Below are 112,505 nucleotides of genomic sequence, written 5' to 3'. Positions count from 1 at the left end.
TCGGTCATGAATTGGAAGCACCGCTAGGAGGTACGGAAGGCGCGGGGTCGACGGCTTTGGTGGTGCTCATCAGCCACAGCGCACGAATGGACAGCCAGATCATGGTCAGCACCGCAATCACGGCGATCAGCATGAATACATCGTTATAGGCCAGCACGTTGGCTTCGCGAGTGGCCGCGTTGGACAGGCTGCGAATCCCGGCCAGATTGCGCAGGCTCGGGTCGGCCAGCAAGGAACCGTAAGCCGACCCGCCGCTCTGCACACGGGCAGCCACCAACGGATCGGACAACGTCAGATGCTCGACCAGGTGACTGGAATGGAATTTCTCGCGCACGATCTGGAACGTGCCCAACAACGCCGCGCCGAGCAGGCCGCCGAGGTTGTTGCAGATCCCGAACAACACCGAAAAACTCACCAGATTGCGCGGATTGGTCAGCACGTTGCGGGTGCCGAACACCATGGTCGGTCCCAGAAAAAACGTGCTGCCGAAGGCCAGCAGGAACTGGCTGAAATACAGGTTTTGCGGGCGGGTCAGGTTGTTGGAAAAACTGTCCATCACCGAACCGGTGGCCATCAGCGCCAGCGAGATGATCAGCGGCATCAGCAGGTGCTTGGGGTCGATGGTCAGGGCGCTGGTCGCCAGCCCCGCGACGCTGCCGATCAGCATCACCACATACAGGCTGTGCAACTGCTCATAACCCATGTTGAGGTTCTGCATGAAACCGACGGCGCCGGTGGATTGCTCCGAAGTGACCATGCGAATCAGGGTCACCGCCAGCGCCAGGCGGATCATCGTGCCGCTGCCGAGCCAGCGGGTCATCAGCATCGGGTTGCTGCGATTGTGCTCGATCGCCAAGCCCGCGAGGATCAGGGCAATCGAGGCCGCCAGCGCATAGCCGATCCAGTTGGCCTCCAGCCACCAGTCGATCCGCCCCAGCGAGAGCACCGCGCAAAGCAGTGCCACGCCGCTGGCGAGAATAGCGAAGGTCAGAAAGTCCAGCGGCTCGAAGGTTTTGAAGCGGTCACCGGGCGGCAACTTGAGCAGCAGCACGCAGCCCAGCGACAGCAAGGCCATGCCCAATTCGAACAGGTACAGGCCGCGCCATTCGGCAATCTGCAGCAAGTCTTCGGAGAACAGGCGCGCCAGCGGCAGCGCCAGTTGCGAGGCACCGAGACCCAGCACCAGCGCTTTCAACCGCCATTTGGCCGGAAACGCCTGAACCATGTAATACAGACCCAGCGAACTCAGCGCCGCACCGACCATGCCGTGCGCCGCCCGCACCGCGATGGCCGAGCTCAAGTCGTTGACGAACAGATGACCGAACGTCACTAGCGCATACAGCACCAGAAACACTTCGGTGAATGCACGCAGGCCAAACTGCTGGCGAAACTTCACCAGCAGCAGGTTCATCGACACGTTGGTCATCACGTAAGCAGCTGGCAGCCAGGCCATCTCCGCCGTGGTCGCGCCCAGCGCGCCTTGCAGGTAAGGCAGGTTGGCGACCACCAGCGAGTTACCCAAACCACCGGTCACCGCCACCAGCAGCCCGACCAGCGCATAGGCCAGGCGCTTGGGGTTGGAGTGCAGCGGCGTCGAGGGGGAACCGGGCAGACTGGGCTTCTCGTGAGGCTGCCAGTCGCGCGGGGCATATCGATCCATTGAAAGGCCTTGTGCTTGTGTTGCCGGGAGTTTGCCGCAAATCCTGCGGCAAACCCACAATCCTGTGGGAGCTGGCTTGCCGGCGATGACGGCAGTCGGCTCGGCAACAGGCTGACTGGCAGACCGTTATCGCGGGCACGCCCGCCCCCACAGGGTTCGTGGTGGATTGGTAAATTCTGTTTAAAGGTCCTCTCGCCCGCAACGGATTTTTCCCGCGCCGGGCAACTGCCACCCTTGCAGCCCTTCTCAACCTGCAAGGTGCCCGTTATGACCACGCCCCACTGGCAACGCTCCCCACGCCTGCTGAAAAACCTTTTGGCCGCCGCCCTGTTGCTGCCCGCCCTCGCCTTCGCCCAGGAACGCCCGTGGCCGGACGGTTCGCAACTGGTGATTTCAGTGTCGATGCAGTTCGAAACCGGCGGCCAGCCCGAGGGTGCGGAAAGTCCGTTCTCCGGCAGTCCATTGCCCAAGGGTTACCCTGATCTGCCGGCGCAGACCTGGTTTGATTATGGCTACAAGGAAGGCTTGTGGCGGATGCTCGACCTGTGGGATCGCACCGGGATCAAGGTCACCTCGCATGTGGTCGGCGATGCGGCACTCAAGCACCCGGAACTGGCGAAAGCGATTGCCGAGCGCGGCCACGAACTGGCAGCCCACGGCATGCGCTGGGCCGATTCCTACAACATGAGTTACGACCAGGAAAAACAGTTCATCGGCGACGGTGTCAACGCGGTCGAGAGACTTACCGGCCAGCGCTCGGTGGGCTACAACGCCAACTGGCTGCGGCGCAGCCCCAACACGCTGAAGGTTCTGCAAGACCTCAACTTCAGCTACCACATCGATGACGTCAGCCGCGACGAACCGTTCGTGACCATGGTTCGGGGACGCAAATTCGCCGTGGTGCCGTATACCTTGCGCAACAACGACATCGTGTTGATCGAGGGTCGGCACTTTTCCGCCGAGCAGTTCTATCAGCAACTGGTTCTGGAATTTGATCGGCTGTACTCCGAAGGCGCTGGCAAGCGGCGGATGATGTCGGTGAGCCTGCACGACCGCATCGGCGGCACTCCGGCGATGGTCGAGGCGATGGAGCGGTTCATTCGTTATGCGCAGGCGCATCCGAAGGTGAGTTTCATGCGCAAGGACCAGATCGCCCGGATCGTCCTGACCGAGAAAAACCCGCTGATCGACAACACAGAGGCGCTCTATAACCGGTAAACCCGCCGAAAACAGCCCTCTTCGCAGCATTTGGAGGGCTGCCACCTCGCGCAAAATAATCGTAAAAAGCCCTGTTGACTTTTGCGAAAAACCTCGCAACTATCCGCAACCATGTTGTACGACGACGTATGACAAATAATAAAAACAACAACAGGGAGCGTCACAGTGAGCACACTCGTCTGCAATTCCGTTCGCACGTCCCGTATTTCCTTCCCCCGCCCGTGTTCCACCCTGAGTTTGATCGGCTGCAGCAGCCTCGCCCTGGTTTTGCCGATGAGCGCCGACGCCGAAGGCTTCCTCGAAGACAGCAAAGCCACGCTGAACCTGCGCAACGCCTACTTCAATCGCAACTTCGTCAACCCGAACTACCCGCAGGGCAAGGCTGAAGAGTGGACGCAAAACTTCATCCTTGATGCCAAATCCGGCTTCACCCAAGGCACCGTCGGCTTCGGTCTCGATGTGCTGGGGATGTATTCGCAAAAACTCGATGGTGGCAAGGGCACCGGCGGTACGCAACTGTTGCCGATTCACGATGACGGGCGTCCGGCGGACAACTTCGGTCGCCTCGGCGTGGCGCTGAAGGCCAAGGTGTCGAAGACCGAATTGAAGGTTGGCGAATGGATGCCGGTGCTGCCGATCCTGCGCTCGGACGATGGCCGCTCGTTGCCGCAGACCTTTCGCGGTGGCCAGATCACCTCCACCGAAATCAACGGCCTGACCCTCTACGGTGGGCAGTTCCGTGGCAACAGCCCGCGTAACGATGCGAGCATGGAAGACATGTCGATGAACGGCCGCGGCGCCTTCACCTCCGACCGTTTCAACTTCGGCGGTGGCGAGTACACCTTCAACGACAAGCGCACCCTGGTCGGCGTGTGGTACGCCGAACTCAGCGACATCTACCAGCAGCAGTATTTCAACCTCAGCCACAGCCAGCCGCTGGGCGACTGGACGCTGGGCGCCAACCTCGGTTTCTTCACCGGCAAGGAAGACGGCAGCGCCCAGGCCGGCGACCTCGATAACAAGACTGCATTTGCCATGCTGTCGGCCCGCTATGGCGGTAACACCTTCTATGTCGGCCTGCAAAAACTCAGCGGCGATGACGCGTGGATGCGGGTCAACGGCACCAGCGGCGGCACCCTGGCCAACGACAGCTACAACGCCAGTTATGACAACGCCAAAGAGCGCTCCTGGCAGTTGCGGCATGACTACAACTTCGTCGCCCTCGGCATTCCCGGCCTGACCCTGATGAACCGTTACATCAGCGGCGAAAACGTGCACACCGGGACGATCACCGACGGCAAGGAATGGGGTCGCGAGTCGGAACTGGGATACACCGTGCAGAGCGGGCCGCTGAAAAACCTCAACGTGAGATGGCGCAACGCGACGATACGCCGGGACTTCAGCACCAATGAGTTCGATGAGAACCGGATCTTTGTCAGCTATCCGATTTCGTTGTTGTAAAGCCAGTCCTCACACCGGGTTTCCCTGTGGGAGCGGGCTTGCTCGCGAATGCGTCGGGTCAGTCAATTCATCTTTCAATGACACACCGCTTTCGCGAGCAAGCCCGCTTCCACAAGGGGATTGCATTGCAACGAAGGCGTCGCGGTGATTGAAAAGTGAATGAGCCCCTTCCGTCATTTACCCCAAAAGTCGCGTTGACAAGTTCCGGAAAGCCTACCGATACTTCAGTGCAGTCATACGACAACCTACAACAAACCTAATAACAACGTGTAAGGGATTGCCATGACGTCTACCTCTACTCCCCGCGCCCCGTTCAACCGTCTGCTGCTGACCGGCGCTGCCGGTGGCCTGGGCAAAGTCCTGCGCGAACGTATGCGCCCTTATGCCCATGTCCTGCGCCTGTCGGACATCGCCGCCCTCGCCCCAGCCATTGATGATCGCGAAGAAATCGTCCCCTGCGACCTTGCCGACAAACACGCCGTGCACCAACTGGTCGAAGGCGTCGATGCGATCCTGCATTTCGGCGGTGTCTCCGTGGAGCGGCCCTTCGAAGAGATCCTCGGCGCCAACATCTGCGGCGTATTTCACATCTACGAAGCTGCACGCCGCCATGGTGTGAAGCGAGTGATCTTCGCCAGTTCCAACCACGTCATCGGCTTCTACAAACAGGACGAGCCGCTCGATGCCAGCTGCGCCCGCCGCCCCGACGGCTACTACGGATTGTCCAAGTCCTACGGCGAAGACATGGCCAGTTTCTACTTCGATCGCTACGGCATCGAGACGGTCAGCATCCGCATCGGCTCCTCATTTCCCGAGCCGCAGAACCGCCGAATGATGCACACCTGGCTGAGTTTCGACGACCTCACGCAATTGCTCGAGCGCGCGCTGTACACGCCAAACGTGGGCCATACCGTGGTCTACGGCATGTCCGCCAACAAGGACGTCTGGTGGGACAACCGCTTCGCCAGTCACCTCGGTTTTGAAGCCAGAGACAGCTCCGAAGTGTTCCGCGAAAAAGTCGAAGCGCAGCCTATGCCCGCCGCCGATGACCCGGCGCGGGTCTATCAGGGCGGCGCATTCGTCGCGGCCGGCCCCTTCGGCGACTGAACACTCTGCCAACGACGCAAAGGAATGAGTATGCAAGCCGAATTGATCGTCGATGCTCGCAACGCCGTGGGCGAAAGCCCGGTCTGGGTGCCGCAGGAAAACGCGCTGTATTGGGTCGATATTGCCAACGGCGGGCTGCAACGCTGGAGCGCTGACACCGGCCATGTGCAGGCCTGGAAAACCCCACAGATGCTCGCCTGCATCGCCCGTCGCAGCGGTGGCGGCTGGGTTGCCGGCATGGAGAGCGGCTTTTTTCATCTGCACCCGCACAGCGATGGCAGCCTCGACAGCGAATGGCTCGCCACCGTCGAGCACAGCCGAGCAGACATGCGCCTCAACGATGGTCGCTGCGACCGCCAGGGCCGTTTCTGGGCTGGCAGCATGGTGCTGAACATGGGCCTGAACGCATCCGAAGGCCGGCTCTACCGCTACGGCGCCGGGCAGTCTGGTGTGATCGAAGCGCGACTCGACGGCTTCATCGTGCCCAACGGCCTCGGCTTCAGCCCTGACGGCAAGACGATGTACCTGTCCGATTCACATCCGCACGTGCAATTGATCTGGGCCTTCGATTACGACACCGAGACCGGCACACCATCGAATCGGCGGATCTTCGTTGACATGAACCACTTCCCCGGCCGGCCGGATGGCGCTGCCGTGGATGCCGAAGGCTGCTACTGGATCTGCGCCAACGACGCCGGACTGATTCACCGTTTTGCCCCGGACGGCCGCCTCGATTTCTCGCTGGAAGTGCCGGTGAAGAAACCGACGATGTGTGCCTTCGGCGGCAGCCGCCTAGACACCCTCTTCGTGACCTCGATTCGCCCCGGCGACGACCGCGATCCGCAATCTCTGGCCGGCGGCGTGTTCGCCCTCAACCCCGGGGTCAAAGGCCTGGAAGAACCGCTGTTCGACGATTCCCTGTAACACCCTCCTCTGCTGCACCGCTGCGCCTTGAACACAACAATAACAAGACTGGAGACTCACCCCCATGAACTTCAAACGCACCTTGCTGGCCGCTGCACTCCCGCTGATGTTCACCTTCACTGGCGCCGCCCAGGCCCTGCAACTCAAATTCGCTGACATCCATCCCGCCGGTTATCCCACCGTGGTGGCCGAAGAAAACATGGGCAAGACCCTGACCAAGGAGACCAACGGCGAGCTGACCTTCCAATACTTTCCCGGCGGCGTGCTGGGCTCAGAAAAGGAAGTCATCGAGCAGATGCAAGTCGGCGCGGTACAGCTGTCTCGCGTCAGCCTGGGTATCGTCGGCCCGGTAGTGCCGGACGTGAACGTGTTCAACATGCCGTTCATCTTCCGCGACCATCAACACATGCGTAACGTCATCGATGGCCCGGTAGGCGACGAGATCCTCGACAAAATCACCAACTCCGAATTCGGCCTCGTGGCTCTGGCCTGGATGGACGGCGGCACGCGCAACGTCTACACCAAGAAACCGGTACGCAAGCTCGAAGATCTCAAGGGCATGAAGATTCGTGTCCAGGGCAACCCGATGTTCATCGACATGATGAACGCCATGGGCGGAAACGGTATCGCCATGGACACCGGGGAAATCTTCAGCGCCTTGCAGACCGGCGTGATCGACGGCGCGGAAAACAACCCGCCGACCCTGCTCGAACACAACCACTTCCAGAACGCCAAGTTCTACAGCCTGACCGGTCACCTGATCCTGCCAGAGCCGATTGTGATGTCGAAAATCACCTGGGAAAAACTCACCCCGGATCAACAGGCGCTGGTCAAGACCGCCGCCAAGGCTGCCCAGGCTGAAGAGCGCGTGCTGTGGGACAAGAAGTCCGCTGCCAGCGAAGAAAAACTCAAGGCCGCTGGCGTCGAGTTCATCGAGGTCGACAAGAAACCCTTCTACGACGCCACCGCACCGGTGCGGGAAAAGTACGGTGCGAAGTACGCCGACCTGATCAAGAAAATCGAAGCCGTGCAGTAACGCCTCCCGCTCCGTCCTCATTAACCAGGCCCAGCGCACCTGATCACTCAGGCGCGCCCGGTTACGGTGGAACCCGATGAAGAATCTACTGCTGCGTATCAACGACAAGATCTACATGACGTGCATTTGGGTCGCCGGCCTTTCCGTTCTGGCGATTTCCCTGATGATTCCCTGGGGCGTGTTCGCCCGCTACGTGCTGGGCACCGGTTCGAGCTGGCCAGAGCCTACGGCGATCCTGCTGATGATGGTGTTCACCTTCATCGGTGCCGCCGCCAGTTACCGCGCCGGTGCGCACATGGCTGTGGCCATGCTCACCGACCGCATGCCACCGCACGTGAGATCCGCGGCGGCGATATTCTCGCAACTGCTCATGGCGTCAATCTGCATTTTCATGACCATCTGGGGCGCCAAGTTGTGCATGTCCACCTGGAATCAGTTCATGGCGGCCCTGCCCGATCTGCGGGTTGGCGTGACCTATCTGCCGATTCCCGTGGGCGGCTTGCTGACACTGGTTTTCGTCCTGGAAAAACTCTTGCTCGGTGACCAGAGCAAACGGCGGGTCGTGCAGTTCGATCTGGTTGAAGAAAGTGAAGGTGGCGCTTAATGGACGCTCTGATTCTGCTGGGCAGTTTTATCCTGTTGATCCTGATCGGCATGCCGGTCGCCTATGCGCTGGGCGCCGCCGCGCTGATCGGGGCATGGTGGATCGACATCCCGTTCCAGGCGGTGATGATCCAGGTCGCGTCGGGGGTGAACAAGTTCTCGCTGCTGGCCATTCCGTTCTTCGTCCTGGCCGGCGCGATCATGGCCGAGGGCGGCATGTCGCGGCGTTTGGTGGCGTGTGCCGGGGTGCTGGTGGGTTTCGTGCGCGGTGGCCTGTCGCTGGTCAACATTGTCGCCTCGACCTTCTTCGGCGCGATCTCCGGTTCCTCGGTGGCCGACACCGCGTCGGTGGGTTCGGTGCTGATTCCGGAAATGGAACGCAAGGGCTATCCACGGGATTTCTCCACCGCGGTGACCGTCAGCGGCTCGGTGCAAGCCCTGCTCACGCCGCCAAGCCATAACTCGGTGCTCTACTCCCTGGCCGCCGGTGGTACGGTTTCGATTGCCTCGCTGTTCATGGCGGGCATCGTGCCGGGGTTGCTGATGAGCGCCTGCCTGATGGTGCTGTGCCTGATCTTCGCGAAAAAACGCGACTACCCCAAGGGTGAAGTCATCCCGATGCGCCAGGCGTTGAAAATCGTCGGCGAAGCCCTCTGGGGCCTGATGGCGATGGTGATCATCCTCGGCGGCATCCTCTCGGGGATTTTCACCGCCACGGAATCGGCGGCCATCGCCGTGTTGTGGTCGTTCTTCGTGACCATGTTCATCTACCGTGACTACAAGTGGCGTGAACTGCCGAAGCTGATGCACCGCACGGTACGCACCATTTCCATCGTGATGATTCTGATCGGTTTCGCCGCGAGCTTCGGCTACATCATGACCCTGATGCAGATTCCGGCGAAAATCACCACGCTGTTCCTGACCTTGTCGGACAACCGCTACGTGATCCTGATGTGCATCAACGTCATGCTGCTGTTGCTCGGCACGGTGATGGACATGGCGCCGCTGATCCTGATCCTGACGCCGATCCTGATGCCGGTAATTCTCGGCATCGGTGTCGATCCAGTGCAGTTCGGCATGATCATGCTGGTCAACCTCGGGATCGGGCTGATAACACCGCCGGTGGGTGCGGTGCTGTTTGTCGGTTCGGCGGTGGGCAAGGTCAGTATCGAGAGCACCGTGAAGGCGCTGCTGCCGTTTTATGCGGTGCTGTTTCTGGTGTTGATGCTGGTCACTTACATCCCCGCCATTTCCCTGTGGCTACCGCATCTGGTGTTGTAACAGCCTGAAAGATCGCAGCCTCGTTTCACTCAACAGCTCCTGCATGGGAATGCGATTCCTGTAGGAGCTGCCGAAGGCTGCGATCTTTTGATCTGCCAACATTCAGGCACGCAACAACATATACCCCGCCACCAGCAGACACACGCTGGCAAACCCTACCTGCAACGTCCGCGCTGGCACCCGCGCACAAAGCTTGCGCCCGATGATCATGCCGACGATGCTGGCCACGATAAACGCCGCGCCCTGAGCATCAATCCGCACACCCGCGTGAAACGAGCCGATCACACCAATCGCCGAAATCAGGCTGATCACCATCAGCGACGTGGCGACAATCCCGCGCATTTGCACATCGGTCAGTTGCTTGAACGCCGGCACGATCAGGAAACCACCGCCAACGCCGAGCAAGCCCGAAACCACACCGGTCACAGCACCCAAAGCAGCGAGGGTCGCGGTGCATTTGGCGGTCCAGTCGAAACGCCCGGTCTGCTCATTGAGCATGCAGTTTTTCTGCCCCCAGCTCGCGTGGCCGTGGTCGCTCGGCCCCTCTTGCGCACGCTCGCGGCGCAGCATGCGCCAGGCCACCATGACCATCAGCAGACTGAAGAGGATCATCAGGATCTTCTCCGGCAACTGGTGCGCGAAATAAATGCCCAGCGGCGAAAACAGCGCACCGAGCGCGGCAATCAGCAACGCCGCGCGATAGCGCACCAGGCCATGACGCAAACCGTCGATCGCCCCGACTGCCGCCGCACTACCGACGGCGAACAACGCCACGGGCGCGGCCTGGGTCATGCTCCAACCCAAACCAAGCACCAGCGCCGGCACCGCGAGAATCCCGCCGCCCGCCCCGGTCAGCCCGAGAATCAGCCCCATCAACACGCCAAACAGACTTGCCAGCAACATAGGGAGTTCTCAGTCGACTTTGGACAAACCGGTCAGCCACTCGCGGCCCTTGAGCATGCCGTTCCAGTAGAACCACGGCAGCAGCGTCGCCTTGAGAAACCAGGCCGAGCGGCGCGGCACGGTCGCGTGAAGGGCGAAGGTCGGCAGCAACTTCCCGCCGTAACCGAACTCGGCGAGGATCACCTTGCCCCTCTCCACTGTCAGCGGGCACGAACCGTAACCGTCGTACTTCAGTGGCAGCGGTTGTTGTTTGCGCAGGGCCAGCAGGTTTTCCGCGACCACCACGACCTGCTTGCGCACCGCCGCAGCGGTTTTCGCATTGCTGGTGCCGCAGATATCACCGAGGCCGAACACCTCGGGGTAACGCGGATGTTGCAGGCTATGCGGATTGACTTCGCACCAGCCGGCAGCGTCGGCCAGCGCACTTTGCGCAATGAAATCCGGCGAGACTTGCGGCGGGACTACGTGCAGCAGATCGAAGGTTTTCGCCTGTGTGGTGAGGTTGCCGTCGGCGTCCTTGATCTCGAACCACGCGGTTTTCGCCGGGCCGTCGACCTTGACCAGGTTGGAGTTGAAGGCCAGTTGCGCGTTGTACTTTTCGATGTACTTCATCAGTGGCGGGACGAAGGTCGCGACACCGAACAACGCGGCGCCGGCCAGGTTGAATTCGACATTGATGTTGTTCAGCACAGCGGTTTTGCGCCAGTGATCGCACGACAGGTACAACGCCTTCTGCGGCGCGCCGGCGCATTTGATCGGCATCGCCGGCTGGGTGAACAACGCCTTGCCGCCGCGCAGTTTCTGCACCTGATCCCAGGTGTACTGCGAGTGCTGATAGCTGTAGTTGGAGGTTACGCCGTGCTGACCGAGGCTTTTCTGCAGGCCTTCGATCTTCTCCCAGGCCAGACGTAGGCCGGGGCAGACGATCAGGTTCTGGTAAGTGACGGTGCGCTGATCGTTGAGGGTCAACTGGCGCAGATCGGGATCGATACCGGTCACCGCCGCCTGAATCCAGGTGGCCTGACGCGGCATCACTTTGCTCATCGGCCGCACGGTGTCCTTGACGTCGTAGGCGCCACCGCCGACCAGCGTCCACGCCGGTTGGTAGTAATGCTGGGCGCTTGGCTCGATCACGGTGATGTTCAGAGTGGGATCACGCTTGAGCAGACTGGCGGCGAAGCCGATGCCGGCGGTGCCGCCGCCGATGACCACGATATCGGCACTGATGGATGGGCCCCAGTGTTGATCGTTCATTGCTTGTTCCTTATTGCTGCATGCAAGGATTTCCGGCCATCGCACAAATCCATTGTAGGAGTGAGCCTGCTCGCGATAGCGGTATGTCAGTCTATGAAGATGTTGGCTGATACACCGCTATCGCGAGCAGGCTCACTCCTACAGAGATTGTGTGGTGGCTGACATTTATTGATGGCCCAGGCTTTTCAGCACCGCTCCGCAATACAACCCGGACAGGGTCTTCATCACCTGAATCACTTCAGGACTGGCCAGACCGTAAAAGATGTATTTGCCTTCACGACGAGTCGCCACCAGGCCTTCATCGCGCAGGATGCCCAGCTGCTGGGACAGGGTCGGCTGGCGCACGCCGGTCATTTTTTCCAGTTCGCCGACATTGCGCTCGCCCTGGGTCAGCTGGCACAGGATCAACAGGCGATCCTCATTGGCCAGCGCCTTGAGCAGCGCGCAGGCCTTGGAGGCGGACGCCCGCAACTGGGCGACTTCACATTCGGTCAGACTGGATTGCATTTGCACGATGCCTTCAACGTCACTTAAGCTGCGAACATTATGTTTTTAGATAAAGTGTTGCAACCCATTTCCCTGGTTCAGGTTGGTGACCATGCCCGCGCAGATTGAAGCTTTCCTCGACCCCGCCTCCTCGACCTACAGCTACGTGGTCTATGAAGCCGATGGCGGGCAGTGTGCAATCGTCGATCCGGTACTCGATTACGACGGCGCTGCCGGTCGCACCTGCACCGCGCAGGCCGACAAAATCATCGCCTTCGTCCGAGAACACCACTTGCAGGTGCAATGGCTGCTGGAAACCCACGCCCACGCCGACCACCTGTCCGCCGCGCCGTACCTGCGCCGCGAGCTGGGCGGCAAAATTGCGATCGGCCAGTCCATCAGCAAGGTGCAGAACGTGTTCAAGGCGCTTTTCAACCTGGAACCGGAATTCTGCGTTGACGGCTCGCAGTTCGATCACCTGTTCGCGCCGAACGAATCGTTCAAGATCGGTAACCTCAAGGCCACCGCCCTGCACGTCCCCGGCCACACTCCGGCAGACATGGCTTACCTGATCGACGGCGAACAGATCCTGGTCGGCGACACGCTGTTCATGCCCGATGTCGGCACCGCCCGCTGCGACTTCCCCGGCGGCAACGCCCATCAACTGTTCAACTCGATCCACAAACTGCTGGCCTTCCCGGCCAGCGTCAAACTCTACGTCTGCCACGACTACCCGCCCGAAGGCCGCGCGGCGCAATGCCAGACCACCGTCGGTGAGCAGCGTCTGAGCAATATTCATGTGCATGACGGGATCGATGAGGCGACGTTTGTCGAGATGCGCACCAAACGTGACGCCGGGTTGGGCATGCCAACGCTGTTGCTGCCGGCGATTCAGGTGAATGTGCGGGCGGGGAACATGCCGCCGGCCGAGGACAATGGTGTGGTTTATTTGAAAGTGCCGATCAACAAGCTCTAAAAGCAAAAGATCGCAGCCTTCGGCAGCTCCTACAGAAACACGGTTAATGCGTGCTCTGTGTAGGAGCTGCCGAAGGCTGCGATCTTTTGATCTTCAGGACCCGAGGGTCAACCCATTCGCCGGCAACGGCAACGCCGTCTTGTAGCGCACCTGCTTCAAGGCAAAACTCGAGCGGATATTCGCCACCCCCGGCACCTTGGTCAGAAAGTCCATCATGAACCGCTCCAGCGCCTGAATCGTCGGCACCAGCACCCGGATCAGATAGTCCGGGTCGCCGGCCATCAGGTAGCACTCCATCACCTCGGGGCGGTCGGAGATCGCCTCTTCGAAATGCTGCAACGCCTCCTCGACCTGCTTCTCCAGGCTGACATGAATGAACACATTCACATGCAGGCCCAGCAGATCGGCATCCAGCAGCGTCACCTGCTCGCGAATCAGCCCTAGTTCTTCCATCGCCTTGACCCGGTTGAAACACGGCGTCGGCGACAGATTCACCGAGCGCGCGAGGTCGGCGTTGGTGATGCGCGCGTTCTCCTGAAGGCTGTTGAGAATGCCGATGTCGGTACGGTCCAGTTTGCGCATGAGACAAAACCACCTGTTTTTTATGTTTATGCAGAATTTCTATCTGCAAATCGTCTCCAGCGCAACGAAACAGAGAGAAATATTCTTCTTGGCCGGGCCTATGATTGTTGTAGGACAAGATTTCTTTCACCCAAGAATGATTGCCAGCTCACTACAAGAAATTCACAAGATCGAGCGTAGAAGCCATGACCCAAGCGTATGAACCGCTGCGTCTGCACGTCCCTGAACCCTCGGGCCGCCCAGGCTGCAAAACCGACTTCTCCTATTTGCATCTGACCGATGCCGGCACGGTGCGTAAACCTTCCATTGACGTCGAGCCCGCCGACACCGCCGACCTGGCGCGTGGGCTGATTCGGGTGCTCGATGATCAGGGCAACGCCCTCGGCCCCTGGGCCGAAAACGTGCCGGTCGAGATCCTGCGCAAGGGCATGCGCGCCATGCTCAAGACGCGGATCTACGACAACCGCATGGTGGTCGCCCAGCGCCAGAAAAAAATGTCGTTCTACATGCAGAGCCTTGGCGAAGAAGCCATCGGCAGCGCCCAAGCCCTGGCCTTGAACATCGACGACATGTGCTTTCCGACCTACCGCCAGCAAAGCATCCTGATGGCCCGCGAAGTGCCGCTGGTCGACCTGATCTGCCAACTGCTGTCCAACGAGCGCGATCCACTCAAGGGCCGGCAGTTGCCGATCATGTACTCGGTCAAGGACGCCGGTTTCTTCACCATCTCCGGCAACCTCGCCACCCAGTTCATTCAAGCCGTCGGCTGGGGCATGGCCTCGGCGATCAAGGGCGACACGAAAATCGCCTCGGCGTGGATCGGTGACGGCGCCACCGCCGAATCGGACTTCCACACCGCCCTCACCTTCGCTCACGTTTACCGCGCGCCGGTGATCCTCAACGTGGTCAACAACCAGTGGGCGATCTCGACCTTCCAGGCCATCGCCGGCGGTGAAGCCACCACTTTCGCCGGACGCGGCGTCGGTTGCGGTATCGCCTCGCTGCGGGTCGATGGCAACGATTTCTACGCGGTCTACGCCGCTTCCGCCTGGGCTGCCGAACGCGCCCGGCGCAACCTCGGCCCGACCATGATCGAATGGGTCACCTACCGCGCCGGCCCGCACTCGACCTCCGACGATCCGTCGAAATACCGTCCTGCCGATGACTGGAGCCACTTCCCGCTGGGCGACCCGATTGCCCGCCTGAAGCAGCACCTGATCAAGGTCGGCCACTGGTCGGAAGAAGAGCACGCCGCCGTCAGCGCTGAGCTCGAAGCCGAAGTGATTACCGCGCAGAAACAGGCCGAACAGTACGGCACCCTCGCCGGCGGGCAGATTCCAAGCGCCGCAACCATGTTCGAAGACGTCTACAAAGAGATGCCGGAGCACTTGAAGCGCCAGCGTCAGCAGTTGGGGATCTGACATGAACGATCACAACAACAATATTCAGTTGGAAACCGCCATGACCACGACCACCATGACCATGATCCAGGCCCTGCGCTCGGCCATGGATGTGATGCTTGAGCGTGACGACAATGTGGTGGTGTTCGGTCAGGACGTCGGCTACTTCGGCGGCGTGTTCCGTTGCACCGAAGGCCTGCAGACCAAGTACGGCACCTCGCGCGTATTCGACGCACCAATCTCCGAAAGCGGCATCGTCGGCGTAGCTGTGGGCATGGGCGCCTACGGTTTGCGTCCGGTGGCCGAGATTCAGTTCGCCGACTACGTCTACCCGGCTTCCGACCAGATCATTTCCGAAGCGGCGCGCCTGCGTTATCGCTCGGCCGGCGAGTTCACCGCGCCGATGACCCTGCGCATGCCATGCGGCGGCGGCATCTACGGCGGTCAGACCCACAGCCAGAGCATCGAGGCGATGTTCACCCAGGTGTGCGGCTTGCGCACGGTCATGCCGTCCAACCCGTACGATGCCAAAGGCCTGCTGATCGCCTCCATCGAAAACGATGACCCGGTGATCTTCCTTGAGCCGAAACGCCTGTACAACGGCCCGTTCGACGGCCACCACGACCGTCCGGTAACCCCGTGGTCGAAACACCCGCAAGCCCAGGTGCCGGACGGTTACTACACCGTGCCGCTGGATGTCGCCGCGATCACTCGTCCGGGCAAGGACGTGACCGTATTGACCTACGGCACCACCGTGTACGTGTCGCAAGTTGCCGCTGAAGAAAGTGGCGTTGACGCCGAAGTCATCGACCTGCGTAGCCTGTGGCCGCTGGATCTGGAGACCATCGTCAAGTCGGTGAAGAAAACCGGCCGCTGCGTGGTGGTGCACGAAGCCACCCGTACCTGCGGTTTCGGCGCCGAGCTGGTGTCGCTGGTGCAAGAGCACTGCTTCCATCACCTGGAAGCGCCGATCGAACGCGTTACCGGTTGGGACACCCCCTACCCGCACGCGCAAGAGTGGGCGTATTTCCCAGGGCCGTCCCGAGTGGGCGCGGCGTTGAAACGGGTCATGGAGGTCTGAATGGGCACGCACGTTATCAAGATGCCGGACATCGGCGAAGGCATCGCAGAAGTCGAACTGTCGCAGTGGCACGTCAAGGTCGGCGACCTGGTGGTTGAAGACCAGGTGCTGGCGGACGTGATGACCGACAAGGCAATGGTCGATATTCCATCGCCGGTCCACGGCAAGGTGATTGCGCTCGGCGGTCAGCCGGGTGAAGTGATGGCGGTCGGCAGTGTGCTGATCAGCATTGAAGTTGAAGGCGCCGGGAATCTGAAAGAGTCCGCCGCGCCAGCACCGGTTGCTGCGCAAGAGCCGCCTGCTGCTCCGAAAGTTGAAACAGTTGCCGAGAGCAAACCTGCCGCTGCTGCTGGGCCGCGCCCGGCACCGGTTTGCCAGGGCCCGATGGTTGCCCGCGAGGCCGATGAACGTCCGCTGGCCTCGCCGGCCGTGCGCAAACATGCGCTGGATCTGGGCATTCAATTGCGTCTGGTGCGCGGTTCCGGCCCGGCCGGTCGTGTGCTGCACGAAGACCTCGAAGCCTATCTGGCGCAAGGTCAGTCGAACGCTTCGGCGCCGGCAGCTGCCGCGTACGCCCAGCGTCACGATGAAGAACATATTCAGGTTATCGGCATGCGCCGCAAGATTGCCCAGCGCATGCAGGACGCCACCCAGCGTGCCGCACACTTCAGCTACGTCGAGGAAATCGACGTTACCGCGATTGAAGAACTGCGCGCGCATCTGAATGAAAAACACGGCGCCAGCCGTGGCAAGTTGACCTTGCTGCCGTTCCTCGTCCGCGCACTGGTCGTCGCCCTGCGTGACTTCCCGCAGATGAACGCCCGTTACGACGACGAAGCCCAGGTCATCACCCGCCTCGGCGCAGTGCATGTCGGTGTCGCCACGCAAAGCGATGTCGGCCTGATGGTGCCGGTGGTGCGTCACGCCGAAGCGCGCAGCCTGTGGGACAGCGCCGCCGAGATCTCGCGTCTGGCCAACGCCGCGCGCAATGGCAAGGCCAGCCGCGATGAATTGTCCGGCTCGACCATCACCCTGACCAGCCTCGGTGCGCTGGGCGGCATCGTCAGCACCCCGGTGCTGAACCTGCCGGAAGTGGCTATCGTCGGCGTGAACAAAATCGTCGAACGGCCGATGGTCATCAAGGGCCAGGTGGTGATCCGCAAGATGATGAACCTCTCCAGCTCCTTCGATCACCGCGTGGTCGACGGCATGGACGCGGCGCTCTTCATCCAGGCCATTCGTGGCTTGATCGAACAACCCGCAACCCTGTTTGTGGAGTGACGCCATGCAAACCTTGAACACCACGCTGCTGATCATCGGCGGCGGCCCCGGCGGTTACGTCACGGCGATTCGCGCCGGACAACTGGGCATTTCGACGATTCTGGTCGAAGGCCAATCGCTGGGTGGCACTTGCCTGAACATCGGCTGCATTCCGTCCAAAGCGTTGATTCACGTGGCCGAGCAGTTTCACCAGACACAACATCACAGTCAGCATTCTGCGCTGGGTATCAGCGTTTCGGCGCCGAGTCTCGACATCGGCAAAAGCGTCGAGTGGAAGGACGGCATCGTCGATCGCCTGACCACCGGCGTCGCCGCACTGCTGAAAAAGAACAAGGTCCAGGTCATCAATGGCTGGGCCAAAGTCATCGACGGCAAAACCGTGGAAGTCGGCGATACGCGGATTCAGTGCGAGCATCTGGTGCTGGCCACCGGTTCGACCAGCGTCAACCTGCCGATCCTGCCAATCGGCGGGCCGATCATCTCCTCCACCGAAGCGCTGTCGCCGAAGTCCGTGCCCAAACGTCTGGTGGTGGTGGGCGGCGGTTACATCGGTCTGGAGCTGGGCATTGCTTACCGCAAGCTCGGCGCCGAGGTCAGCGTGGTCGAGGCGCAGGATCGTATCCTGCCGGCCTACGATGCCGAGCTGACCCAACCGGTCCACGAAGCACTGAAGCAACTGGGCGTGAAGCTCTATCTCAAGCACAGCGTGCTGGGTTTCGACGGCACCTTGCAGGTGCGTGAGCCGAACGGCGACACCCTCAATCTGGAAACCGATCAGGTGCTGGTGGCAGTCGGGCGCAAGCCGAATACGCAGGGCTGGAACCTTGAAGCGCTGAACCTGGACATGAACGGCTCGGCGATCAAGATCGACAGCCGCTGCCAGACCAGCATGCGCAACGTCTACGCCATCGGCGACCTCAGCGGCGAGCCGATGCTCGCCCATCGCGCCATGGCTCAGGGCGAAATGGTTGCCGAGCTGATCAGCGGCAAATCCCGCGAATTCAACCCGACCGCCATCGCCGCCGTGTGCTTTACCGACCCGGAACTGGTGGTGGTCGGCCAGACCCCGGACGAAGCCAAGGCTGCCGGGCTGGACTGCATCGTTTCCAGCTTCCCGTTCGCTGCCAATGGCCGGGCGATGACCCTGGAATCAAAAAGCGGCTTCGTGCGGGTGGTCGCGCGGCGCGACAATCATGTGATTGTCGGCTGGCAGGCGGTCGGGGTTGGCGTGTCGGAGTTGTCGACCGCGTTCGCGCAAAGCCTGGAAATGGGTGCGCGCCTCGAAGACATCGGCGGCACCATTCATGCGCATCCGACCCTGGGTGAAGCGGTGCAGGAAGCGGCGTTGCGTGCTTTGGGGCATGCGTTGCACCTGTGATGGTGGGTGGCTGTAATGGCCCCTTCGCGAGCAGGCTCGCTCCCACAATGGGAATGCATTTCAAATGTGGGAGCGAGCCTGCTCGCGAATTCTCAGGCGCAACCGGAATTATCTGTCTGTCATCCGATAGTCCGGGCTGCGAAACCGCTCAAGAATGAAGTATTGTTGTGCCCATCCAAAAAAACGTCAGAAGCCTTGAACCGTTTCGACGGTTGTTCAGTGATAGAGGGTGTCATGGGTAACGAGAGCATCAATTGGGACAAGCTGGGTTTTGACTACATCAAGACCGACAAACGCTATCTGTCGTACTTTCGCAATGGCGAGTGGGACAAAGGCACCCTGACCGAAGACAACGTGCTGCACATCAGCGAAGGCTCGACTGCCCTTCACTATGGCCAGCAGTGCTTCGAAGGCCTGAAGGCTTATCGTTGCAAGGACGGCTCGATCAACCTGTTCCGTCCTGACCAGAACGCCGCGCGCATGCAACGCAGCTGCGCTCGCCTGCTGATGCCGCACGTGTCGACCGAGCAGTTCATCGAAGCGTGCAAGGAAGTGGTTCGCGCCAACGAGCGCTTCATCCCGCCATACGGCACCGGCGGCGCGCTGTACCTGCGTCCGTTCGTGATCGGCGTGGGTGACAACATCGGCGTGCGTACCGCGCCGGAGTTCATCTTCTCGGTATTCGCGATCCCGGTCGGCGCCTACTTCAAGGGCGGCCTGACTCCGCACAACTTCCAGATCTCCAGCTTCGACCGCGCCGCCCCACAAGGCACTGGTGCGGCCAAGGTCGGTGGCAACTATGCCGCCAGCCTGATGCCGGGCTCCCAGGCCAAGAAAGCGCACTTCGCTGACGCCATCTACCTGGATCCGCTGACTCACAAGAAGATCGAGGAAGTCGGTTCGGCCAACTTCTTCGGTATCACCCACGACAACAAGTTCATCACCCCGAACTCGCCGTCCGTGCTGCCAGGCATCACCCGTCTGTCGCTGATCGAACTGGCGAAAACCCGTCTGGGTCTGGAAGTGATTGAAGGCGACGTGCTGATCGACAAACTGTCGGACTTCAAGGAAGCCGGCGCCTGCGGTACCGCGGCGGTGATCACCCCGATCGGCGGGATCAGTTACAACGACCACCTGCACGTGTTCCACAGCGAAACCGAAGTCGGCCCGGTCACCCAGAAGCTCTACAAAGAGCTGACTGGCGTACAGACCGGCGACATCGAAGCGCCAGCGGGCTGGATCGTCAAGGTTTGATCCTCTCGCGTTAATCGCTAGAAATGTGTGCCCCCTAAAGGGCACACATTTCTTCTGCACCCGTTTTACTCGCGATCAAGTAATGACTCGTGAAGTCCTCTTGCACGGAAGCCCCATCATGGAACGATACATCTTACCGAGTGTTGTAAATCGCGGCCTTCATCGTCTAGTTACGGGTTCATTGGGCTTTGGAAATCTTCTGCCACCTCAAGCAATTTGTTTGGGAACAGTACCTCAGAGCGAACAGATTCGTGAAGTTGCGGAGCTGCTCAGCCATGAACTAAAAATCCCACTCTCAGATGGCTTATTGAAAAAAATAGCGGGAATCCCGCCCTGCGCCTGCTACTTGCTGGGCGAATCCAGAGAGGCAAGCGAAGATTATTTATGGGGCCACAAAGCAACTAATAATGTTTTTATCAGAGGAATATTCTCTGCATTGGCATTTGCCGAGCTGGAATTTTGTGAGCGTGACTTACCTCAAAACTCACACGAGGAAAGGTTAACAGGGCATTTACTAAGCAAAATGTACTCCAGCGTACTTTTTTGCTCTGACTCGCTGACTTCATTTTCAAAAGAACTTTATGGCGAGGAGGTGCCCGTAAACGTCGCCTATCACGACCTTTCGGCAAACAATAGAGAAAAGGTAACAGGCAGTGACTTTGGCATCATTGTTCATACCAACCTACCTGGAGAGAGGGAGCGCGTACAGGCTGTGGCTTTTCAAGCAAAAAAACTTTATGACAAAAAGGCGTACTTGCCTATTGCACAAGCCTCCGCGCAGACCAACTACTTTGCCGACGGCGCTTATACCTGCCTGTATGATGTAAGTCAAAAAAAAGATCTTCTCAAACTCCCTCCTGCAATTCTCCAAACGAAACACGCTAGCCGAGCGCCTAAAACTCAACATAACTACGCGATAAATCGCAAAGACCTTCCGCCAGCGACAACCGCACTGTCGTTATTTTTGATAAAAATAATTCAAAACGAAAACATGAACATTGGGGCGAAAACCTTCAATTCTCTAGCGCAAGCAGCGGCATTTATGAGAGGAACGCCAGCCAGCAGAGAAACAAACGATATATCAAGAGTTCTTACCATCTCAATTGGACGGATGACAAACCAACAAGAGTTGAATAGCCTGACTGATCTTTTCCCGCCTACCCCTTCAGAAGAGCCACGCTTGAATGATCTCTGATCCTGACAGTTTTTTCAGGCTCTTAGTTTGTTCATGCTAATCGTGAGATTGACTGAGGCTAAACACTCATCCGGGACCTCGCTCCTCTAGCGACGAGCGAGTTTCAATGCTCTTTAGTACAACCCGCTTGCCTCCTCGCCCCGCAATACCGCTCGCCTGTCCGTTCTGCTGCTTGCCCGTGCGCGCCTGGGTAATCAGCCCGGGAATCAACTCCCCTTCCGGCAGATTCTTCCAGAACCGCACCGGCAAATGCCCTTGCATGACCTTCTCGTTCAACCGCGCCGGATTGAAGATGTGGCTGTAATAGGTCAGCCATAGCTCGCCATGCGGGTCATCGACGTTCTGCGCCAGTTGCTGCCATTCCACCGGGCACTGGCGCTGATGAATCAACTGTTCGCCATCGTAATAAACCCCGTCACGCGGCGTGGCGATCAACCAGCGATGCCGGCCCATGCGTCCGATGAAATGTTCGCTGGCACTGTGCAGGATGTCGTGGGCAGGTTCGTGCCACGCGACGTATTGCGGGCCTGGCTGATCCTGCGGGCGTTCGATGAAACGCACGAACGCATGCAAATGGTGGGCTTCGCGCTGCACCTGCTTGATCCGCCGCTGCAACTCGCTGCCAAGCTTGTCGCCGGCCATCATCGCCGTGCGGTCGCCATGGCTGACTCGCCACAGCACTTCATACAACAGACTCCAGCGCTGGTCGCCCCGGTAGCGCGCGGCTTGCTCCAGGGTATCGAGCAGTGCACGGGGGATACGTGCCTGAAACGGCCCCTGCCCCTCCGGTACCGAGACGTCACTGGCAAACAGATCGCTCACCCCTTCCGACGCCCAGCTCACCAGACTCGGGTCGACTTCATGGCTGAGCAGCCAGCGTGCCTGCTGGCGCCAGGTGTCGAACAGGTCGTCGCAATCGAGATTGATCATCCCCACAACCCCATCTGCTGCGGCTGCGGCCGGTCGCGCAGTTGCTGATAGAGCATGTGGCTGGTGACTTCGGCCTGTTGCGGGTGGTAGTCGCTGGTGATGATGAACGGCTTGGCCTTGGCCAGCACACAACGCATGCGCGCCACATCTTCGTAGCGGATGCGCCGTTGCTGGCGCAATTGCACCAGACGTTCGGTGGTACGCAGACCGATGCCGGGGATTCGTGCGATCAGCGACGGCTCGGCGCGATTCAGGTCCAGCGGAAACACCTCGCGATTCTGCAGCGCCCAAGCCAGTTTCGGGTCGATGTCCAGCGCTAGATTACCCGGGCCCTTGAGCAGCTCATCGGCGCTGTAGCCGTAACTGCGCAAGAGGAAATCGGCCTGATACAACCGGTGTTCGCGCATCAGCGGTGGCGCGGCCAGTGGCACGCTTTTCGGGCTGTCGGGAATCGGGCTGAAGGCCGAATAGTAGACGCGCCGCAAGCGGTAGTTGCCATACAGCGACTGAGCGCTGTGCAAAATCGTGCTGTCGTCGGTGTCATCCGCGCCGACGATCATTTGCGTACTTTGCCCGGCCGGGGCGAACTTCGCCGAACGCGGTTCGTTGAGCACCGTTTGTACGCCGGTGTAAATGGTGTTCATTGCCTGCTTGATCGAACCAATCTGCTTCTCCGGCGCCAGGGTTTGCAGACTGGCGTCGGTGGGCAGTTCGATATTGACGCTGAGGCGATCGGCGTAGCGCCCGGCCTCCTCGATCAATGCCGGATCGGCCTCGGGAATGGTCTTGAGGTGAATGTAGCCGCGAAACTCATGCTCTTCGCGTAACAGCTTCGCCACGCGCACCAGTTGTTCCATGGTGTAGTCCGCCGAGCGGATGATCCCCGAGCTGAGAAACAGCCCGCTGACGCAGTTGCGCCGGTAGAAATCCAGGGTCAGCGTCACCACTTCCTCGGGGGTGAAGCGTGCACGCGGCACATCGCTGGAGCGGCGGTTGACGCAATACTGGCAGTCGTAGAGACAGAAGTTGGTCAGGAGGATTTTCAGCAGCGACACGCAACGACCGTCCGGCGTGTAGCTGTGGCAGATGCCCATGCCATCGGTCGAGCCCAACCCACTCTTGCCTTCGGAGCTGCGCTTGGGCGCACCGCTGCTGGCGCAGGAGGCGTCGTACTTGGCGGCGTCGGCGAGAATGCTGAGCTTGTCGATGATTTGCATGGCGCGGGCTCTTTACTGTGTGGATATACAGTATAGGTCCGAGCACGGGGTTACAAGGTGCCAGAAGCGCACCTCGTCGGGCAGAAGCTCAAGATCAAAGGATCGCAGCCTTCGGCAGCTCCTACATTAATTCGCAACAGTCGACATTTTTCAAATGTGCACACTTCCTGTAGGAGCTGCCGCAGGCTGCGATCTTTTGATCTTCGCGTCTAAAGGCAACTCAAGACCAAACCGCATACCCATTTCCTTTCGCCCCGCCACGGTGAGCGCCAACGCCCGACTATCAAGATCCTGCGTCACCCACTTGCGTTTCAATGCCATCTGCAACAACGCCGCGCCCAACGAACCGCCCAGATGCGGCCGGCGCATGCTCCAGTCCAGGCACGGGCAAGCAAACTTGCGGCGCAAGGTACTCAAGTCCTGCACCTCAATTCCCAAGCTCGCAAACAACGCGTCGCCGGTGCCGCTCAAGCGATAAACCCGCTCGTCGGTTTCCACCAGCCACCCCGCCTCGAGCAAACGGTCGTGGAGCAACACCGCCAGCGTGCCGGCCATGTGGTCGTAGCAGGTGCGGGCGAATTGCAGGCGATCCGGGGTGTGCGGCTTGAAGCTAGGTGCGGCGTTCTGTCCGATCACCATCAACGCTTCCAGCGCCTGAGCCACGCGCTGATCGGCGAGGCTGTAATAACGATGGCGGCCCTGCACGTGCAGGCGCACCAGTGCCAGATCCTTGAGCTTGGCCAGATGTGCACTGGCGGTGGAGGCGCTGACTTCCGCCACGGCCGCTAATTCAGTGCTGGTGCGGGCGTGGCCGTCCATCAGCGAGCAGAGAATTTTCGTGCGTGCCGGTTCGGCGATGGCGGCCGCCACCTGCGAAACGCCGATGTCTTGATGTTCTGCGTGCATATTTCGCTCCCCGACGAATCGTCGTCGCTGCGGACTGAAGATACTCGCATCACTTTCCCGACGACAAGGCTGTGAACCATGGACCCGATCATCGCTGCGACGCATGCCGATCCCTACCCCTACTACGCCAAACTGCGCGCCGAGGGCGGACTGACCTTTGATCATGGATTGAAGCTGTGGGTCGCCAGCAGCGCCCGAGCGGTGCGTGCGGTGCTGACGCATGCCGATTGTCGGGTGCGACCGTTGCAGGAACCGGTGCCCAAGGCGATTGCCTCGGGGCTGGCCGGCAAGGTGTTCGGGCAGTTGATGCGGATGAACGATGGCGAACGTCAGCGCTGTCCGCGTGCGGCAATCGAGCCGTCACTGCAGTTGATAGATGAGGAGCAAGTACGCGCACTGGTGGCCGCGCGTTTGATTACAGCGGACGCCGACGGCTTATATAAGGCGATGTTTCGCGGCCCGGTGTGCGTGGTCGCGGCGCTGCTCGGCTTCTCCCCGGCGCAAGGCCGGGCAATCAGTGAGCTGACCGCGGATTTCGTCGCCTGCCTGTCGCCGCTGAGCAATGACCTGCAACTGGCGGCGGCGCATGCGGCGGCGGAGCAATTGCACGGCTATTTCATCGAGTTGCTGGCCGAAGCCGATAGCGAGTTGCTCAAGGCGATCGAGCAGCGATTTACAGGAGACGAAGAAACCCTGATCGCCAACCTGATCGGTCTCTGTTCGCAGACGTTCGAGGCCAGTGCGGGACTGATCGGCAATGCACTGATTGCGCTGCGACGTCAGCCCGAATTGCGCCATGCCTCAGTGGACGCACTGTTGGCCGAGGTTCAGCGCTTTGATCCGCCAGTGCAGAACACTCGGCGCTTTGTCGCGCAGACTTGCGAGATCGATGGCGTGCGGCTCGAGGCCGGAGAGGTGATTCTGGTACTGCTGGCCTCGGCCAACCGCGATCCATTGTTGAATGCAGAGCCCGAGCGGTTTCTGCTGGATCGTCCTGACCGGGGCAGTTTCAGCTTTGGCAGCGGCCGGCATCAGTGTCCGGGGCAGACGCTGGCGCTGAGCATTGCCGCTGCGACTGTCAGAGAAATCCTTGATCAGGGTGTGAATCTGCAACAACTGACGTGGCATTACCGCCCATCGCTCAATGGGCGGATTCCACTGTTCAGCGCGGCACAGCCTTAGGCACTGTGGCTCAGCGCTTGGGGTTGAGGCTCATGATACGCGTGCCCTGCTCTAATCCCCTGTAGAAGCAAACTGGCGATGTCGATACCGAATATCAGATAAAGAAAATCAAGCTTGATTTATATCGGTTTCGATATAGCCTGCTGATAGGTGACCTCTGCCACTCTTTGCAACACACCGCCGCAACGCATTTTCGTCGGAGCCATTACGCTTATCCTTTCAACAAAGGAGAAGTCGATGCCAAGACACAAGGATGTGGTGTTTGTCGCAAGTGCACTCAAGGATCTGAGAGCTTTTCCTTTGGATGCTCGCAGAGCTGCGGGATTTCAATTGGATCTGTTGCAACAGGGCGACGAGCCTTTTGATTGGCGCCCCATGAAAACCGTAGGACGGGGTGTCAATGAAATCAGAATCACCGAAGACTCAGGAGCGTTTCGAGTGTTTTATGTGGTCAATCGGCCTGACGCGATTTATGTGCTGCACGCCATGCAAAAGACCACTCGCAAAACTGAAACGCGAGATATAGAACTGGCACGCGCCAGATACCAGGAAATAGGTTAAGCCATGAAGGATCATCAACACCCTTCCCAGCATTTCTCAAGCATCTGGGACGCGCTGGAAGACACGCCGCAGGACGCGGCCAACATGCGCCTGCGGGCCAAACTCATGCGCACGCTTTGCGAGACGGTTCGTGCCTGGGAGCTTCCTCAGAAGGAAGCCGCCAAGCGCTTGGGGATTACTCAGCCACGCCTCAATGACGTACTCAACGGTAAAATCGACAAATTTTCTCTGGATGCGCTGGTCAATCTGTCGGCCGCAGCGAAACTGGAAGTAGACATCTGTTTCCCCCAGGCCGCACCGCTGCACTGGGCTTGAAGGCAGCTCGGATTCTTAGGCCAAGAGGCGATGTCGTTACTGCATCCGCCTCAATCCTCCCGCGTCAAAACCTCCAACAATTCAATCTCAAACACCAGATTCGAATTCGGCGGAATCTTGCCCATCGTCCGCTCGCCGTACCCCAAATGCGCCGGCACCAGCAGTCTGCGCTTGCCGCCCACTTGCATGCCCATCAGCCCCTGATCCCAACCCTTGATCACCCGGCCCGTGCCAATCACGCACTGGAAAGGTTTGCCACGGCTGTGAGAAGAATCGAACTCGCTGCCGTCTTCCAGCCAGCCGGTGTAATGGGTGGTAATCAGCGCGCCTTTGACGGCAACCTTGCCCTCGCCCACCTGAAGATCGATTACCTGCAATTCATCATTCATGACATTCACTCAATTGCTTAACTGGCGGGCGTTTTCCCAGAAATGGCAGCTGTTCGCAACTCATTAACCAATGATTGGCGGTTTATCGAGTGGAAACACTCAATCAGGAGGCAAGCCAAACACAACGCCATTGAAAGTATGGGTGCAACACTGGCAATGGGGTTTCATCTCCTCGGCCTTCAAGTCCGGGTTGACGATTTGCAGACGCTTTTGCTCATCGACGTACAGGCCATTGAAGTAGCTCGACTCACCCAGTCGCACAATGTCCTCGCGATCATCTTCATGGATGGACACCATCCAGAACACTGGCTCCGGACGATCAAGGCGCGCCAGCGCCTCACTGTAAATCTCATCCCAGTTACCTCCGACGCGAGATAACAGAAAGCGAAATAATGGCGTGTAATCGTAGCCGTGATGCTTGATTCCATGCATCGAACCCCGCGTCGCCTCGCTACGCCTCTCGGCTTTGGTATTACGCTCATACCGATAGTGACTGCCCTGATTGCTGCGCCAGACGTTGTGAGCAGTGGTATTTACTTTGCGATAAAGCGGTTTCTTTTCCAACGATTGCTCCTGACATCCAGTCACTCGAAACGCCCGTCGCGTTTTACCCGAATGGCGCCCGAATGCAATCGACCGTCCATGGCCAATTGTTACCGAAGTGCTTAACGCTCGACAGGTTGCATCTCGACAATGGTGCCATTGGTGATCATGACCATCACGTACTTGTCATTGATCTGCACCCACTGCGCCTGATCGACCGGTGCTTTCAAGCCTTTCTGTTTCCAGTTTTTCAACGCTTTGTCGCTGCGCTGATAAATGTCTGGAGCCCGGTCGTTGACCTTCAATTCGCGGTCGCTGGTCGGCGACTGGACCGTGGGTTCGCTTGAGGTTTGCGCCGCTTGAACAAGTGGGCTGATCCCGGCAATGCCGGCGACCAGGGCCAGGCTGGCGATTAGGGTTTTGCTGTTCATCGGTGAACCTCCTTCAGATGTGTGATACCTGAACTCCGACTGCGGAGGACTGGAATCATTCCTTGTTTTTGCGTGGACTGGCCAGGGATTGTAGTTGCCTGTGAGGCCGCTATCGCTGGCAAGTCAGCTCCCACAGGTTTGCTTGGTGTTGCAGGGACAGCGGGTACACCGCAAAAACTGTGGGAGCTGGCTTGCCAGCGATGACATCGGTACATGCAGCATCTTCATTACCTGAACCACCGCTTTCGCGAGCAGGCTCGCTCCCACAGGAAGTGGTGTTTCAGGGAATTGATCCGTTTTGCACATCAATCCATGCCAACAATGCAATTAACATCCTGTTACAGCTGCGCGACCATCCGCCGCAATAACAACCGTGCGCCGCTTCCACGTCGCGCACGTCATAAAAGCGGTGGAGATTTTTCTATGACAGCCTCAATCCCACACGGCGGCTCGCGGGCCGGCGCCATTTTCCGGGTCACCTCGGGCAACTTCCTCGAACAGTTCGACTTCTTTCTGTTCGGCTTCTACGCCACGCAGATTGCGGCGGTGTTCTTCCCGGCGAGCAGTGAGTTCGCTTCCCTGATGATGACCTTTGCCGTATTCGGCGCAGGCTTTCTGATGCGTCCACTGGGCGCCATCGTGCTGGGTGCGTACATCGATGACGTCGGTCGGCGCAAAGGGTTGATCGTCACCCTGTCGATCATGGCCAGCGGCACGATCCTGATTGTGCTGGTGCCCGGATACGAGACCATCGGTCTGTTTGCGCCAGCGCTGGTGTTGATCGGACGGCTGTTGCAGGGCTTCTCCGCCGGTGCGGAACTGGGCGGTGTTTCGGTGTACTTGTCGGAAATCGCCCCCCCTGGCCGCAAGGGCTTTTTCACCGCTTGGCAGTCCGCCAGTCAGCAAGTGGCGATCATCGTCGCGGCAGCCTTGGGCTATGCGCTGAACGCGTGGATGGCGCCGGATGTGGTTGCCGATTGGGGCTGGCGCATTCCGTTTTTCGTCGGTTGCATGATCGTGCCCTTCATCTTTTTCCTGCGGCGTAACCTGGCGGAAACTGAAGAGTTCGCCGCACGCAAACACCGCCCGAGCATGAAGGAAGTGTTCCGCACGCTTGGCCAGAACTGGGGCGTGGTGCTCGGTGGCATGTTGATGGTCGCGCTGACCACCACCGCGTTCTACCTGATCACCGTGTACGCGCCGACCTTCGGCAAGACCGTGCTGCACCTGAGCACTTCCGATGCGTTGCTGGTGACCTTGCTGGTTGGCGTGTCGAACTTCTTCTGGCTGCCGATTGGCGGCATGTTGTCCGACCGTGTCGGCCGGCGCCCGGTGCTGATCGCCATGGCGCTGCTGGCACTGGCCACCACCTATCCGGCCCTGTCGTACCTGGTGCAGGCGCCGAGCTTCAGTCACATGTTGCTGTCGCTGCTGTGGCTGTCGTTCATCTACGGCATGTACAACGGCGCGATGATTCCGGCGCTGACCGAGATCATGCCGGTGGAAGTGCGAGTAGCCGGTTTCTCCCTCGCCTACAGCCTGGCGACCGCGATTTTTGGCGGTTTCACCCCGGCGATGTCGACCTTCCTGATCCAGTACACCGGCGACAAAGCGGCGCCGGGTTACTGGATGAGCGTCGGCGCACTGTGCGCGTTGTGCGCCACGTTGTACCTCTATCGCCGCGCAGGCGGCCGTTTGCAACCGGTTGCCGCATAAGGAGCAATCACCTTGAAAAAACTGATCAATCTCAGCGCCATCGCCCTCTTCGCTTTCAGCGCCCTGGCCCATGCTGAACAGCTGAACGTGATGACGTCGGGCGGCTTCACCGCCGCCTACAAAATCCTCGGCCCGAAATTCGCGGCCGCCACCGGCAACACCCTCGATACCCAGCTCGGTCCGTCGATGGGCAAAGCCCCGGAAGCAATCCCCAACCGCCTCGCTCGCGGTGAGCACGCCGACGTGGTGATCATGGTCGGCTACGCCCTCGATGACCTGATCAAACAGGGCAAGGTCGATCCGGTCTCGCGGGTCGAACTGGCGGATTCGCGGATCGGTCTGGTGGTACGTGAAGGCGCGCCGAAGCCGGACATCAGCAGCGTCGAAAGCCTGAAGAAAACCCTGCTCGACGCAAAATCGGTGGCCTACTCCGACAGCGCCAGCGGCGTGTACATCGAGAAGGAGTTGTTCAACAAACTCGGCGTTGAAGATCAACTGAAACCGAAAGCGAAAATGGTCCCAAAAGTCCCGGTCGGCTCGGTGGTTGCCACCGGCGATTATCAACTGGGCTTCCAGCAGGTCAGCGAATTGCTGCCGGTGCCGGGGGTGACGTTTGTCGGGAAGATTCCGGAGTCGGTGCAGTCGGTGACGCGCTTCGCCGCCGGCATCCCGGTCGGCGCGCAGCATCCAAAAGAGGCCAAGGCCCTGCTCGACTATCTTGCCGCGCCTGCCGCCCAGGCTGACGTGCAAGCCACCGGGCTGGATTCGGTCAAGCGCTAAGCGTTGGTGGCTGGACTTTCATTTCCACTACCAGCCGCTCCAGTTCCAATGCCGCCGGGGTCAACGTGCGACCCCGGCGCTTGAGGATGCCGACACTGCGCATCACTTGCGGATCTGTCAGCGGCACCCGCGTCAGGATCGGATGATCCGGCCCGGGCATCGCCATCAGCGGCACCGCCGCCACCCCCAGCCCCGCCTCCACCAGACCAATCATGGTCGTCACATGCCGCGTCTCGCAGATGCTCGGGCGCTGCGGCACCACGCTGCTCAAGGCCTGATCGAGCAGAAAACGGTTGCCCGACGTCTTGTCCAGCGAGATGTAATCCTGCTGATAGAACTCGTCCCAGGTCACGCTGCTGCGTCCGGCCAACGGGTGATCGCGCCGGCAAGCGACGACATAGCACTCCTGCACAAGCGGTTCGAAATCGACCTTGGCATCCTGCGTGCCCAGAAAACTCAACCCGAAATCCGCCTCGCCGTTGACCACTGCGCTCAACACGTCGTGGGCGCTGGAGTCGAGGACTTTGACCTTGATTCGCGGAAACTGCTGGTGATAGCGAGCGACCACCCGCGGCATGAAGTAGTACGCCGCCGAGGGTACGCAAGCCACGGTGACATGACCGAGTCGGGTCGATGCGACTTCACTGATGCCCAGCAGCGCCACGTCCAGATCATCCAGCAAACGCTCGACGCTGGGCATGAAGCCACGCCCGGCCTGGGTCAGGCTGACTTTGCGCGTGGTGCGCTCGAACAGCTTTACGCCGAGGGCGTCTTCAAGCTTCTCGATGCGTCGGCTCAGGGCCGGTTGTGACAGGCGCACGGTGTCGGCGGCCTTGCGAAAACTGCCCTGCTCGACCACGGCGCGAAAGGCTTGCAGGTCGTTGAGGTCGAAGTTGATGGCCATGGCGGACTCGAAAAGATTGATTCGTGAAGGCTATCAATGTAACCAAATGATGCAATTTATTACAGATTTGATGATATCGCCCATGTGGGAGCGGGTGTGCTCGCGAATGCGGTGTCACAGTCGCCATCAACATCGACTGAACCAGCGCTTTCGCGAGCAAGCCCGCTCCCACAGGGTTTTGTGGTGGATTGACGAGCGGCGCAGCCCTTATCCTTGTCACCCCCCGCCGTACCGCTGTCAGGAGTCAACCCATGCCCCATGAAGGCAACCTGTTACAAGCCGCTGTCGTGTTTCTCTTCGCAGCCGTGCTCACCGTGCCACTGGCCAAGCGTCTGCAACTGGGCGCGGTGCTCGGTTATCTGTTGGCGGGGGTGATCATCGGCCCGTCGGTGCTCGGCCTGATTGGCAATCCGCAGAGCGTTGCGCATATCTCGGAACTGGGCGTGGTGTTGCTGTTGTTCATCATCGGCCTTGAGCTGTCACCCCGTCGCTTGTGGGTGATGCGCAAGTCGGTGTTCGGCGTAGGTCTGGCGCAGGTGCTGCTGACGGCGGCAGTGATCGGCGTGCTGGCGTTGTACGTGTTCGGTCAGCCGCTGAACAGTGCGATTGTGCTCGGCCTTGGTCTGGCGCTGTCGTCCACCGCATTCGGCCTGCAAAGCCTGGCCGAGCGCAAGGAGCTGACCAGCCCCCACGGGCGACTGGCGTTTGCGATTCTGCTGTTTCAGGACATCGCCGCGATCCCGTTGATCGCGCTGGTGCCGATGCTCGCCGGCAGCGCCCACGCCAGCAGCAACGCGGAAAGCCTGAACCACGGTTTGCAAGTGCTCGGCGGGATCGCCGTGGTGGTAGTCGGTGGACGTTATCTGCTACGCCCGGTATTTCGCGTAGTGGCGAAAACCGGTCTGCCGGAGGTCTCTACCGCCACCGCATTGTTGGTGGTGATCGGTACGGCGTGGCTGATGGATCTGGTCGGCGTGTCGATGGCGCTCGGGGCTTTCCTCGCCGGCCTGCTGCTGGCGGACTCGGAGTATCGCCATGAACTGGAAGCGCAGATCGAGCCGTTCAAAGGCCTGCTGCTCGGGCTGTTTTTCATAAGCGTCGGCATGGGCGCCAACCTGAGTCTGCTGCTGAGTGCGCCGATCACCGTGCTGGGCCTGACGCTGCTGCTGATCGGCTTGAAGTTGCCGCTGCTGTTTGTGGTCGGGCGTCTGGCCGGTGGGCTGACCAAAGTCAGTGCGATTCGCTTGGGTATCGTGCTCGCCGCCGGCGGTGAATTTGCCTTTGTGGTGTTCAAGATCGGGCGCGATCAGGGTCTGTTCGAACCGCGCCTGTATGACTTGCTGGTACTGACCATCACTCTGTCGATGGCCTTGACGCCGTTGCTGCTGTTGATCTGTGCACGATTGGTCAGCCCGAAAGTGCAGCCAGTGGAGGTGCCGGAGAAATTCCGCGAAATCGACACCGAGGCACCGCGCGTGGTGATTGCCGGCATGGGCCGGATGGGCCAGATCGTGGCGCGGATTCTGCGGGCGCAGAACATCAAGTTCGTGGCGTTGGACACCTCGGTGGAAACCATCGAACTGTCGCGCAGTTTTGGCGGTGTGCCGGTGTTCTACGGCGACCCGATGCGCCCAGAAATCCTTAACGCGGCGAAAGTCGGTGAGGCGGAGTATTTCGTGATTGCCACGGACGATCCGGAGACCAACATCAAGACCGCCGAGATCGTGCGCAAGCTGTATCCGCACATGAAGATCATCGCTCGCGCACGTAACCGTCAGCACGTGCACCGCCTGGTCGATGTCGGCGCCGAAGCGATTCGCGAGACCTATTACTCCAGTCTGGAAATGAGCCGCCGCACCCTGGTCGGCCTCGGTCTGACCCAGGCCCAGGCCGATGCGCGGATCAAGCGTTTCAAACACCATGACGAACAGGTGCTGGAAGCCCAGCACGCGGTCTACGACGACGCGGCCAAAGTCCTGCAAACCGCCCAGGAAGCCCGAGCGGAACTGGCGCGGTTGTTCGAGTCGGATCAACTGGAAGAGGAAGCGCGCAAGGTCTGATCTCCTTGCACAGATCCACGCTTCAGGCCTACAGCACTGACGCCTTCGCGGGCAAGCCCGCTCCCACAGGTTTTGTGAACGACCGAAAACCCTGTAGGAGCTGCCGCAGGCTGCGATCTTTTGATCTTGATCTTAAAAAAACAAAATCAAAAGATCGCAGCCTGCGGCAGCTCCTACAGGGGATTGGATCAGGCCAGCTCTAATTCACGTTCTTGCTTGACCGGCGCCACCTCAAACCGATCCGCGAGGAACGGTGTGATATCCAGCGGCAGCGCTTCCTGATTGACCAGTTTGTCCAGCAGCACGCCGGTGATCGCTGAGGTCAGAATACCGGTGCGGAAGTGTCCGCAGGCATTCAGGTAACCCTCCACCCCACGCATCGGCCCGAGGATCGGCAGCTCATCCGGCGAGCCCGGACGCAAACCGGCCCAGGTGCGTTTGAGGTTGACGTCCTTGAGTTCCGGCAGGCAGCGCACCGCGCCCTGCACCAGTCCGGCGATTTCCGGGTAGGTGGTGGTGACGTCGAAGCCTTTGTCTTCGGTGGTGCTGCCGATCAGGATCTCGCCGTTGTCCTTCTGTGCCACATAGCAGTCGCTGGTGGTCAGGCAACCGTTGAGGATTTTCGGCATGCGCTCGGTCAGCAGGATCTGGCCTTTCACCGGTTTCACCGGAATCCGCACACCGGTGGCCCACTCGCTCAAGTCCGCCGCCCAGGCACCAGCGGCGTTGATCAGGGTCTTGCAGTGGAACACGCCCTCCTCGGCCGTCTGCACGCCAGTCACGCGGCTGCCGTGGTGCAACACACCGATGACGTTGGTGTTGACGAAGATGTCGACGCCATTCTGCCGCGCGCCTTCCATGTAGGCATCGGCGAGACGGAACGGGCTGACCTGGTGATCGCAGAGAAACTCCAGCGCGCCGCGCGCCTCGTGGCTGACGCTCGGCTCAGCCTCGCGCAGCGCGGCCTGATCGAGCCAGCGTACCTGATCGGCCAGATGCGGAATGCAACTGACGATGTGCTCGGCGTAGAGGCGGTCTTCGTCGTCATAGATGACGAACTTCAGCCCGGTCTTTTCGAACTTGAAATCCATCCCGTGCCTGTCCTTCAGCTCGCGATGCAGCGCCGGGTACAGCGCATTGGACTGCAAGGCGAAATCGAAGAAGGACTCCGGCAGGATGTGCGGCGTGCTGGCGTCCACCGCGACCGCCGCGCCCTGGGTTTCGCGCTTGCGGTTGGCCGACATCATGCGGAAGAAAATCACCCCGCAGCCCAGCCCCACCGACTCACCGATGGCCCACAAGCCTCCGGCCGAAGCGCGGGTCGCGTTGCCCGGGCGCTTGGCGTCGATCACCGCCACCTTGAGGCCCTGGCGCTTGGACAATTGATAGGCGCAGGACGCCCCGATCACGCCGCCACCGGCAATGATCACGTCATAGAACTTACTCATGGGATGCGGCCTCCGTGCCGACGGACTGGAACGCGGAAAAAGGGATCGGATCAATCGGGAAGCGCGGACGCAGCCAGCCGACGTCCTTGCGCCCGGTGGCCTGACGCAAGCGGTCGCTGCAGTAGCCGACACACATCCGCCCCTGACAATCGCCCATGCTGACGCGGGTGCGCATTTTCAGGCTGGCGATGTCCTGCACGCCCTGCTCCAGTGCCAGATCAATGTCCGCGCGGGTTGCATGTTCGCAGCGACAGATCACTGTGTCGGCGGCCGGCAAAGCGGTCTGGCCGACACCGCGTTCGGTGTAACGGTCGACGGCCGCACGGAAGCGCACGATGGATTTGAGTTTGCCCAGATAACGATCGCGGCGTACCTGTGCCAGTTCTTCTTCGATCACCCCGCGTTGCAGCAGGATCGAGGTGGCGGCGATCTTGCCGGCGAGCATCGCCGCTTCACCACCGCGAATCCCGCCCATGTCACCGGCCAGATGCACGTGCGGCTCGTTGCTTTGCTGCCAGTTGTTCGAATTGGCGCGCAGGTAACCGTCGTCGCTGAAACCGTGATCGAGGCCCATCTGCTGACTGAGCTGGGTGCGCGGAATGAAGCCGTAACCGACCGCCAGGGTCTGCGCTTCGAAGCGCTCGATGCGCGTCAGATCCGGCTCCCAGGTGGCCGAGTAAGGTGCCACGGTGACGCTTTTCAGCTCGCCGTCGCCGTGGGCTTCGACCACGCCCCAGCCGTAGTTCATCGGGATGCCGTGCAGTTTCAGGTAAGCGAGCATGCTCAAACCGTCGAGGAACAGCTGCGGCTTGTTCAGCAACGCCAGGCTTTCGCGGGCGATCTTGCCGAAGGCGCAGGCTTCGTACACGCCCGCGACCTTGACGCCGGACGCGTGCAGCTGCGTTGCCACCAGTGGCAGCAACGGCCCGGTACCGGCGATGACCACCGGCCCCTGCGGCTTGACCACGCCACTTTTGATTTGCAGTTGCAGGCCGCCGAGCATGATCACCCCCGGCAGGGTCCAGCCGGGAAACGGCACGCTGCGTTCGTGGCAGCCGGCGGCCAGCAGCAATTGCGGATATTCGATCTCGTGCAGCTGCTCGTCGCCGTCGAGCACCACCAGCGCGCGGGTGCCTTCGGCGCCGACCACGCGATGATTGAGGCGCACGTCGATCAACCCGGACTGTTCCTGGAAATCACCGTGCAGTTTGCTCAGGGCTTCGGAATAGCGCGGCCCCAGATAATCCAGTTGCACGCCGTCGCGCAGCGGCCCGCGATAGACCACGCCACCAAGACGCGAGGCCTCTTCGAGCAAGGTGCAGCGCACCCCATGACGCGCCAGCTCGATGGCCGCCGCCATTCCCGCCGGACCACCGCCGACGATCACCGGTTGCAGGCTCATACGACCTCCTGCTCGTTGATGCGGTTGACCTGGGTTTCGATCTGCATGCCGTCGCGCACCACGGTCTGGCAGGCACGGCGCTTGTGGCGGCCGTTGATCTTCACCAGGCAGCACTGGCACACACCCATGCCGCAGTAGGCGCCGCTGATCTGGCCGTGGTCGTTGCGTGCGACCTGGCGCACGCCAAGGGACTGGATAACGCTCAGGACGGTTTCGCCAATGGCCGCCGTCACCGGTTGACCATTGATGTGGACGGTCATATCCGCCTGGGTCAGGGGCTGGATATCGAAAGTGCGTTCTAGGCAGTGCATTACGAAGTTCATCCGTGAAAAGGTTCAGGGGGAAGGTATTGCGTCAGCTCCTTGCTGCTCTACACCGTGCGGCCCGTTTAATTGTTCGATTACAGGCGGGCTCGCGGGTACTTCGTCAGCGCAGCAAAGTGCGCGTGAAGCACTGTAGTTCAAACCTCAGCGAAGGCCTGGAACATTTACGTTAGGGGAAGTTACAAACGCGAATATTGATCCAGGCCAGTGAAAGCGGTCGGATTGTTCAACGATTCGGTTGAAGAAGACGAATGGTGCACGCCAGAAAGCAAAAAGCCGCTTTCACCGTGAAGTGAAAGCGGCCGAGGCATGGGCCTCAATGGAGCATTGGAATCAGTGTACGAACAGGGCGATCAGGATGATGATCGGGATTGGCACACCGAGGAAAAACAGTAATAGAGAGCGCATGGTGATTCTCCTTGTTAACGGACTGGAGGCAGAGTGGTCGTGGTGGCGTAGGTCTCGACTTCAACGTACTCGACCGCATCCCGGCGACGACCGCCGAAGGTGGCTGCGAGACTGGCGAAGAACGCACCGGCCAGCAACGCGATGAACATCCACAGCGAGGTCCAGGCAGCAACTTTCGCAGCGGTGTCGGCAGCCTGTTGGGCTTTGACTTTGGCGTCGGCGATGGCCTTCTGAGTGCGGGCATACACTTCATCGACACGCTTCTCGGCGTCGGCCTGACTCAGATTGGTTCGTTGTGCGACCAGTTGCGCGAGGTAGGTACGGTCTTCCGGACTGAGTTGGCCGTTGGCCAGGCTCTGGGCGAAGATCCGCGCTACGGCGCCATGGGCGGCATCATCACTGACCGACGCTGGACGGTCATCGCGGAACAGATTGTCGATGTAGTAACCGTACTGATTGCTGTCAGTGTTGGCCGCTGCGCTACCGGCAGCCTGAGTCGCGGCAGCCGCTGCGCCACCGGCGACACTGGCACCGGCCTGCACACCGCCACTGATCACACTGCTGACCGAGCCGACTACCAATACTGCGGTGACCAGCGTGGCCACACACCAGGCGAGGAAGCCATGGGCAGTATCACGAAAATACACTTCATCCCCGTGCATGTTGGCCCACTTCACCCGCAGGCGACCGGCGATGTAGCCACCCAGACCGGAGGCGATGATTTGCGTCGCCGCCAGCCAGACAATCGTCGAAATCCCCAGACCCTTGGCGCTGATGCCCTCCCCGGCCCAAGGTGAAACGGCAGAGAATCCCAAACCGAAGCCAAGCAGCACTAAAATCATCGACAGTGCTGCGGCCGCCGCTGCGCCCGCAAAAATCGCGCCCCAGGACACGCCTGACACGTTGCTCGACTCTCCTTCGAAGGCAGGATAAAACCCATCAGAGGATCTATTCATTGTTGTAGTGCTCCAGGCATGAAAAATGGTGTTACAACTCGTCACGAGATGAATTGCAGCGACCGTGCCAGTCGAGAGCCCGAAATAAATCCTTCAATTTCAATGACTTAAAAAGACTGAACTTCTACATTCATTGCAATTTGCAACAATGGACGGAAAGCAGCGGGTTTTATGCATTGACGCCAACGCCGCGAAGCGCCCCGGATTGACGTTTGTGACAGGCTATACATGAAAGTTAATTTAAAGCGCGACGCAAAATACTTGGCAAAATGCAGCCATTCCGTTTGAACCGATCAAGGCCTGCCCTATGACGCGTATTTTGACCATCGAAGACGACGCCGTGACTGCTCGTGAAATCGTCGCCGAACTCAGCAGCCACGGCCTGCAAGTGGATTGGGTCGACAATGGCCGCGAGGGCCTCGACCGCGCCGTCAGCGGCAACTACGACCTGATCACCCTCGACCGCATGCTGCCGGAACTCGATGGCCTGGCGATCGTCACCACCCTGCGCACCATGGGCGTGGCTACGCCGATTCTGATGATCAGCGCCCTCTCCGATGTCGATGAGCGCGTGCGCGGCTTGCGCGCCGGCGGCGATGATTACCTGACCAAACCGTTCGCCACCGACGAGATGGCCGCACGCGTGGAAGTGCTGCTGCGCCGGCAGAACAGCGTTGCCACCCAGGCCACCACGTTGCAGGTCGCCGACCTCGAACTGGATTTGATCAGCCACGAAGCACGCCGCGCCGGGCAGGTGCTGACGCTGCTGCCCACCGAATACAAGCTGCTGGAATTTCTCATGCGCAACAGCGGGCAGATCCTGTCGCGGATGATGATTTTCGAAGAAGTCTGGGGCTATCACTTCGACCCGGGCACCAACCTGATCGACGTACACATCGGTCGTCTGCGCAAGAAGATCGACGCGGCGGGCAATGTTCCGCTGATTCGCACGGTACGGGGCTCGGGTTATGTCATTGCCGAACCCGTCTGACGGCTGGCGCTCCTCCAGCAGTCGACTGCTGGCGCTGTACAGTTCACTGTTCGTGGCCTGGAGCGCGATCCTCATGGGGGTCATGTATTTCGAGGTCTCCAGCTATCTCGATAACCTCGCCAAGCATTCGCTGATGCAACGTCAGCATCTGTTTTCGCACTTTCGCGGTGAACAACTGGAAGAAGCGCTCGCCGCCAGCATGACCTTCGACATCCGCGGCATCGACGCCTATGGCCTGTTCGACGCCCAGGGTGTTTACCTCGGCGGTGCCTTGCAGCAACTGCCCGAAGGCCTGCCGCTGGATGGCAAGATCCACACCCTGGATGACTGCGCCGATTCCGATGACCCGACCCTGCCCGCCGACAGCTGCGACGCGGTGGCAACCCAGACCCGCGACGGTCGCTGGCTGGTGTTGTTGCGCGATAACGGTTCGTTGTTCGCGGTCACGCGGATCATTCTGCACGCGTTGTTCTGGGGGGTATCACTGACGATTCTGCCGGGGATTGCCGGTTGGCATTTGCTGCGCCGCCGACCAATGCGCCGCATCCGCGCGATTCAAGACAGCGCCCAGGCGATTGTCGCCGGCGACCTGACCCACCGTTTGCCGCTGTCCAACCGCCGCGACGAACTGGACATGCTCGCCGCCATCGTCAACGCCATGCTCGATCGCATCGAACGGCTGATGCATGAAGTCAAAGGTGTGTGCGACAACATCGCCCACGATTTGCGCACGCCGCTGACGCGTTTGCGCGCGCAGTTGTATCGCATGCAACAGCAGGCTGGTGAGGGTTCGCAGGAAGCGGCGCAACTGGATCTGGTGCTGGCCGAGGCCGATACGCTGATGGCGCGGTTCCGTGGGTTGCTGCGGATTTCCGAGCTGGAAGACCGTCAGCGGCGCTCAGGTTTTGTCGAGCTCGATCCGGTGCAATTGCTCGAAGAACTGCATGAGTTTTACCTGCCGCTGGCCGAGGAAGGCGAGCTGCTGTTCGTGCTGAACATGCCGGAAACCCTGCCGCCGCTCAATGGCGACCGAGCGTTGCTGTTCGAGGCGCTGGCGAATCTGTTGAGCAACTCGATCAAGTTCACCCCGGCAGGCGGTACGGTGATTTTGCGCGGAGTGAATGACGGTGGGCATACGCGGATCGAAGTCCACGACTCCGGCCCCGGGATTCCCGAAGCCGAGCGTGAGGCGGTGTTCCAGCGTTTCTATCGTGCCGAGGGCGGGCAACCGCAGAGCGGCTTTGGCCTGGGCTTGTCGATTGTCGCGGCGATTGTCAGCCTGCATGGCTTCAATCTTGAGGTGGGCAGCAGTGAGCTGGGCGGTGCAAAACTGGTGCTGGATTGTCGGCAGAGTTTGATCGCCAACTCCTGATCCCCTGTGGGAGCGAGCCTGCTCGCGAATGCGGTGTGACAGTCAATGCAGATGTTGACCGATCCGACGCCTTCGCGAGCAGGCTCGCTCCCACAGTTTTTGCGTTTTGCCTGTCAGGTCGGGTAATTGGCCCGCAGCGCCTCAAGGCCACCCTGATAGATGCCATTGAACAGCGCGACCACTTCCTCTTCGCTCACGCCCTTGGCGTTGAAGCGTCCCGACCACGTCACTCGAGCGCCCTGCCCCTGAGCTTCAACCTTGATCGTCGCCAGATAGTCAGTCGCCGGGAACGGTGCCTGTTCGATCGAGTAGCTGTAGGTCCTGGCAGCGTTGTCGAACGCTTGCAGACGCTCGATCACCACCGCGCCGTCGGCGGTTTGCAGGGTGCGCACGCGTCCGCCTTCGCTCAGTTCACTCTTGGGAATCAACGGCAGCCAGTCCGGCAGCGTGTTGAAGCCGCCGATCAATTGCCAGACCTGATCGGCCGAAGCCGGGATGTCGATGGTTGCTGATGCAGTTGCCATAAATAAACGTTTCTCCAGAGTCTTCGCGGTTCAGATCGCCATACTGTCGACTACACCGCCATCCACGCGCAAGGCCGCGCCAGTGGTGGCGGAGGAAAACGGCGAAGCGATGTACGTAACCAGATGCGCCACCTCGGCAACATCGGCCACCCGCTGGATGATCGACGTCGGCCGCGCTCTGCGCACAAACGCATCAGCCTCTTCACGCAGATTACGGCCGGACTCGGCCGCAGCATCCTTGAGCATGTGTTCCACGCCACCGGTAAACGTCGGCCCCGGCAGGATCGCATTGACCGTCACACCGGTGCCCGCCAGACGCTTGGCCAAGCCATGGGACACCGCCAGGTTGGCGCTTTTGGTCACGCCGTAATTAAGCATGTCGGCCGGGGTCGCCACACCGGATTCCGAGGACAGGAAAATCACCCGTCCCCAGCCCTGCTCGACCATCGCCGGCACGTAATGCCGCGACAGGCGCACGCCGGAAATCACGTTGACCTCGTAGAAACGCGTCCACTCGCTGTCCGGGGTGTCGAAGAAATCCACGGCGTCGAAAATGCCGAGGTTGTTCACCAGAATGTCTGCGCGCGGTTCAGCGGCGAACAGTTTTTCCGCACCTTCGGCAGTGCCCAGGTCGGCCGTCAGTCCGCGCAGTTGCGCACCCGGCACCTGCTGGCGAATGCTCGCCAGCGCTTGCTCGACCTTGGCCGTTTCACGCCCGATCACCACAACCGTGGCTCCGGCCTCGGCCAGTGACTGACTGATGCCCAGACCAATGCCACCCGTGCTGCCGCTGACGATGGCCAGTTTTCCACTCAAGTCGATTTTCATGGGTTCACCTCTTTGATGGGCAATACACGGACAAATAGAAGGAATGGATCAGCGTAGACGCGATGTTGGCCGGATGAAGGCGTTGCCGACCAAAGACTGGTCACGACCGATCCGACGCCTACGCGAGCAAGCCCGCTCCCACTTGGGATTGTCGGTGGATGGAGGCTCTCGGGCTGGCCCGGATCAAGGATGGGAGTGGGCTTGCTCACGACGGGGCCGGGACATCCGGCTTCAAGGTGACTGATCCGGTACCTACGCGGGTTCAGCGGCGTCCTACACTGAAAGGATCAGCCGCTTTTCAAGAGATGATCATGAAAATGTCTGCGCAAATGACCGTGGTTGCGGTGCTCGCCACCCTCGCCTACCTGGGCCTGGCGGTGTGGGGCATTGGTGGGCCGGCGGTGTTCTTTTCGCATGGGGCGCTGGTGCTGGTGGCGCTGGCCACGGTGCTGATGGTGGTGGCGTCGCTGTTCACCGACGTGAACATGAGTTCGGGCGAGCGCGAGGACCGCGCCAATCGCTGGGTGATTCCGGCGTTCGGCGTGATCGGTCTGGTCAGCGGTTTTCTCCCGGCGTACTGCGATCGCATCGACTTCTGGACCTTCGGCGCTGAAGGCGTGCGCTGGCTCGGCGCCTTGCTGTTTATCGTCGGTGGCACGCTGCGGCTGTGGCCGGTGTTTGTGCTGGGCTGGCGGTTCAGCGGTTTGGTGGCGATTCAGCCGGGGCATCGGCTGGTCACCGACGGCATTTACACACGCCTGCGCAATCCGAGCTATCTGGGGCTGGTGGTCAACGCCGTGGGCTGGGCGCTGGCGTTTCGTTCCAGTGTCGGGTTGATTCTGGCGGCGCTGACGCTGATTCCACTGATCGCACGTATTCACTCGGAAGAGGCGCTGCTGCGCGGGCAGTTTGGTGCAGAGTACGAGGCTTATTGCGCGCGTAGCTGGCGATTGTTGCCGGGGGTTTACTGACGCCATCGCCAGCAGACTGAACTGGCTCCTGCAGTGTTGGATAGCGGGCAACATTTACGGCCCGACATTGATCGAATGTGGGAGCGGGCTTGCTCGCGAATGCGCTGAATCAGTCGACATCGCATGCAACTGAAAGACCGCATTCGCGAGCAAGCCCGCTCCCACAGGGGACTTTGTAGTGTCAGGCCTTTTGCAGGTGCAGTTGACCTTGGCTATCGACGACAACGCTCAGCGGCTCATAACTGTCGATAGTCGCGTGGCGGGTTTCGATGGGATGCTGGTGCGTCGTGGTGATGATCATCAGCGCTGCACCTGCCGCTTCAGCGGCCTGAATACCGACAGTGGCATCTTCGAAAATCAGGCAATCAGCGGGATCAAGCCCCAGACGTTGCGCGGCCAGAAGATAACCCGCCGGATCAGGCTTGCCAGCCGTCACATCCTCCGCCGTGATCATTACTGCAGGCTCGCAAATCCCCGCCGCAGCCATCCGCCGCAACGCCAGAGCCCGTGGCGCCGAGGTCACCATGGCCCAGCGTTCGACAGGCAGGCTGGCGAGAAACGCCGCGGCCCCAGGTATCTGCACAATCCCTTCGACATCATCGATTTCCGCCTGCGCGATAAACGCCGCTTGCGCCTCGGCGTCCACTCCCGGCAGGTTCAGCCGGCGGATGGTGTCGATGGCGCGAGCACCGTGTATGGTCGGCAGGAAACTCTCGACATCAACCCCGTGACGCTCGGCCCACGCTGCCCAGACTCGCTCGGCAGCAGCGATGGAATTGAGGACGGTGCCGTCCATGTCGAACAGGAACGCGCCGAACGCGCGATCAAAGACGTTATCGTGAGCAGACAAAAGGTCGCATCCTTTGACAGAACTGGGCGGATTGGCCGGGCAATGTAGCATTTTTACCCGGCAGTTCGACCCGCCACCTCAGTGCAGACGTGGCGCCTTGGACTTGAAAGCGCTGTCGACACAGTCAAGCAACTGGCCGATCGCCCAGGGCTTTTTGATGAACGCCACCGGATGCTTGACCCCGGAAGTTTCCGGGGTTTCATAACCGGACATGACCATCACCGGCTTTTCCGGCCAGCGGTCGCCAACCAGATTGGCCAGCCCGGCGCCGTTGATTTCACCGGGCATGGTGATGTCGGTCAGCAGCAACGCGACATCCGACGCGTGCTTTTCCAGATACAGCTTGGCGGCATCCGCGCTGGTTTGCGGCTCGACCTTAAAACCTTCCTCCTGAAGAATTTCGCAGAGAAACTCCAGAATCAACGGGTCGTCCTCAACCACCAGAATCAACCCGCCAGGAAGGAGCGCGCTCGGTGTCGGTGTTGGACTCATGAACTGGCACTCCCTGAATTGCATTAACGACTTAGCGGCTCAAATCCGCTGCTTATCTGGTATGAGCAGCGCGCCCTGCATAAATTCATTTTTGATACAGGTCTTTTCTTAACAGTCGACAGTGGCCTTGGCTGACCGGCGTTCGTCAGGCGGTTTTTGTGGTTAAAATGCCGGCCCTTTTGCTTGCCGACCGTGACTGATGAACCCTGAAGCCCTCGCCACCCTCCGCGCCCATCTGCTGTCTGCAATCGCTGCGGCACCGAGCGAAACCCGCCGCCTGTTCCATGGGCGCGGGCGTTGCTGGCCGGGGCTGGAACAGTTGACGGTGGACTGGCTGCAAGGCGTGGTGCTGGTGTCGCTGTTCAAGGAGCCGCAGCCCGAACAGCTCGAAGCGCTCAAGCAATCGCTGCTCGACCTCAGCACCTCGGCGGAATGGCAAGAGTCCGGTGCCCACACCTTGCTGGTGCAACATCGTTACCTGCCGCAGAGCACCGCCGAATGGCTGCTGGGCAATGAAATCGACGAGATGAGCATCGTCGAGGGCGGCTTGCAGTACCGCGTCGACCTGGGCCGCAAGCAAAACGCCGGGCTGTTTCTCGACATGCGCTACGGGCGCAACTGGGTGCGTGAGCAGGCCGCAGGCAAACGCGTGCTGAACCTGTTCGCCTACACCTGCGGGTTTTCCGTGGCAGCAATCGAAGGCGGCGCCAGCCATGTGGTCAACCTCGACATGTCCCGCGCCGCACTGAGCCGCGGTCGTGACAATCACCGGCTGAACGGGCATGACCTGAGCAAGGTGAGTTTCCTCGGCCACGACCTGTTCAAGTCGTGGGGCAAGGTGATCAACAGCGGCCCGTACGACTTGGTGATCATCGACCCGCCATCGTTCCAGAAAGGCAGTTTTCTGCTGACCAAGGATTACCAGCGCGTATTGCGTCGTTTACCGGAATTGCTCACGGCTGACGGCACGGTGCTGGCGTGCATGAATGATCCGTCGTTCGGTTCGGATTTTTTGATCGATGGCGTGACGCAAGAGGCGCCAAGCTTGCGCTTTGAGCAGCGGCTGGAGAATCCGCCGGAGTTTCCGGATATTGATCCTGAGAGCGGTCTGAAGGCGCTCGTCTTCAAACGCCTCGGACTGACCCGACATCCCGCGAACCCCGCTCATCCCTGTAGGAGTGAGCCTGCTCGCGAAGACTGACTCACCGGCAACCCATTTCTTCAGAAGGACAAAACCCGCCGCCCCGATCAACCGGGGCGGCGGGTTTTGTCGTTCAGGCCGAGATCAACCGTCCCCACCTACAATGCGTGCTCACTGAGCATGCCGCTGACGACTTTCGCCCTGTCCTGCCCGCGAACAATCACCCCGGCGCCTCGCGACCGTTCATCGCAAATACCTCCTCACCTGTAATTTCTGACAGTAGCCAACCCTCAGTCACCCGCCTTAAATGACTCCGTCACTCAAACTCGTGCCGGAGTACCTGCCATGCTGACCCACCCCGTTAACGGCATTGCCCCACAGGCCTTGCGAGCTCCGGACATCCCCGGACGTACCGAGCCGCCATTGCCATCCGGTGAATGGGGCATCAATCGTGCAGCCGCACTGGACAACTTCCCGCTCAAGGGCCTGAAAGTTTTCATCCTGCCATGGGCCGACATGAGGAAGAGCGACTGGGTCGAGTTGTACTACGATGGCGCCAGCGTCGATCAGCACACGATCACCGAGGACATCGAGATCGACGAGCGCGTGACCTTGTGGGTGCAACCGGGTCGCATCAACAGCGGCCCTCATACACTGGGCTATACCGTGCATCGCGCCAACCAGGTCGCTGAACCTTACGAGCCGCCAGTCAGGATCTATATCAAGCTCGAACTGCCCGGTGGCCAGGATGTGAACCCCAGGCCCGGTGAGCATTCGGAGCTGTACCAATACATCGATCCGCAAATCGTCGCCGACGGCGTGGACAGTGACAGCGCCAAAAATGGCGTGCAGGTCATCATCCAGGCCAAACCCGGCAGCCCTTCGAAACTGCCTTATCCGAACTGCGCAGCCGGTGATGTGATCACGCTCAGTTGGGGCGGCGTGCGGGTTTACTCCATACCGGTCACGCAGCCCCAGGTCGACGACCCGGACGCCCATCCCATCGTTGTCCTGGTCACTGAAGCGGACATTCTCGAGGCTGGGGACTCAGGTCCCGACGGACTGGCCGTGACCTTCACCGTCCACGACCTTGTAAACAACGCGGCCGAAGACTGGTGCACGGAAACCCGCATCGTCGTCGACACCGGCAACTCGCGACTGGATGCACCGATCCTTGATCAGGCCAACGGTCACGTCCTGGACCTCGATTTGCTCAATGACGAGGAACTGCTGCTGAAGGTCTGGGCTGACCCAGAGGGGGTGTACCAGGAAAACGATGTGATCATCATGTACATCAAGGGCACTTCCGAAAGCGGCGAGCCAGTGAAGCGCCAGTCTCGTCAAACCATCAGCAAACGACCGCCGGTAGTGGTCGAAATCCTTTTGCCCAACAGCGCCGCTCGGGCACTGGCCAACACCCAGGCGCTGTTCTTCTACGAGCTGGAACGGGGCGGCGCGGTCATTCAGCACTCCAGAGGTCGCTTCATCAGCATCATCGGTGAACCTTATCGTCTCGCAGCGCCGATCGCCGTGGATGCCGTCGGTGGTGCGCTCCACCCAGACCTGGCGCCGATTCGCGTCCGTATCCCTAACGACGAGCGTATCGAAGAAGGCATGGCCATTGAACTCAAATGGCTGGGCACCCGGGCCGACCTGAGCACCTATGAGCCGGAGCTGCCGTGGCATTTCCCCGACGCGGACGAGGCCACACATCCGGCAGGGTTCATCGTCAGCGTAGATGATAACCGGCACCTCAAGACCCTCGAGGGCGGTACTCTGGATCTGTCCTACAACGTGCTCAGCGACGAGGACGATGAGATCGTCATTCGGGCATCCTTGCATGCGCCACTGCTGACGGTGGGCGAAGCAAAACCGGAACTGGTGCCACCGATCGTCCTTGGTGAACAGGACGGCGCACTGGAACCCAAGGACCTGCCCAACGGCACAAGCAAAATCACCTGTCCGAACCCGATCGCCAACCCGACCAAAGCCAAAGATGTGGTCATCTGGCAATTGCGTGATGCCTATAACGTGCTGCTTGACGAAGGCAGCAAAATCCTCAACACCCTCAATGCCGGCAAACCTGTGGATTTCACCCTTGATGCGGCATTTGTCCAGCAGTATTTCGAAGCCCGACGAGGGGAAACACTCAGTGTCAGCTACAGCATTCTGCGGTTCGAAACAGGCAATACCAGTCATTCGAACCCGTTGGTTTTTGTGGTGGGTAATTCACACTCCGGAAAGCTCACTGTTGTAGGCAACCGGTCACAGACCTCCCCACGCTACCATTCGAACTTGAGCCGTCTGACCGCCTCTTTTCTAATAAATGGAAGAATCAATACCCCAACTGAAGCTGTATGGATGTACGCGGGCGATACCGAAGGTGCCCTAGCCCAGTCGTTTCTTGATACCGAACCAGAGAAACCCTTGATCGTTTCCCTGCTGGACGGTGAGAACATCATTGCTCGCACAGTGCTGCGTCCCGGCAACGTCAGCGGGATATTCAATCTCGCAAACCGTCACAGCGGCTGCATTATCAAAGACGACGGAAATGTTTTTGGATGGAGTGATAACACTGAAATGTTGCCGCCATCCGAGTTGAAAGATGTGCGTTATGTGGCAGCTGGCGGCCACGCATTTGCTGCACTGAAAAAAGACGACACCGTCGTTGCCTGGGGAGCTACTTCTCTTGGAGGCTACATTGCGCCAGAAATCGAGAAAGAACTTACGAATGTAGGAAAACTGGCAGCGACCGATGGCGCTTTCGTCGCCCTCCGTAAAGACGGCCAACTTGTCGCATGGGGCAATCCTGAATATGGAGGCTCGATCCCTGTATCTGCTATCTCTGAGCTCGGTCCTGCCAAAAAAGTCATCGGCAACACCGCAGACTTCACAGTGCTATTAATTGACGGTCGCGTATTCAGTTGGGGAGCCAGTTGGCCTGAGGGATTTTGGGTATCCGGTGCGCGCGGAGCTACCCAACTGTCTGCAAGTGACCGCGCCTTTTGTGCGCTGAACGCTGATCGCAGTGTCGTCGCATGGGGATCGCCCGAGCACGGGGGCGTGATGCCTGGCAGAACACATAATTGTGCAGAAGAAGTCGTTCTTGTCACCTCCACCAGTGCCGCATTCGCCGCCCTGAGATCTGACGGGACGGTCATCGCGTGGGGAAACCAACGGTTTGGTGGCGAGACGCCCAGCGGTCTTCAAAGCGTGTCACATCTATCGGGGTCGACGACGGCTTTTTGTGCGCTCAAAACCGACGGTTCATTATTCGCATGGGGGGTGTCCGAGGAGGGTGGACAGATTCCCGAAGGACTTGCCCCTGCCCTTTCAATCGCCAGTTCCTATGGCTCATTCAGTGCAGTGCTCACCACACATCGCGCCGTTTCCTGGGGCGTAAACACCTCATCTACGCAACTTCAATCCGTTGCTTGTGCCTACGCAGCCGGCCCGCATCTGGTGCTACTGAGCGCGGACAGGCTACTGCAGTCGGCAGGCCCGAACGCGCCTGATCTGAAGGCATTGTCAGGGCTGGTTTCTTACACCGAGTGAGTTCATCTCGCTCACATTGCCTGCCCGCGAACAGGGCACTCGTCGAATGGAGTTACAGGTATGAACACCAACACCAAAGCAATTCCGATCGTCAAACAAGTAGCAATCATGGGGGAACCTGAAATAGGTGGAACCCTGACTGGCAGCTACATATATGAAAACCCAGATGAAAATCCCGAAGGGAAATCCACCTTTTGCTGGTATGACGAGGCAAGCGGCGGAACCGTTATCGCGACCTCAATCGACCTGACCTTGGTCACTGCGCATGCAGGGATGAAACTTACGTTTTCGGTGACTCCCGTTGCGGCATCGGGAGAAACAGGCATCGAATCATTTTCCAGTCCCGTTCAAGTAGTCCAGGATGGTTTTCAAAACATTTCAGATGAAGAAAGTGAAAACAGTTTTTTGAAACAGAGAGGCCAGTTCGCTTTTCATGCGAACGGACCAAAGGACGGAGTATTCACCTCCACCGCAGGAGCATTTGCCCTGAAGAGCAGAGTCACACAAAACGTCACTGTTGTAGGCACGCAGAGCTTTGGTGGCGTAGTCCCTCCAGAGATTGCGACATACCTGAGAAACAACCCTGCTATCAGAATGTTCACCACCACAACGAATTTTGGTGCCCTGGTGCCCATAGGTGAACACAATCAGTTGCTCGTCTGGGGGCCTGGAATACCGGCGACGTTACCTAACCTTCAAGACATCAAGTCGGTCTACAGCAACGGCTCCTCGCTAGCGTTCATATATGAAAATCCGCCCTCCGGGGAAAACACCATCGGCGCTGTCGGTACGGCAGCAACGGGCGGTGTGGTGCCGGTCGAAGTACAAAACAAACTGATGTTTGATCGCCCGAAAGCCATCTACGCCACTCTCGATGCTTTCACCGTGCTCACAAACAGTGGACGCGTATATGCCTGGGGTAACGCAGCGAATGGCGGGAAAATTCCGACCGATGTACAGACTCAATTGAATTCCATGACAGTCGATCGCATTGTTGCTTCCCGAACAGCATTTTGTGCCCTGACGGCATCCGGAGAAATCATTGCCTGGGGCGCTAACGGCGCTATTCCCGCAGCAACTCTTGAGAAAATTTATGACGATGGCGGAGCGCTGAATGTCATTGCCAATGACAGCGCATTCATCGCTATAACCAGAGGCCGCAGAAAAGCCGCTACATGGGGATTGGCTGCATACGGCGGAACCATGTCAGAGGCCGCCGCCAGCCTTGCAGCCAGAGGAAATCTCGCGCTTTGCGCAGCTGCGCCTTGGGCCATGTGCTTCATCAACGAAAGCGGACAAGCGGCTGCATGGGGATCGGCAGGCCACGGTGGTGGAGCCATTCCGGCCCAAGGCGCCGGGGAAGAAACCTCGACTTTGCCCTTGAATGCACAGCCGTTATTGGAGCAAGGCGAAACCCAGGCGCAGATCGAGAGCATGTTCAGCAATGCCAGATTCTCAAAAAGCCTAAATAGCCGCGTGTCTGCCAGTGTCACCCTGACCAACGGTGAGGCGATCGAACTGACGCGCAACGATGGCAGCTTTGTCTTGCTCAACCGGCATCCCGACGGACGCACAAAGAATCTGGTCTCTTGGGGTTTGGCTGCGACGGGAGGCACGATACCCAGCGATATCAAGCAAACACTGATGGCCAGTCGCATTAGAAAAATCTACTGCAGCAATGGTGCTTACGCAGCTCTGGTTGACCAAGGCACAACCGAAGGTGTGGTCGTCACCTGGGGACGTGCCTCACAGGATGGCGGGACAATTCCGGCCGCTCTTCGAGACGCATTGAGTAGCGGTGTTGTCGAAATTTATACCATCCAGGGCGCTCCAGCACCTTCGACCGCGACGGTTCCAGCCGCCTTCGCGGCACGCAAATCTAACAACAATTATGTGACGTGGGGTGCCCACGTCAAACAAGAAGAATTCGAACCAGGGCGCAACTGAGTTAGCGACTACAGCAGTTCACCTGAACGCAAAGGAGCATCGCAATGAGTACGATAGCCGAACCGATTGCGCGGGACGTGATCATCATCGGGGAACCAGTCATTGGTGGTTTTGTACGCGGCAGTTATCGCTATGACAATGCTGATGAAAATCCTGAAGGAGTTTCCCGCTATCAGTGGTATCTCGATAACGTAAAAATCGAAGCGCCGGAAGGTGTAGCCATCGATTTGCGGATAAAGTCTGAGTACAGCGGACGAGCAATCATATTCGCTGTCATTCCGGTGGCCGCTAATGGTGAGACCGGTAAGGAAACCCGCTCTGTCGCCAAAACTGTGGACCCTGATTTTCAAGGCATCACCCGGGAGGAAAATGAGAACAGTTTTTTAAAGCAATGGGGAAATTTCTCCGCCCATGTTCCTGAGCCGCCTGATCGAGTATTTGTCTCGACGGGAGGCGCTTTTGGCCTGATTGATCCAGATACGCAGGATATTTACTTCGAGGGGCAGACGGGTTGGGGATTGCCGGTTCCACCCGACATCATCAATTTTCTGAAAAACAATCCGGCTACTCGATTGTTTTCAACTGAAAAGGATTTTGCCGCACTGGTAACCAACGGTTCGAGCAATCAGCTACTGGTCTGGGGAGCCAATATTCCGGCCGGCCACTCCGTGAAGCTGACTGATATCGAGTCGGTTTACAGCAACCGAGTGTGTTTCGCTTTCATCTATAAAGATCCGACAGGTGATCAAAACAGAATAGGCGCTATTGGTTTGAAAGGCTCCGGCGATACCATTCCGGAACTGATCCAGCGAGCCCTCTGGTTTGATGCACCGGTCGCCATCCACGCGACGGAAAACGCGTTCGCCGTTCGTACGCAAAAAGGCAAAGTCTATGCGTGGGGCAATACTAATAATGGCGGAGCAATTAACGCCGATGCACAAGTGCAACTCGACAATATATTCGTCGAACGAATTATTGCAGCGGCGGCGGCGTTTTGTGCAATTGGGCGTAATGGCGAAATCGTGACGTGGGGAAAGGCAGCCGATGGCGGTGCAATTCCGTCTGGCAAGCTGGAGACGATCATCAATGACGGTGGCGTTAATTCAGTCACGGCATCTACCACAGCATTTTGCGCAATCACCCGTGACAGACGTAAGGCTGTCAGTTGGGGGCTCAATGGTGAGGGCGGATTGATGTCTGAATCGGCTTCCCTGATCGCAGCGCGTGGCGGTGTACTGTTATGCAAGGCAACTCGTTGGGCGTTTTGCATTATCACCGAACGCGGAGAGGCAGAAGCTTGGGGAGCGCAGCGTTATGGAGGAGCCTCCATCACTGCAGCCACTCGTAACGAGATTGAAGCAGCCATCAAGGATATGCAGCCAAAGCCCGAAGATGCTCACGGTCATGTTGGTAGTCGAGCCATTACAGTTCCAGGAATACTCAGCCTTTATTCCAATGATTTGAGCTTCTTTCTTTTGAGTCAGCACGACGACGGTAGGACCCGAGCCGTGGTGGTCTGGGGAATGAATACTCACGGGGGAGCAATCTCGCTAGGCGTTCGCCAGGCACTGATGGCCAGCAGGATTACTGGCGTTTACTGTACAAATGGCGCGTATGGCGTTGTGGCGACTCAAGGGAGTGTGTACGGCGCGGTCATCGTCTGGGGAGCAACTTTGGCGATGGAAGATGCTGGGGAAATTCCACCAGAATTGGCCCAGTACCTCAGCGATGAGGTCGTGGAGCTCTACTCAATCAAACGTTATCCGTTTTACCAGGCACCGCCTCCCAATCCACCGCCTATTGATCCATCTTTCGCGGCAAGACGTCGAGACGGGAGTTACGTGCTTTGGGGTGGGAATGTTAAGAATCAGTACTATAAGCCGCAACCTGGGCTGAGAAATGGGACGCTGAAGTAGATATACCGTAATGAAAGAAACTTCCCGACATCGTGCCTGTTCAATCACTGATCCGGCACGATGTAGCTCATGGATGTTTAAGCGATCTCTAAACAAACAAGAACACTTGCGTCATTGCCTTCAGACACCAAAAGTCGCTGACTTTCGTGCCTCGAAGGCGGGATCTATTGTGGGGCTGTCGCTATCAGTGATCGGGATAAGGGTCGGTTATTTATTTGATGGCAATTGCGAGCAGGCTCACGCCTACAAGGCATCTTTGCCGGGCACTTAACCAGTGATCAACGCAGATCCACTGTAGGAGCGAGCCTGCTCGCGATGAGGCCGTTACTGCTGTCGACTATTCCTATGGCACCACATTATCCAGCGCCTGACTCACCGCCAACTCCCCCAGCATCACCACCTGCGCAATGCCCAACACCGTATTACGACTCGGCCCCTCCAGCGTGCCGGCGAAATCGCCGAGCATGACCGTGGCTGAGGCCAGGGATTCGCGGGCTTCGACGAGCAAGGTTTCTTCGTCCACGGTGGGGTCGATGAGGAAGATTCTGTTCGCCCTGCATGACGAGGTTGAAGGGATCGAGATCTTCAGGGCGCCGGGGTTGAGGTAGAAGTTGATGGCGCGGTCGGTCGCCGCTTTTATCTTCTGCGGGTCGAGGGCTGGGTCGTACGGGATCGAAGTGTCCGGGGGATTGGGTGTGGCTTTGAACATCGATGTACTCCTATTGCAGTTATTCAGGAGCCATCACTCTCGCTACCAAACGAGGGGTGGTGGCCATACGCGGGTTGGTAGACCGGCTGCAATAGGAACCCGGCGCTCACGAGTGAGCCCCACGCATGACCACCATAAAAACGAGCCCCACAAAGGGACTGCAAAGGTGTTGCCATACAGCTATTACAGACGGGCTACCAAACCCGATCACTGATTTTCAGTGACAGGGAAACGATAAGCCCGTCGCACAGCCGTGTAAGCCCGCGGATTCTGGCGTACGCGTCGGTAACGGCGCAAGGCGTTGTAGCCGGTATGGCGTAACGGTTCGTGTACTTTAAACGTGGTTGCGGGGTTATGTTTATGTGCGGCGTTTGCTCTGTTGTTTTGATTTTGTCTGGCAGGCCGCTTTCGCGAGCAAGCCCGCTCCCACAGTTGGAATGAGTGCATTCAGGTGGGAGGTTGGTCGGTTGGCAGGCCGCCATCGCTGGCAAGCCAGCTCCCACAATTTGACTGAGTGCATTCAGTTTGGGATTGGTTGGCTGGTGAGCCGCCTTCGCCAGCAGGCTGGCCCTTACAGTTGTATTGGGTGTATTCATTTGGGGATTGGTTGGCTGTAAGGGCGTCATTGCTGACAAGCCAGTTCCCACAGGTTCAGGCAGTGGGTGGGCGCAACACCAGCGCAAACAGTTCGCCATGCCCGGTCACATTGAGCTTGTGATAGAGATTGCGCCGATGCACCTTCACCGTCTCCGGCGAGATGCCCATCTGCTGGGCGATGGCCTTGCTGGAAAAGCCCTGCAGAATCAGCCGCGCGGTGTCGACTTCGCGGGTGGTCAGGCGCGCATCGAAGCGATCGAGCAGCGTTGCCAAATCCCCCGCCACCGGCTCGGTGCCGGTCCCTTGTGGCGGCAACAGCTGCACGTGTCGGCGCATCGCCGCCAACACCCAGTCGCGCACACACAGCAGACGGCCCTGCTCGGCCAGGTCGAAAGCCGTCGAGCGCCCCAGTGACAGGCCAAGCACGCCGCCCTCGATGTTGATCATGAACTGCAACTCGTCCTCACCGACCACCGAGCGAAAGTAGCTCTGGTAATACTCGCTGTGCAGAAACTGGTCCGGCGCCACCGAAGCCAGGCTGTGCAGGCCGTCGGCGATGCCGGTCGAGGCGGTTTGGTAGAACGGATCGAGCAGGTACATGCCAGCGGTGTAGCTGGCCAGTTCTTCCTGCTCGTCGGCGCGGCCCTTGCTGTCGAAGTCGATCAGCAATTGCGGTGCCTGCCCCGCTTTCATCAGTGCCACCAGCGCGTTGTCCAGCGGCACCAGCAGGCGCAGCGTGTCGACCAGCGCGCGCCAGAAAGCGTCCTGGCCGACGGCGGCAAACACCCGCGCCAGACTTTGATGCACCGGCAACTCCTGCAACAACGCGTCCACGCTCTACCCCTTTTGAGTAACCCATGATGGGAATGGGTCAGGCGTGCCCGCCCCGATAGGCTGAGCACTCCTGTCAATCACCGGCCTGCCGCAGGCCAGGAGTGCCGCATCATGCGTTGTCGTCGTGGCTATATCAACCGGGGCATCAACCTTGGCCTGCTCGCCTGTTTTGGCGTCGCATCCGTCGCCAGTGCCGCCGACGTACCGAGCGTGCACGTCTACAACTGGTACGACTACATCGGCCCCACGACCCTGGCTGACTTCAAGCGCGACAGCGGCATTCAGCCGGTTTACGACACCTTCGACAGCGCCGAAGTGCTCGAAGGCAAACTGCTGACCAGCCGCAGCGGTTACGACGTGGTGGTGGCGAGCAACTTCAGCCTGCCGACGCTGATCAAGGCCGGCGCCCTCGCCCAGCTGCCTCGCGATCAACTGCCGGGCTGGAACAATCTGGACAGCGATCTGCTGAGCAAACTGGCCAACAACGATCCCGGCAATCAATACGCCGTGCCTTATCTGTGGGGCACCAACGGCATCGGCTACAACGTCGACAAAGTGCGCGCCGCGCTCGGCGACAACGCGCCGCTGGATTCGTGGGATCTGGTGTTCAAGGAAGAGAACCTCGCCAAGCTCGGCCAGTGCGGGGTGGCGATGCTCGACTCGCCGTCGGAGATGCTCCCGGTGGCCCTGCACTACCTGGGATTGCCGCCCAACAGCACCAACCCCGAGGACTATCAGAAAGCCGAAGCGCTGCTGCTCAAATTGCGCCCGCACATTGCGTACTTCAACTCGTCGAAATTCATCAGTGACCTGTCCAACGGCAACATTTGTGTGGCGGTGGGCTGGTCCGGGGCGATGCTCGAAGCCAAGACCAACGCCGAGCAGGCGCACAACGGCGTGAAGATCGCCTACAGCCTGCCCAAGGAAGGCGCGCCGGTGTGGTTCGACACGCTGGTGCTGCTCAAGGACGCGCCGAACCGCGCTCAGGGTCTGGCGTTCATCGACTACCTGCTGCGCCCGGAAGTGATAGCGCCGGTCAGTGATCACCTGTCGTACCCCAACGGCAACCGCGCCGCGACGCCACTGGTGGCTGCGGCCACGCGGGATAACCCGGCGGTGTATCCGTCGGCCGCGGCGATGGCCACCTTGTACACCCTGGAACCGCTGCCCAAAGCCACCGAACGCGTGCGCACGCGGGTGTGGAGCAAGGTCAAGAACGGCCAGTAACCCCAACACATTTCCCTGTGGGAGCGAGCTTGCTCGCGAATGCGTCGGGTCAGTCAACATCTCCTTTGAATGACACACCGCCTTCGCGGGCAAGCCGCGCTCCCACAGGGTTTCGTGTTCAGCCCCGCTCATTCATTTCTGCCTTTTTAAAGAGAGACATCCCATGAAACCTCGTGCCCGTGACCTCAACATCCGCATCGGCCAGTTGCAACCCGGCCCGCTCAACGCCATCACCGACGTCCCCGGCGTGCGCGTCGGCCACAGTAACGTGCGTGGCCGCAGCGACAGCGGACGTGACATCTGCACCGGCGTCACAGTGATCGAACCGCGCCGCGGCTCGACCAACCAGCAACCGTGTTTCGCCGGGGTGCATGTGCTCAATGGCAATGGCGATGCCACCGGCCTTGAGTGGATTCGCGAGGCCGGGCTGCTGACCAGTCCCATCGCCTTCACCAACACCCACAGCCTCGGCGTCGTGCGCGATGCGTTGATTGCGCTGGATCGCCAACAGCAACCGGACGACGGGCGCCTCTACTGGAACATGCCGGTGGTGCTGGAAACCTTCGATGGCTTGCTCAACGACATCAATGGTTTTCACGTCAAACCCGAGCATGTCGCCGAGGCACTGAATTCTGCGCATGACGGTGCCGTTGAAGAAGGCGCCGTCGGCGGCGGCAGCGGCATGATCTGCCATGAATTCAAGGGCGGCATCGGCAGCGCGTCACGCCGTTTGAGCAGCGCTCAGGGCGGCTGGACGGTGGGCGCGATCGTCCAGGCCAACCACGGCATTCGCAGCGAGTTGCGGGTCGACGGTTATCCGGTGGGTCGCTACATGGAGCAGGTGGATTCGCCGTTCCTGCGGGCTTCGCTGCCGCATCCTGGCATGGGTTCGATCGTGGTCTGCCTGGCCACCGACGCACCGCTGCTGCCGCATCAATGCACGCGTCTCGCGCAACGCGCCAGCCTCGGTCTGGCGCGCAGCGGCGGCGGTAACGAAGACCACAGCGGCGACATTTTCATTGCCTTTGCCACCGGCAACGAGCAGGTGCCATCCGCCGCTTACGAGGGTAAAGGCGCGCCAACCTGCGACGGTTTGCGCATGGTCAACAATGACCACATCAGCGAGCTGTTCCTGGCCGCCACCGAAGCAGTCGAAGAAGCGATCATCAACGCCCTGCTCGCCAGCGAGAGCACCGCGGGCAACGGGCATGCGGTGCAAGGGCTGGATTCAGAAACGCTGCTCGCCGCCCTCGCTAAGGCTGGCTGGCCCGGCGCCCGCTGACCTGTAGGAGCTGCGGCACGCTGCGATCTTTTGATCTTGCTTTAAAAAAATCAAAAGATCGCAGCCTTCGGCAGCTCCTGCAGGAGGTGCGACTCAGGTGAACATCTGGGCGCCGAGGTGCCGTGCCGTCTGCAGATGCTCCTGCGGATCACGCACCTCCGATTCCACCATCAGCGTCGAGCTGACCACCGTCGCCCCGCTGTAATCGAAAATCCCGTGTTCGATCTGCGCCTTCATCGCCGGGCCATAACCGTGACGTTCGTAGGCGCGTTCATCGGCCCCCGCAAGCCCGACCAGATGCACGCGCAGGCGCTGCAGCTTCTTCACATGCTTGAGGTCGCCAGCGAAATCAAACGCCCAGCCATTGCTGAACACCCGATCAATCCAACCCTTGAGCAACGCCGGCATCGACCACCAGTACACCGGGAATACCAGCACCAGAGCGTCGGCCCGATCAATCCGTGCCTGTTCCGCCAATACGTCGGCTGGCGGCCGCGCCTCACGGTGATGCACGGCGAAATCCGCTGCGCTGAACACCGGCTGAAATCCCTCGGCGTAAAGATCGGCGATTTCCCGGGTATTGGCGGGGTTGGCGCGGGTCAAGCCCTCGGCAATCTGCGTTGCCACGCTGTGGGTCAGCGAACGCGGTTCGTGATGCGCCACAACAATCAATGCGTGCATGGTCATTCTCCTGTAAGTTTGCGCTGACCAAGGGCTATGTACTCTTGGTAAGTTACGAACAGTAAGTTACGTTTGGTATATAACCGATGTCAACCACAGAAATGACCGAAGCCGATTCCCCTGCCCAACCGCGACGTCGCTTGTCGCGCGAAGATCGCAACCGCCAGTTGCTCGACGTCGCCTGGCAGATCATTCGGGCCGAGGGCACCGATGCCCTGACCCTGGGTTATCTGGCGGACAAGGCCGGGGTGACCAAACCGGTGGTCTACGACCACTTCACCACTCGCTCGGGCTTGCTCGCGGCGCTGTATCGCGACTTCGATACTCGCCAGACTGCGGTGATGGATGCAGCGATCGACCAGTGTCCGCCAACGCTCATCGACACCGCGACGGTGATCGCCACGGCGTACGTCGATTGCGTGTTATTGCAGGGCAATGAGATTCCTGGAGTGATTGCCGCGCTGGGCAGCACGCCGGAGCTGGAAAAGATCAAGCGCGACTACGAGGCAATCTTCCTCGAAAAGTGCCGCAGTGTGCTGCAACCGCTGGCTGCTGGCGGGGAAATCACCCAGGCCGGTTTGCGCGCGATGCTCGGTGCCGCCGAGGCGTTGTCGAATGCTGCCGCCAGTGCTGAAATCAGTGCCGGGCAAGCGAAGGACGAGTTGTTCGCGACCATCATCGCGATGGTGGAACGGGCCGCCGCCCGTGCGACTAGCGGTACTTGAGTCGGCCCCCGCGCGTTCCCATGATGAAGGTACGCAGGCGCTTCACTCCTGAGCGGCGGCGTAGGGAACGGGTGTTCTGAACCCCAAATCAAGCCTGTTCCCTGTTTCATGCGCAGCTTGAGCCTCATGGGCTCTACTTCTCCCCATCAAAGAGCCTTGAGGCTCTTTTTTTGTCCGTTTTTTGCGCCGGACTCAGGACTCAGTGCAGCGTCAGGCGCTGACGGACAAATTCTTCGACGTGACGGGTAGTTTGATCCAGATGCCGGTCGCGCTGTTTTTCGGCATCGAGCATCGCGCGCTTGCCGTTTTTCTGCAGCAGGTAGGTGTGGATCTGCTGCACTTCCAGCGAGCGATAGATCGGTGTGGTGTCGATGAAACCGCGCAGGCCATTGCTGCGGTAATGCCGGGTGCTCATCAACACCTGGGTTTCGCGCGCGCCGATCACCTCGAAACCCAGCGCCTCGAAGTACGGCACTTTGCCGACACTGCAGGTCAGCTCGGCGTGCGGATAACGGCCGATCATCTCGCCGATCATTGCCCGCGCCACGCCCTGGCGCCGATAACCTTCGCGCACGGCCATGTAGGCGACGCTGCACGCTTCCCAATCGCCTTGCACCGGCAGGTACAAGAGGAAACCTATGACCCGCTCCGGGTCGTCCTCGGCCGTCGCCACCAGCAATTCCACCTCGGTGCCCTTCTCGCCATTCAGCGCTTCCAGATACAGATGCACCTCATAGCCGACCGCGTACTGATAGACGTTGTACAGCAGATTGCTCGGGCCAAGACCGACCGCGCTGATGTCGGTCAGGTAATCGACCACCAGTTGCAGAATCTGGCTGTTGACGCTTTCGGGGCATGGGGACTTGTAGTGGGTGATGCGTGACATGACAGCTGAACTCCGGCGGAAAACCGCGACATCATACCGTGTCCCGACGCCTGCCACCGTCGCAGGAAATACCGAAGCAAGCTGACGGTTGACCTGAAGAAAATTTCATCTGCCAAGGCTCGGATCTTTCGCCGATTTAGCGTCCAATTCTTCAGCTGCGTTCACTTTTTTAACGCAGGCCTTGAGGAGTTCACATGAACGTTTTGCGTTCTCTGTTCAAATGGCGGCAAGCCTTGTTGCTGGTGCCGCTGACCCTGGCAGCGCTGGCCAGCACCCCGGTGTTTGCACAACCCCCGGTTTACATTCAGCAGGCACCGCCGCCGATGCGCATGGAAGTGATGCCCGGCCCGCGCCCCGGTTATGTCTGGGATCAGGGCCATTGGCGCTGGGAAGGACGCGGCTACGTGTGGATGCCCGGTCATTGGCAACCGGTGAGGTACGGCGCGCACTGGCGACCAGGCCACTGGCAGGCGCGCGGTCCTAACTGGTACTGGGTCGAAGGCCACTGGGCCCGTTGAGCCCGCTCGGCAACAACAACTTATCTACCGGGAAGACCACCATGTCGCGAAACCTGAAAACCCTGCTCGCCGCCTCACTGGTCGCGATCACCCTGTCGGGCTGCATTGTCGAACCGGTACGGCCGCATCGGCCACCGCCGCCGGTGGAAGTCGTGCCGGTCATGCCAGCGCCCGGTTATCACTGGGTCGCCGGTCACTATCGTTGGGATGGACGTGAGTGGCGCTGGGCACCGGGACACTGGCGCGCCTATTGACCTGAGCGGCTGGCGTCACTGCTGTGGCGCCACCACCTTGAACTTGATCGCGATGTCGTTGGACACCACAGTGTCCGCCCACTCCCCCGCCCCGAGTCCGAACTGGTCACGCTTGAGCACCAGTTCACCGTCGAAAATGCCGATCGAACTGTCCGGTTTCAGCTCGACCGGCACCTGCACCTCGCGAGTGATGCCCTTGAGGGTGAGCTGGCCGGCGATCAGATAATGATTGCCCGTGACCCGGGTAAAACGGCTGGACTCGAACACCGCCACGGGAAAGCGCTGCGTATCGAACCACGCCGGTTTCACCAGTTCGGTGTTGGCGTCGGTGCTGCCGGCGTCGATGCTGTTGAGGTCGATGTGCAATGTGGTGTGGGCGCCGGCGAGGTTGTCGCTGTCGAACTGCAGTGTCGCGTCGAACTTGCCGAAGGTGCCGTACATCAGCGAGCCCATCTGGTTGTAGGTAAAGCTGATCTGGCTGGCGGTGGTGTTGACGCGGTTGTATTCAGCGGCCTGCGCCGCGCTCGTGACGCACAGGCAGGCAAACAGGGCCACAGCGGTGAATCGGGCACGCATGGGATTCTCCGGACAGGGCAAACCTTCGAGGCCTCGACTGACTTAAGCAAACAACCGGCGAATGCGCCATGTCATTTGTCTGCAGATGTGGCTCGGGCTCAGACCAGCCGCTCGATCTTCTGATGCTGCCAGACCAGTTTGTAATACAGCGTCTGCAACACCAGCATGCCCAGATACGCCACCGGGAACGCCATCCAAACGCCCTGCAAACCGTACTGACCGTCCAGCCAGTAAGCTGCCGGCAACTGCACGCCGACCACGCAGACAATCGCAATAATCACCGGCACCAGCACCGTTCCGCTGGCGCGCATGATGCCGCCGATGATCGCCTGGAAGCCGAACACCAACAGGCTCCACAACATGATGTGCAGCAAGTGCTCAGCCATCGCCCGGGTCGAATCTTCGGTCAGGAACAGTCCCAGCAACCAGTGCGACAACAGGTAACCGAGCACAATCAAACCGCCGGTCAGGCACACGTTGATCAACAGCCCGGTGCGCAGGATCGCTGCCAGGCGTTGCAGTTGCCCGGCACCAATGGCCTGGGCGCCAAGGATCGAGGCGGTGATGGCAATCGACAGCGCCGGAAACTGCACGTAGTTGACGATCTGCGTCACCGCGCCATAGGCCGCTGTCGCCTGCGAGCCGTGCTGGTTGACCAGCGCCAGAATCACCAGCTCCGACAGCGACAACACGATCATCTGCACCCCGGTCGGCAGGCCGATGCGCAGCACCTTGCCGAGAATCGCCGCGTCCAGGCGCAGTGCCGCGAAGAACTCGCGGTTCGGCGCCAGCGGATGGTCCTTGCGAATCAGCCGCCACGCCAGCCACGTCATGGCCGACAGGTTACCGGCCAGTCCGGCGAAGGCGGCACTCTGAATGCCCAACTGTGGCAGACCGAACCAGCCGCGAATCAACGCCGGGGTCAGCGCCAGCCCGACCGAGGTCGACACGATCAGCGCCAACAGTGGCGACACGGTGTCGCTGACTCCGCGCAGCAATTGCGTGAACAGCACAAACACCAGCATCGACGGCAGAATCCACATCATCACATGCGCATACGCCACTGCGTCGTCCAGTACATCCGCCGGCGTTCCTAACCCTTGCAATGCCTGACGCGCAAACACGCTGCCGAGTACCGCCGCCAGCAAACCGATCAACACCCCCAGCAACAGCGTTGCCCCGGCGATCGCCTTGACCATGTGTGCCTCGCGCGCGCCCCACGCCTGGCCGATCAACACCCCGGCGCCCGCGCCCAGGCCGATCACCAGCGCGATAAAGAAAAAGATCACCGGAAACATCCCCGACACCGCCGCCAGCGCTTGCGTACCGAGCATCTGCCCAATGTAAATGCTGTTGACCGTGCCCGACATCGATTGCAGGAAGTTGGACAACACCATCGGCGCAAGGAACAGCAGGTAGGTTTGCCAGAGCGGTTTGATGGTGCTGGGGGTTTGCATTGAGGATCGTTCTCGGGGTGGGAGATGCGAGGGATATTACGCTAGATGGGCGGGATAAAGTCGGGTCGACATCGCCTCTGCTCAAGGCTTAAATGTCGGCACTATTTTTTGTGGAACGCGCCTGCCCATGACTCCGTTGCGAAATGCTCTGACCTGTTCCCTGCTGGTTCTGTTCAGCCACGCTGCCGGCGCCGCCGAGCCCCCTGTTTCCTCCGAATCGTTGCGTCCGTTGCTGACAACCTTGAACGAACGCCTGAACATCGGCGACCTCGTCGCCCTGACCAAATGGGACAGCGGCAAGCCGATTCAGGACAGCCCGCGCGAAGCCCAGGTCATCGCCAATGCCCGCACCCTGGCGACCGAACACCAGCTCGACCCCGAAGACGTCGCCCAGTTGATCGCCGCGCAAATGGAGGCGAACAAACTGGTGCAGTACGGATTGCTCGCGCAATGGCAGGCGGCTGGTGCGGCGCCGGACACCCCGCGACCGGATCTGGCGAAGCAGATTCGTCCGCGCCTGGACGAGTTGCAAACCCGCCTGCTGCGCCAGTACGCCGATTTCGCGCCGCATCGCCACGACCCGAATTGCCCGGTCTGGCTGGCCAAGGCCCGGCAGGGTCTGACCCACGATGCACTGCATGATCTGGCTCTGATCCGCGCCACCGGAGAGCTGTGCATTCGGGCACAGAAGCTCTAGATCAGCAGTTGCGGCACACATCGCTGGCGTCGATAGTCACCATCACGTCAATGAAGTTCTCATAAAAAATCCGCGGCGTAACATCAGCTCCATACCAACCCAATACACCCCGGAGCACACGATCATGAAACGCCAAACCATCCTCGGCATCGCTTTCTCGGTTCTTGCAGTCAACGCTTTTGCAGCAACACCCGTTCACACCTTGGTCGCTGAAGGCGGCTCGGACAAGTTGATTGAAAGCCGTCTGGCTGAAGGTGGTTCTGATCGTTTGCTGGAACGCCGTGTTGCCGAAGGTGGCTCGGATCGTCTGCTGGAGCGCCGTGTCGCTGAAGGTGGCTCGGATCGTCTGCTGGAGCGCCGCGTCGCTGAAGGTGGTTCGGATCGTCTGCAAGAACGCCGCGTCGCTGAAGGTGGCTCGGATCGTCTGCAAGAACGCCGTGTCGCTGAAGGTGGTTCGGATCGTCTGCAGGAACGCCGTGTCGCTGAAGGTGGCTCGGATCGTCTGCAGGAACGCCGCGTCGCTGAAGGTGGTTCGGATCGTCTGATCGAAAGCCGCAATGCATAAAACAACGGCTCTAAAGCAGTCAAAGAAGCCCGGCCTGATCAGCCGGGCTTTTGCATTTCGTCGTTTGCCGGAGTGGTTCTTTTCAACAACCCGCGTCAGAAAGGATCTTGCCTTGTAGGGCATTGGCGAAACTTCCGACGGTGCTTATCCGAAGCGACCGACTGGCAGCCCGACGCTTAATGCGCATACCATGCGGCCACAACGTCCAAACAGAATTTGCCTGCCCATGCTCAAAGCCAGTCTGCGAAGTCACCTGACCCTCTGGTTCGCCGGTTTGTCCCTGCTGACCCTGGCAAGCGTCGGCTTCTATGTCGGGCATATCGCCACCGAACAGATGAAACAGGTCAGCGGCAATTCACTGCTCAATACCGCGCGTTCTGCGGCAACGTTGCTCGGTGACCAATTACGCGAGCGCCAGCTGGAGGTCTACCTGCTCAGCCGTGCGCCGCATCTGGAACGCGGCGACCTCGACAACCCGGCGATTCTCAAATCGATGCAACTGCGCACCCAGGCCCGGGCCGAGTATGCGTGGATGGGCGTGACCGATGCCGAGGGCCATGTGCATCAAGCGGTGAATAATTTGCTGGTCGGGCAATCGGTACAGCAGCGGCCATGGTTCCAGGCAGGCCTGCGCGGTGAGTACACCGGTGATCCGCACGAAGCGGTGTTGCTGGCCAAACTGCTACCGGGAACGCCCAACGGCGAACCGCTGCGTTTCATCGACTTCGCCGCCCCGATCCGCAACGCCGACGGCCAGGTGATTGGCGTGCTGGGCGCGCACGCGCACTGGAGCTGGGTGACGCGTATCGTCGAATCGGCAGCGTTCTCGCATAAAAATGCGTCGCCGGATATCGAAGCGCTGATCATCGATCACGACGGCAAGGTGCTGTACCCGGAAGCCCTGATGGGCCAGCAACTGGCGGTGAATGATTCGAAGTCGCCGGGCTGGTCGGTCGGCAACGGTTACCTGACCAGCATGGTCACCGTACCGACGCCTTCGAGTACGGCGTTGTCCTGGTCGATTGCCGTGCGCCAGCCACTGGACACCGCTCTGGAGCCGGCGCGCCTGCTGCTCTATAAATTGTTGCTGCTGGGTGTGGCCGCCGCCGTGGCATTCGGGCTGGTGGCGTACTATCTGGCGCAGTATCTGAGCCGGCCGATCGAGCAACTCGCGCACTCGGCCAAACAGGTGCAGAACCAGCAGCCCGGCGCACACTTCCCGCTGCAGCACCCGGTGCGGGAAATCGCCCAGCTTGGGCAGTCGATCGACGCCATGACCCGGTCGCTGCTGGCCAAGGAGCGCGAACTGCAGGAAGCCAACGCCTCGCTGGAAGCCACCGTCGCCCAGCGCACCGCGGCACTGATGCAGGCCAATGCCGACCTGTTGAACCTGGCGACCCACGACGCCCTGACCGGCGTCTACAACCGTCGCCGCTTCGATGAAAAACTCAGCGAATACAGTCTGCTGTTCCGCCGCACCGGGCGACCGTTTGCCCTGCTGCTGATCGACGCCGATCACTTCAAGCGTATCAACGACACCTACGGCCACGCGATTGGCGACGACGTGTTGCAGCAATTGGCGCAGCTCATTCAGGTCAGCGTGCGCGCCACCGATTTCGTCGCCCGTTACGGCGGCGAGGAATTCGCCGTACTGCTGCCGGAAGTCGCCCAGCCTGATACTCCAGAGGTGGTCGCCGAAAAGATCCGTGTCGCCGTGGCCCAGGCGCACTTTCCCGAGATCGGACAGGTCACGGTGAGCATTGGCGTCGCGCTGGCCGACCCGGCGGACAACAGCCACACGATGCTGATCAAACGTGCCGACCAGCAGCTGTATCAGGCGAAAGCGGCGGGCCGTAATCAGGTGGCTTGATCAGCCCTCTTTGACTTCGCAAATGCCGTTGGCCTGGTTTGCCGGGCCGGCCGAGCAAAATCTTTAATTGGAGAACTGCTGCAGATACGCCAGCAAATTATCGATCTTCTCCTCGTCACTCAGCCCCCAGAAAATCATTCGTGTGCCCGGCACCACGCCCTTTGGATCTTTCAGATACGCCGTCAGCGTTTCGCGGTCCCAGGTCTTACCCGAGTTTTTCATCGCCTCGGAATACACGTAATTGGCCGAGGTGCCGGCCGCTCGACCGATGATGCCGTTGAGTTGCGGGCCGAACCCCGGGCGCGCATCCGGGCCAACCTGGTGGCAGCCGCCGCACAGGCGCGGGAAGATCTTTTCGCCGGCTTGCGGATCGCCTGCGGCGCGGGTGGTCGAGCTGAACAGTACGGCGGTGGCGGTCAAGGCAAGCAAGAGTGCAACGGTGTTTTTCATCGAAGGTTCCGGAACGGCTTGAATCTGGCTGCGCAAGGGTAACATCTGTCCCCCGGGCCTCGTTTTACAGGTAAGCGGCAATGACCTTCCTGACGGTGGTCAAGGCCTGCCGCAACACATCCATTTCCACCGAACCCAGGGCCAGTCGAATCGCATGCGGCACATGCGCCGATACGGCGAACGGCTCGGCGGTGGTGACCGAAATCTGCTTCTGCATCAGCTCCACCACAATCTGATCGGCACGCACGTCTTCCGGCAAGGGCAGCCACAGGAAATACGAGTTTGGATGGGCGACGCACGGCAACCCTTTGAGCAACTCGGCAGCTAGCGCCTGGCGCGCCTGAGCATCGTGGCGTTTTTGCGCTTCCAGCTCGATCACGGTGCCGTCGTCGAGCCAGCCACAGACAATCGCGGTCATCAGTCCCGGGGTGTTCCAGGTGGTTGCGCGGATCACCCGCTCCAACGCAGGAACATGGGCCGCAGGCGCAGCAATGAAACCGACGCGCAGGCCGGTGGCGATGTTCTTCGAAAGGCCCGAGACGTACACCGTGCGCTCAGGCGCCAGGTCGATCAGAGGTCGCGGCGGGTCTTCCACCAGAAAAGCGTAGGCCGCGTCTTCGATAAGGGTCAGATCATGCCGCCGCGCGATGGCAGCCAACTCTTCGCGCTGCTCGATAGACATCACCCAACCGAGCGGGTTGTGCAGGGTCGGCATGCTGTACACCGCGCGTACCGAGCGACTGCGGCAGAGTTTTTCCAGCGCGGCCAGATCCGGCCCCTGCTCGTTGACCGGGATCGCCACCACTTCCAGATGCAACGCCTCGGCCAGCACTTTGAACCCGGAATAGGTCAGCGCATCGGCGGCGATCACATCGCCGGGCTTGAGCAACGCCATCAGCGTCACCGCCAGCCCCTGCTGGGCGCCGTTGACCAGCAGCACTTGCTCGGCGTCGACGCTGACACCGCGACTGAGCAAATGGCGCGCGACCGAAGCCCGTTCGTGGGCCCGGCCGGCATGGGGCTGATAGCGCAACAACGCTTCCAGATCTCCCGACAACGCCAACTGGCGCAGTGCGGTGCGCAACAGTTGCGTCTGACCGGGCAAGGACGGGTAGTTGAAATTGAGGTCGATCATGCCGACGGCCACGTCTTTCTGGTCGATGCCCTGCCCCGGCGACAACGAGGTTTCGCGCACGAAGGTGCCGCGCCCGGTTTCGCCGCTGACCAGCCCCATGGCTTCGAGTTCGGCGTACACCCGCGAGGCCGTGACCAGTGCCAGCCCTTCCTGCGTGGCCAGTTGCCGGTGCGTCGGCAGGCGGGTGCCGGGCGCCAGACGTCCGGTGCGAATGTCGGCGGCGTAAGTGTCGACGAGGGTCTTGTAACGAGAGCGGGACATGTCGGGATGTATCCATGACAATTTTTTGATTGTCCTGATTCTCGATCATAGGATTCTCTCAAAGCAACCCACAATGAGTGTGAATCGTATGGAAAGGACTTCAAACGTGAGCAACCCGGCACTGGAAAAAACCAGCGGCTGGATCAATGGCTTTATTGGCGTGGTGTGCTTCAGCGGCTCGCTGCCGGCTACGCGTCTGGCAGTGCTGGAGTTTGACCCGGTGTTTCTCACCGTCGCGCGCGCCGCCATTGCCGGCGTGCTGGCCGTTGCCCTGTTGTGGTTGTTCCGTGAGCGGCGACCGTCCAGGGATCAGTGGTTTTCGTTGTTGATCGTGGCATTGGGCGTCGTGCTCGGCTTCCCGCTGCTGACGGCGTTAGCATTGCAGCACGTGACATCGGCGCATTCGATCGTCTTTGTCGGCTTGCTGCCATTGGCCACTGCGCTGTTTGGCGTCTTGCGCGGTGGCGAGCGCCCGCGCCCGGTATTCTGGTTCTTCTCGATCCTCGGCAGTGCTCTGGTGGTGGGGTTCGCCTTGTCACAGGGATTGTCCGCCTCGCCCACCGGTGACCTGCTGATGCTCGCCTCGATTCTGGTCTGTGGTCTGGGTTATGCCGAAGGCGCAAAACTGTCGCGCACCCTGGGTGGCTGGCAGGTGATCTGTTGGGCGCTGGTCTTGTCGCTGCCCCCGATGGCAATTGCGAGCCTGTGGCTGGCCCCACCATCCTTCAGCGGCATCAGCGTGTCGGCATGGGTCTGTCTGGGCTACGTTTCGCTGTTCAGCATGCTGATCGCGTTCGTGTTCTGGTATCGCGGTCTGGCCCAAGGCGGGATTGCCGCGGTTGGTCAACTGCAGTTGCTGCAACCGTTTTTCGGCCTGGCGCTGGCAGCGACGGTGCTGCATGAGCAAGTCAGCATCGGCATGCTGGTGGTGACGGTGGGCGTGATTCTTTGTGTGGCCGGGGCGAAGAAGTTCTCCCGATAGTGATCTTTGGCATCGCCTCTGTGGGAGCGGGCTTGCTCGAAGGCGTAGTGGCAGTCGATACCGTTTCACCGACATACCGCCTTCGCGAGCAAGCCCGCTCCCACAACTGCAATCAGTGGTGTTCGACGCCGGCGCGTTTCAACAGCTTCTTGCAGCGCTCGGAGAGATGAAACACCTGCAGCTCCTTGCCCGCCTTTTCGTAACGCTCGCGCAGGGTCTTCAACGCGGCAATCGCCGAGTAATCGACGAAGCTCAAATGCCGGCAATCGAGAGTCACACGGGCCGGGTCATTGGCCGGGTCGAACTGGTTGAGGAACGGCGTGGTCGAGGCGAAAAACAGCGTGCCGTGCAGGCGGTAGAGTTTGCTGCCGTCGGCTTCCAGATGCTCATCGGCGTACAACTCGCGGGCCTGCTGCCAGGCAAAGTTCAGCGCGGCAATGATAATCCCGCAGAGCACGGCCGTGGCCAGGTCGGTGAACACGGTGATAGTGGTCACGGCGATGATCACCAGTACATCGTTGAGCGGCACTTTGTTCAACACCCGCAACGAGGCCCAGGCGAAGGTCTGCTGCGAGACCACGAACATCACGCCCACCAATGCCGCCAGCGGAATACGCTCAATCAGCGGCGACAGAAACAGGATGAACAGCAGAATCAGCACCCCCGCCACCACCCCGGACAAACGCCCGCGGCCGCCGGAGCTGAGGTTGATCACGGTCTGGCCGATCATCGCGCAACCGCCCATGCCACCGAATGCGCCGGAGACCACGTTCGCCGCGCCCAGCGCCACGCACTCGCGATCCGGGTAGCCGCGGGTTTCGGTGATTTCGTCGGTGAGGTTCAGGGTCAGCAGGGTTTCCAGCAGACCGACCAGCGCCATCAGAATCGCGTACGGGGCGATGATGCGCAGGGTTTCCAGCGTCCACGGGATGTCCGGCAGCGCGAAGCTCGGCAGACCGCCGGCGATGTGCGCCATGTCGCCAAGGGTGCGCGTCGGCAGACCGAACAGGTAGACCAACAGGCCCACGCCGAGGATCGCCACCAATGCTGGCGGCACCGCGCGGGTCAGGCGCGGCAGGATGTAGACGATGGCCATGGTCAGCAGCACCAGCCCGGTCATCAGGTACAGTGGCGTGCCGCTGAGCCAATGATCACCGCTCTTGAAATGCTCCAGTTGCGCCAGTGCAATGATGATCGCCAGGCCGTTGACGAAACCGAGCATCACCGGATGAGGCACCATGCGCACCAGTTTGCCCAGGCGCAACAAGCCGAACGCCATCATGATCAAACCGCCGAGCAACACCGTCGCCAGCAAGTACTGCACGCCGTGCTGCACCACCAGCGCGACGATCACCACCGCCATCGAACCCGCCGCCCCGGAGACCATTCCCGGCCGGCCGCCGAACAACGCGGTCAGCGTACAAATGATGAAGGCGCCGTACAGGCCCATCAGCGGATTGAGATGCGCCACCAGCGCGAACGCAATGCATTCGGGCAACAGGGCAAATGAGGTGGTGAGTCCGGCCAGGACATCGGCGCGCAGACGTTTCGGTTTCATGGCTTACCTGACTGAGCGGCCAACGAGGGTGGCCGCGGATGTTCGTAAAAAAGCGGGGAGCGGATGTTACGGAATAGTTCGGAATCGGGCCAGTGATCGCTGACACCCGTCGACGCGCGATTTATCCTGACGCGCTTCTGCCCCCCATCGAGTACGACCATGACTGCATTGCTGACCGCCCGCGACGTTTGCCAGCGCTTGCGCGAGGCTGCGCTGGGCGTGCTGATGTTCAACAGATCCAAGACACCCAGTGATGCCGGACTGATCGCGGTCGATATCGAGGGCTGGCGCCTGTTGCTTGATTTTGAAGGTGGGCACTTGCATCACTGTGAACAGTGCCGCTGCCCGGATGGCCGCGAATGGCATTTCAATAGCCGTTACGGCACCGACCCGGTGAATCTGCTCAGTACTTGGGAGCTGGCGCAGATCGAGAATCTGTTGAAGCTCTGAGCACTTCACGGTGAAGTCGGTTGCCCAATGATGGCACTCTGCCCATAATTCGCCCCCCTTATTCCTCACGCAAGGAAACGCCGTGAAAAAGTCTCTGTTGTTGATCCCGATGCTGGCAGTGCTGCTGCAAGGTTGTGGCATGACCATGACCCGCTATGAGCCGAGCTTCGAAAACGTTCAGAAGCTCAAGCAGACCCCGCCCCTGCAAGCGATCAGCAATCCTCAGGTAACTGCCGAGTCTGGCGAAGGTTCGCTGACAGTTCGAGCCAACCCGGTGCGCTCGCCATCCGGCAGCATCCCGGCGCATATCCAGGACGCGATCACCGAAGAACTGCGCAAGGCCGGTCTGCTTGATCCGCAGGCTCAGCGTCAGTTGAAAGTGCTGGTGGTGAAGAACAACCTGTCGGCCGGCATGGGTACGGGCGATGGCGAACTCGCGGCACGCTTCACCCTGCTTAATGGGCAGAACGTGGTTTACGACGCGACCAAGCATGTCAGCAGCCAGTGGAGCAGCAGCTTCTTTGGTTTCATCGCGATTCCGAATGCGGTCAACGCCTATAACCCGATGCTGCGTGATCTGTTGAAGGAACTGTACAGCGATCCGCAGTTCATCCAGGCCCTGAAGTAAGGGCGAAAAAAAGAGCCGCGATTGCGGCTCTCTTTTTTTGGCATCAGGCCCGCGGAGTGCGGGTCTCGAGCGCCGAGTATTTCAGGTTGTTGTTGTCGATCATCTGCTTGAGCAGCGCGTTGACCTGACGGGCGAATGTGTCGTTGACCGCCGCCTTCGGAGTGTTGCCCATCAGCGGAATGAACCAGATGCCGATCCAGGTACCGACCGCATCATGGTTGCTCGCGGTGGTCAGGGCCTGGCCTGTGCCGTCGACGGCTTCGAGGCTCATGGTGTACTGATCGGTGCCGTATGCCGGGATCACCCCCAGGCTGAAACCACTGATGAAGCCCAGCACCATCGAACCGGCATTCGGCGGATGGTTGTACATTTTCAGACGCAGGCTGTAGTCGTCCGGTTGCTTCTGGAACTCGTCCAGGGTGACACGGCCGAACAGGCCTGAATCGCTCAGAATCTTTTGCAGCTCAGGCTTGAGCTGGTCACGCGCCTGCGGCACTTCTACGGCCGAAGCGCTTTTCGGCTCGCCCTGATAGAAGTCGAAGTCCACATAAACATTGGGTTTGTTGGCGTAGCTGGCCATCGATGGCAGTTTGACCGGCGCCACTTCGTCTTTGGTGAAACTGGCACAACCACCGAGCGCAAGCACCAGGCCCAGCGCCAGGATTTTCCCGAATTGCATGTTGTCTTCCCTATGTGAACCGAGCCAAATGATAGCAATGAGCCTCCATTGCGGAGGCGGGGCGGATTCTAGAGAGAGCGCTCGCTTGAGGAAAGACTGAATCAGGAAATTTACACAAAAATATCCGCTCAGCCCTGTTGCAAGTGGAACAGTTAGCTGGCTTCGCCGCTATATAGTTTTGTATATTGCGAAACCGAAATTGCCCGTATCTGCCCATGCCTTCTATTCACACCGTGTTCCCATGAGCGCCATCCGCGTACGCAACGAGCAACTGATCCTCGCCGCCGCCAGCGAAGAATTTGCCGCCAACGGCTTTGACGCGACCCAGACCCGCGACATCGCCGCCCGCGCCGGCGTGCCCAAGGCCAACCTGTATTACTACTTCCAGACCAAGGAAAACCTGTACTCGAAAGTCCTCCTGGGATTTGTCGAACCGCTGCTGGAAGCCTCGGCAGCGTTGCGCGAAAGCGATGACCCGCTGATCGGCCTGCGCGCCTACATCGCCGCGCGTATCCGCATCGCCCGCGAACACCCGGCGATTGCCAGGGTATTCAGCGGCGAGCTGCTGCTCGGCGGGCGCCAGTTGCCAGACGAATGCCGCGACCTGCTGCACGCCGAAGCCCGGCGCAACGTCGAGTGCCTGCGCAGCTGGATCGAGCGCGGCCTGCTGGCCCCGGTGGACCCGGAACACCTGATGCTGTTCATCTGGTCGGCAACCCGCACCTACACCAATATTGGCTGGCAAATGGGCTGCATCACCGGGCGCGCAGTGCCGCAGGATGAGGATTACGCGACGGCAGCCGAGACCATTACGCGCTTGGTGCTGGAGGGCGTCGTGGCCCCGCGGGTTGGGGAGATTCGTGGGGTTTTGTTTGCGACTTGAGGAATGAGGGCCGCTACGCAGCCCAGCGCGAGCAAGCTCGCTCCCACAGGGGATTTGTGCTGGACATGGGAATCTGTGAACACCATCAATCATTGTGGGAGCGGGCTTGCTCGCGAAGGCGTCGGGTCAGCCAACGCATGCGTCACAGGCACACCGCTTTCGCGAGCAAGCCCGCTCCCACAGGGGATTTGTGCTGGGCAAGGGAATCTGTGAACACCCTCAATCATTGTGGAAGCGGGCTTGCTCGCGAAGGCGTCGGGTCAGCCCACACATCCGTCGCAGGCCCACCGCTTTCGCGAGCAAGCCCGCTCCCACAGGGGATTTGTGCTGGACATGGGAATTCGTGAACACCCTCAATCATTGTGGGAGCAGGCTTGCTCGCGAAGGCGTCGGATCAGCCAACACATGCTTCACAGGCTCACCGCTTTCGCGAGCAAGCCCGCTCCCACAGGGGGTTTGTGCTGGGCAAGGGAATCTGTGAACACCATCAATCATTGTGGGAGCGGGCTTGCTCGCGAAGGCGTCGGGTCAGCCAACACATGCGTCACAGACTCACCGCTTTCGCGAGCAAGCCCGCTCCCACAGGGGATTTGTGCTGGACATGGGAATTGGTGAACACCATCAATCATTGTGGGAGCGGGCTTGCTCGCGAAGGCGTCGGGTCAGCCCACACATGCGTCACAGGCCCACCGCTTTCGCGAGCAAGCCCGCTCCCACAGGGGATTTGTGCCGGACGTGGGAATCTGTAAACACCCTCAATCATTGTGGGAGCGGGCTTGCTCGCGAAGGCGTCGGGTCAGCCAACGCATGCGTCACAGGCCCACCGCTTTCGCGAGCAAGCCCGCTCCCACAGGGGGGGTTGTGCTGGGCGTGGGAATTGGTGAACACCTTCAATCATTGTGGGAGCGGGCTTGCTCGCGAAGGCGTCGGGTCAGCCAACACATGCGTCACAGGCCCACCGCTTTCGCGAGCAAGCTCGCTCCCACAGGGGTATGCGCTGGTTTTAGAAAGTGATCTCGGCTGCGGGTTTGACGTCGACCCGGGCCGTCGCGCCGGTCAGGTGCGCCAGGTCCTTGTTGTGTTCGGCGATGATGTCTTCGGCGCTCATGGTGCCGTTGTCGACGGTGGAGTGAGCGTCCGCGACGAGCACCACGTCGTAGCCCAGTTCGTGCGCCCTGCGTACGGTGGCGTTGACGCAGTAGTCGGTCTGCAGGCCGCAAATGATCAGGCGTTCGAAGTCTTCGCTGGGCAGCAGTTTGCCCAGCTCGGTCTGATAGAACGAATCCGGGGTGGTTTTACCTACGCGCAGGTCTTCGGCGGTCGTCAGCAATCCGGCGGCGAGTTGCCAGCCTTCGGCCCCACGGGCCAACGGGCTGTCCCTTTCCTCATGCTGAATCAGCACCACCCGCACGCCCGCCTCACGCGCACGCGTGCTGAGCTGGTTGATGGTGTCGATGACGCGGTGGATGTCGAAGCACTGATACTCGCCTGAGCAGAGAGCCTGTTGGACGTCGATGATCAGCAATGCGCTAGACATGATGGGCCTTCCTTGATCGATCCTTGAGACAGGGGACGGAGCCAAGCCCCGCCGCCCTTTTTACGCCGCTCAATAACCCAATGACAACCCGGTATTACGCCGTGGATCGTTGGCCCCGTAGAAACGGTTTTTGCCCACGGGTTTACCGCCCAGTGACGGCGCGCCGACCAGGATCGCGGCGATGTGGTTGGCATCCTGCGGCCCGGCGAACTTGTGGCCCCAGCTCTCGAGGATCTTCTTCGTATCCGGGCTGGCGGCGAAGTCTTCGAGGTTGGTTTCTTCCGGCATCCATTGCTGGTGGAAACGCGGCGCGTCGACCGCTTCCTGCAGGCCCATGCCGTAGTCGATGACGTTGAGCATGGTCAGCAAGGTCGCGGTGATGATGCGGCTGCCACCCGGCGTACCAACCACCATCACCACTTTGCCGTCCTTGGTGACGATGGTCGGGCTCATCGACGACAGCGGGGTTTTGCCCGGAGCGATGGCGTTGGCCTCGCCCTGCACCAGACCGTACATGTTCGGCACGCCGACCTTGGAGGTGAAGTCGTCCATCTCGTCGTTGAGGATCACCCCGGTCTTGCTCGCCATCACCCCGGCGCCGAACCAGTCGTTGAGGGTGTAAGTCACCGACACTGCGTTGCCCCACTTGTCGACGATCGAATAGTGCGTGGTGTTGTTGCCTTCATGCGGGGCGACGCCGGGTTTCAGCTCGGCGGAGATCCCGGCCTTCTGCGGCTGGATCGCGTTGCGCAGCGTGGTGGCGTAGTTCTTGTCCAGCAGGTGCTCGATCGGGTTCTTCACAAAATCCGGGTCGCCCAGATAGCTGTTGCGATCCACGTAGGCGTGGCGCATCGCTTCGATCTGATAGTGCATGCCCTGGGCCGAATGGAAGCCCAGATCCTTCATCGGATAGCCTTCGAGGATGTTCATGATCTCGCAGATCACCACCCCGCCGGAGCTTGGCGGTGGTGCCGAGACCACATGGTAGCCACGGTAATCGCACTCCACCGGGGCCAGTTCGCGGGTCTTGTATTTGTCGAGGTCGGCCTGGGTGATGATGCCCTTGTTGGCCTGACTGGATGTGACGATGGCGTCGGCCACCCAGCCTTTATAGAAACCGTCAGCGCCTTTTTCGGAAATGGTGCGCAGGGTTTTCGCCAGATCCTTCTGCACCAGTTTCTGCCCGACCTGCATCGGCTCGCCGTTGTGCAGGAAGATCGAGCCGGAATCACGCATGTCCTTCTTGAACACATCGGTGGCGTAGTCCAGCAAATCGACGTCGCCCTGCTCCAGCTCGAAGCCGTCTTCAGCCAGTTTGATCGCCGGGGCGATCATGTCCTTGCGCGGTTTGGTGCCGTACTTGCTCAGCGCCAGCTCCATGCCCGACACGGTGCCCGGCACCGCCACGGCGAGGTGACCACGGGTGCTCAGATCCGGGACGACGTTGCCGTCCTTGTCCAGGTACATGTTGGCGGTCGCCGCCAGCGGAGCTTTTTCACGGAAGTCGAGGAAGGTCTTGCGCCCGTCCGCCAGTTGAATGGTCATGAAACCGCCACCGCCGAGGTTGCCCGCTGCGGGATACACAACCGCCAACGCATAGCCCACAGCGACCGCCGCATCCACCGCGTTACCGCCGTTTTTCAACACATCGACACCGACATGCGAGGCCAGGTGTTGAGCGGTGACCACCATGCCGTTTTCGGCGGCGACCGGGGCCACGGAAGCGGCGTGGGCCATGAGGCAGCTCAGTGCCAGTGACGTCGCAATCAGCGTTTTGGCCAAAGGTTCGTACTTCATGAGTCGATCTCTTTTTTGTTTTCGGGTTCAGTGCAGAACAGAGGGGAACGCAGCAAAAGCACCAAGCAGTATGGTCGCTATTGCGATTTGCGCCTCCCCGCTCAGGCAGTATGCTGGGCGCTCTCGCCGTACCGATCCGGAGTTCTGCCCATGTCGTACACGTTCATCACCCTGCCCTCACCGGTCGGCGAATTGAAGCTGGTTGCGAACGGCTCACGACTGGCGGCCATCCTCTGGGAAAACGACAAACCGGGCCGGGTGCGCCTCGGTCCGATGAGCGAAGCGCCGGACAATCCGCTGCTGCAGCGAACCGCGCAGCAGCTTGAGGAATATTTTGCCGGCAAGCGTGATCGCTTCGACCTGGAACTGGATTTTGTCGGCACCGATTTTCAGAAGAAGGTCTGGGCGGCGCTGCTGACCATCCCCTTTGGCGAGACTCGCACTTACAGCCAGATCGCCGAGCAGATCGGCAACCCGACGGCGGTGCGTGCGGTGGGCGCGGCGAACGGGCGCAACCCTATTTCGATTGTGGCGCCGTGTCATCGGGTGATCGGCGCGTCGGGGAAGTTGACCGGGTTTGCGGGTGGGCTTGAGGCAAAAGAGCGGTTGCTGGTGCTGGAGGGTGGTAGCTGGTCGGCGGTGGGCAGGACTGGGGATTTGTTTTAGAAGATCAAAAGATCGCAGCCTGCGGCAGCTCCTACATGAGAATGCGTTCCCTGTAGGAGCTGCCGCAGGCTGCGATCTTTGCTTTATCGGACAAACAGGTTATTCATAGCCGCATACTGCAACAGCATGATGGTCTTGGCATCGCAGATCTCGCCACGGTGAAATGCAGCCAGTGCTTCATCGAAGCCCCATTCGAGCACTTCCAGTTCTTCGGTTTCCTCTTCCAGGCCGCCGCCCTCGCTGACCTTCGACTTCGCGTCGTATTCGGCGATAAAAAAGTGCAGCTTCTCGGTCACCGAGCCGGGGCTCATGTAGGCCTCGAAGACCTTCTTCACCTCATGCACGCGGTAACCGGTTTCCTCTTCGGCCTCGTCGCGGATCCGCTGTTCCGGCGCCGCACCTTCCAGCAGCCCCGCCGCCACTTCGATCAACAAACCGTCGTGGCCATTGACGAACACCGGCAAGCGAAATTGGCGGGTCAGCACCACCGTGCGCTTTTCGCGGTTGAACAACAGAATCGCCGCGCCATTGCCACGGTCGTAGACTTCGCGAGTCTGCCGCTGCCAGTCACCGTTGTTGCGTAGATAGTCGAAGGTGATTTTCTGCAACAGATACCAGTCGTGGGACAACACCTGAGTATCGACAATGTTGACCCGCTCGGCTGTCTTGGTCATGACGCCTGTTCCTTGTGCCATCGGAAAACGCCCATAGTCGAATAATCGCGCGCACAAAAAAAGCCCGGCAATGCTGTCGGGCCTGTTTACTGGTGTTCGCGGATGGTGTCAGAGATCGACCAGGTGCCGGTCGATGCGCTTGAGCACACCTTTGATCAGGTTCATCGCACTGTCGGCGCGAAACGGCAGGTTAAGCGAAGGCTCGCAGATCTCCATTTCCATGATCATTGGCCGACCGTCATAGTCGCGGATCACGTCGACCCGGCCGTAGAGCAACGGCAGCTCAAGCCCGAGCACCTCGGCAGAAGCCACCAGCGCCGATAGCGCCACCGCCTGCTCCTCGGCATCCGCCTCGCGCGGCTGGCGAAACTCGGGGGTCGGCACGTTCACCGTACCGTCCGCCATGAGCATGGCGCCCTTGCGGATGGAATGGCTGAAGGTGTTATCGAAGAAGGTCAGGTCGGTCTCGCCGTAAGTGTCGATGGTGGTGATGTACGGCTGGATGATCACATGCGAACCGCGCTTTTGCAGCGCGCGAATGTGCGCCAGCGCGGCCTCGGAACCGCCGCGGACAAACCGTTTCACTCCGCGCGAATACGAGCCAATCGTCGGTTTGACGACAAATTCGTGGCTGTCGGTGTTCGCGTCGAGGAAGTCATTCAGATAACCCTCGGGGGCATCGTCGGGCGCCAGGAACACACTGGGAATAATCGGCACACCGCGCGCAGCAATGTCCTTCAGGTACAACTTGTTCAAGCCCCACCGGGCCACGGACGGCACATTCAACAGGCAGGTCAGTGCATGCACCTTGTCGCACCAGGCAAAGAATTCGTCGAGGCTTTCAATGCAGTCCCACGGTGAACGGATCAATACGGCGGTATACGCCGCCCAATCGACTGACGGATCGTCCCAGAAGCACACATCGGCGTTGATCGACAGTTGCTTGCAGGCTTCAAGCAATGGCGGCATGTCGTAGTCAATGTGCAGGTTCGGCTTATCGGTGATGAGTGCAAGCTTAATCATGAAGAATCCTTTCTACTGAACAGTTGGAAGCAGAAAAACAGCGACGACTCACCAGGGAATCACGCGGTCCTGATGGCGGTAAGTGCCCGTGGGGCCATCGGCACCAATCAATGCCAGAGCGACACTGGTCCGCGCGCCTTCCTGCACATCGAGATCACCGGCGCCGTCATTCATGCCGGTTTTGGTGTAACCGGGGTGCACGGCATTGACCTTGACGGGCGTCTCGCGAAGCTCGTAAGCCAGATGAACCGTCCACGAATTCACCCCGCTTTTACTGGCGCTGTAGCCCGGCAAGGATTTGAACATCGGTGAATAGGCGTAGGAATCGACGTCCGTATGGGTGGTGAGCGATGCCAGCAGACTGGATACGTTGACGATGCGTCCGGCCGCAGACTGGCGAATCAGCGGCAGACAATGTTGGGTCACCGCGACCATGCCGAACAGGTTGGTTTCAAACGTCTGGCGCCACTGTTGAAGTGGTTGTTGCGAAGGGTTCAACCCGTAGGATTCGATACGGATCGCGGCGTTATTGATCAGGATATCCAGTCGACCAAACTTCGCCTCCAGCAATTTGACCGCCGAGGCGATGCTGTCTTCATCCGTGACATCCAGCAGGCACGGGAACGCCTTCAAGCCCATGCCGGTCAGCTCATCGGCCGCCTGAGCGACAGCCTGATAATTCCTGCCACTGAGCACCACCGTCACGCCCTCGGCGGCCAGTTGTCGCGCCACCTCGAAACCGATGCCACGGTTGGCACCGGTCACCAATGCAACCTTGTCAAAATCGTTCATCGTGCAACTCCAGACAACGCTCCGCCCTGCCCGCAGGAAGGACGGAACCAATACGATTCATGAAATGTTCCAGCAGCGGCCCGAACGCCCGCAGATCGGTCAGAAAGGCGTCGTGGCCGTCCGGGCAATCGAGCCGGACAAAGGTCACCTCGGCACCATCCTGCTCGAGCCCTTGAGCGATGTGCTGCTGTTGCGCAACAGGAAACAGCGTGTCGCTCTCGACGCCGACCACCAGAACCTGCTCCAGCCCGGCAGTCTGAAAACCGCCCTGCGGCGGCGTCAGACAGGCATAAAGATCAATCGCGCGGCTTAGCTGCAGATAACTGTTAGGGTCGAAATCCCGTGCGAATCGCCAGGCATTGGCCTGCAGATAATCCTCGACTTCAAAGTCGTGGGTCATGCCGGCGGATTTCCCCGCCGCCTGATCGCTGCGGCTGAAACGGCGATTCAATTGCGCGCCGGAGCGATAACTCAACAGGCCGATCTTGCGGGCCAGCGTCATGCCATGGATCGGGCGCGCATCCGGCGAATACTCGCCACCGGCCCATAGCGGATCACTGCGGATGGCTTCCCGCTGCAATGAACGCAAGGCCGTGGACACGGGAAGCGAACTGGCCGCGCCGCACAGGTTGATGTGATGCCGGACAAACCCCGGATGCCGGGTCAACAGGGCCAGCGCACACATGCCACCCATCGAAGCGCCGATCAGGCAGGTCACTTGCGCCATGCCCAGCGCTTTCACGGCCATGACGATCGTGTCGACGATGTCTTCGATGCTCAGCTCGGGAAAGCGCGACTGGTAAGGCCTGCCACTCGCCCGCTCGGTGGACAGCGGCCCCGTCGAGCCCTTGCCCCCCCCCAGATAGTTGAAACAGATCACATACCAGCGGTCTGTATCGATCGGCTTGCCTGAACCGGCAAAGTCCTCCCACCAGCCCGCCTCAGGATCGCGGGCGACACTGCAGACGTGGCTGTTGGCGGACATGCCGGGCAGCACTAGGACGATGTTGTCGCGACGATCATTCAGTTGCCCGAACGTCTCATACGTCAGCCTGAAATCTTCCAGTACACCTCCACGATGCATTGGAAACGGGCGCGCGAACTCGATGTAATCTGCTGCCGGAAGAGTTTCCACCATGATGCTAATCCCTTAGAGCGCCTGCTTCGCCAAGTAACCGGTTGCCTGTTACGGCTCGAGCGACTGCAACCAGTCATCGTCGGAACCTTCGGCGATGCCGTCCATCAGGAACGTCGAGAGATAACGTTCACCGGTATCCGGCAACATGGCCAGCAGCACCGAACCGGCCGCTGCGGTCTCGGCAACCTTCAACGCTGCGGCGACCGAAGCGCCCGAAGAAATGCCGACGAAGATCCCCTCTTCCCTGGCCAGGCGCTGCGAAGTGTCGCGCGCCTCGTACTCGTTCACGGTCAGGACTTTATCGATGACGGTCTTGTCCATGATGGTCGGCGTGAAGTTGGGCGCGAGTCCCTGGATCTGGTGCACGCCCCAGGTGCCGCCCGACAGCAACGCAGCATTTTCCGGTTCTGCGGCAACGATCTGCACCGCAGGTCGCGCGACTCGCAGCATCTGGCCAACGCCGGTCAGCGTGCCGCTGGTGCCGAAACCGGTGACAAAGTAGTCCAGGCGTTTACCGGCGAAATCACCGAGGATTTCGGTGGCGGTGGTTTCGCGGTGATAGGAAGGGTTGGCCGGGTTATCGAATTGTCGCGATCTGAACCAGCCAAACTTCTGCGCCAGTTCATCGGCAATCTGGTTGCCGCCGCTGCTGCCCAGGTGAGCAGGAAACAGCAGAACCTTGCCGCCATAGGCACGAATCAGCTTGCGCCGTTCGATCGAGTAACTGTCGGACATGATCGCCACAAAGTTATAGCCGCGCGCCGCAGCAACCATCGCCAACGCAATGCCAACGTTGCCGGAGGTGCATTCGGCGATCGTATCGCCAGGCTTCAACAGGCCTCTGGCTTCGGCGTCGAGTACCACCGCCAGCGCCAGCCGGTCCTTGACCGACCCACCGGGGTTGAACGACTCGACCTTCACATAAATGCTGACGTGTTCCGGGGCGAGCCTTTGCAGCTTGACGATTGGCGTACGGCCGATCGTGTCCAGAATGCTTTCATACAACGGCATGAGCGAGTTCTCCATCAAATACGAATTCAGCAGGGCCGGAGAGGTACATCGCGGACAAGTCACTCTCCCATGTCACTTCAAGGGTTCCGCCGGGCAGTTCGACATCGACCAAGCGGTCGACCCGCCCGGCCCGCGCCAGCACCGCGACCGCCGCGCAGGCACCGCTGCCGCAGGCCAGCGTTTCGCCAGCGCCGAATTCGTAGACCTTGAGTTTTATCCTGTTGCGCGATTGCAGCTGTACAAACCCGACGTTGACGTCAGGGGAGAAATACCCGGAGTTTTGCAGGGCATTGCCGACAGCTGGAATCTCATACTGATCACGTTCGGCTTCGATCACCGCATGCGGGTTGCCCATCGATACTGCCGAACACTCCAGGTGTTGCCCGGCGAGTTCCAGTTGATAAGCCGACTGCGCTTGGTCGAAGCCGAACACCGGGATGGCGGCGGGCGAGAAATTCGGCGCGCCCATGCTGATCTGATAGTTGCCGTCCTCCATGACCCGAACCCGGTGGGTACCGGAAGGACTGTCGAGGGTGAACTCGGACGCCTCCGTCAGGCCTGCCCGAACCAGCCATGCGGCGACACACCGCGCACCGTTGCCGCATTGCCGGGAGGACTCACCCTGCGCCGTCCAAATGTCGAACGAGGCCACGGACGATGGATTGCGCGCAGCCTTGACGCCCAGGACCATATCGGCGCCGATACCTTTATGGCGGTTAGCCAGGTACTTGCACAATTCGCGCGACGGATCCTGCGCATCACGCAGATCGAGAATGATCATGTCGTTGCCCGCACCGTGCATCTTGCTGAAACGCAGCCTGGCAGCAGCAGCCGGTTTATGCATGGCACACACTCGCCTCAAGACACGCTTTGGACAGGAGCGGGTCAACGATATCGATGATGCACTGGGTTGCACGCTGTGCCGTCGCCGCATCGCAGGATGCATTGAACTCGGCGATTTCCAGACCGACAATCTGCTCCAGCGGAATCGCTCCCAGGATCGCCGCGAGCTGTTGCGGCAGCAGACCGTCAGGCACTGCGTAATCGGCGGGCACGTAGCCAGGCTCAAGAGAGTCCCAATCGATGTGCACCCAGACCTTCGATTGGCCGATAGCGCTGCGCACCGCTTCGGCAGTTGCCTGCTGCGGGGAAAGCGTGCGCACATTATTGGCGCTCAGCAGACGCTGCTCTTGCCCGTCGATGTCGCGCGCGCCGACCAGAATGACGTTCTCCGCACGCACGCCCGCGCCACAGCCGCTGTCCCAGAGGCCACATAATGCCGACACCACCATCCCGCCCAGGTAGCCCGTGTCAGTGGTCGTCGGAATATTGAAGTCACCATGGGCATCGACCCATACCAGGCAAAGGTCCGGGTAATGTCTGGCCACCGCAGGTACGCTGCCCAGGCTGGCCGGGCAGGTGCCGTTGATGACCACTGTGAGTTGCTGCTCCTCTACCGCACAGGCCACGGCGCGGTGCAGCGAATCGATCTGCTCACGTCCTGCCGGCAGACTGACTGTCCAGTCATCGGCCGCCGGCTCGCAGCTGCCGTCACCGATATACAGCGGCGCTACACCGTACTTTGCTTCAAGTGCCGACGCGGCCTTCAACGCGCCGATACGGGTAAATGCCGTGCGGTCTGCCACTCTGCCGTTGGATACAATCAACTTGAACATCAGGCTTCCTCTTTATTTTCATGGCTGTAATGTTTGAACGGGCAAACATCCGTGCGCTCTGCATTTTCTTCAATCAAACCGTATTGCCACCACTCTTTGGCGTCAGAGCCGAAGCCGCCCAATTGCAAGGCGTGGGGCACCGAATCATATTTAAGGATGCGTTTGCGAATATTGGCGCGAACATTACGTCCGCCCACGGTATCGCCGGCAAATACATCGAAGCGTTCACGCGGATTAATCACCAGCGCAAATCTCGACCCGAGGTTTCTGCTCTTGCGAAGTTTGTGTGCGGGAGAACTCATATTCACAAACAGTTGCATTCCCGCGAAGCACATCGACCAGAACGGTGACTCCGGGTCGACATCGACGCTGTCCGGCCACGGGCTTTCATCCAGCCAGTGCAGGCTCTGCAGCACGCCCCACCCGGCGGCCTGATACTCCTGCGCGGTACTCGCCGATATCGCATCGGTTGAAAAGAACACGATGAGCGGATAAGCGTCTTCGATTGAACCACTCCATGTTCTGGAAAGCGTTACATACTCTTTTAACCCTTCAGCCAGTTTCGCCAGCCCTTGAGCATCCAAAGTGTCGACAAATACAAACTTGATCGAAGACTTCTTGAATGCATTCTTGGAAAAGATGCAGGGAAAGTCGGACCCTGCTCCAAGTCGCTCTTGCAGTTCATTCAAGGCCTCTTTCTCCCAATCGGCCCCATGATGATTAACCTCATCCTGAGAAAGCATGACCCGATAAGAAACCTGCGCATCAAAGTTCCGCATACTCATTCCTTTATGCTGCACAACTTAGAGAGATGGCCGAGTGTGGCATCCAGCCGTCTGGCACTTTGCGCTGTCACACCTGCCACGAACTTACGTCAGGCATGACAACTTGCTTACTTGATCTGCGTCTGGAATCAGAAGACCGGCCACAGGTCCCGGGCGTTATTCGCCACTCGACGAACGCTCAGGTTGTTGACTGACCTGCTGCTGATGAATCGATGAATCCGCGCCATGGCGTCTTCGATGTCCGGCAATGCCGGCAACGTGACCACGCGAAAATGGTCGGGTGCGGGCCAGTTGAACGCGGTTCCCTGAACCACCAGCAGCCTTTCCGACATCAGCAGTTCGAGGACAAACTTTTCGTCATCCTTGATCGGGCAAATTTTCGGATCGATCCTTGGAAACGCGTACAGCGCGCCCATCGGCTTGACGCAACTGACGCCGGGAATAGCGTTGAGCAGTTCATGCACCCGGTTACGCTGCTCGAGCAGACGCCCCTGAGGCAAGACCAGGTCATTGATACTCTGGTAACCCCCCAGCGCGGTCTGGATCGCATGCTGGGCCGGAACGTTGGCGCACAGGCGCATGTTCGCCAGCATGTCGATGCCTTCGATGTAGCCGGCGGCATGCTGCTTCGGCCCGGAAATCACTAGCCAGCCGGAGCGGAACCCGGCCACCCGGTACGACTTGGACAACCCGTTGAACGTCAGGCACAGCAGGTCCGGCGCCAGCGAGGCGGTGCTGATGTGCACCGCCTCGTCGTAGAGAATCTTGTCGTAGATCTCGTCGGAGAACACCACCAGATTGTGCTGGCGCGCGATCTCCAGCATTCCCAGCAGCACGTCTCGCGGATACACCGCACCGGTGGGATTGTTGGGGTTGATGATCACCAGCGCTCGGGTGTTGGGGGTGATTTTGGCCCGTATGTCATCGAGGTCCGGCCACCAGTCCTGCTGCTCGTCGCACCTGTAGTGCACCGCATTGCCCCCGGCAAGACTCACCGCGGCGGTCCACAACGGATAATCCGGAGCAGGCACCAGCACTTCATCGCGGTTGTTCAGCAGCGCCTGCAGTGACATCACAATGAGCTCGGAGACACCATTGCCCAGGTAGATATCGTCGACGCCGACGCCCTCGATCTGCTTCTGCTGACAGTACTGCATGACAGCTTTGCGGGCGCTGAACAAGCCTTTGGAGTCACTGTAACCTTGCGCCGTCGGCAAATTACGGATCACATCCTGGAGTATCTCGTCGGGCGCCTCGAAACCGAAGGGCGCGGGATTGCCGATATTCAACTTGAGAATGCGCTGGCCGTCCTCCTCCATCTTTCTGGCCTGCTCCAGTGCCGGGCCACGAATGTCATAACACACACTGTTCAACTTCAGCGATTTCAGATACTGCACGACTACACATCCTTGTTTTTTTTATCAGGGTCGCAGCAACAGCAAACTCAGGTCCGAGAGACTGCCTTCAACTGTTCTTCCGGGGACTTCGACAGTGCCCGCGACATATTCAGGAAAACGAACAACACGACCATCGGAATGGCGATAAACAGTGCCAGGCCACGAACGCCCAGTTCGGAAAAGGAACTGACCAGCAAACCGTAACCGGCCCCCGCCGCCATCTGGAAAAAGAAAAACTGCCCGGAGGAAATACCGATATCGCGACTGACACTCTTCAATAGCCCGGCCTGAGTCGCGGGAATCACCATCCCGACCGACAACAGAATGAGCACCATCGGAATCAGCAGCGCCGGCAGCACACTGCCAAACACCGACAGCAGAATGCCCAGCAACATGCACCCGGCCATGCCTACCCTGCTTCCAAGCAGCAGGATCTCGTTCAACGCCCACCTGGCGCTCAATGCTCGCGCCAACGTACTGCCAATCACATAACCGACGGCGCACAGGGAGATCACCGCGCCGTAACCCAGGCTAGACATGCCCAGTTCCGTCTGCAACGCATAAGTCGAACAGGACAGGAACACGAAGTAACTCATCCACACCAGACTGATGCCGGCGGCATAAGCCAGATAATCCGCATTTCTGAAGTTGGCGGCATAAACGGCAATGATGCTGCGCCCCGTCGAATCCGATGCCCCCGGGGAGGTGTCGACCTGCCAGAAAAGCACCAATGCCGCGAGATTGAACATCCCCACGCCGCCCATCATCCAGCGCCATCCCAGCGAAGGTAACAACATGCCGCCGAGCAACGGTGCGATACACGGCGTGAGCGCTATCGCCGAGGCAAGGGTGGTGAGAATTCGCAGGCGTTTGCTTTCCGGATAATCGGATTTCACGATCAGCCTGGTGGTTACGGTCCCTACACACCCTCCGAGGGCCTGCATGAAACGCGCAACCGCAAACAGGTAAAAGGAGTCCGAGAACGCTGCAAGCAGGCACCCGGCAGCACAAATCAGCAACCCCGAAATCTGTACGCGACGGGCTCCGATACGATCGGCAAGAATCCCCGCCAATACCACGGACAACGCATACCCGATCATGTAAACAACAAACGTTTCCTGAATCGCCTCATGGGGGACTCGAAACTCCTCCGCCAGTTTTGCAACCGTAGGCGTCATCAGGCCGAGTCCGAGCTGCGGCACGATTACAGCCGTCAATAACGCTGCAGGTAACAGGATTCCGGGGCGGCTGGATTTCACGCAGAAAGCTCCTTGAGGTATTGATCAGTCGTCAGCAAATGCGGCAGAACCCGGTCGATCTGACGTGTGATCATGGCCAGTGAACTAGTGTAGTAATGGTTACCGGCAGCCAGTTGGCCCAAGGCATAAATAGCGTCGCTGGCCTTGCCACTGCGGTCGATGACCTTGTGCGAGCCGAATGACACGTGCAGTCCACCAAACGGATGGTGCTGAGCGACGCCATTGTTGACCATCGAAGACACCAGCTCGGTACCGGTCTGCCCGACACCACCGGTTTCAGATCGAGTGGCGTTGATGACCCAGTCGGCATGACAGGCGCCTGCCTGGTAATTCAGGACGAAACCGCCACCGGGACTCAGTTCCACGCCCTTCAGGCCAGGACGAATCACGAGGTGTCCGGATTCGAGCATGTTGCGCAACTTGTTGGCCGTTGCCGGAGGCATCGGGTTGCACAGGCTCATGAAAATCGAGTGATAGTTGGCCATGTAATAACTGCGATCGCCCGCACTCAGGCTGTCCCAGGCCAGCTCGACGTAGTCGTTGGCAATATCAATCAGGATGGACAGCCACTTTTCGCCACGGGCCGATGCTTGAAGATGGCGCTCCAGCCGCTCGAACGGCAGTTGACCTGGCGCCAGTTCAGCCTTGAGCTTCTCCAGATCCACGCCTTGGGCTGTCAGTTCGAAGGTGATCAGGCCAAGCCATTTCGACCACGAGATCATCCCCGCTTCATCACGCAGCTCTTCGATACGTTCGCGGGTGATGACCTTGTAAGTGAAGTCGTGATGCGGCATGCGCACCGCTGGCAGCAGCGCATTGCGCGACAGCATGACGATCTTGCCGCGGTGTCCCTGGGCATTCAGGGCCAGGACTGCATCGACAGCAGAGAGGCTGGAACCAATGATCGCCACCTGATCGTCGCCGCCAATCGCGGAAAACTTGGTCCACATCGGATACGGATTGCCGATGTAATTCTGGGAACAGGCCAACGAGAAGATATCCGCCGGTTCAGCGGTACCGATGCACAGAATCACCCGGTCGAACACTTGTTGCGGCCCGTTTTCGACACCGACGACCGCTTTGTCATCGTGCATTGTCAGGCTGGTGACCTTTTGCCCGATCACCCGAATCGGCCGCTTGAGGTCGCGCGCCAGCGCCACTTGCTCGGCAAAACAATCGGACAGGTACTCACCAAAATAGTGACGGGGCAAGAAATCAAGTTGCGCCAGTGCACTTCCATATTTATGAGTGACCCATCCTACAAAGTGCCGGGGATCGTCACTTTTCACGGACATGAATCGGGCCTGGCGATTAATCAATCCATAATCACCATCGTTTTGATAAGCGCGACCTGGACCTATTTTCTTGTCAGGCTCATAGAGAGTAATTGCAACATCCATATTTTTCAGCTTAACGTCGCGCTGCAACGCATCAATTACACTAATCGCTGTTGCACCCCCTCCGACTATCGCAATCTTTAGTTGCGGCTCGCGATGATTAGTCTTATTGAGTGTTGACAGTTTTTCAAAAGCAGTCATTGCCGACGATATCCCTATACCAATCCAGTTTCTCTTGACCCCAATGACTCGCGCGCCACCCCTCAACGCGTTAGCTTGAGCGGCGTTGAGCGTATTTGTATGCCGCGCTAAGATGAAGATCCATTAAATGGATTTTGGTGTGTACCACTATGACCAGAGGTAAGCGGCCAGTTGGCCTCGACCTAGTCTTGCCGTTCGAATTGACCGAACATTCGCTGTCCACCAAACATCAGCTTCTGTGCCGTTTCCTTGAACACCTGATCAGTTCCGGTCGGCTCCAATCCGGCGAAGCGCTGCCCTCCACGCGTACGCTTGCGCAAAGATGGGGAGTTTCCCGAGGGACCCTGGAAACTGTTTTCGATCAATTGCGCGAAGAAGGTTTCATCATTCGCAAGCGAGGTGCCGGCTCGATAGTCTGCGCAACATTGCCGGATAATCTGATCGCCGCCGCCAGAACTAAGGAACTGCAAGTCGAACTTGATACTCACCGGTCATCCGATTCACCTGCTCCCATTACTTATTTACAGCCGTATGTACCGTTTATTGCCAGACTGGCCGATCCGGGATTGCTCGAAGAAAAAGATGTAAAGTCGTTATGCACACCTTCCGCCAAAGACCTCGCCACCGCAGTATCGGCCTCGTCACTCGGCGGTGACGAGAACTTGCGCAAGTCCATTTGCGACCATATCCAGATCTACCGGGGAATTGACTGCGCACCTCAGGACATCGTGATTACCCACGGCATCAGGCACTGTCTCGACCTTATCAGCCGGGTATTGGGAAAAGAGGCCGTCGTTGCCATGGAAGATCCCGGCTATTACTGGGCCCGGCGGATATTCAATTGTTCCGGCAACACAATCATCGATATTCCAGTGGACGATGCAGGTCTGATCGTTGAAGCGCTGTCACCCGCCAGTCCGGTTCAGGCCATTTATGTCACGCCCTCTCACCAGGCTCCTTTGGGTGTCTGCATGAGCATGGCACGCCGCAAGGCCCTGCTGGCCTCGGCGACCGCAGCCAATGCGATCATCATCGAGGACGACTACGACAGCGAGTACAACTATGGCAGTGCTCCCCTGCCCGCCATCAAATCAATAGATACAAACGACCGGGTGATTTTCTGCGGCAGCTTCAATAAAACCCTGTTCAGCAACTTTCGTCTGGGCTTCATGGTCATTCCCAAACATTTACAGAAGAAAGTCATCAACCTCATCGAAGACACCGGCCAGACGCCCGGCATACTGGGTCAGCTCGCACTCAACCAGTTTCTCTGCACCGGAAAATATGTACGGCATTTGCGCATCTCGCGACAGACGTATCAACATCGACGCGATTTGCTGATCTCAAAGCTGCGAGAAAACCCTGATCTGCAGATTTCCGGCGAGCAATCCGGATTACATTTTGTGCTCTGGTTACCCGCAGACATTGATGAAAGAGAATTCTGCGCACGGGCTGCCCTCTTCAATCTTTGCCTGCAACCGGTATCCGCATTCACCAGCAGTCACGCGGTCAAACCTGGCGTGCTGATTGGCTACGCGGCGCTTACCGATGCGCAGATCAATCAGGCGGCTGCCTGCTTGCTGGATCTCGTCAAGTCATTCAATGTATCGAGCGCGTCCCGATCGGATAAACAACCCGCTCCGCTATGACTCACATCCGGGCATTGTTTGCCTGGCCCACGCAAAAAAGCCCGGCAGCGCTACCGGGCTCTTTAATTGCTGCTAACGGGCGACACGCGACAACGTGTCATCCGTTTCCTGTGCCGCTGTTTTCGCTCCGTGAATCAGCGGTCCATAACGCCGACTGAATTCCCAGCCATACGGCACGCGATCCTTGCTGACGCCGTTGTCCCAGTTTACCGACCAGGTCATCAGGCCCTTGATCGGCAGCCCTTTGATCGCCAGACGTTTGAGCGCATTGCCGACGGCGGTGCTGTCGATCACGTAACCGGTGGCAGCCGCATCGACGTTGGCCGGCAGGCCGATGACGAATTTGTCCGCCGGGATTTTGGTGAAGCCCCGGGTACCGGTCACCAGACTTTCGGTCAGGTAGTAGAGGAAGTCCTCTTTCAGCGCATCGTTGTTCTGCGCGATCCACGCACCATTACCATTATTGGCTTCCGGTACCCAGACCCCGTCGCCGCCCTGGTTGTAGAACTGCGGCGCGATGAAGTCGTAATAGCCTTCAAGTGCCTGCAGGTAACCGACGTATTTGCCATTGGTGGTCAGGTACGGAAACTCCGGGGCCATGCTGATGATGAAGTGCTTGCCCTGGCCTGCGTAGTGATCCTTGACCAGTTTCAGCGCGGCCGGCAGCACGGTCTTGTTGGCGGCGAAATCAATCGCGCTCTGTTCAAGATCGATGTCCAGGCCATCGAAGCCGTAGGTTTCCACCAGACGGATAATCTCATTGGCCAGTGGTTGTTCCTGTCCGGTCCGCAACTCGATGTGCGCATCGGCGCCACCCAGGGACAAGAGCACCGCCCGCCCCTGGCTGTTGAGCACGCCGACCTGACGCCGGAACTCGGCATCGGAGACGTTGTACGGCTTGAAGGTTGGAATCCCGCTGCCCTTCATGAACGCCACCGCGACCACGTTGTACTCCTTGGGCACCGCTTCCAGAGCGATTTCGGCGAAGCGGCCCTGACGATAGCCGTCACTTGGACCCGCCGGCCAGTTGTGCCAGAAGCCCATGAGTATTTTTTTGCCGGCGATGCTCGGCATCAGCGAGGCCGCGTCGGCCGCCTGGTTTTGCACTAGCGTGAAGTCGATATTTGACATGTTCTAATCCTTCAGAACCTGTGAGTTGAGCGTAACGCCGTTATTTGAAGTCGACGTCGAACGCCTGATAGAACGCGTTGCCGGTGTTGGCGACGATCCACATCAGCACGATGACGTGACGGCCCTTTTTGGTGGCCGGCAATTTCACCGAATGATTGACCTTGGCCTTCAATTCCCCCGGATAGCTGTAATACGGCACTTGAGTGTAGAAGTCTTCGGCGAAAGGCTGCGCTTCGAGTTGTGCACGGGAAATACGCTGTTTCGGATCCCAGCCATCCTTGGTGATCAGCCAGCGATAACCACGGGTGGTGTGTGGCGCGGTGTATTCCCACTTCACTTCCAGCGTCTGGCCCGGGGTCACACTGAGCAGTGGCCAGCTGAACGGACGATTGAGCTTTTTGCTCATCTCCTCGTCGGTGAAGTTCACGCAGTCACGGGCATCGGTCTTGCCACCGCTGAGGATGTAACCGTCGGCGGGCGGCGTGACACTGTCACTGTCGCTGCCATAGGGAGCAGGAAAAGGTCCTGCCGTCAGCGCCGGGAAGTTCTTGCCGCCTTCCATTTCGTTGACCTGCCAGGCACCGAGCAATCCTTGCTCGATGGCTACCGCACCGCGGCTGGCTGGAGAGGTGACGCGACCGTGTCGCAGTTGGGTTTGAGCTTGTGGTTGATTCATGTTTTTCACTCCGTTGATTTAAGAACTCTCCTGTCCGAGGAGAGGCCTTCAAGCTAACGGAGGTGGTTTTTTTGTCCATCGGCGGTTTTGTCGCAGTCAATCGGCGTCTCAAGTCAAAAACGCCGAAAACACTGGATGAATATACAGCCCATTACGACAAGACCCACCCAACGCATGGCCAAAGGCCTACACGCCGACACTGCAAAAACTGGCATTCAGTACTCATGGCAGTTGCGCCTGGTACTCCTTTTCGTACTGGCCAGCGAGTTGTTCCTTTTGCTTGTCATCGAGCAATTTGCCGGCCATCTGGAAGAACTTCTGCTCTTCTTCCTTGAGATGGTGATGGACTTTGTCGGAGAGCTTCTTCGCCGTTGCCAGCCACGCCGGGCTGGACATCTCGGTCTCGTCCAGCTCTTCCATCATCTCGTCCATTTCATGATGCTCGGAGATGGCGTGGCGACTGAGGTCAACACCGTTGTCGAACTCCATCAGCGGGATGTAGAAGTGGCGCTCTTCGGCGGTTTCGTGGGCCTGCAGCTCGGCTTTCAGCTGTTTATAGGCTTCAACCCGCTCCGGGGTGTCGCCGCTGGTTTCGACCAGGGCTTTGGCGTAACTGCGCTGGCGGTCGTGGCTTTCGCGAAGGGCTTCGAAAATATTCATGGGGGATCCTCATCAACCGCGTTCGGAATGACGCTGTAAAAGCTAGACCCCGGCGCGACAGCGGCGGTTCCAAAGGGATGAGGAAGGACTTGGAAGACGCTCCCCGGGCAGGATAGGCTGGCGGTTCATCTCACAAGGAAGTTGCACATGACGTTGCGAATCGAGCTGTCGCAGAACCCTACGGAAGAACAGCGCAAAGCCATTCTCGAGCCTTTGATTGCGTATAACGACGCCCGGACCGGTGGTTCCACATCTGAACCTTTCGCCCTGCTGGTGCGCGATGAACACGACGCGATTCTCGGCGGTTTGTACGGCCGGGTGATCTTCCAGTGGATGTACATCGAGTTGCTGTGCGTCCCGGAACAGGGTCGCGGGCAACGCATCGGCTCGGAACTGATGGCCATGGCGGAAAATCTGGCCAAGGAGAAGAACTGCCTCGGCATCTGGCTGGACACCTTCGACTTTCAGGCGCCGGCGTTCTACGAGAAGCTGGGATTCAGCCAGTTTGGCGAGATCGTTGATTACCCGCCGGGGCATAGCAGGCACTATTTCCAGAAGCGCTTGAAGGGTTGAACCTCAAGGGCCCTTCGCGAGCAGGCTCGCTCCCACAATGGAATGCATTTCAAAAGTGGGAGCGAGCCTGCTGGCGATAACGGCAGCCGCTTCAACGCATGATCAGAGGCAGGTCGCCAACGCCGCCAACCGGCGCTTGGCAACAAAATCGTCCTTCTGCGCGTAGTAGTTGAGCACGGTTCCCGACGCATCGCTGGTCACGTCGACAAATGACTCTGCGGAACGGGTGTACACCGTCGAGCCACCCTTCTTGCCCGGTTGCAGATACGCTCCGGCGTCCACGCCAAACACTGCTTCGTCCTGCCAGCCGAACTGTACGCACTGAGCGACAACTTTCTCCGGCTTGTCCGAGGTCAGAACCTTGTACGGGGCTTTGGTGCGAGAATCGTCCATCACCGAACCCGCGCAGCCAGCCAGCAGGGTCGCGGCCAGCGCTACCATCAGAATTCGCATTGCATTCGCTCATTCAGAAAAAAGCGGACTGTATCACCGCAACAGGCAAAATCGTTCTGCTTTACTGCATTTATAGCGCGACATGCGGCAGCCGCTCCGGCACCCTAGGGTCATCAGCCTCACAAGGAACACACATGGCGCCCACCGACCAGCGACATGAACAAGCCCTGAAATTGTTTCTCGACGCGCGCCCCGAATTGCGCGAAACCCTCGATCATCTCAATCCGCTGCTGGCCCAGGCCAAGGGTGAAACCGCTGCGCAGTATCGTGAAGAACGCCTGCACGAAGCCTTCGAGGCCGAAGCGGAGAATCAAGGCCTGTTCGCCTGGGAACTGACCTTGCTCCTGACGGCCGCAACGCCCGAGGACTATCAGGCCCAGCGCATGGAGGTGCATCGCGAGGTAGCGGAAATGGCCCACATGCGCTGGGAAGATTACTGCGAATTGTATGGGCTGGAACCGTAACCGCCGCTGAAGGATATCGTCGCCGATGCTGCCCTCCACTTCGACTCACCGCGCCACTTCCGGGCATCTGCATCGGCAGAAATGGCGCGGGCGCATCGGTCTGGCGCTGGTGGCCAGCCTGTCAGTGCTGGCGGGCATGACCGACGCGATCGGCTTCATGGCCAGCGGCGATTTCGTTTCGTTCATGAGCGGCAACACCACGCGGCTGGCGGTGGCGATCAGTGACGGCGACCTCGGACTGACTTTGCGCCTGATCATCCTCGTCGTCACCTTCGTGATCGGTAATGCCTTGGGGATCGTGATCGGGCGCCTCGGTGGCCGGCGCACATTGCCCTTGTTGCTGTGCATCGCCACCCTGCTCTGTCTGGCGGCGGCCTGGCCGTATGACACGCAACTGCCGGCGTTGCTGGCGGCGATCATCGCGATGGGCATGCTCAACGCGGCGGTCGAGGAAGTGAATGGCCTGCCGGTGGGCCTGACATACGTGACCGGAGCGCTGTCGCGGTTCGGCCGTGGACTGGGGCGCTGGATGCTCGGCGAGCGGCGTAATGGCTGGCGGGTGCAACTGGTGCCGTGGAGCGGGATGTTCATCGGCGCGATACTCGGCGCAGTGCTGGAACATCATTTCGGACTTCGGGCATTGTTCGCCAGCGGCTTGCTGGCGGCGGTGCTGGGCGTGCTGTCCCTGAGCATTCCGCGGCGTTGGCAACTGGGCTATATGCCGCGCTGAAATACGATCCTGTGGGAGCGGGCTTGCTCGCGAAAGCGGTGCATCAGTCAAAGATGTGTCGAATGACCCAACGCCTTCGCGAGCAAGCCCGCTCCCACAGAGGGCATGTGCTTCACTTGGTTTCGCGGCTGCCGTCATAAAGCTTTATCATGGCCGCAGTTTTGCTGATCGAGTCCGTCATGAAGTTCGCCATTGCGCTGTTTTCCGCCGCCCATGCGCCCTCCTCGCGCCGTGCCCTGCTGTTTGCGCAGGCTGCGCTGGCCGGCGGGCATGAGATTGTCCGGCTGTTTTTTTATCAGGACGGCGTCTACAACGCCTCCGACGCGGTGGTCACCCCGCAGGACGAACTGGACCTGCCCAAACAATGGCGCGCGTTCATCAGCGAGCAGCAACTGGACGGTGTGGTGTGTATCGCCGCCGCCCTGCGCCGTGGCGTGCTGAATGACGAAGAAGCCAAACGCTACCAGCGTGATGCCGTCGCGGTCAGCGCGCCGTGGGAATTGTCTGGCCTCGGCCAGTTGCACGACGCGGTGCAGGACGCCGATCGACTGATCTGTTTCGGAGGCGCGTGAAATGGCCAAATCCCTGTTGATCATCAGCCGCCAGTCGCCATGGTCCGGCCCCGGCGCCCGCGAAGCGCTGGACATCGTCCTCGCCGGCGGCGCGTTCGATCTGCCGATCGGCCTGCTGTTTCTCGACGATGGCGTGTTGCAACTGGCCGCCGGGCAGAACGCCAAGGCCCTGCAACAGAAAGACCTCAGTGCCAATCTGCAGGCGCTGCCGATGTTCGGCGTTGAAGAACTGTTCTACTGCACCGACAGCGCCAGCGCCCGTGGCCTGAGCACGCTGTCGCTGGACGAAGCGCAGCCGCTTGGCGCCAGCGAAATCACCGCCCTTATTGACCGTTACGACCAGGTGATCACCCTCTGATGTCGACTTTGCATGTGTTGTCTCATTCCCCGTTCGGCGATGATCGCCTGAGCAGTTGCCTGCGCGTGATCGGCGCTGCCGACGCCTTACTGTTATCCGGTGATGCGGTTTACGCCCTGCAACCGGGCACTGCGCCATTCGCCACGCTGAACGAGCGCCGGGTCAAGCTGTTCGCCCTCGCCGAAGACCTGCAGGCCCGTGCCATCGTTGCTCCCGACTGGGCTGAAGCCATCGATTACCCGGCGTTCGTCGAACTGTCGATCCATCACGACAAGGTCAACAGTTGGCTATGAACTCGATGACTGTCGGCGCCCGCGCCATCGAACTGGACAAGGACGGCTTTCTGGTCGACCTCGACGACTGGTCCCATGACGTTGCCAGCGCCCTTGCCGCCGCTGAAGACATCGAACTGACTCCCGAACACTGGGAAGTCCTCGAACTGCTGCGCAGCTTTTACGCAGAGTTCCAGCTGTCACCGGCCACCCGTCCGCTGATCAAGTACACCGCACTCAAACTCGGCCCGGACAAAGGCAACAGCCTGCACCTGAACCGACTGTTCAAAGGCACCCCTGCCAAACTCGCCGCGAAACTGGCGGGCCTGCCCAAACCGACGAATTGCTTATGACCGACTTTCCAGCGCTGACCCTTGAAACGCCCGCCGAACACCCGTTCGCGCAGTTCGTACGGATCCTCGGCAAGGGCAAACGCGGCGCTCGCGACCTGACCCGTGAAGAAGCCCGGGAAGCCATGGGCATGGTGCTCGATGACAAAGTCGAAGACACCCAGCTCGGGGCGTTTCTGATGCTGCTGCGGCACAAGGAAGAAAGCGCCGAGGAAATGGCCGGCTTCACCGAGGCCTTGCGCGAGCGCTTGCAGGCACCGGCGCTGAATGTCGATCTGGACTGGCCGACCTACGCCGGCAAGAAACGCCATCTGCCGTGGTACCTGCTGTCGGCCAAGTGCCTGGCGCAAAACGGCGTGCGGATTTTCATGCACGGCGGCGGCGCGCACACCGCCGGGCGCCTGTACACCGAACAACTGCTTGGCGAGCTGAACATCCCGCTGTGCCGCACCTGGGCGCAGGTCGGCAGCGCGCTGGACCACGGCGGTCTGGCGTTCATGCCGCTGATCGACTGGGCGCCGCAGTTGCAGAAGATGATCGACCTGCGCAACACCATGGGCCTGCGTTCGCCGATCCATTCGCTGGCACGCATCCTCAACCCGCTGCGCGCGCGGTGTGGTCTGCAAAGTATTTTTCATCCGGGCTATCAAGCGGTACATCGCGAGGCCAGTGGTCTGCTCGGCGACACGGCGATCGTGGTCAAGGGTGACGGCGGCGAAATCGAGATCAACCCGGATGCCGACAGCCATCTGTACGGCACCAAGGGCGGCGAGAGCTGGGACGAGGAATGGCCGCAACTGTCCAGTCAGCGCCACGTCAAACCGGCCTCGCTGGACGTTGAACATCTGAAAGCGGTGTGGCGTGGCGAGGTGGTCGACAGCTATCCGCAAATGGCCCTGATCTCGACCATGGCCTTGGCCCTGCGCGGTCTCGGTCAAAGTCGCGAGCAAGCGTTCGAAACCGCCGAGCAATACTGGGCGGCGCGCAACAAATCGATTTAACCGATCATAGACGCCCGATCTTTGCGCTTTTTGTTCGAACTCATCGGAATAGACTCGGCTCCAACGCTTATTGGAATCAGGAGTCTTGATCATGGGTTTACTCGTCGATGGCCACTGGCAGGACAAGTGGTACGAAAGCAGCAAAGACGGCGCCTTTCAGCGCGAACAGGCGCAACGGCGCAATTGGGTCACCACTGACGGCCAGCCCGGGCCGAGCGGTGAAGGCGGTTTCGCCGCCGAAGCCGGGCGCTATCACCTTTATGTGTCGCTCGCCTGCCCGTGGGCGCACCGCACGCTGATTCTGCGCAAGCTCAAAGGTCTGGAAAGCCTGATCGACGTGTCCGTGGTCAGCTGGCTGATGCTGGAAAACGGCTGGACCTTCGACAAGGCCCTTGGCTCGACTGGCGACAAGCTCGATCACTTCGACTTCATGCACCAGCGCTACACCGCCGACACGCCGGACTACACCGGCCGTGTCACTGTGCCGGTGCTGTGGGACAAAAAGCTCAAGCGCATTGTCAGCAATGAGTCGGCGGAAATCATCCGCATGTTCAACAGCGCGTTCGATGGCCTGACCGGTAACGAACTGGACTTCTACCCGGCACCGTTACGCGGCGAGATCGATGCACTGAACGAACGGATTTATCCGGCGGTGAACAACGGCGTGTATCGCGCCGGGTTCGCCACCTCGCAACACGCCTATGAAGAGGCGTTCGATGAAGTGTTTGCCGAGCTGGATCACTTGGAACGGGTGCTGGGCGCCAATCGCTATCTGACGGGTGAATACCTGACCGAGGCCGATGTGCGACTGTTCACCACGCTGATTCGCTTCGATGCGGTGTACCACGGGCACTTCAAGTGCAATCTGCGGCGGATTGCCGATTACCCGAACCTGTCGAACTGGCTGCGAGAGCTGTATCAGTGGCCGGGGATTGGCGAGACGGTGGATTTTCAGCACATCAAAAACCACTACTACGGCAGCCACAAGACCATCAATCCGACGGGGATTGTGCCGAAGGGGCCGAAGCAGGATTTCAGCGGGGCGCATGATCGGGCGCGGCTCAACGGGAAAGGGGTTTGGCGTAGAGGCTGATTGATTCGGTGTGTTTGAGGGCCTCTTCGCGAGCAGGCTCGCTCCCACAGGTGATTTGTGCATGACACAGATCCAGTGTGGGAGCGGGCTTGCTCGCGAATGAGGGCAACTCGGTTTTCAGACCTGCGCCTGAGCCCCTTCGAACCACGCCAGTTTCTCGCGCAGCTGCACCACTTCACCGACGATCACCAGTGTCGGCGCATGCACTTCATGCTCCGCCACCAGACGCGGCAGGTCGGCCAGCGTGCCGGTGAAGACTCGCTGATTGACTGTGGTGCCCTGCTGGATCAACGCCGCCGGGGTGTCCGCGCTGCGACCGTGCTTGATCAACTGCTCGCAGATCACCGGCAAGCCGACCAGGCCCATGTAGAACACCAGCGTCTGCGCCGGGGCGACGAGGTCGGCCCACGGCAGATCGGTGGAACCGTCCTTCAGGTGCCCGGTGACGAAGCGCACCGACTGCGCGTAATCGCGGTGGGTCAGCGGAATCCCGGCATACGCCGCGCAACCGCTGGCCGCCGTGATCCCCGGCACCACCTGGAACGGAATCCCGTGGGCCGCCAGCTCTTCGATTTCTTCACCACCGCGACCGAAGATGAACGGGTCACCGCCCTTCAAGCGCACCACGCGTTTGCCTGCCTTGGCCAGATCCACCAGTTGCTGGTTGATCTGATCCTGTGGCACCGCATGATCAGAGCGACGCTTGCCGACATAGACGCGCTCGGCATCGCGACGGCACAGCTCAAGAATCGCCGGAGCGACCAAGCGGTCGTACAGCACTACGTCGGCTTGCTGCATCAGGCGCAAGGCGCGGAAGGTCAGCAGATCCGGATCACCCGGCCCTGCCCCCACCAGATACACCTCGCCGGTAGTAACAGTCGCTTCGCCATCAATCTTGGCCTGCAACAGCCGCTCGGCCTCAGTGCCCTGCCCGGCCAGTTGCCGGTCGGCAATCGGGCCCTGAAACACGTCTTCCCAGAAACCACGGCGCTGCTGCACATCCGGAAACAGGTTTTTCACCTGATTGCGGAAACGCGCGGCAAGACCGGCCAGTTGGCCGTAGGTCGAAGGAATCCAGGTTTCGATCTTGGCGCGAATCAGCCGCGCCAGCACTGGCGCATCGCCGCCGCTGGACACCGCGATGATCAGCGGCGAGCGGTCAACGATTGCCGGGAAGATCACGCTGCATAGCTGCGGCGCATCTACCACGTTGACCGGCACGCAACGCCGATGGGCATCGCTGGAGACCTGGGCGTTGAGCGTTTCATCGTCAGTGGCGGCGATGATCAGCCCGCAACCGTCCAGATCCGCTTCCACGTAACCGCGCAGCAGGCACTCACCACCGCTGGCGGTGACCAGTTCGCGCAGTTGTGCTTCGATTTCAGGTGCGACCACCCGCAGCAGCGCACCGGCATCGGCCAACAGGCGGGATTTGCGCAAGGCAATTTCCCCCCCACCGACCACCAACACACGACTGCCGCGCAGGTTGTGAAACAGCGGCAGATATTTCATTTAACCGATGACCTCAAGGCCACCCATGTACGGCTTCAGCACGTCCGGCACACGGATCGAACCGTCGGCCTGCTGGTAGTTTTCCAGCACCGCCACCAACGTACGACCGACCGCCAGGCCGGAACCGTTGAGAGTGTGTACCAGCTCAGGCTTGCCAGTTTCCGGGTTGCGGAAACGCGCCTGCATGCGGCGGGCCTGGAAGTCGCCGCAGTTGGAGCACGACGAAATTTCGCGGTACTTGTCCTGGCTCGGAATCCACACTTCGAGGTCATAGGTTTTCACAGCACTGAAGCCCATGTCGCCGGTGCACAGCGCCAGGGTGCGGTAAGGCAGACCCAGCAGTTGCAGGACTTTTTCGGCGTTGGCGGTCAGGCCTTCCAGCGCTTCCATCGAAGTCGACGGCTCGACGATCTGGACCATTTCAACCTTGTCGAACTGGTGCTGACGGATCATGCCGCGAGTGTCACGGCCCGACGCACCGGCCTCGCTGCGGAAGCATGGGGTGTGGGCGACGAACTTGATCGGCAGCAGTTTCGAGTCGACGATTTCACCGGCCACAATGTTGGTCAGCGACACTTCGGCCGTCGGGATCAGGTACAGATCGGCTTCGCCTTCGCGAGCGATCTTGAACAGGTCTTCTTCGAACTTCGGCAGCTGACCGGTGCCTTGCAGCGCCGGGGCCTGGACCAGGTAAGGCGTGTAGGCCTCTTCGTAGCCGTGCTCGTTGACGTGCAGGTTGATCATGAACTGCGCCAGAGCGCGGTGCAGACGGGCGATCGGACCGCGCAGCAGAGCAAAACGGGCGCCGGACAGCTTGGCGGCGGTTTCAAAGTCCAGCCAGCCGAACTTCTCGCCCAGTGCAACGTGGTCTTTCACTTCGAAATCGAACTGCGTCGGCGTGCCCCAGCGGCGCACTTCAACGTTATCGTCTTCGTCTTTGCCGACCGGTACCGATTCGTGCGGCAGGTTGGGGATACCCAGCAGAATCGAGTCCAGCTCGGTCTGGATCGCGTCCAGCTCGACTTTACCGGCACTCAGCTCGCCCGCCATGCGCTCGACGTCCGCCATCAGCGGCGCGATGTCTTCGCCGCGCTGCTTGGCCTGACCGATGGATTTGGAACGCGCGTTACGCTCAGCCTGCAGTGCTTCGGTGCGGGTCTGGACGGTCTTGCGCTGTTCTTCCAGCGCTTCGATGCGCGCGGTATCCAGGGCAAAGCCACGGGAAGCCAGGCGGTCCGCTACGTCCTGAAGGTTGCTACGTAACAGTTTGGAATCGAGCATGTCGGTTTCTCGTTATCAAAGTTTGGTCAGGGACAGGCCGGCCCACGTCGCGAGCAGCCCGCCGAATACGCTGATCGCCGCATAGCCCAGGGCCAGCGGCACTTGCCCGCTTTCCAGCAGGCGCACCGTATCCAGTGAAAAGGATGAAAAAGTCGTCAGCCCCCCGAGGAAGCCGACCATCAACCCGGCACGCACCTCGATCGGCACCTCCGGGCGTATCAAAAACAGGCCGTACAACACGCCAATCAGCAGACAGCCCACGATATTAACGGCCAGCGTCGCGGTATAGAAGTGCCGCGGCCAATTGGCGTTGACCCAATTGCCGGTGGCGAAGCGCAACAGGGTGCCGGCAATCCCGCCGACGGAGACTGCAACGATCAATGGAAGCACTATTTTCTCCGCTGTCTTGGGCTTAAACGGTCGAGTTGGGCAAGGTGGTTGAGCTTCTCGCCGATCTTCAATTCCAGGCCACGGGGCACCGGTTGATAGAACGGGATCGGTTCGAGCTCTTCCGGGAAATAATCTTCGCCGGCGGCATAGGCATCCGGTTCATCGTGGGCGTAGCGGTATTCGTCGCCGTAACCCAGTTGTTTCATGAGTTTGGTCGGTGCATTGCGCAAGTGCAGCGGCACTTCCAGCGAACCGTACTCGGCAGCGGCGCGCAGCGCGGTCTTGAAGCCCATGTACACCGCGTTGCTTTTCGGTGCACAGGCCAGATAAGTGATGGCCTGGGCCACCGCCAGCTCGCCTTCGGGGCTGCCAAGACGCTCCTGCACTTCCCACGCCGCCAGGCACAGGCTCAGGGCGCGCGGGTCGGCGTTGCCAATGTCTTCGCTGGCCATACGCACCACGCGCCGCGCCAGGTACAACGGATCGCAGCCGCCGTCGATCATCCGCGCGAACCAGTACAGCGCGCCGTCGGGGTTGGAGCCGCGTACCGATTTGTGCAGCGCGGAGATCTGGTCGTAGAACGCTTCGCCGCCCTTGTCGAAGCGCCGTCGGGTATCGCCGAGCAGGCTTTGCAGCAGCTCGGTGCCCATCTCGCTGTTGTCTTCAGCCAGATCCGAGGCGTTCTCCAGCAGATTGAGCAGGCGCCGGCCATCACCATCGGCGGCCGACAGCAGCATCTGGAAGCCTTCATCGCTGAGGGTCAGGTTGCGTTTGCCCAGCCCGCGCTCTTCGGTGAGCGCGCGATGTACCAGTTTGCGCAGCGCGGTCTCGTCGAGGCTTTTCAGCACATAGACACGGGCCCGCGACAACAGCGCGTTGTTCAATTCAAATGAAGGGTTTTCGGTGGTGGCACCGATGAAAATCAGCGTGCCGTCTTCGACGTACGGCAGGAACGCATCCTGCTGCGATTTGTTGAAGCGGTGCACTTCATCGACGAACAGAATGGTGCGCTTGCCGTATTGGCCGGCCTGCTGTTTGGCGATTTCAACGGCCTGACGGATCTCCTTGACCCCGGCAAGCACCGCCGAGACCGTTTCGAAGTGCGCATCCGAGACTTCCGCGAGCAATCGCGCCAGGGTGGTCTTGCCCACGCCCGGCGGCCCCCAGAAGATCATCGAATGCAGGGCACCCTGCTCCAGCGCCTCACGCAGAGGCTTGCCGCGAGCGAGCACGTGCTCCTGACCGACATACTCATCCAGATTGGTCGCACGCAAACGCGCGGCCAGTGGCTGGGCAATCGGTGCACTGCGAAACAGATCCATCACGTAGCGTTGAAACCTCTATTTGATCTTGAGACCGATCATTTACCCCTGTGGGAGCGGGCTTGCTCGCGAAAGCGGTGTGCCATTCGACATCGATGGCGACTGATCCACCGCCTTCGGGAGCAAGCCCCCTCCCACAAGGTTATGCGTTTATTCCTGGATAACGTCAGCACCCTTCGGGATGTCGAACTTGAACTTCGACGCCGACACCGCTTCGTTGGCCTTGACCCCGGTGAACAGGATGTTGGTGCGCTGACCAACGCTGTCGATCAGTTGCATGTCATTGACCAGGCCGTTGCGGAACGACAGGCGCAGGCTGTCGAACAGGGTGTCTTTGGTCTTCGGCTTGAGGGTGAAGTCGATCACGCCGCCCGCCTCTTTCGCGCTGATCTCGAAGCTCTGGCTGATCTTCGACACGTCACCGGACAGCAGCAGCGCCGGGGTCTGGGTCAGACGCTCGTCGAGCTTCTTGATGGTTGCCTGCTCCAGATCCGGGTCCCACAGGGTGACCTTCTTGCCATCAGAGACCATGGTCTGCTCGTTTGGCGCTTCGGTGTGCCAGTAGAACAGGCCCGGACGCTGCAGAACCATATCACCGCGAGTTTCCTGCAACTGCGTGCCGCTGCCGTCGAGGGTCAGCTGCGAGAAGTTCGCGATCAGGGTTTTCGATGTTTCCAGCAATTGGGTCAGACGCGCCACGTCCTTGTCGTCGGCGTGGGCCGCGAACGTGGTCAGCGCCAGTACTGGCAACAGCATGCGGATAAGACGCATGGGAGTCCTCTTGAATACTCGTTGGGAGAGCGGCGGCACATCATTGTCCCGCCTTTTGCTTTTGCAGTCAGTCGCGAACCGGGCCCGGGGCCAGAACTTCACGCGAACCGTTGGTGTTCATTGAGGTGACGACCCCGGCCATTTCCATGGCTTCGATCATGCGCGCAGCGCGGTTGTAACCAATCTTCAGCTTGCGCTGTACCGCGGAAATCGACGCCCGGCGGCTTTCCAGGACGAACTGTACGGCTTCGTCATACAGCGCGTCGGCTTCCGGATCATCACCGTCACCGCCACCGCTGCTGCCTTCGAAACCGCTGCCCGCCTCTTCAACACCGTTGAGGATGTCATCGTTGTATTCCGGTGCGCCACGCAGTTTCCAGGCTTCGACCACGCGGTGCACTTCATCGTCGGAAACGAACGCGCCGTGCACCCGGATCGGCAGGCTGGTGCCCGGTGGCATGTAGAGCATGTCACCGTGACCGAGCAGTTGTTCGGCGCCACCCTGGTCGATGATGGTCCGCGAGTCGATCTTGCTCGACACCTGGAACGCCATACGCGTCGGAATGTTGGCCTTGATCAGACCGGTGATCACGTCCACCGAAGGTCGCTGGGTCGCGAGGATCAGGTGAATACCGGCGGCACGCGCTTTCTGTGCGATACGCGCAATCAGTTCTTCAACCTTCTTGCCGACGATCATCATCATGTCGGCGAATTCGTCGACCACCACGACGATGGTCGGCAGCTTCTGCAGTAGCGGCGCTTCGTCGTGAATGCTTTCGCGCTTGTACAGCGGATCGCTCAACGGCTCGCCGGCATCCTGCGCTTCCTTGACCTTGGCGTTGAAGCCGGACAGGTTACGCACGCCCATCTTCGCCATCAGCTTGTAACGACGTTCCATCTCGGCAACGCTCCAGCGCAGGGCGTTGGCCGCGTCCTTCATGTCGGTCACTACCGGGCACAGCAGGTGCGGAATGCCTTCATAGATCGACAGCTCAAGCATTTTCGGGTCGATCATGATCAGTTTGGCGTCGTCCGGGCCGGATTTGAACAGGATCGACAGGATCATCGCGTTCACGCCCACCGATTTACCGGAACCGGTGGTACCGGCAACCAGCAGGTGCGGCATCTTCGCCAGGTCGGTGATGACCGGTTTGCCACCAATGTCGTGACCCAGGGCCAGGGTGACCGGCGATTTGAAGTTGTCGTACTCGGGAGTCGACAGCACTTCGGAGAAACGCACGATCTGCCGGTCTTCATTGGGGATCTCGATACCGACCGTGGTCTTGCCCGGAATCACCTCGACCACCCGCACACTGGTCACGGCCAGCGAACGTGCAAGGTCTTTCGCCAGGTTGGCGATGCGGCTGACTTTGACGCCGGCTGCAGGCTGGATTTCGTAACGGGTAATCACCGGACCCGGATGGATCGAGTCCACGGTGACTTCGACGCCGAACTCCTTGAGCTTGATCTCCAGCAAGTGGCCGACCGCTGCCAGTGACTCAGGCGAATAGTTGAGTTGTTTCTTTTCCGCAGGATCGAGGATCGAGATCGGCGGCAAGGTGCCTTCCACGGCGCTGTCGACGAACAACGGCACCTGTTTCTCTTTCTGCACACGCTTGCTTGGCTCCGGCGCCTTGGCCGGGGCCGGGGCGATGACCGGCGGTACCTGCTTCTCGCGATCGGACATGTGCTTGCTCAGGGCCTGCTCGCGCTCGATCAGACGTTCCTTGACCTTGGCCTGTTCACGCTTGTCGGTGACAGTCGGGGCGACCACATCGTGAACGCGATCATCGACTTCACGCAGTTGCGCAACCAGTTGCTTACGCTCGGTTCGGGCCGACCACCAGCGGTTGATCGCGCCCTGAAACAGTTCGAACAGGTCGAGAGTGATCTTGCCGGTGACGTCCATCACCTTGAACCACGACAGGTCGGTGAACACCGTCAGGCCAAACAGGAACAGCGCAATGAACAACAGCGTGCTGCCCTGGATATTCAGCGCGTTGCGCGCCAGATCACCGAGACTTTCGCCCAGCGCCCCGCCCGCGCCCGCCGGCAGGCCGGTGGCGGCGTGAAAATGGATATGCGCCAGCGCAGCGCCGGACAGCACTAGGAACACCAGACCGATCAGACGCCAGGAGAACAGCCAGCCGCTCCACTGCCACGGCTCGTGACGTTGACGGAAGATCTGATACGCCTTGACCGCCAGCAGCAGCGGGAAGATGTACGCGAAGTAACCCAGCACCATGAACAGGATGTCGGCGCTGTAAGAACCGGCGGGGCCGCCAAAATTCTGCACGTCGTCAATCTTGCTGTTGTGGCTCCAGCCCGGATCATCCTTGCCGTAGGTCAGCAAGGCCATCATCAGGAACAGGCACAAGGCACCGATGGCGATCAATGCACCTTCCTTGAGCCGGTAGTGCAATTGCTGGCGCCAGAGCGGAACGACTGTTTTTGGTGCTGCGGTGGATTTCTTCAAAACGCTTCTTTTCCTGCGCCCGGGGCGCGTCCATCTATTGAATGTCGATAAAAAACTGCCCAATCCAGGCAGGTAAAAAAGTGAACCGGCGCATCTGAGACTACTTTTAACACTGTGCCGCAGCTTTTATAAACACAGCCATAAACACAGCGCTCTACAAATATTCTGTAACAGCCCGGCATTGTACGGGTTTGTGCGGCTGATGCCATGCTTCAAACCCCATAGCTGAGCATAGCCAAGCGCACAAATCCTGCGGTTCAATTTGAGCATGCATTGCCTTTTGTGACAAAGGCTTATGAGGTGTATTTGATGAACGCAGCGAAGCATTCACGCCTGATCATTCTCGGTTCCGGCCCCGCCGGTTACAGCGCCGCCGTGTACGCCGCCCGCGCCAACCTCAAACCGGTGGTAATTACCGGGCTGCAGGCCGGTGGTCAGCTCACCACCACCGTCGAAGTCGACAACTGGCCTGGCGACGTCGAAGGCCTGACCGGTCCGGCGCTGATGGAGCGCATGCAAAAACACGCCGAGCGCTTTGCCACAGAGATCGTTTACGACCACATCCACACCGCCAAGTTGCAGCAGCGCCCGTTCGAACTCATTGGCGACAGCGGCACTTACACCTGCGACGCGTTGATCATCGCCACCGGCGCCTCGGCGCAGTATCTGGGCCTGCCCTCGGAAGAAGCCTTCGCCGGCAAAGGGGTTTCGGCCTGCGCGACCTGTGACGGCTTCTTCTATCGCAATCAGGTGGTCGCCGTGGTGGGCGGCGGCAATACCGCTGTCGAGGAGGCGCTGTACCTGTCGAACATCGCCAAAGAGGTGCATTTGATCCATCGCCGCGACAAATTGCGCTCGGAGAAAATCCTTCAGGACAAACTGTTCGAAAAAGCCGCCAGCGGCAATGTTCGCCTGCACTGGAACCAGAATCTGGACGAAGTGCTGGGCGATGCCAGCGGCGTGACCGGTGCGCGCCTGCGTGACAGCCACAGCGGGCAGACCCACGAACTGACACTGGCCGGCGTGTTCATCGCCATCGGCCACAAACCCAACACCGACCTGTTTCAGGGCCAATTACCAATGCGCGACGGCTACCTGCTGGTCAAGGGCGGCAGCGACGGCGACGCCACCTCCACGGAGATCCCCGGCGTCTTCGCTGCCGGCGATGTGGCCGACCACGTCTACCGCCAGGCCGTGACCTCGGCCGGCGCCGGCTGCATGGCGGCACTGGACGCGGAGAAGTATCTGGACGACATTCCTGTCATTTAACGGCACACTTTATCGCGGGCCTGATGCCCGCACTGCCCTCCCCTTCTGCAAGCCTGGACGCCATGCTGACTTGGTTACAACGCAATTCCCTGACCTTCCCGCCCCTGGAAAAGGCCATGCGCGATCCCAATGGATTGCTGGCTGCCGGTGGCGATCTGTCCGCCGATCGGCTGGTGCAGGCTTACCGGCACGGCTGTTTTCCGTGGTTCTCCGAAGGCCAGCCGATCCTCTGGTGGTCGCCGGACCCACGCACCGTGCTGTTTCCCGACGAACTGCATGTCTCGCGCAGCCTCGGCAAATTGCTGCGCAAGCAACGCTACCAGGTGACTTTCGATCAGGATTTCGACGCCGTGATCCGTGCCTGCGCCGCCCCCAGGGATTACGCCGACGGCACCTGGATCACCGAAGCCATGCAGGACGCCTACCTCGAACTGCACCGCCGCGGCTTCGCCCACTCGGTAGAGGTCTGGGATCATGGCCAACTGGTCGGCGGCCTGTATGGCCTGGCGATGGGTCAGCTGTTTTTCGGCGAATCGATGTTCAGCCGCGCCGACAACGCCTCCAAATTCGGCTTTGCCACGCTGGTGCAGCATTTGAAAGACGCTGGATTCGTTCTGATTGACTGCCAGATGCCGACCGATCATCTGCACAGCCTCGGCGCCCGCGCGATCCCCCGCCACGAATTCGCCGACTATCTGGCTCGCCACCTGGATCAACCGAGTCGTGCCACCTGGGTTTGCTGAGCGACTTTTGCGCGCGTGGCTTACACTTAATTCACCAGCTTATCCCGAGGGTTGATCATGACCGAGTTGGCGCGCTTGAAGTTCTATGCCACTCAGCCTCATTCCTGCAGTTATCTGCCCGAGGAGCAGGCGACGACGCTGTTTCTCGACCCGAGTCAGCCCATGGATGTGCACGTCTACGCAGACCTGTCGGAAATGGGTTTTCGTCGCAGCGGCGATCATCTGTATCGGCCCCATTGCCAGAATTGCAATGCGTGCGTGCCTGCACGCATCCCGGTGGCGCAGTTCCTGCCCAACCGCCAGCAGAAACGTATTTTCAAACGCAATGCCGATCTGCAGGTACGCCCGGTAAAACCGCACTTCAGCGAAGAATATTTCGATCTGTACCAGCGCTACATCGAGCAGCGCCATGCCGACGGCGACATGTACCCGCCAAGTCGTGACCAGTTCTCGACCTTTCTGGTGCGCGATCTGCCCTTCTCGCGCTTTTATGAATTTCGTCTCGACGGACGGTTACTCGCCGTCGCGGTGACCGATCTGCTGCCCAACGGCCTGTCGGCGGTCTATACCTTCTACGAACCTGACGAAGAGCGCCGCAGCCTGGGTCGTTTCGCAATCCTGTGGCAAATCACCGAAAGCCAGCGCCTGGGGCTAGAGGCGGTGTATCTCGGTTACTGGATCAAGAACTGCAAAAAGATGAACTACAAGACCCAGTATCGCCCCATTGAATTGCTGATTAATCAGCGCTGGGTGATTCTTAACTGATCGCAAGCCGTAAACCCCTTGGCTTAAACCCCCTTTTTCGGGCACAATGCACGCCGCTTTTGCCTGGCGCAGTTGCACCGGGCCATTCATTGGATACCGAGGGCTTTACTGCATGTCGAAAGAAGACAGCTTCGAAATGGAAGGCACTGTCGTCGACACCCTGCCCAACACCATGTTTCGTGTGGAGTTGGAAAATGGGCACGTCGTAACCGCGCATATTTCCGGCAAGATGCGCAAGAACTACATTCGTATTCTTACCGGTGACAAAGTGCGCGTCGAGCTGACGCCCTATGACTTGAGCAAAGGGCGCATTACTTACCGCGCTCGTTAATCAAGTCAATACAAGACGCCCGGCTTTGCCGGGCGTTTTTGTTTGTCTGCGATTTGGGTTTGGGTTTGGGTTTTGGGTGTATATCCGTTGCTGCGGTAACGGCCTCCTATGGTTTCGCTCTTACAGCGAGTCACCTTTTCCAAACGCCGAAAAGGTAACCCAAAAGGCTTTGCCCCGGCGTACGGCACTTCGCTGAGGCTCAGTGTTCCCTCGCTACGGTGCCCATCAGGGCGCATCGCCTCCGGTTTGCTTCGCTGCACCTCCTCTCGATGTATGCGGCTTCGCCGCATGGCGCTGCGCGCCTACCCCCTGATGGACACCTTCGCTCGGCCTGCCGAAGGGGCTGAAGATCAAAAGCCACATCAAGAGCCAAAGCCAGAGCCAGAGCCAGAGCCAGAGCCAGAGCCAGATCAAAAGATCGCAGCCTTCGGCAGCTACATGGGATTGGGTGTTTTCATTTGGAGTTTGGTCGGCTGACAGGCCGCCTTCGCGAGCAAGCCCGCTCCCACAGTGGATTGGGTTAGGCAGTTGGAGATTGGTAGGCTGGTCGGCCGCCATCGCTGGCAAGCCAGCTCCCACAATTGGGCCGGGTGCATCAGCAAGAGATTGGTCGGCTGTCAGGCCGCCATCGCCAGCAGGCTGGCTCCTACAATTTAGAGAGCGTGCACCCATGCGGCGAAGCCGCCCCACTCAACACAATGAGCGTTAGCTCGAGTAAAGCTTTTGATCTCAGGGCCCGTCGGCAGGCTGAGTGGAGGGATTTATCCGGGGGTGGGAGCGCAGCGACCGTTTGGCGCAGCCAAACACAGCGAGAGGAGGTGCAGCGAAGCAAACCGTAGGCGCTGCCCCCGGATGAATACCGGAGCGAAGGAACCCGAGCCTAGGCGAGGGCCGAACGTCAGGGTAAAGCCTTTTTGGTTACTTTTTCGGCGTCTGGAAAAAGTGACCCGCCGTAAGGGCGGAACCCTAAGTGGCCGTTACCGCAGCAACGGATATACACCCAAAAACATCAGCCAACAAAAAGGCGCCCGAAGGCGCCCTCTAAACCAACAACCAAGCAGTCAGGCCATCTCCGCCGTAGTCTCAAAGTCAAACGTCAACTCACCATCCTTGATGTCGATGTGCACCACACCGCCATGCTCGGCCAGCTCGCCAAACAGAATCTCCTCCGCCAGCGGACGCTTGATCTTGTCCTGGATCAGACGCGCCATCGGACGTGCGCCCATCGCCGAGTCATACCCACCGGCCGCCAGCCAACTGCGCGCCGCATCGGTAACCTCCAGCAACACACGCTTGTCTTCCAGCTGCGCCTGCAGTTCGGTAAGGAACTTGTCCACCACGCTTTTGATGACCTCATGGCTGAGGCGACCAAACTGGATAATGGTGTCCAGACGGTTACGGAACTCTGGCGTGAAGCTCTTCTTGATCACTTCCATCGCATCAGACGAGTGGTCCTGATGGGTGAAACCGATCGAAGCACGCGCCGCGGTTTCGGCACCGGCGTTGGTGGTCATGATCACGATCACATTGCGGAAATCCGCCTTGCGCCCGTTGTTGTCGGTGAGCGTGCCGTGGTCCATCACCTGCAGCAGCAGGTTGAAGACTTCCGGATGCGCCTTCTCGATTTCATCGAGCAGCAATACACAGTGCGGCTGCTTGGTGATCGCTTCGGTCAACAGACCGCCCTGATCAAAGCCGACATAGCCCGGAGGCGCACCGATCAGACGCGATACGGTGTGGCGCTCCATGTACTCGGACATGTCGAAGCGCACCAGTTCGATACCCAACGCCTTGGCCAGTTGCCGCGCGGCCTCGGTTTTACCGACACCGGTAGGACCGGCGAACAGGAACGAACCGACTGGCTTGTCAGGCGACTTGAGGCCGGCACGGGACAGTTTGATCGCGGTCGACAGCGAATCGATCGCCGCATCCTGACCAAACACCGTCAGCTTCAGGTCGCGCTCCAGGTTACGCAGCAGTTCCTTGTCGGAGCTGGTGACGTGCTTCGGCGGAATCCGCGCGATCTTCGCCACAATGTCTTCAACCTGCGGCACTTCGATGCGTTTGACGCGCATCTCGACCGGCTGCAGGCGCTGATAGGCACCCGCCTCATCGATCACATCGATGGCCTTGTCCGGCATATGCCGGTCATTGATGTAGCGCGATGCCAGCTCGGCAGCGGCGCGCAACGACTCATCGCTGTATTCGATGTTGTGGTGCTGTTCGAAACGCCCTTTCAGGCCGCGCAGGATACCGATGGTGTCTTCCACCGACGGTTCGACGACATCGACCTTCTGGAAGCGTCGTGCCAGCGCACGATCCTTCTCGAAGATGCCGCGAAATTCCTGGAACGTGGTCGAGCCGATGCAGCGAATGTCGCCAGACGACAGCAGCGGCTTGAGCAGGTTCGAGGCATCCATTACGCCACCGGACGCAGCGCCCGCACCGATGATGGTGTGAATTTCGTCGATGAACAGGATCGCCTGCGGACGTTTTTTCAGTTCATTGAGTAGCGCCTTGAAGCGCTTCTCGAAATCACCGCGATACTTGGTGCCTGCGAGCAGTGCACCGAGGTCGAGCGAATAGACGACGCTGTTGGCCAGCAGATCCGGCACCTGGTTGTCGACAATCCGCTTGGCCAGGCCTTCGGCAATCGCGGTTTTACCCACGCCAGCCTCGCCGACCAGCAACGGATTGTTCTTGCGCCGGCGCGCGAGAATCTGCGCGACACGCTCGACTTCCATCTCGCGGCCGACCAGCGGATCAATCCGACCCTGGCGTGCGAGTTCGTTGAGATTGCTGGCATAAGCATCCAGCGGATTGCCTGAAGAAGAAGACTCACCGCCCTCGTCGTCCTGCATATCTTGTTCACCTTCAGAGTGATCGCCGTGCCCTGGCACTTTGGAAATGCCGTGGGCGATGTAATTGACGACATCAATGCGCGCAACGCTCTGCTGTTTCAGCAGGAATACGGCCTGACTCTCTTGCTCACTGAAGATTGCAACCAGCACGTTGGCGCCGGTTACTTCGCGTTTGCCCGAGCTCTGCACATGGAAGACAGCACGTTGCAGTACACGCTGGAAGCCCAGTGTTGGCTGGGTTTCGCGATCTTCGTCATGGACGGGGATCAGTGGCGTGGTGGAGTCGATGAACTCCTGCAGGTCGTGCTTGAGTTTGTCGAGGTTTGCGCCGCAGGCACGCAATACGGTGGCGGCAGCCTCATTGTCCAATAGGGCCAGCAGCAGGTGTTCGACGGTCATGAATTCATGACGCTTCGAACGAGCCTCCTTGAAGGCAAGATTGAGGGTGACTTCGAGCTCGCGGTTTAACATAGCTTCACCTCATACCCAAGTGGTCGGCGATTAACCGTCCTTCTCGATTTCACAGAGTAGCGGATGCTGGCTTTCCCTGGCGTACTGGTTGACCTGCATGGCCTTTGTCTCGGCGATGTCGCGGGTAAACACTCCACATACTGCCCGTCCTTCTGTGTGAACGGCCAGCATGACCTTGGTCGCCAGCTCGCGATTCAGGTTAAAAAACACCTCGAGCACTTCGACGACGAAATCCATCGGTGTGTAGTCATCATTGAACAAAACCACCTTGTACATCGGCGGCGCCTGTAACGCAGGCTTTGCTTCCTGAACAGCAACGCCTGCCGAATCGTCGTCGTGCTCCTCTGGATGATCCTTTTGGAGAAGCGGGCGATCCTGATTGAATGTTAGTCGAATCTGGCTGATTGCATGCATGGAAAGAAAGGTTCGTCAGTTGTGCAAATACAGTGGTGGGGGCGGCTGTACACCTTTTCAACTCCGACTGCCCGGTCACCTTGACTATCGGGAAAACGGTGTTACAACCAATAGAGCCCACAGTGGGTAAAAAAGATCCGCGGAGTCAATCCTTTTAACGGATTAGATTGCGGATGTCCTGGATGATACTCCAGCGATGGAGTCTGTTGCAGAGGGATTTGAGCATGGCTGTCGGCAAGGTCAAGTGGTTCAACAATGCCAAGGGATTCGGCTTCATCAACACCGATGCCCGCGAAGGACGAGACGAGGATGGCAAGGACATAGATTTCTTTGCGCACTACTCGGCTATTGAGATGGTCGGGTATAAAACCCTCAAGGCCGGGCAGGTCGTCAGTTTCGACATCGTTCAGGGCCCCAAAGGCCTGCACGCGGTAAAGATCACAGCGGCGCCCGTGGCAAGCGAATCGGCTACGCCTGCCCCTCATAAAGAAAAGGTATCAGGCTGACTCAACCGTCACCCGGTCATGAAAAACCGCCCGAAGGCGGTTTTTTTGTACCTGCACGATTTACATGTGCTTGATG

110 protein-coding genes and 2 pseudogenes (2 of these 112 cut by a window edge) are annotated in these 112,505 nt (G+C 59.8%); 55 read left to right on the top strand and 57 right to left on the bottom strand.

Translation table 11 applies throughout. The features are described 5' to 3' along the window. Nucleotides 1–8 carry the beginning of an HlyD family secretion protein gene (locus CRO59_RS14335; RefSeq protein WP_027613204.1) on the bottom strand. It extends 1,135 nt beyond the left edge of the window, so 8 of the gene's 1,143 nt are visible here — the first part of the coding sequence; the start codon lies at nucleotides 6–8; the stop codon falls past the left edge of the window. Further along, on the bottom strand, nucleotides 5–1,660 hold the full coding sequence (locus CRO59_RS14330; protein WP_097088000.1) for an MFS transporter: 1,656 nt from the start codon (nucleotides 1,658–1,660) through the stop codon (nucleotides 5–7). The genes CRO59_RS14335 and CRO59_RS14330 overlap by 4 nt, the downstream gene beginning before the upstream one ends. A gap of 267 nt (nucleotides 1,661–1,927) precedes the next feature. Here CRO59_RS14330 and CRO59_RS14325 point away from each other — a divergent pair, with 267 nt between their 5' ends. The 7 genes from CRO59_RS14325 (at nucleotide 1,928) to CRO59_RS14295 (ending at nucleotide 9,290) form a co-directional block, all read left to right on the top strand. After that, nucleotides 1,928–2,878: a polysaccharide deacetylase family protein gene (locus tag CRO59_RS14325; RefSeq protein WP_097088002.1), complete on the top strand. Its 951-nt coding sequence runs from the start codon at nucleotides 1,928–1,930 to the stop codon at nucleotides 2,876–2,878. Nucleotides 2,879–3,043: 165 nt separating this feature from the next. Continuing rightward, a complete protein-coding gene (locus CRO59_RS14320; RefSeq protein ID WP_097088004.1) occupies nucleotides 3,044–4,339 on the top strand; it encodes an OprD family porin in 1,296 nt (431 codons plus the stop codon). Nucleotides 4,340–4,621: 282 nt separating this feature from the next. Then, complete coding sequence (locus CRO59_RS14315) at nucleotides 4,622–5,446, top strand: NAD(P)-dependent oxidoreductase (RefSeq protein ID WP_097088006.1); 825 nt, start codon at nucleotides 4,622–4,624, stop codon at nucleotides 5,444–5,446. A gap of 30 nt (nucleotides 5,447–5,476) precedes the next feature. Next, nucleotides 5,477–6,370: an SMP-30/gluconolactonase/LRE family protein gene (locus CRO59_RS14310; protein WP_097088008.1), complete on the top strand. Its 894-nt coding sequence runs from the start codon at nucleotides 5,477–5,479 to the stop codon at nucleotides 6,368–6,370. A gap of 64 nt (nucleotides 6,371–6,434) precedes the next feature. Next, a complete protein-coding gene (locus CRO59_RS14305; RefSeq protein WP_097088010.1) occupies nucleotides 6,435–7,406 on the top strand; it encodes a TRAP transporter substrate-binding protein in 972 nt (323 codons plus the stop codon). Nucleotides 7,407–7,482: 76 nt separating this feature from the next. Next, the gene (locus CRO59_RS14300; protein WP_096795906.1) at nucleotides 7,483–8,010 is read left to right on the top strand and encodes a TRAP transporter small permease; all 528 of its coding nucleotides are present in this window, start codon (nucleotides 7,483–7,485) and stop codon (nucleotides 8,008–8,010) included. Next, nucleotides 8,010–9,290: a TRAP transporter large permease gene (locus tag CRO59_RS14295; RefSeq protein WP_027613212.1), complete on the top strand. Its 1,281-nt coding sequence runs from the start codon at nucleotides 8,010–8,012 to the stop codon at nucleotides 9,288–9,290. Before CRO59_RS14300 ends, CRO59_RS14295 begins: the two co-directional genes overlap by 1 nt. 102 nt (nucleotides 9,291–9,392) lie before the next feature. Here the strand turns inward: CRO59_RS14295 and CRO59_RS14290 are convergent, their stop codons facing one another. From CRO59_RS14290 to CRO59_RS14280, 3 genes are all read right to left on the bottom strand, one after another. Next, entirely contained in the window at nucleotides 9,393–10,193 is an 801-nt protein-coding gene (locus tag CRO59_RS14290; protein WP_097088012.1) for a sulfite exporter TauE/SafE family protein, read from the bottom strand. A gap of 9 nt (nucleotides 10,194–10,202) precedes the next feature. Next, nucleotides 10,203–11,447, bottom strand: coding sequence for an FAD/NAD(P)-binding oxidoreductase (locus tag CRO59_RS14285; RefSeq protein ID WP_097088013.1), 1,245 nt, complete (start codon nucleotides 11,445–11,447; stop codon nucleotides 10,203–10,205). Nucleotides 11,448–11,612: 165 nt separating this feature from the next. After that, nucleotides 11,613–11,954, bottom strand: a complete 342-nt coding sequence (locus tag CRO59_RS14280; protein ID WP_007965280.1) for a helix-turn-helix transcriptional regulator — start codon at nucleotides 11,952–11,954, stop codon at nucleotides 11,613–11,615. A gap of 91 nt (nucleotides 11,955–12,045) precedes the next feature. Between CRO59_RS14280 and CRO59_RS14275 the strand changes: the two genes are divergently transcribed. Beyond that, nucleotides 12,046–12,909 (top strand): MBL fold metallo-hydrolase, encoded by an 864-nt coding sequence (locus tag CRO59_RS14275; RefSeq protein ID WP_097088015.1) that lies wholly within the window; start codon nucleotides 12,046–12,048, stop codon nucleotides 12,907–12,909. A 93-nt stretch (nucleotides 12,910–13,002) separates the two neighbouring features. Here CRO59_RS14275 and bkdR read toward each other — a convergent pair whose 3' ends face one another. Further along, nucleotides 13,003–13,491 carry a Bkd operon transcriptional regulator BkdR gene (bkdR, locus tag CRO59_RS14270; RefSeq protein WP_027613216.1) on the bottom strand — a complete coding sequence of 163 codons (489 nt, stop codon included), beginning with the start codon at nucleotides 13,489–13,491 and terminating at the stop codon, nucleotides 13,003–13,005. A 185-nt stretch (nucleotides 13,492–13,676) separates the two neighbouring features. On the opposite strand from bkdR, the gene CRO59_RS14260 reads away from it, so the two are divergent. From CRO59_RS14260 to CRO59_RS28545, 6 genes are all read left to right on the top strand, one after another. Continuing rightward, the gene (locus CRO59_RS14260; RefSeq protein ID WP_097088017.1) at nucleotides 13,677–14,912 is read left to right on the top strand and encodes a 3-methyl-2-oxobutanoate dehydrogenase (2-methylpropanoyl-transferring) subunit alpha; all 1,236 of its coding nucleotides are present in this window, start codon (nucleotides 13,677–13,679) and stop codon (nucleotides 14,910–14,912) included. A 1-nt stretch (nucleotide 14,913) separates the two neighbouring features. Continuing rightward, nucleotides 14,914–15,972 carry an alpha-ketoacid dehydrogenase subunit beta gene (locus CRO59_RS14255; RefSeq protein ID WP_003224000.1) on the top strand — a complete coding sequence of 353 codons (1,059 nt, stop codon included), beginning with the start codon at nucleotides 14,914–14,916 and terminating at the stop codon, nucleotides 15,970–15,972. Next, a complete protein-coding gene (locus CRO59_RS14250) occupies nucleotides 15,973–17,253 on the top strand; it encodes a dihydrolipoamide acetyltransferase family protein (protein WP_097088018.1) in 1,281 nt (426 codons plus the stop codon). A 4-nt stretch (nucleotides 17,254–17,257) separates the two neighbouring features. Further along, nucleotides 17,258–18,631 (top strand): dihydrolipoyl dehydrogenase, encoded by a 1,374-nt coding sequence (gene lpdA, locus CRO59_RS14245; RefSeq protein ID WP_097088020.1) that lies wholly within the window; start codon nucleotides 17,258–17,260, stop codon nucleotides 18,629–18,631. A gap of 234 nt (nucleotides 18,632–18,865) precedes the next feature. After that, nucleotides 18,866–19,885, top strand: a complete 1,020-nt coding sequence (locus tag CRO59_RS14240) for a branched-chain amino acid aminotransferase (RefSeq protein WP_027613221.1) — start codon at nucleotides 18,866–18,868, stop codon at nucleotides 19,883–19,885. A gap of 118 nt (nucleotides 19,886–20,003) precedes the next feature. Further along, complete coding sequence (locus CRO59_RS28545) at nucleotides 20,004–21,080, top strand: hypothetical protein (RefSeq protein WP_143503082.1); 1,077 nt, start codon at nucleotides 20,004–20,006, stop codon at nucleotides 21,078–21,080. 66 nt (nucleotides 21,081–21,146) lie between these two features. Here the strand turns inward: CRO59_RS28545 and CRO59_RS14230 are convergent, their stop codons facing one another. The 3 genes from CRO59_RS14230 to CRO59_RS14220 all read right to left on the bottom strand — a co-directional run bounded on the left by CRO59_RS14230 (nucleotide 21,147) and on the right by CRO59_RS14220 (nucleotide 24,133). Further along, nucleotides 21,147–22,010: a TIGR03915 family putative DNA repair protein gene (locus CRO59_RS14230; RefSeq protein WP_096795900.1), complete on the bottom strand. Its 864-nt coding sequence runs from the start codon at nucleotides 22,008–22,010 to the stop codon at nucleotides 21,147–21,149. Further along, nucleotides 22,007–23,227, bottom strand: coding sequence for a putative DNA modification/repair radical SAM protein (locus tag CRO59_RS14225; protein ID WP_027613224.1), 1,221 nt, complete (start codon nucleotides 23,225–23,227; stop codon nucleotides 22,007–22,009). Before CRO59_RS14225 ends, CRO59_RS14230 begins: the two co-directional genes overlap by 4 nt. A 150-nt stretch (nucleotides 23,228–23,377) precedes the next feature. After that, complete coding sequence (locus CRO59_RS14220) at nucleotides 23,378–24,133, bottom strand: helix-turn-helix transcriptional regulator (RefSeq protein WP_097088022.1); 756 nt, start codon at nucleotides 24,131–24,133, stop codon at nucleotides 23,378–23,380. 78 nt (nucleotides 24,134–24,211) lie between these two features. On the opposite strand from CRO59_RS14220, the gene CRO59_RS14215 reads away from it, so the two are divergent. The 3 genes from CRO59_RS14215 (at nucleotide 24,212) to CRO59_RS14205 (ending at nucleotide 26,191) form a co-directional block, all read left to right on the top strand. Further along, on the top strand, nucleotides 24,212–25,315 hold the full coding sequence (locus tag CRO59_RS14215) for a cytochrome P450 (RefSeq protein ID WP_097088025.1): 1,104 nt from the start codon (nucleotides 24,212–24,214) through the stop codon (nucleotides 25,313–25,315). Between the two features lie 237 nt (nucleotides 25,316–25,552). After that, nucleotides 25,553–25,876, top strand: a complete 324-nt coding sequence (locus CRO59_RS14210; protein ID WP_027613227.1) for a type II toxin-antitoxin system RelE/ParE family toxin — start codon at nucleotides 25,553–25,555, stop codon at nucleotides 25,874–25,876. 3 nt (nucleotides 25,877–25,879) lie between these two features. After that, the gene (locus CRO59_RS14205; RefSeq protein WP_095139682.1) at nucleotides 25,880–26,191 is read left to right on the top strand and encodes a helix-turn-helix domain-containing protein; all 312 of its coding nucleotides are present in this window, start codon (nucleotides 25,880–25,882) and stop codon (nucleotides 26,189–26,191) included. A 50-nt stretch (nucleotides 26,192–26,241) separates the two neighbouring features. Here CRO59_RS14205 and CRO59_RS14200 read toward each other — a convergent pair whose 3' ends face one another. The 3 genes from CRO59_RS14200 to CRO59_RS14190 all read right to left on the bottom strand — a co-directional run bounded on the left by CRO59_RS14200 (nucleotide 26,242) and on the right by CRO59_RS14190 (nucleotide 27,554). Beyond that, complete coding sequence (locus CRO59_RS14200) at nucleotides 26,242–26,580, bottom strand: FKBP-type peptidyl-prolyl cis-trans isomerase (RefSeq protein ID WP_097088027.1); 339 nt, start codon at nucleotides 26,578–26,580, stop codon at nucleotides 26,242–26,244. A gap of 99 nt (nucleotides 26,581–26,679) precedes the next feature. After that, on the bottom strand, nucleotides 26,680–27,144 hold the full coding sequence (locus tag CRO59_RS14195) for a hypothetical protein (protein WP_097088029.1): 465 nt from the start codon (nucleotides 27,142–27,144) through the stop codon (nucleotides 26,680–26,682). 101 nt (nucleotides 27,145–27,245) lie between these two features. Continuing rightward, nucleotides 27,246–27,554, bottom strand: coding sequence for an RcnB family protein (locus CRO59_RS14190; RefSeq protein WP_027613230.1), 309 nt, complete (start codon nucleotides 27,552–27,554; stop codon nucleotides 27,246–27,248). A gap of 423 nt (nucleotides 27,555–27,977) precedes the next feature. On the opposite strand from CRO59_RS14190, the gene CRO59_RS14185 reads away from it, so the two are divergent. Further along, nucleotides 27,978–29,270 (top strand): MFS transporter, encoded by a 1,293-nt coding sequence (locus tag CRO59_RS14185; protein ID WP_097088030.1) that lies wholly within the window; start codon nucleotides 27,978–27,980, stop codon nucleotides 29,268–29,270. 12 nt (nucleotides 29,271–29,282) lie between these two features. Continuing rightward, nucleotides 29,283–30,050, top strand: a complete 768-nt coding sequence (locus tag CRO59_RS14180; protein ID WP_097088032.1) for a substrate-binding domain-containing protein — start codon at nucleotides 29,283–29,285, stop codon at nucleotides 30,048–30,050. Here the strand turns inward: CRO59_RS14180 and CRO59_RS14175 are convergent. Continuing rightward, on the bottom strand, nucleotides 30,040–30,954 hold the full coding sequence (locus CRO59_RS14175) for a LysR family transcriptional regulator (protein WP_097088034.1): 915 nt from the start codon (nucleotides 30,952–30,954) through the stop codon (nucleotides 30,040–30,042). The two genes, CRO59_RS14180 and CRO59_RS14175, sit on opposite strands and share 11 nt — an antisense overlap. A 251-nt stretch (nucleotides 30,955–31,205) precedes the next feature. On the opposite strand from CRO59_RS14175, the gene CRO59_RS14170 reads away from it, so the two are divergent. After that, a complete protein-coding gene (locus CRO59_RS14170; RefSeq protein ID WP_096795893.1) occupies nucleotides 31,206–33,014 on the top strand; it encodes a monovalent cation:proton antiporter-2 (CPA2) family protein in 1,809 nt (602 codons plus the stop codon). A 188-nt stretch (nucleotides 33,015–33,202) separates the two neighbouring features. On the opposite strand, the gene hcnC is transcribed toward CRO59_RS14170, so the two are convergent. From hcnC to CRO59_RS14150, 4 genes are all read right to left on the bottom strand, one after another. Further along, entirely contained in the window at nucleotides 33,203–34,462 is a 1,260-nt protein-coding gene (gene hcnC / locus CRO59_RS14165) for a cyanide-forming glycine dehydrogenase subunit HcnC (RefSeq protein ID WP_097088036.1), read from the bottom strand. Then, nucleotides 34,455–35,864 carry a cyanide-forming glycine dehydrogenase subunit HcnB gene (hcnB, locus tag CRO59_RS14160; RefSeq protein ID WP_097088037.1) on the bottom strand — a complete coding sequence of 470 codons (1,410 nt, stop codon included), beginning with the start codon at nucleotides 35,862–35,864 and terminating at the stop codon, nucleotides 34,455–34,457. The genes hcnC and hcnB overlap by 8 nt, the downstream gene beginning before the upstream one ends. Continuing rightward, nucleotides 35,861–36,175, bottom strand: coding sequence for a cyanide-forming glycine dehydrogenase subunit HcnA (gene hcnA, locus CRO59_RS14155; RefSeq protein WP_027613237.1), 315 nt, complete (start codon nucleotides 36,173–36,175; stop codon nucleotides 35,861–35,863). The genes hcnB and hcnA overlap by 4 nt, the downstream gene beginning before the upstream one ends. Nucleotides 36,176–36,609: 434 nt before the next feature. After that, nucleotides 36,610–37,551 carry a hypothetical protein gene (locus CRO59_RS14150; protein ID WP_027613238.1) on the bottom strand — a complete coding sequence of 314 codons (942 nt, stop codon included), beginning with the start codon at nucleotides 37,549–37,551 and terminating at the stop codon, nucleotides 36,610–36,612. A 307-nt stretch (nucleotides 37,552–37,858) separates the two neighbouring features. Here CRO59_RS14150 and CRO59_RS14145 point away from each other — a divergent pair, with 307 nt between their 5' ends. After that, nucleotides 37,859–38,542 carry a response regulator transcription factor gene (locus tag CRO59_RS14145; protein WP_027613239.1) on the top strand — a complete coding sequence of 228 codons (684 nt, stop codon included), beginning with the start codon at nucleotides 37,859–37,861 and terminating at the stop codon, nucleotides 38,540–38,542. Further along, on the top strand, nucleotides 38,520–39,914 hold the full coding sequence (locus CRO59_RS14140; protein WP_097088039.1) for a HAMP domain-containing sensor histidine kinase: 1,395 nt from the start codon (nucleotides 38,520–38,522) through the stop codon (nucleotides 39,912–39,914). Before CRO59_RS14145 ends, CRO59_RS14140 begins: the two co-directional genes overlap by 23 nt. A 113-nt stretch (nucleotides 39,915–40,027) precedes the next feature. On the opposite strand, the gene CRO59_RS14135 is transcribed toward CRO59_RS14140, so the two are convergent. Next, a complete protein-coding gene (locus tag CRO59_RS14135; RefSeq protein WP_027613241.1) occupies nucleotides 40,028–40,438 on the bottom strand; it encodes an SRPBCC family protein in 411 nt (136 codons plus the stop codon). Between the two features lie 30 nt (nucleotides 40,439–40,468). Next, complete coding sequence (locus CRO59_RS14130; RefSeq protein WP_027613242.1) at nucleotides 40,469–41,266, bottom strand: SDR family NAD(P)-dependent oxidoreductase; 798 nt, start codon at nucleotides 41,264–41,266, stop codon at nucleotides 40,469–40,471. 311 nt (nucleotides 41,267–41,577) lie between these two features. On the opposite strand from CRO59_RS14130, the gene CRO59_RS14125 reads away from it, so the two are divergent. Beyond that, on the top strand, nucleotides 41,578–42,237 hold the full coding sequence (locus CRO59_RS14125; RefSeq protein WP_027613243.1) for an isoprenylcysteine carboxylmethyltransferase family protein: 660 nt from the start codon (nucleotides 41,578–41,580) through the stop codon (nucleotides 42,235–42,237). A 181-nt stretch (nucleotides 42,238–42,418) separates the two neighbouring features. On the opposite strand, the gene CRO59_RS14120 is transcribed toward CRO59_RS14125, so the two are convergent. Continuing rightward, nucleotides 42,419–43,087 (bottom strand): HAD-IA family hydrolase, encoded by a 669-nt coding sequence (locus CRO59_RS14120; RefSeq protein WP_097088041.1) that lies wholly within the window; start codon nucleotides 43,085–43,087, stop codon nucleotides 42,419–42,421. Between the two features lie 78 nt (nucleotides 43,088–43,165). Then, complete coding sequence (locus tag CRO59_RS14115) at nucleotides 43,166–43,579, bottom strand: response regulator (protein ID WP_027613245.1); 414 nt, start codon at nucleotides 43,577–43,579, stop codon at nucleotides 43,166–43,168. A gap of 199 nt (nucleotides 43,580–43,778) precedes the next feature. Between CRO59_RS14115 and CRO59_RS14110 the strand changes: the two genes are divergently transcribed. From CRO59_RS14110 to CRO59_RS14095, 4 genes are all read left to right on the top strand, one after another. Next, nucleotides 43,779–44,780 carry a class I SAM-dependent methyltransferase gene (locus CRO59_RS14110; RefSeq protein WP_256578428.1) on the top strand — a complete coding sequence of 334 codons (1,002 nt, stop codon included), beginning with the start codon at nucleotides 43,779–43,781 and terminating at the stop codon, nucleotides 44,778–44,780. Nucleotides 44,781–45,065: 285 nt separating this feature from the next. Continuing rightward, nucleotides 45,066–48,275, top strand: a complete 3,210-nt coding sequence (locus CRO59_RS14105) for a hypothetical protein (protein WP_097088043.1) — start codon at nucleotides 45,066–45,068, stop codon at nucleotides 48,273–48,275. A 60-nt stretch (nucleotides 48,276–48,335) separates the two neighbouring features. After that, a complete protein-coding gene (locus tag CRO59_RS14100; protein ID WP_097088045.1) occupies nucleotides 48,336–50,222 on the top strand; it encodes a hypothetical protein in 1,887 nt (628 codons plus the stop codon). Between the two features lie 44 nt (nucleotides 50,223–50,266). Next, complete coding sequence (locus CRO59_RS14095) at nucleotides 50,267–52,138, top strand: hypothetical protein (RefSeq protein WP_097088047.1); 1,872 nt, start codon at nucleotides 50,267–50,269, stop codon at nucleotides 52,136–52,138. Between the two features lie 343 nt (nucleotides 52,139–52,481). On the opposite strand, the gene CRO59_RS14090 is transcribed toward CRO59_RS14095, so the two are convergent. After that, on the bottom strand, nucleotides 52,482–52,847 hold the full coding sequence (locus CRO59_RS14090; RefSeq protein WP_097088048.1) for a DUF6124 family protein: 366 nt from the start codon (nucleotides 52,845–52,847) through the stop codon (nucleotides 52,482–52,484). Nucleotides 52,848–53,498: 651 nt separating this feature from the next. Beyond that, on the bottom strand, nucleotides 53,499–54,278 hold the full coding sequence (locus CRO59_RS14085) for a LuxR C-terminal-related transcriptional regulator (RefSeq protein WP_097088050.1): 780 nt from the start codon (nucleotides 54,276–54,278) through the stop codon (nucleotides 53,499–53,501). Between the two features lie 111 nt (nucleotides 54,279–54,389). Between CRO59_RS14085 and CRO59_RS14080 the strand changes: the two genes are divergently transcribed. Together CRO59_RS14080 and CRO59_RS14070 are read left to right on the top strand one after the other, a co-directional pair. After that, a complete protein-coding gene (locus CRO59_RS14080; RefSeq protein ID WP_097088052.1) occupies nucleotides 54,390–55,505 on the top strand; it encodes a polyamine ABC transporter substrate-binding protein in 1,116 nt (371 codons plus the stop codon). A gap of 163 nt (nucleotides 55,506–55,668) precedes the next feature. Further along, complete coding sequence (locus CRO59_RS14070; RefSeq protein WP_027614718.1) at nucleotides 55,669–56,787, top strand: P1 family peptidase; 1,119 nt, start codon at nucleotides 55,669–55,671, stop codon at nucleotides 56,785–56,787. A 93-nt stretch (nucleotides 56,788–56,880) separates the two neighbouring features. On the opposite strand, the gene CRO59_RS14065 is transcribed toward CRO59_RS14070, so the two are convergent. After that, complete coding sequence (locus CRO59_RS14065) at nucleotides 56,881–57,468, bottom strand: NAD(P)H-dependent oxidoreductase (RefSeq protein WP_097088055.1); 588 nt, start codon at nucleotides 57,466–57,468, stop codon at nucleotides 56,881–56,883. An 86-nt stretch (nucleotides 57,469–57,554) separates the two neighbouring features. Here CRO59_RS14065 and CRO59_RS14060 point away from each other — a divergent pair, with 86 nt between their 5' ends. Beyond that, on the top strand, nucleotides 57,555–58,193 hold the full coding sequence (locus tag CRO59_RS14060; RefSeq protein WP_096795609.1) for a TetR/AcrR family transcriptional regulator: 639 nt from the start codon (nucleotides 57,555–57,557) through the stop codon (nucleotides 58,191–58,193). A gap of 199 nt (nucleotides 58,194–58,392) precedes the next feature. On the opposite strand, the gene CRO59_RS14055 is transcribed toward CRO59_RS14060, so the two are convergent. Next, on the bottom strand, nucleotides 58,393–59,079 hold the full coding sequence (locus CRO59_RS14055; protein ID WP_097088057.1) for a GNAT family N-acetyltransferase: 687 nt from the start codon (nucleotides 59,077–59,079) through the stop codon (nucleotides 58,393–58,395). Nucleotides 59,080–59,273: 194 nt separating this feature from the next. Here CRO59_RS14055 and CRO59_RS14050 point away from each other — a divergent pair, with 194 nt between their 5' ends. Together CRO59_RS14050 and CRO59_RS14045 are read left to right on the top strand one after the other, a co-directional pair. Next, entirely contained in the window at nucleotides 59,274–59,597 is a 324-nt protein-coding gene (locus CRO59_RS14050; protein WP_097088058.1) for a YXWGXW repeat-containing protein, read from the top strand. A 41-nt stretch (nucleotides 59,598–59,638) separates the two neighbouring features. After that, nucleotides 59,639–59,851 (top strand): YXWGXW repeat-containing protein, encoded by a 213-nt coding sequence (locus tag CRO59_RS14045; RefSeq protein ID WP_027614713.1) that lies wholly within the window; start codon nucleotides 59,639–59,641, stop codon nucleotides 59,849–59,851. 15 nt (nucleotides 59,852–59,866) lie between these two features. Here CRO59_RS14045 and CRO59_RS14040 read toward each other — a convergent pair whose 3' ends face one another. Together CRO59_RS14040 and CRO59_RS14035 are read right to left on the bottom strand one after the other, a co-directional pair. Further along, a complete protein-coding gene (locus tag CRO59_RS14040; protein WP_096795612.1) occupies nucleotides 59,867–60,427 on the bottom strand; it encodes a YceI family protein in 561 nt (186 codons plus the stop codon). 98 nt (nucleotides 60,428–60,525) lie between these two features. Then, the gene (locus CRO59_RS14035) at nucleotides 60,526–61,884 is read right to left on the bottom strand and encodes an MATE family efflux transporter (protein ID WP_096795613.1); all 1,359 of its coding nucleotides are present in this window, start codon (nucleotides 61,882–61,884) and stop codon (nucleotides 60,526–60,528) included. 127 nt (nucleotides 61,885–62,011) lie between these two features. On the opposite strand from CRO59_RS14035, the gene CRO59_RS14030 reads away from it, so the two are divergent. The 3 genes from CRO59_RS14030 to CRO59_RS14020 all read left to right on the top strand — a co-directional run bounded on the left by CRO59_RS14030 (nucleotide 62,012) and on the right by CRO59_RS14020 (nucleotide 65,016). Further along, nucleotides 62,012–62,581 (top strand): chorismate mutase, encoded by a 570-nt coding sequence (locus CRO59_RS14030; protein WP_097088060.1) that lies wholly within the window; start codon nucleotides 62,012–62,014, stop codon nucleotides 62,579–62,581. Nucleotides 62,582–62,705: 124 nt separating this feature from the next. After that, entirely contained in the window at nucleotides 62,706–63,146 is a 441-nt protein-coding gene (locus CRO59_RS14025; RefSeq protein WP_097088061.1) for a phage infection protein, read from the top strand. Nucleotides 63,147–63,372: 226 nt separating this feature from the next. Further along, nucleotides 63,373–65,016: a sensor domain-containing diguanylate cyclase gene (locus tag CRO59_RS14020; RefSeq protein ID WP_097088063.1), complete on the top strand. Its 1,644-nt coding sequence runs from the start codon at nucleotides 63,373–63,375 to the stop codon at nucleotides 65,014–65,016. A gap of 63 nt (nucleotides 65,017–65,079) precedes the next feature. Here CRO59_RS14020 and CRO59_RS14015 read toward each other — a convergent pair whose 3' ends face one another. Then, nucleotides 65,080–65,466, bottom strand: coding sequence for a cytochrome c family protein (locus tag CRO59_RS14015; RefSeq protein WP_027614707.1), 387 nt, complete (start codon nucleotides 65,464–65,466; stop codon nucleotides 65,080–65,082). A gap of 64 nt (nucleotides 65,467–65,530) precedes the next feature. Beyond that, complete coding sequence (locus CRO59_RS14010; RefSeq protein WP_097088064.1) at nucleotides 65,531–66,862, bottom strand: PLP-dependent aminotransferase family protein; 1,332 nt, start codon at nucleotides 66,860–66,862, stop codon at nucleotides 65,531–65,533. An 88-nt stretch (nucleotides 66,863–66,950) separates the two neighbouring features. Between CRO59_RS14010 and CRO59_RS14005 the strand changes: the two genes are divergently transcribed. Then, nucleotides 66,951–67,844 carry a DMT family transporter gene (locus CRO59_RS14005; protein ID WP_097088066.1) on the top strand — a complete coding sequence of 298 codons (894 nt, stop codon included), beginning with the start codon at nucleotides 66,951–66,953 and terminating at the stop codon, nucleotides 67,842–67,844. A 112-nt stretch (nucleotides 67,845–67,956) separates the two neighbouring features. Here CRO59_RS14005 and CRO59_RS14000 read toward each other — a convergent pair whose 3' ends face one another. Next, entirely contained in the window at nucleotides 67,957–69,402 is a 1,446-nt protein-coding gene (locus tag CRO59_RS14000) for a SulP family inorganic anion transporter (protein WP_097088068.1), read from the bottom strand. A 159-nt stretch (nucleotides 69,403–69,561) separates the two neighbouring features. Here CRO59_RS14000 and CRO59_RS13995 point away from each other — a divergent pair, with 159 nt between their 5' ends. Together CRO59_RS13995 and CRO59_RS13990 are read left to right on the top strand one after the other, a co-directional pair. After that, nucleotides 69,562–69,852, top strand: coding sequence for a hypothetical protein (locus CRO59_RS13995; protein ID WP_097088070.1), 291 nt, complete (start codon nucleotides 69,562–69,564; stop codon nucleotides 69,850–69,852). An 82-nt stretch (nucleotides 69,853–69,934) separates the two neighbouring features. Beyond that, on the top strand, nucleotides 69,935–70,480 hold the full coding sequence (locus tag CRO59_RS13990; protein ID WP_047601640.1) for a hypothetical protein: 546 nt from the start codon (nucleotides 69,935–69,937) through the stop codon (nucleotides 70,478–70,480). 43 nt (nucleotides 70,481–70,523) lie between these two features. Here CRO59_RS13990 and CRO59_RS13985 read toward each other — a convergent pair whose 3' ends face one another. Further along, nucleotides 70,524–71,159, bottom strand: coding sequence for a hypothetical protein (locus CRO59_RS13985; protein ID WP_097088071.1), 636 nt, complete (start codon nucleotides 71,157–71,159; stop codon nucleotides 70,524–70,526). A gap of 241 nt (nucleotides 71,160–71,400) precedes the next feature. Here CRO59_RS13985 and CRO59_RS13980 point away from each other — a divergent pair, with 241 nt between their 5' ends. Continuing rightward, complete coding sequence (locus CRO59_RS13980; protein ID WP_097088073.1) at nucleotides 71,401–72,042, top strand: TetR/AcrR family transcriptional regulator; 642 nt, start codon at nucleotides 71,401–71,403, stop codon at nucleotides 72,040–72,042. A gap of 1,003 nt (nucleotides 72,043–73,045) precedes the next feature. Here CRO59_RS13980 and CRO59_RS13975 read toward each other — a convergent pair. Both CRO59_RS13975 and ggt read right to left on the bottom strand, forming a co-directional pair. Continuing rightward, nucleotides 73,046–73,579: a cysteine hydrolase family protein gene (locus tag CRO59_RS13975; protein WP_097088075.1), complete on the bottom strand. Its 534-nt coding sequence runs from the start codon at nucleotides 73,577–73,579 to the stop codon at nucleotides 73,046–73,048. Between the two features lie 69 nt (nucleotides 73,580–73,648). Further along, entirely contained in the window at nucleotides 73,649–75,376 is a 1,728-nt protein-coding gene (ggt, locus tag CRO59_RS13970) for a gamma-glutamyltransferase (RefSeq protein ID WP_097088076.1), read from the bottom strand. Between the two features lie 150 nt (nucleotides 75,377–75,526). Here ggt and CRO59_RS13965 point away from each other — a divergent pair, with 150 nt between their 5' ends. Next, nucleotides 75,527–76,042 carry a methylated-DNA--[protein]-cysteine S-methyltransferase gene (locus CRO59_RS13965; protein WP_097088078.1) on the top strand — a complete coding sequence of 172 codons (516 nt, stop codon included), beginning with the start codon at nucleotides 75,527–75,529 and terminating at the stop codon, nucleotides 76,040–76,042. 83 nt (nucleotides 76,043–76,125) lie between these two features. Here the strand turns inward: CRO59_RS13965 and CRO59_RS13960 are convergent, their stop codons facing one another. From CRO59_RS13960 to CRO59_RS13910, 11 genes and pseudogenes are all read right to left on the bottom strand, one after another. Next, entirely contained in the window at nucleotides 76,126–76,716 is a 591-nt protein-coding gene (locus CRO59_RS13960; protein ID WP_097088081.1) for an NUDIX domain-containing protein, read from the bottom strand. A gap of 108 nt (nucleotides 76,717–76,824) precedes the next feature. Next, nucleotides 76,825–77,739 (bottom strand): RimK family alpha-L-glutamate ligase, encoded by a 915-nt coding sequence (locus CRO59_RS13955; protein ID WP_097088083.1) that lies wholly within the window; start codon nucleotides 77,737–77,739, stop codon nucleotides 76,825–76,827. A 48-nt stretch (nucleotides 77,740–77,787) separates the two neighbouring features. Next, entirely contained in the window at nucleotides 77,788–78,531 is a 744-nt protein-coding gene (locus tag CRO59_RS13950; RefSeq protein WP_097088085.1) for an SDR family oxidoreductase, read from the bottom strand. Then, nucleotides 78,518–79,669 (bottom strand): homoserine O-acetyltransferase, encoded by a 1,152-nt coding sequence (locus CRO59_RS13945; protein WP_097088087.1) that lies wholly within the window; start codon nucleotides 79,667–79,669, stop codon nucleotides 78,518–78,520. Before CRO59_RS13945 ends, CRO59_RS13950 begins: the two co-directional genes overlap by 14 nt. Nucleotides 79,670–79,717: 48 nt before the next feature. Then, complete coding sequence (gene cysK / locus CRO59_RS13940) at nucleotides 79,718–80,680, bottom strand: cysteine synthase A (RefSeq protein WP_027614693.1); 963 nt, start codon at nucleotides 80,678–80,680, stop codon at nucleotides 79,718–79,720. Next, nucleotides 80,667–81,524 carry a diaminopimelate epimerase gene (gene dapF, locus CRO59_RS13935; protein ID WP_177409000.1) on the bottom strand — a complete coding sequence of 286 codons (858 nt, stop codon included), beginning with the start codon at nucleotides 81,522–81,524 and terminating at the stop codon, nucleotides 80,667–80,669. The genes cysK and dapF overlap by 14 nt, the downstream gene beginning before the upstream one ends. Continuing rightward, a complete protein-coding gene (locus tag CRO59_RS13930) occupies nucleotides 81,517–82,356 on the bottom strand; it encodes an arginase family protein (RefSeq protein WP_049827968.1) in 840 nt (279 codons plus the stop codon). Before CRO59_RS13930 ends, dapF begins: the two co-directional genes overlap by 8 nt. Further along, nucleotides 82,356–83,135, bottom strand: coding sequence for a YqcI/YcgG family protein (locus CRO59_RS13925; RefSeq protein ID WP_097088089.1), 780 nt, complete (start codon nucleotides 83,133–83,135; stop codon nucleotides 82,356–82,358). The genes CRO59_RS13930 and CRO59_RS13925 overlap by 1 nt, the downstream gene beginning before the upstream one ends. Nucleotides 83,136–83,344: 209 nt before the next feature. Then, nucleotides 83,345–84,538: pseudogene (locus CRO59_RS13920) on the bottom strand (pyridoxal phosphate-dependent aminotransferase); the annotation flags it as partial. A gap of 47 nt (nucleotides 84,539–84,585) precedes the next feature. Beyond that, nucleotides 84,586–85,797 carry an MFS transporter gene (locus tag CRO59_RS13915; RefSeq protein ID WP_097088093.1) on the bottom strand — a complete coding sequence of 404 codons (1,212 nt, stop codon included), beginning with the start codon at nucleotides 85,795–85,797 and terminating at the stop codon, nucleotides 84,586–84,588. Continuing rightward, a complete protein-coding gene (locus tag CRO59_RS13910; RefSeq protein ID WP_081730309.1) occupies nucleotides 85,794–87,335 on the bottom strand; it encodes an FAD/NAD(P)-binding protein in 1,542 nt (513 codons plus the stop codon). The genes CRO59_RS13915 and CRO59_RS13910 overlap by 4 nt, the downstream gene beginning before the upstream one ends. Before the next feature lie 188 nt (nucleotides 87,336–87,523). Between CRO59_RS13910 and CRO59_RS13905 the strand changes: the two genes are divergently transcribed. Continuing rightward, entirely contained in the window at nucleotides 87,524–88,984 is a 1,461-nt protein-coding gene (locus CRO59_RS13905) for a PLP-dependent aminotransferase family protein (RefSeq protein WP_159988118.1), read from the top strand. 108 nt (nucleotides 88,985–89,092) lie between these two features. On the opposite strand, the pseudogene CRO59_RS13900 reads toward CRO59_RS13905, so the two are convergent. From CRO59_RS13900 to CRO59_RS13890, 3 genes and pseudogenes are all read right to left on the bottom strand, one after another. Next, a pseudogene (locus tag CRO59_RS13900) lies at nucleotides 89,093–90,115 on the bottom strand (chitinase); the annotation flags it as partial. A 40-nt stretch (nucleotides 90,116–90,155) separates the two neighbouring features. Next, nucleotides 90,156–90,791, bottom strand: a complete 636-nt coding sequence (locus CRO59_RS13895; RefSeq protein ID WP_027614688.1) for a lytic polysaccharide monooxygenase auxiliary activity family 9 protein — start codon at nucleotides 90,789–90,791, stop codon at nucleotides 90,156–90,158. Between the two features lie 222 nt (nucleotides 90,792–91,013). Next, entirely contained in the window at nucleotides 91,014–91,451 is a 438-nt protein-coding gene (locus CRO59_RS13890; RefSeq protein WP_027614687.1) for a hemerythrin domain-containing protein, read from the bottom strand. A gap of 147 nt (nucleotides 91,452–91,598) precedes the next feature. Here CRO59_RS13890 and CRO59_RS13885 point away from each other — a divergent pair, with 147 nt between their 5' ends. Next, a complete protein-coding gene (locus tag CRO59_RS13885) occupies nucleotides 91,599–92,024 on the top strand; it encodes a GNAT family N-acetyltransferase (RefSeq protein ID WP_027614686.1) in 426 nt (141 codons plus the stop codon). A gap of 102 nt (nucleotides 92,025–92,126) precedes the next feature. On the opposite strand, the gene CRO59_RS13880 is transcribed toward CRO59_RS13885, so the two are convergent. Next, nucleotides 92,127–92,477, bottom strand: a complete 351-nt coding sequence (locus CRO59_RS13880; RefSeq protein ID WP_097088098.1) for a hypothetical protein — start codon at nucleotides 92,475–92,477, stop codon at nucleotides 92,127–92,129. Between the two features lie 134 nt (nucleotides 92,478–92,611). Between CRO59_RS13880 and CRO59_RS13870 the strand changes: the two genes are divergently transcribed. The 8 genes from CRO59_RS13870 to CRO59_RS13835 all read left to right on the top strand — a co-directional run bounded on the left by CRO59_RS13870 (nucleotide 92,612) and on the right by CRO59_RS13835 (nucleotide 97,317). Further along, entirely contained in the window at nucleotides 92,612–92,941 is a 330-nt protein-coding gene (locus tag CRO59_RS13870; protein ID WP_027614684.1) for a DUF6388 family protein, read from the top strand. Nucleotides 92,942–92,966: 25 nt separating this feature from the next. Further along, entirely contained in the window at nucleotides 92,967–93,671 is a 705-nt protein-coding gene (locus CRO59_RS13865; RefSeq protein WP_027614683.1) for a YoaK family protein, read from the top strand. Between the two features lie 179 nt (nucleotides 93,672–93,850). Next, on the top strand, nucleotides 93,851–94,243 hold the full coding sequence (tusD, locus tag CRO59_RS13860) for a sulfurtransferase complex subunit TusD (protein ID WP_027614682.1): 393 nt from the start codon (nucleotides 93,851–93,853) through the stop codon (nucleotides 94,241–94,243). A 1-nt stretch (nucleotide 94,244) separates the two neighbouring features. Continuing rightward, nucleotides 94,245–94,601, top strand: a complete 357-nt coding sequence (gene tusC, locus CRO59_RS13855) for a sulfurtransferase complex subunit TusC (RefSeq protein WP_047295096.1) — start codon at nucleotides 94,245–94,247, stop codon at nucleotides 94,599–94,601. Beyond that, complete coding sequence (tusB, locus tag CRO59_RS13850) at nucleotides 94,601–94,894, top strand: sulfurtransferase complex subunit TusB (RefSeq protein ID WP_027614680.1); 294 nt, start codon at nucleotides 94,601–94,603, stop codon at nucleotides 94,892–94,894. The genes tusC and tusB overlap by 1 nt, the downstream gene beginning before the upstream one ends. Then, nucleotides 94,891–95,226, top strand: coding sequence for a TusE/DsrC/DsvC family sulfur relay protein (locus tag CRO59_RS13845; RefSeq protein WP_097088100.1), 336 nt, complete (start codon nucleotides 94,891–94,893; stop codon nucleotides 95,224–95,226). The genes tusB and CRO59_RS13845 overlap by 4 nt, the downstream gene beginning before the upstream one ends. Further along, nucleotides 95,223–96,224, top strand: a complete 1,002-nt coding sequence (locus tag CRO59_RS13840) for a glycosyl transferase family protein (RefSeq protein ID WP_097088102.1) — start codon at nucleotides 95,223–95,225, stop codon at nucleotides 96,222–96,224. The genes CRO59_RS13845 and CRO59_RS13840 overlap by 4 nt, the downstream gene beginning before the upstream one ends. 91 nt (nucleotides 96,225–96,315) lie before the next feature. Further along, nucleotides 96,316–97,317, top strand: coding sequence for a glutathione S-transferase family protein (locus tag CRO59_RS13835; protein ID WP_097088104.1), 1,002 nt, complete (start codon nucleotides 96,316–96,318; stop codon nucleotides 97,315–97,317). Nucleotides 97,318–97,434: 117 nt separating this feature from the next. Here the strand turns inward: CRO59_RS13835 and cysG are convergent, their stop codons facing one another. From cysG to CRO59_RS13805, 6 genes are all read right to left on the bottom strand, one after another. Continuing rightward, nucleotides 97,435–98,829 carry a siroheme synthase CysG gene (cysG, locus tag CRO59_RS13830; RefSeq protein WP_097088106.1) on the bottom strand — a complete coding sequence of 465 codons (1,395 nt, stop codon included), beginning with the start codon at nucleotides 98,827–98,829 and terminating at the stop codon, nucleotides 97,435–97,437. Next, nucleotides 98,830–100,110 carry a serine--tRNA ligase gene (gene serS / locus CRO59_RS13825; protein WP_003223852.1) on the bottom strand — a complete coding sequence of 427 codons (1,281 nt, stop codon included), beginning with the start codon at nucleotides 100,108–100,110 and terminating at the stop codon, nucleotides 98,830–98,832. It abuts the gene before it with no gap. A gap of 15 nt (nucleotides 100,111–100,125) precedes the next feature. Next, entirely contained in the window at nucleotides 100,126–100,500 is a 375-nt protein-coding gene (gene crcB, locus CRO59_RS13820) for a fluoride efflux transporter CrcB (protein ID WP_027614675.1), read from the bottom strand. Beyond that, entirely contained in the window at nucleotides 100,500–101,822 is a 1,323-nt protein-coding gene (locus CRO59_RS13815) for a replication-associated recombination protein A (protein WP_003223849.1), read from the bottom strand. The genes crcB and CRO59_RS13815 overlap by 1 nt, the downstream gene beginning before the upstream one ends. Before the next feature lie 150 nt (nucleotides 101,823–101,972). Next, a complete protein-coding gene (gene lolA / locus CRO59_RS13810) occupies nucleotides 101,973–102,593 on the bottom strand; it encodes an outer membrane lipoprotein chaperone LolA (RefSeq protein ID WP_097088108.1) in 621 nt (206 codons plus the stop codon). Nucleotides 102,594–102,660: 67 nt separating this feature from the next. Next, nucleotides 102,661–105,069 carry a DNA translocase FtsK gene (locus tag CRO59_RS13805; protein ID WP_095138945.1) on the bottom strand — a complete coding sequence of 803 codons (2,409 nt, stop codon included), beginning with the start codon at nucleotides 105,067–105,069 and terminating at the stop codon, nucleotides 102,661–102,663. A 309-nt stretch (nucleotides 105,070–105,378) separates the two neighbouring features. Here CRO59_RS13805 and trxB point away from each other — a divergent pair, with 309 nt between their 5' ends. From trxB to infA, 4 genes are all read left to right on the top strand, one after another. Next, a complete protein-coding gene (trxB, locus tag CRO59_RS13800) occupies nucleotides 105,379–106,338 on the top strand; it encodes a thioredoxin-disulfide reductase (protein WP_097088110.1) in 960 nt (319 codons plus the stop codon). Nucleotides 106,339–106,400: 62 nt separating this feature from the next. After that, complete coding sequence (gene aat / locus CRO59_RS13795) at nucleotides 106,401–107,081, top strand: leucyl/phenylalanyl-tRNA--protein transferase (RefSeq protein ID WP_096795635.1); 681 nt, start codon at nucleotides 106,401–106,403, stop codon at nucleotides 107,079–107,081. A 57-nt stretch (nucleotides 107,082–107,138) separates the two neighbouring features. Beyond that, a complete protein-coding gene (locus CRO59_RS13790) occupies nucleotides 107,139–107,846 on the top strand; it encodes an arginyltransferase (protein WP_027614671.1) in 708 nt (235 codons plus the stop codon). A 112-nt stretch (nucleotides 107,847–107,958) separates the two neighbouring features. Then, entirely contained in the window at nucleotides 107,959–108,177 is a 219-nt protein-coding gene (infA, locus tag CRO59_RS13785) for a translation initiation factor IF-1 (RefSeq protein ID WP_002553999.1), read from the top strand. 1,061 nt (nucleotides 108,178–109,238) lie between these two features. Here infA and clpA read toward each other — a convergent pair. Both clpA and clpS read right to left on the bottom strand, forming a co-directional pair. Continuing rightward, nucleotides 109,239–111,509, bottom strand: coding sequence for an ATP-dependent Clp protease ATP-binding subunit ClpA (clpA, locus tag CRO59_RS13775; protein ID WP_097088113.1), 2,271 nt, complete (start codon nucleotides 111,507–111,509; stop codon nucleotides 109,239–109,241). Nucleotides 111,510–111,539: 30 nt separating this feature from the next. Beyond that, nucleotides 111,540–111,923: an ATP-dependent Clp protease adapter ClpS gene (gene clpS, locus CRO59_RS13770; RefSeq protein ID WP_027614670.1), complete on the bottom strand. Its 384-nt coding sequence runs from the start codon at nucleotides 111,921–111,923 to the stop codon at nucleotides 111,540–111,542. Nucleotides 111,924–112,147: 224 nt separating this feature from the next. On the opposite strand from clpS, the gene CRO59_RS13765 reads away from it, so the two are divergent. After that, nucleotides 112,148–112,429 (top strand): cold shock domain-containing protein, encoded by a 282-nt coding sequence (locus CRO59_RS13765; RefSeq protein ID WP_097088214.1) that lies wholly within the window; start codon nucleotides 112,148–112,150, stop codon nucleotides 112,427–112,429. A gap of 60 nt (nucleotides 112,430–112,489) precedes the next feature. Here CRO59_RS13765 and icd read toward each other — a convergent pair whose 3' ends face one another. Beyond that, a protein-coding gene (gene icd / locus CRO59_RS13760; protein ID WP_003223831.1) for an NADP-dependent isocitrate dehydrogenase crosses the window boundary here: on the bottom strand, nucleotides 112,490–112,505 show its final stretch. Its footprint extends 1,241 nt past the window's final position; 16 of the gene's 1,257 nt are visible here — the last part of the coding sequence; the start codon falls outside the window, past its right edge; its stop codon occupies nucleotides 112,490–112,492.

Origin of the sequence: Pseudomonas sp. LAMO17WK12:I5, from assembly GCF_900215165.1 — a bacterium.
GTDB classification, from domain to species: Bacteria; Pseudomonadota; Gammaproteobacteria; order Pseudomonadales; family Pseudomonadaceae; genus Aquipseudomonas; species Aquipseudomonas putida_A.
The sequence above is the reverse complement of the archived record's forward strand: the minus strand, read 5'-3'. Positions and strand labels throughout refer to the sequence as shown.

Bases quoted from the DNA above. Each gene is read 5' to 3' on its own strand.
- CRO59_RS14330 (WP_097088000.1), bottom strand. From the start codon at position 1,660: ATGGATCGATATGCCCCGCGCGACTGGCAGCCTCACGAGAAGCCCAGT.
- CRO59_RS14325 (WP_097088002.1), top strand. From the start codon at position 1,928: ATGACCACGCCCCACTGGCAACGCTCCCCACGCCTGCTGAAAAACCTT.
- CRO59_RS14315 (WP_097088006.1), top strand. From the start codon at position 4,622: ATGACGTCTACCTCTACTCCCCGCGCCCCGTTCAACCGTCTGCTGCTG.
- CRO59_RS14310 (WP_097088008.1), top strand. From the start codon at position 5,477: ATGCAAGCCGAATTGATCGTCGATGCTCGCAACGCCGTGGGCGAAAGC.
- CRO59_RS14305 (WP_097088010.1), top strand. From the start codon at position 6,435: ATGAACTTCAAACGCACCTTGCTGGCCGCTGCACTCCCGCTGATGTTC.
- CRO59_RS14300 (WP_096795906.1), top strand. From the start codon at position 7,483: ATGAAGAATCTACTGCTGCGTATCAACGACAAGATCTACATGACGTGC.
- CRO59_RS14295 (WP_027613212.1), top strand. From the start codon at position 8,010: ATGGACGCTCTGATTCTGCTGGGCAGTTTTATCCTGTTGATCCTGATC.
- CRO59_RS14290 (WP_097088012.1), bottom strand. From the start codon at position 10,193: ATGTTGCTGGCAAGTCTGTTTGGCGTGTTGATGGGGCTGATTCTCGGG.
- CRO59_RS14285 (WP_097088013.1), bottom strand. From the start codon at position 11,447: ATGAACGATCAACACTGGGGCCCATCCATCAGTGCCGATATCGTGGTC.
- CRO59_RS14280 (WP_007965280.1), bottom strand. From the start codon at position 11,954: ATGCAATCCAGTCTGACCGAATGTGAAGTCGCCCAGTTGCGGGCGTCC.
- CRO59_RS14275 (WP_097088015.1), top strand. From the start codon at position 12,046: ATGCCCGCGCAGATTGAAGCTTTCCTCGACCCCGCCTCCTCGACCTAC.
- bkdR (WP_027613216.1), bottom strand. From the start codon at position 13,491: ATGCGCAAACTGGACCGTACCGACATCGGCATTCTCAACAGCCTTCAG.
- CRO59_RS14260 (WP_097088017.1), top strand. From the start codon at position 13,677: ATGACCCAAGCGTATGAACCGCTGCGTCTGCACGTCCCTGAACCCTCG.
- CRO59_RS14255 (WP_003224000.1), top strand. From the start codon at position 14,914: ATGAACGATCACAACAACAATATTCAGTTGGAAACCGCCATGACCACG.
- CRO59_RS14250 (WP_097088018.1), top strand. From the start codon at position 15,973: ATGGGCACGCACGTTATCAAGATGCCGGACATCGGCGAAGGCATCGCA.
- lpdA (WP_097088020.1), top strand. From the start codon at position 17,258: ATGCAAACCTTGAACACCACGCTGCTGATCATCGGCGGCGGCCCCGGC.
- CRO59_RS14240 (WP_027613221.1), top strand. From the start codon at position 18,866: ATGGGTAACGAGAGCATCAATTGGGACAAGCTGGGTTTTGACTACATC.
- CRO59_RS28545 (WP_143503082.1), top strand. From the start codon at position 20,004: ATGGAACGATACATCTTACCGAGTGTTGTAAATCGCGGCCTTCATCGT.
- CRO59_RS14230 (WP_096795900.1), bottom strand. From the start codon at position 22,010: ATGATCAATCTCGATTGCGACGACCTGTTCGACACCTGGCGCCAGCAG.
- CRO59_RS14225 (WP_027613224.1), bottom strand. From the start codon at position 23,227: ATGCAAATCATCGACAAGCTCAGCATTCTCGCCGACGCCGCCAAGTAC.
- CRO59_RS14220 (WP_097088022.1), bottom strand. From the start codon at position 24,133: ATGCACGCAGAACATCAAGACATCGGCGTTTCGCAGGTGGCGGCCGCC.
- CRO59_RS14215 (WP_097088025.1), top strand. From the start codon at position 24,212: ATGGACCCGATCATCGCTGCGACGCATGCCGATCCCTACCCCTACTAC.
- CRO59_RS14210 (WP_027613227.1), top strand. From the start codon at position 25,553: ATGCCAAGACACAAGGATGTGGTGTTTGTCGCAAGTGCACTCAAGGAT.
- CRO59_RS14205 (WP_095139682.1), top strand. From the start codon at position 25,880: ATGAAGGATCATCAACACCCTTCCCAGCATTTCTCAAGCATCTGGGAC.
- CRO59_RS14200 (WP_097088027.1), bottom strand. From the start codon at position 26,580: ATGAATGATGAATTGCAGGTAATCGATCTTCAGGTGGGCGAGGGCAAG.
- CRO59_RS14190 (WP_027613230.1), bottom strand. From the start codon at position 27,554: ATGAACAGCAAAACCCTAATCGCCAGCCTGGCCCTGGTCGCCGGCATT.
- CRO59_RS14185 (WP_097088030.1), top strand. From the start codon at position 27,978: ATGACAGCCTCAATCCCACACGGCGGCTCGCGGGCCGGCGCCATTTTC.
- CRO59_RS14175 (WP_097088034.1), bottom strand. From the start codon at position 30,954: ATGGCCATCAACTTCGACCTCAACGACCTGCAAGCCTTTCGCGCCGTG.
- CRO59_RS14170 (WP_096795893.1), top strand. From the start codon at position 31,206: ATGCCCCATGAAGGCAACCTGTTACAAGCCGCTGTCGTGTTTCTCTTC.
- hcnC (WP_097088036.1), bottom strand. From the start codon at position 34,462: ATGAGTAAGTTCTATGACGTGATCATTGCCGGTGGCGGCGTGATCGGG.
- hcnB (WP_097088037.1), bottom strand. From the start codon at position 35,864: ATGAGCCTGCAACCGGTGATCGTCGGCGGTGGTCCGGCGGGAATGGCG.
- hcnA (WP_027613237.1), bottom strand. From the start codon at position 36,175: ATGCACTGCCTAGAACGCACTTTCGATATCCAGCCCCTGACCCAGGCG.
- CRO59_RS14150 (WP_027613238.1), bottom strand. From the start codon at position 37,551: ATGAATAGATCCTCTGATGGGTTTTATCCTGCCTTCGAAGGAGAGTCG.
- CRO59_RS14145 (WP_027613239.1), top strand. From the start codon at position 37,859: ATGACGCGTATTTTGACCATCGAAGACGACGCCGTGACTGCTCGTGAA.
- CRO59_RS14140 (WP_097088039.1), top strand. From the start codon at position 38,520: ATGTCATTGCCGAACCCGTCTGACGGCTGGCGCTCCTCCAGCAGTCGA.
- CRO59_RS14135 (WP_027613241.1), bottom strand. From the start codon at position 40,438: ATGGCAACTGCATCAGCAACCATCGACATCCCGGCTTCGGCCGATCAG.
- CRO59_RS14130 (WP_027613242.1), bottom strand. From the start codon at position 41,266: ATGAAAATCGACTTGAGTGGAAAACTGGCCATCGTCAGCGGCAGCACG.
- CRO59_RS14125 (WP_027613243.1), top strand. From the start codon at position 41,578: ATGAAAATGTCTGCGCAAATGACCGTGGTTGCGGTGCTCGCCACCCTC.
- CRO59_RS14115 (WP_027613245.1), bottom strand. From the start codon at position 43,579: ATGAGTCCAACACCGACACCGAGCGCGCTCCTTCCTGGCGGGTTGATT.
- CRO59_RS14110 (WP_256578428.1), top strand. From the start codon at position 43,779: ATGAACCCTGAAGCCCTCGCCACCCTCCGCGCCCATCTGCTGTCTGCA.
- CRO59_RS14105 (WP_097088043.1), top strand. From the start codon at position 45,066: ATGCTGACCCACCCCGTTAACGGCATTGCCCCACAGGCCTTGCGAGCT.
- CRO59_RS14100 (WP_097088045.1), top strand. From the start codon at position 48,336: ATGAACACCAACACCAAAGCAATTCCGATCGTCAAACAAGTAGCAATC.
- CRO59_RS14095 (WP_097088047.1), top strand. From the start codon at position 50,267: ATGAGTACGATAGCCGAACCGATTGCGCGGGACGTGATCATCATCGGG.
- CRO59_RS14090 (WP_097088048.1), bottom strand. From the start codon at position 52,847: ATGTTCAAAGCCACACCCAATCCCCCGGACACTTCGATCCCGTACGAC.
- CRO59_RS14080 (WP_097088052.1), top strand. From the start codon at position 54,390: ATGCGTTGTCGTCGTGGCTATATCAACCGGGGCATCAACCTTGGCCTG.
- CRO59_RS14070 (WP_027614718.1), top strand. From the start codon at position 55,669: ATGAAACCTCGTGCCCGTGACCTCAACATCCGCATCGGCCAGTTGCAA.
- CRO59_RS14065 (WP_097088055.1), bottom strand. From the start codon at position 57,468: ATGCACGCATTGATTGTTGTGGCGCATCACGAACCGCGTTCGCTGACC.
- CRO59_RS14060 (WP_096795609.1), top strand. From the start codon at position 57,555: ATGTCAACCACAGAAATGACCGAAGCCGATTCCCCTGCCCAACCGCGA.
- CRO59_RS14055 (WP_097088057.1), bottom strand. From the start codon at position 59,079: ATGTCACGCATCACCCACTACAAGTCCCCATGCCCCGAAAGCGTCAAC.
- CRO59_RS14050 (WP_097088058.1), top strand. From the start codon at position 59,274: ATGAACGTTTTGCGTTCTCTGTTCAAATGGCGGCAAGCCTTGTTGCTG.
- CRO59_RS14045 (WP_027614713.1), top strand. From the start codon at position 59,639: ATGTCGCGAAACCTGAAAACCCTGCTCGCCGCCTCACTGGTCGCGATC.
- CRO59_RS14040 (WP_096795612.1), bottom strand. From the start codon at position 60,427: ATGCGTGCCCGATTCACCGCTGTGGCCCTGTTTGCCTGCCTGTGCGTC.
- CRO59_RS14035 (WP_096795613.1), bottom strand. From the start codon at position 61,884: ATGCAAACCCCCAGCACCATCAAACCGCTCTGGCAAACCTACCTGCTG.
- CRO59_RS14030 (WP_097088060.1), top strand. From the start codon at position 62,012: ATGACTCCGTTGCGAAATGCTCTGACCTGTTCCCTGCTGGTTCTGTTC.
- CRO59_RS14025 (WP_097088061.1), top strand. From the start codon at position 62,706: ATGAAACGCCAAACCATCCTCGGCATCGCTTTCTCGGTTCTTGCAGTC.
- CRO59_RS14020 (WP_097088063.1), top strand. From the start codon at position 63,373: ATGCTCAAAGCCAGTCTGCGAAGTCACCTGACCCTCTGGTTCGCCGGT.
- CRO59_RS14015 (WP_027614707.1), bottom strand. From the start codon at position 65,466: ATGAAAAACACCGTTGCACTCTTGCTTGCCTTGACCGCCACCGCCGTA.
- CRO59_RS14010 (WP_097088064.1), bottom strand. From the start codon at position 66,862: ATGTCCCGCTCTCGTTACAAGACCCTCGTCGACACTTACGCCGCCGAC.
- CRO59_RS14005 (WP_097088066.1), top strand. From the start codon at position 66,951: ATGGAAAGGACTTCAAACGTGAGCAACCCGGCACTGGAAAAAACCAGC.
- CRO59_RS14000 (WP_097088068.1), bottom strand. From the start codon at position 69,402: ATGAAACCGAAACGTCTGCGCGCCGATGTCCTGGCCGGACTCACCACC.
- CRO59_RS13995 (WP_097088070.1), top strand. From the start codon at position 69,562: ATGACTGCATTGCTGACCGCCCGCGACGTTTGCCAGCGCTTGCGCGAG.
- CRO59_RS13985 (WP_097088071.1), bottom strand. From the start codon at position 71,159: ATGCAATTCGGGAAAATCCTGGCGCTGGGCCTGGTGCTTGCGCTCGGT.
- CRO59_RS13980 (WP_097088073.1), top strand. From the start codon at position 71,401: ATGAGCGCCATCCGCGTACGCAACGAGCAACTGATCCTCGCCGCCGCC.
- CRO59_RS13975 (WP_097088075.1), bottom strand. From the start codon at position 73,579: ATGTCTAGCGCATTGCTGATCATCGACGTCCAACAGGCTCTCTGCTCA.
- ggt (WP_097088076.1), bottom strand. From the start codon at position 75,376: ATGAAGTACGAACCTTTGGCCAAAACGCTGATTGCGACGTCACTGGCA.
- CRO59_RS13965 (WP_097088078.1), top strand. From the start codon at position 75,527: ATGTCGTACACGTTCATCACCCTGCCCTCACCGGTCGGCGAATTGAAG.
- CRO59_RS13960 (WP_097088081.1), bottom strand. From the start codon at position 76,716: ATGACCAAGACAGCCGAGCGGGTCAACATTGTCGATACTCAGGTGTTG.
- CRO59_RS13955 (WP_097088083.1), bottom strand. From the start codon at position 77,739: ATGATTAAGCTTGCACTCATCACCGATAAGCCGAACCTGCACATTGAC.
- CRO59_RS13950 (WP_097088085.1), bottom strand. From the start codon at position 78,531: ATGAACGATTTTGACAAGGTTGCATTGGTGACCGGTGCCAACCGTGGC.
- CRO59_RS13945 (WP_097088087.1), bottom strand. From the start codon at position 79,669: ATGGTGGAAACTCTTCCGGCAGCAGATTACATCGAGTTCGCGCGCCCG.
- cysK (WP_027614693.1), bottom strand. From the start codon at position 80,680: ATGCCGTTGTATGAAAGCATTCTGGACACGATCGGCCGTACGCCAATC.
- dapF (WP_177409000.1), bottom strand. From the start codon at position 81,524: ATGCATAAACCGGCTGCTGCTGCCAGGCTGCGTTTCAGCAAGATGCAC.
- CRO59_RS13930 (WP_049827968.1), bottom strand. From the start codon at position 82,356: ATGTTCAAGTTGATTGTATCCAACGGCAGAGTGGCAGACCGCACGGCA.
- CRO59_RS13925 (WP_097088089.1), bottom strand. From the start codon at position 83,135: ATGCGGAACTTTGATGCGCAGGTTTCTTATCGGGTCATGCTTTCTCAG.
- CRO59_RS13910 (WP_081730309.1), bottom strand. From the start codon at position 87,335: ATGACTGCTTTTGAAAAACTGTCAACACTCAATAAGACTAATCATCGC.
- CRO59_RS13895 (WP_027614688.1), bottom strand. From the start codon at position 90,791: ATGAATCAACCACAAGCTCAAACCCAACTGCGACACGGTCGCGTCACC.
- CRO59_RS13890 (WP_027614687.1), bottom strand. From the start codon at position 91,451: ATGAATATTTTCGAAGCCCTTCGCGAAAGCCACGACCGCCAGCGCAGT.
- CRO59_RS13885 (WP_027614686.1), top strand. From the start codon at position 91,599: ATGACGTTGCGAATCGAGCTGTCGCAGAACCCTACGGAAGAACAGCGC.
- CRO59_RS13880 (WP_097088098.1), bottom strand. From the start codon at position 92,477: ATGCGAATTCTGATGGTAGCGCTGGCCGCGACCCTGCTGGCTGGCTGC.
- CRO59_RS13870 (WP_027614684.1), top strand. From the start codon at position 92,612: ATGGCGCCCACCGACCAGCGACATGAACAAGCCCTGAAATTGTTTCTC.
- CRO59_RS13865 (WP_027614683.1), top strand. From the start codon at position 92,967: ATGCTGCCCTCCACTTCGACTCACCGCGCCACTTCCGGGCATCTGCAT.
- tusD (WP_027614682.1), top strand. From the start codon at position 93,851: ATGAAGTTCGCCATTGCGCTGTTTTCCGCCGCCCATGCGCCCTCCTCG.
- tusC (WP_047295096.1), top strand. From the start codon at position 94,245: ATGGCCAAATCCCTGTTGATCATCAGCCGCCAGTCGCCATGGTCCGGC.
- tusB (WP_027614680.1), top strand. From the start codon at position 94,601: ATGTCGACTTTGCATGTGTTGTCTCATTCCCCGTTCGGCGATGATCGC.
- CRO59_RS13845 (WP_097088100.1), top strand. From the start codon at position 94,891: ATGAACTCGATGACTGTCGGCGCCCGCGCCATCGAACTGGACAAGGAC.
- CRO59_RS13840 (WP_097088102.1), top strand. From the start codon at position 95,223: ATGACCGACTTTCCAGCGCTGACCCTTGAAACGCCCGCCGAACACCCG.
- CRO59_RS13835 (WP_097088104.1), top strand. From the start codon at position 96,316: ATGGGTTTACTCGTCGATGGCCACTGGCAGGACAAGTGGTACGAAAGC.
- cysG (WP_097088106.1), bottom strand. From the start codon at position 98,829: ATGAAATATCTGCCGCTGTTTCACAACCTGCGCGGCAGTCGTGTGTTG.
- serS (WP_003223852.1), bottom strand. From the start codon at position 100,110: ATGCTCGATTCCAAACTGTTACGTAGCAACCTTCAGGACGTAGCGGAC.
- CRO59_RS13815 (WP_003223849.1), bottom strand. From the start codon at position 101,822: ATGGATCTGTTTCGCAGTGCACCGATTGCCCAGCCACTGGCCGCGCGT.
- lolA (WP_097088108.1), bottom strand. From the start codon at position 102,593: ATGCGTCTTATCCGCATGCTGTTGCCAGTACTGGCGCTGACCACGTTC.
- trxB (WP_097088110.1), top strand. From the start codon at position 105,379: ATGAACGCAGCGAAGCATTCACGCCTGATCATTCTCGGTTCCGGCCCC.
- aat (WP_096795635.1), top strand. From the start codon at position 106,401: ATGCTGACTTGGTTACAACGCAATTCCCTGACCTTCCCGCCCCTGGAA.
- CRO59_RS13790 (WP_027614671.1), top strand. From the start codon at position 107,139: ATGACCGAGTTGGCGCGCTTGAAGTTCTATGCCACTCAGCCTCATTCC.
- infA (WP_002553999.1), top strand. From the start codon at position 107,959: ATGTCGAAAGAAGACAGCTTCGAAATGGAAGGCACTGTCGTCGACACC.
- clpA (WP_097088113.1), bottom strand. From the start codon at position 111,509: ATGTTAAACCGCGAGCTCGAAGTCACCCTCAATCTTGCCTTCAAGGAG.
- clpS (WP_027614670.1), bottom strand. From the start codon at position 111,923: ATGCATGCAATCAGCCAGATTCGACTAACATTCAATCAGGATCGCCCG.
- CRO59_RS13765 (WP_097088214.1), top strand. From the start codon at position 112,148: ATGGCTGTCGGCAAGGTCAAGTGGTTCAACAATGCCAAGGGATTCGGC.